At 71.2% G+C, this 113555-nt stretch carries 101 protein-coding genes, 6 tRNA genes, 3 rRNA genes, 2 pseudogenes and 1 riboswitch (2 of these 113 only partly in view); of the genes and pseudogenes, 52 read left to right on the top strand and 60 right to left on the bottom strand.

Going from position 1 to position 113555, the window contains the following annotated elements; genetic code table 11:
* On the bottom strand, window positions 1-157 hold the 5' portion of the coding sequence (locus tag QHG49_RS18985) for an HAD family hydrolase (RefSeq protein ID WP_236576338.1). The gene continues 581 nt to the left of window position 1, outside the view; the window shows 157 of its 738 coding nt (coding positions 1-157); the start codon lies at window positions 155-157; the stop codon falls past the left edge of the window.
* Complete coding sequence (locus QHG49_RS18980) at window positions 157-1038, bottom strand: winged helix-turn-helix domain-containing protein (RefSeq protein ID WP_236576339.1); 882 nt, start codon at window positions 1036-1038, stop codon at window positions 157-159. Before QHG49_RS18980 ends, QHG49_RS18985 begins: the two co-directional genes overlap by 1 nt.
* Window positions 1039-1213: 175 nt before the next feature.
* On the opposite strand from QHG49_RS18980, the gene QHG49_RS18975 reads away from it, so the two are divergent.
* Window positions 1214-1402, top strand: coding sequence for a hypothetical protein (locus QHG49_RS18975; protein WP_301490447.1), 189 nt, complete (start codon window positions 1214-1216; stop codon window positions 1400-1402).
* 12 nt (window positions 1403-1414) lie between these two features.
* Here QHG49_RS18975 and QHG49_RS18970 read toward each other — a convergent pair whose 3' ends face one another.
* The 3 genes from QHG49_RS18970 to QHG49_RS18960 form a co-directional block, all read right to left on the bottom strand.
* Window positions 1415-2335: a winged helix-turn-helix domain-containing protein gene (locus tag QHG49_RS18970; RefSeq protein WP_159702707.1), complete on the bottom strand. Its 921-nt coding sequence runs from the start codon at window positions 2333-2335 to the stop codon at window positions 1415-1417.
* A 284-nt stretch (window positions 2336-2619) separates the two neighbouring features.
* Complete coding sequence (locus QHG49_RS18965; protein WP_159702710.1) at window positions 2620-3855, bottom strand: GNAT family N-acetyltransferase; 1236 nt, start codon at window positions 3853-3855, stop codon at window positions 2620-2622.
* A 60-nt stretch (window positions 3856-3915) separates the two neighbouring features.
* Entirely contained in the window at window positions 3916-4590 is a 675-nt protein-coding gene (locus QHG49_RS18960; RefSeq protein WP_370530483.1) for an aerial mycelium formation protein, read from the bottom strand.
* Window positions 4591-4778: 188 nt separating this feature from the next.
* On the opposite strand from QHG49_RS18960, the gene dtd reads away from it, so the two are divergent.
* On the top strand, window positions 4779-5204 hold the full coding sequence (gene dtd, locus QHG49_RS18955; RefSeq protein WP_301490446.1) for a D-aminoacyl-tRNA deacylase: 426 nt from the start codon (window positions 4779-4781) through the stop codon (window positions 5202-5204).
* Window positions 5205-5212: 8 nt separating this feature from the next.
* On the opposite strand, the gene QHG49_RS18950 is transcribed toward dtd, so the two are convergent.
* The 7 genes from QHG49_RS18950 to QHG49_RS18925 all read right to left on the bottom strand — a co-directional run bounded on the left by QHG49_RS18950 (window position 5213) and on the right by QHG49_RS18925 (window position 10550).
* Window positions 5213-6178: a folate-binding protein YgfZ gene (locus tag QHG49_RS18950; RefSeq protein ID WP_301490445.1), complete on the bottom strand. Its 966-nt coding sequence runs from the start codon at window positions 6176-6178 to the stop codon at window positions 5213-5215.
* A 10-nt stretch (window positions 6179-6188) separates the two neighbouring features.
* Window positions 6189-6626 (bottom strand): Fur family transcriptional regulator, encoded by a 438-nt coding sequence (locus QHG49_RS18945; protein WP_159702722.1) that lies wholly within the window; start codon window positions 6624-6626, stop codon window positions 6189-6191.
* Between the two features lie 57 nt (window positions 6627-6683).
* Window positions 6684-7259, bottom strand: coding sequence for an FABP family protein (locus QHG49_RS18940; RefSeq protein WP_145485802.1), 576 nt, complete (start codon window positions 7257-7259; stop codon window positions 6684-6686).
* Window positions 7260-8206: 947 nt separating this feature from the next.
* Window positions 8207-8494 (bottom strand): DUF1416 domain-containing protein, encoded by a 288-nt coding sequence (locus QHG49_RS18935; RefSeq protein WP_145485801.1) that lies wholly within the window; start codon window positions 8492-8494, stop codon window positions 8207-8209.
* Window positions 8495-8524: 30 nt separating this feature from the next.
* The gene (locus tag QHG49_RS18930; RefSeq protein WP_159702727.1) at window positions 8525-9370 is read right to left on the bottom strand and encodes a sulfurtransferase; all 846 of its coding nucleotides are present in this window, start codon (window positions 9368-9370) and stop codon (window positions 8525-8527) included.
* A 125-nt stretch (window positions 9371-9495) separates the two neighbouring features.
* The gene (locus QHG49_RS34130; RefSeq protein ID WP_350751515.1) at window positions 9496-9576 is read right to left on the bottom strand and encodes an Ms5788A family Cys-rich leader peptide; all 81 of its coding nucleotides are present in this window, start codon (window positions 9574-9576) and stop codon (window positions 9496-9498) included.
* A 227-nt stretch (window positions 9577-9803) separates the two neighbouring features.
* A complete protein-coding gene (locus QHG49_RS18925; protein ID WP_145485799.1) occupies window positions 9804-10550 on the bottom strand; it encodes a DUF2993 domain-containing protein in 747 nt (248 codons plus the stop codon).
* Window positions 10551-10972: 422 nt separating this feature from the next.
* On the opposite strand from QHG49_RS18925, the gene QHG49_RS18920 reads away from it, so the two are divergent.
* The gene (locus QHG49_RS18920) at window positions 10973-11236 is read left to right on the top strand and encodes a DUF3099 domain-containing protein (RefSeq protein WP_145485798.1); all 264 of its coding nucleotides are present in this window, start codon (window positions 10973-10975) and stop codon (window positions 11234-11236) included.
* A 1-nt stretch (window position 11237) separates the two neighbouring features.
* Here QHG49_RS18920 and QHG49_RS18915 read toward each other — a convergent pair whose 3' ends face one another.
* From QHG49_RS18915 to QHG49_RS18900, 4 genes are read right to left on the bottom strand one after another with little or no spacing between them, the layout of a single operon-like run.
* Window positions 11238-11600: a DsrE family protein gene (locus QHG49_RS18915; RefSeq protein WP_145485797.1), complete on the bottom strand. Its 363-nt coding sequence runs from the start codon at window positions 11598-11600 to the stop codon at window positions 11238-11240.
* Window positions 11601-11624: 24 nt separating this feature from the next.
* The gene (locus QHG49_RS18910) at window positions 11625-12947 is read right to left on the bottom strand and encodes a hypothetical protein (RefSeq protein WP_301490442.1); all 1323 of its coding nucleotides are present in this window, start codon (window positions 12945-12947) and stop codon (window positions 11625-11627) included.
* Window positions 12948-12951: 4 nt separating this feature from the next.
* Window positions 12952-13206 carry a MoaD/ThiS family protein gene (locus QHG49_RS18905; RefSeq protein WP_111583978.1) on the bottom strand — a complete coding sequence of 85 codons (255 nt, stop codon included), beginning with the start codon at window positions 13204-13206 and terminating at the stop codon, window positions 12952-12954.
* Window positions 13207-13257: 51 nt separating this feature from the next.
* Complete coding sequence (locus QHG49_RS18900) at window positions 13258-14082, bottom strand: S9 family peptidase (RefSeq protein WP_145485795.1); 825 nt, start codon at window positions 14080-14082, stop codon at window positions 13258-13260.
* A 179-nt stretch (window positions 14083-14261) separates the two neighbouring features.
* Between QHG49_RS18900 and QHG49_RS18895 the strand changes: the two genes are divergently transcribed.
* The 19 genes from QHG49_RS18895 (at window position 14262) to QHG49_RS18805 (ending at window position 30831) form a co-directional block, all read left to right on the top strand.
* Window positions 14262-15041, top strand: coding sequence for a response regulator transcription factor (locus QHG49_RS18895; protein ID WP_145485793.1), 780 nt, complete (start codon window positions 14262-14264; stop codon window positions 15039-15041).
* A gap of 97 nt (window positions 15042-15138) precedes the next feature.
* Window positions 15139-16164, top strand: coding sequence for a LacI family DNA-binding transcriptional regulator (locus QHG49_RS18890; RefSeq protein ID WP_145485791.1), 1026 nt, complete (start codon window positions 15139-15141; stop codon window positions 16162-16164).
* A gap of 167 nt (window positions 16165-16331) precedes the next feature.
* Window positions 16332-17381: a S1C family serine protease gene (locus QHG49_RS18885; protein ID WP_301490439.1), complete on the top strand. Its 1050-nt coding sequence runs from the start codon at window positions 16332-16334 to the stop codon at window positions 17379-17381.
* Window positions 17382-17453: 72 nt separating this feature from the next.
* Window positions 17454-17702 (top strand): hypothetical protein, encoded by a 249-nt coding sequence (locus QHG49_RS18880; protein WP_145485787.1) that lies wholly within the window; start codon window positions 17454-17456, stop codon window positions 17700-17702.
* Between the two features lie 125 nt (window positions 17703-17827).
* Window positions 17828-18562: a response regulator transcription factor gene (locus tag QHG49_RS18875; protein WP_037653459.1), complete on the top strand. Its 735-nt coding sequence runs from the start codon at window positions 17828-17830 to the stop codon at window positions 18560-18562.
* A complete protein-coding gene (locus QHG49_RS18870) occupies window positions 18559-20040 on the top strand; it encodes a cell wall metabolism sensor histidine kinase WalK (protein WP_301490438.1) in 1482 nt (493 codons plus the stop codon). Before QHG49_RS18875 ends, QHG49_RS18870 begins: the two co-directional genes overlap by 4 nt.
* 28 nt (window positions 20041-20068) lie before the next feature.
* On the top strand, window positions 20069-20884 hold the full coding sequence (locus tag QHG49_RS18865; RefSeq protein ID WP_301490437.1) for a serine hydrolase: 816 nt from the start codon (window positions 20069-20071) through the stop codon (window positions 20882-20884).
* Between the two features lie 95 nt (window positions 20885-20979).
* Window positions 20980-21906 (top strand): mycothiol synthase, encoded by a 927-nt coding sequence (gene mshD, locus QHG49_RS18860; RefSeq protein ID WP_301490436.1) that lies wholly within the window; start codon window positions 20980-20982, stop codon window positions 21904-21906.
* 101 nt (window positions 21907-22007) lie between these two features.
* Window positions 22008-22394: a GntR family transcriptional regulator gene (locus QHG49_RS18855; protein WP_037653464.1), complete on the top strand. Its 387-nt coding sequence runs from the start codon at window positions 22008-22010 to the stop codon at window positions 22392-22394.
* A complete protein-coding gene (locus QHG49_RS18850; RefSeq protein ID WP_145485780.1) occupies window positions 22391-23263 on the top strand; it encodes an ABC transporter ATP-binding protein in 873 nt (290 codons plus the stop codon). The genes QHG49_RS18855 and QHG49_RS18850 overlap by 4 nt, the downstream gene beginning before the upstream one ends.
* 5 nt (window positions 23264-23268) lie before the next feature.
* Window positions 23269-24255 carry an ABC transporter permease gene (locus QHG49_RS18845; RefSeq protein WP_301492844.1) on the top strand — a complete coding sequence of 329 codons (987 nt, stop codon included), beginning with the start codon at window positions 23269-23271 and terminating at the stop codon, window positions 24253-24255.
* A 341-nt stretch (window positions 24256-24596) separates the two neighbouring features.
* Complete coding sequence (locus QHG49_RS18840; protein ID WP_145485779.1) at window positions 24597-26828, top strand: RNA degradosome polyphosphate kinase; 2232 nt, start codon at window positions 24597-24599, stop codon at window positions 26826-26828.
* Complete coding sequence (locus QHG49_RS18835; protein WP_145485778.1) at window positions 26809-27846, top strand: CHAD domain-containing protein; 1038 nt, start codon at window positions 26809-26811, stop codon at window positions 27844-27846. Before QHG49_RS18840 ends, QHG49_RS18835 begins: the two co-directional genes overlap by 20 nt.
* Entirely contained in the window at window positions 27843-28262 is a 420-nt protein-coding gene (locus QHG49_RS18830) for an NUDIX hydrolase (RefSeq protein ID WP_145485777.1), read from the top strand. The genes QHG49_RS18835 and QHG49_RS18830 overlap by 4 nt, the downstream gene beginning before the upstream one ends.
* An 80-nt stretch (window positions 28263-28342) precedes the next feature.
* Window positions 28343-28555, top strand: coding sequence for a hypothetical protein (locus QHG49_RS18825; RefSeq protein ID WP_159702745.1), 213 nt, complete (start codon window positions 28343-28345; stop codon window positions 28553-28555).
* The gene (locus QHG49_RS18820; RefSeq protein ID WP_301490433.1) at window positions 28539-29069 is read left to right on the top strand and encodes a DUF6879 family protein; all 531 of its coding nucleotides are present in this window, start codon (window positions 28539-28541) and stop codon (window positions 29067-29069) included. Before QHG49_RS18825 ends, QHG49_RS18820 begins: the two co-directional genes overlap by 17 nt.
* On the top strand, window positions 29066-29974 hold the full coding sequence (locus tag QHG49_RS18815) for a helix-turn-helix transcriptional regulator (protein ID WP_301490432.1): 909 nt from the start codon (window positions 29066-29068) through the stop codon (window positions 29972-29974). Before QHG49_RS18820 ends, QHG49_RS18815 begins: the two co-directional genes overlap by 4 nt.
* A complete protein-coding gene (locus QHG49_RS18810; protein WP_201300600.1) occupies window positions 29958-30398 on the top strand; it encodes a hypothetical protein in 441 nt (146 codons plus the stop codon). Before QHG49_RS18815 ends, QHG49_RS18810 begins: the two co-directional genes overlap by 17 nt.
* A 40-nt stretch (window positions 30399-30438) precedes the next feature.
* Window positions 30439-30831, top strand: coding sequence for a hypothetical protein (locus QHG49_RS18805; RefSeq protein WP_301490430.1), 393 nt, complete (start codon window positions 30439-30441; stop codon window positions 30829-30831).
* Between the two features lie 89 nt (window positions 30832-30920).
* Here QHG49_RS18805 and QHG49_RS18800 read toward each other — a convergent pair whose 3' ends face one another.
* Window positions 30921-31919: an inorganic phosphate transporter gene (locus tag QHG49_RS18800; RefSeq protein WP_301490429.1), complete on the bottom strand. Its 999-nt coding sequence runs from the start codon at window positions 31917-31919 to the stop codon at window positions 30921-30923.
* A 7-nt stretch (window positions 31920-31926) separates the two neighbouring features.
* Window positions 31927-32547, bottom strand: coding sequence for a DUF47 domain-containing protein (locus tag QHG49_RS18795; protein WP_037653474.1), 621 nt, complete (start codon window positions 32545-32547; stop codon window positions 31927-31929).
* A gap of 233 nt (window positions 32548-32780) precedes the next feature.
* Between QHG49_RS18795 and QHG49_RS18790 the strand changes: the two genes are divergently transcribed.
* On the top strand, window positions 32781-33125 hold the full coding sequence (locus QHG49_RS18790; protein WP_145485765.1) for a metal-sensitive transcriptional regulator: 345 nt from the start codon (window positions 32781-32783) through the stop codon (window positions 33123-33125).
* 16 nt (window positions 33126-33141) lie between these two features.
* Here the strand turns inward: QHG49_RS18790 and QHG49_RS18785 are convergent, their stop codons facing one another.
* Together QHG49_RS18785 and QHG49_RS18780 are read right to left on the bottom strand one after the other, a co-directional pair.
* The gene (locus QHG49_RS18785) at window positions 33142-33303 is read right to left on the bottom strand and encodes a hypothetical protein (RefSeq protein WP_167532268.1); all 162 of its coding nucleotides are present in this window, start codon (window positions 33301-33303) and stop codon (window positions 33142-33144) included.
* 130 nt (window positions 33304-33433) lie between these two features.
* On the bottom strand, window positions 33434-34300 hold the full coding sequence (locus QHG49_RS18780; RefSeq protein WP_145485763.1) for a hypothetical protein: 867 nt from the start codon (window positions 34298-34300) through the stop codon (window positions 33434-33436).
* Window positions 34301-34414: 114 nt separating this feature from the next.
* On the opposite strand from QHG49_RS18780, the gene QHG49_RS18775 reads away from it, so the two are divergent.
* Window positions 34415-34612 carry a hypothetical protein gene (locus QHG49_RS18775; RefSeq protein WP_145485761.1) on the top strand — a complete coding sequence of 66 codons (198 nt, stop codon included), beginning with the start codon at window positions 34415-34417 and terminating at the stop codon, window positions 34610-34612.
* Here the strand turns inward: QHG49_RS18775 and QHG49_RS18770 are convergent.
* The 6 genes and pseudogenes from QHG49_RS18770 to pstS form a co-directional block, all read right to left on the bottom strand.
* Window positions 34597-35056, bottom strand: a pseudogene (locus tag QHG49_RS18770) (DUF6879 family protein). The gene QHG49_RS18775 and the pseudogene QHG49_RS18770 overlap by 16 nt on opposite strands.
* A gap of 43 nt (window positions 35057-35099) precedes the next feature.
* Window positions 35100-35327, bottom strand: a complete 228-nt coding sequence (locus tag QHG49_RS18765) for a hypothetical protein (RefSeq protein ID WP_301490428.1) — start codon at window positions 35325-35327, stop codon at window positions 35100-35102.
* Between the two features lie 202 nt (window positions 35328-35529).
* Window positions 35530-36306 carry a phosphate ABC transporter ATP-binding protein PstB gene (pstB, locus tag QHG49_RS18760; RefSeq protein ID WP_145485759.1) on the bottom strand — a complete coding sequence of 259 codons (777 nt, stop codon included), beginning with the start codon at window positions 36304-36306 and terminating at the stop codon, window positions 35530-35532.
* 75 nt (window positions 36307-36381) lie between these two features.
* Window positions 36382-37434, bottom strand: coding sequence for a phosphate ABC transporter permease PstA (gene pstA / locus QHG49_RS18755; protein WP_159702766.1), 1053 nt, complete (start codon window positions 37432-37434; stop codon window positions 36382-36384).
* Entirely contained in the window at window positions 37431-38435 is a 1005-nt protein-coding gene (gene pstC, locus QHG49_RS18750) for a phosphate ABC transporter permease subunit PstC (RefSeq protein ID WP_301490426.1), read from the bottom strand. The genes pstA and pstC overlap by 4 nt, the downstream gene beginning before the upstream one ends.
* Before the next feature lie 125 nt (window positions 38436-38560).
* Entirely contained in the window at window positions 38561-39691 is a 1131-nt protein-coding gene (gene pstS, locus QHG49_RS18745) for a phosphate ABC transporter substrate-binding protein PstS (protein WP_159702772.1), read from the bottom strand.
* A gap of 331 nt (window positions 39692-40022) precedes the next feature.
* Here pstS and QHG49_RS18740 point away from each other — a divergent pair, with 331 nt between their 5' ends.
* Entirely contained in the window at window positions 40023-41615 is a 1593-nt protein-coding gene (locus QHG49_RS18740; protein WP_301490425.1) for an FAD-binding oxidoreductase, read from the top strand.
* 95 nt (window positions 41616-41710) lie between these two features.
* On the opposite strand, the gene QHG49_RS18735 is transcribed toward QHG49_RS18740, so the two are convergent.
* From QHG49_RS18735 to QHG49_RS18715, 5 genes are all read right to left on the bottom strand, one after another.
* Window positions 41711-42415, bottom strand: coding sequence for a phosphatase PAP2 family protein (locus tag QHG49_RS18735; RefSeq protein ID WP_145485754.1), 705 nt, complete (start codon window positions 42413-42415; stop codon window positions 41711-41713).
* Window positions 42416-42590: 175 nt separating this feature from the next.
* On the bottom strand, window positions 42591-43598 hold the full coding sequence (locus tag QHG49_RS18730) for a bifunctional lytic transglycosylase/C40 family peptidase (RefSeq protein WP_301492840.1): 1008 nt from the start codon (window positions 43596-43598) through the stop codon (window positions 42591-42593).
* Window positions 43599-43748: 150 nt separating this feature from the next.
* Window positions 43749-44519, bottom strand: coding sequence for a serine protease (locus tag QHG49_RS18725; RefSeq protein WP_301490424.1), 771 nt, complete (start codon window positions 44517-44519; stop codon window positions 43749-43751).
* A gap of 151 nt (window positions 44520-44670) precedes the next feature.
* Window positions 44671-45498: an SDR family oxidoreductase gene (locus tag QHG49_RS18720; protein ID WP_301490423.1), complete on the bottom strand. Its 828-nt coding sequence runs from the start codon at window positions 45496-45498 to the stop codon at window positions 44671-44673.
* A gap of 117 nt (window positions 45499-45615) precedes the next feature.
* The gene (locus QHG49_RS18715; protein WP_301490422.1) at window positions 45616-46539 is read right to left on the bottom strand and encodes an oxidoreductase; all 924 of its coding nucleotides are present in this window, start codon (window positions 46537-46539) and stop codon (window positions 45616-45618) included.
* 135 nt (window positions 46540-46674) lie between these two features.
* Here QHG49_RS18715 and QHG49_RS18710 point away from each other — a divergent pair, with 135 nt between their 5' ends.
* The 9 genes from QHG49_RS18710 (at window position 46675) to QHG49_RS18670 (ending at window position 58046) form a co-directional block, all read left to right on the top strand.
* Window positions 46675-47277: a TetR/AcrR family transcriptional regulator gene (locus QHG49_RS18710; RefSeq protein ID WP_301490421.1), complete on the top strand. Its 603-nt coding sequence runs from the start codon at window positions 46675-46677 to the stop codon at window positions 47275-47277.
* A gap of 256 nt (window positions 47278-47533) precedes the next feature.
* Window positions 47534-48883, top strand: coding sequence for a S53 family peptidase (locus QHG49_RS18705; RefSeq protein WP_301490420.1), 1350 nt, complete (start codon window positions 47534-47536; stop codon window positions 48881-48883).
* A 354-nt stretch (window positions 48884-49237) separates the two neighbouring features.
* A complete protein-coding gene (locus tag QHG49_RS18700) occupies window positions 49238-50536 on the top strand; it encodes a S53 family peptidase (protein WP_301490419.1) in 1299 nt (432 codons plus the stop codon).
* Window positions 50537-50896: 360 nt separating this feature from the next.
* Window positions 50897-51205 (top strand): hypothetical protein, encoded by a 309-nt coding sequence (locus QHG49_RS18695; protein WP_014673544.1) that lies wholly within the window; start codon window positions 50897-50899, stop codon window positions 51203-51205.
* Between the two features lie 124 nt (window positions 51206-51329).
* A complete protein-coding gene (locus QHG49_RS18690; RefSeq protein WP_301490411.1) occupies window positions 51330-52160 on the top strand; it encodes a hypothetical protein in 831 nt (276 codons plus the stop codon).
* On the top strand, window positions 52150-53484 hold the full coding sequence (locus QHG49_RS18685; protein WP_301490410.1) for a hypothetical protein: 1335 nt from the start codon (window positions 52150-52152) through the stop codon (window positions 53482-53484). The genes QHG49_RS18690 and QHG49_RS18685 overlap by 11 nt, the downstream gene beginning before the upstream one ends.
* On the top strand, window positions 53481-55040 hold the full coding sequence (locus QHG49_RS18680; RefSeq protein ID WP_145485744.1) for an SCO6880 family protein: 1560 nt from the start codon (window positions 53481-53483) through the stop codon (window positions 55038-55040). The genes QHG49_RS18685 and QHG49_RS18680 overlap by 4 nt, the downstream gene beginning before the upstream one ends.
* Before the next feature lie 14 nt (window positions 55041-55054).
* Window positions 55055-56467, top strand: coding sequence for an ATP-binding protein (locus QHG49_RS18675; RefSeq protein ID WP_145485743.1), 1413 nt, complete (start codon window positions 55055-55057; stop codon window positions 56465-56467).
* A 13-nt stretch (window positions 56468-56480) separates the two neighbouring features.
* Window positions 56481-58046 (top strand): type IV secretory system conjugative DNA transfer family protein, encoded by a 1566-nt coding sequence (locus QHG49_RS18670; protein ID WP_301490407.1) that lies wholly within the window; start codon window positions 56481-56483, stop codon window positions 58044-58046.
* 51 nt (window positions 58047-58097) lie between these two features.
* Here QHG49_RS18670 and QHG49_RS18665 read toward each other — a convergent pair whose 3' ends face one another.
* From QHG49_RS18665 to QHG49_RS18645, 5 genes are all read right to left on the bottom strand, one after another.
* Window positions 58098-58658, bottom strand: coding sequence for a GNAT family N-acetyltransferase (locus tag QHG49_RS18665; RefSeq protein ID WP_301490406.1), 561 nt, complete (start codon window positions 58656-58658; stop codon window positions 58098-58100).
* A gap of 212 nt (window positions 58659-58870) precedes the next feature.
* A 5S ribosomal RNA gene (rrf, locus tag QHG49_RS18660) occupies window positions 58871-58987 on the bottom strand.
* A 71-nt stretch (window positions 58988-59058) separates the two neighbouring features.
* Window positions 59059-62178 (bottom strand): 23S ribosomal RNA (locus tag QHG49_RS18655).
* Window positions 62179-62494: 316 nt separating this feature from the next.
* Window positions 62495-64019, bottom strand: a 16S ribosomal RNA gene (locus QHG49_RS18650).
* The 16S, 23S and 5S rRNA genes sit together here, the layout of an rRNA operon.
* A gap of 651 nt (window positions 64020-64670) precedes the next feature.
* Window positions 64671-65219, bottom strand: coding sequence for a MarR family winged helix-turn-helix transcriptional regulator (locus tag QHG49_RS18645; RefSeq protein ID WP_145488573.1), 549 nt, complete (start codon window positions 65217-65219; stop codon window positions 64671-64673).
* Window positions 65220-65353: 134 nt separating this feature from the next.
* Between QHG49_RS18645 and QHG49_RS18640 the strand changes: the two genes are divergently transcribed.
* On the top strand, window positions 65354-66616 hold the full coding sequence (locus QHG49_RS18640) for an MFS transporter (RefSeq protein WP_186337908.1): 1263 nt from the start codon (window positions 65354-65356) through the stop codon (window positions 66614-66616).
* A gap of 80 nt (window positions 66617-66696) precedes the next feature.
* On the opposite strand, the gene QHG49_RS18635 is transcribed toward QHG49_RS18640, so the two are convergent.
* Window positions 66697-68346 (bottom strand): SpoIIE family protein phosphatase, encoded by a 1650-nt coding sequence (locus QHG49_RS18635; protein ID WP_159708335.1) that lies wholly within the window; start codon window positions 68344-68346, stop codon window positions 66697-66699.
* Between the two features lie 133 nt (window positions 68347-68479).
* Complete coding sequence (locus tag QHG49_RS18630) at window positions 68480-69844, bottom strand: NAD(P)/FAD-dependent oxidoreductase (protein WP_145488570.1); 1365 nt, start codon at window positions 69842-69844, stop codon at window positions 68480-68482.
* Window positions 69845-70220: 376 nt separating this feature from the next.
* Here QHG49_RS18630 and QHG49_RS18625 point away from each other — a divergent pair, with 376 nt between their 5' ends.
* Both QHG49_RS18625 and QHG49_RS18620 read left to right on the top strand, forming a co-directional pair.
* Complete coding sequence (locus QHG49_RS18625; protein ID WP_301490404.1) at window positions 70221-71009, top strand: TetR/AcrR family transcriptional regulator; 789 nt, start codon at window positions 70221-70223, stop codon at window positions 71007-71009.
* Between the two features lie 213 nt (window positions 71010-71222).
* The gene (locus QHG49_RS18620; protein WP_301490403.1) at window positions 71223-73061 is read left to right on the top strand and encodes a sigma-70 family RNA polymerase sigma factor; all 1839 of its coding nucleotides are present in this window, start codon (window positions 71223-71225) and stop codon (window positions 73059-73061) included.
* Here the strand turns inward: QHG49_RS18620 and QHG49_RS18615 are convergent.
* Together QHG49_RS18615 and QHG49_RS18610 are read right to left on the bottom strand one after the other, a co-directional pair.
* The gene (locus tag QHG49_RS18615; protein ID WP_301490401.1) at window positions 73048-76302 is read right to left on the bottom strand and encodes a BTAD domain-containing putative transcriptional regulator; all 3255 of its coding nucleotides are present in this window, start codon (window positions 76300-76302) and stop codon (window positions 73048-73050) included. The genes QHG49_RS18620 and QHG49_RS18615 overlap by 14 nt on opposite strands.
* A 241-nt stretch (window positions 76303-76543) precedes the next feature.
* Window positions 76544-78610 carry an asparagine synthase-related protein gene (locus QHG49_RS18610; protein ID WP_301490400.1) on the bottom strand — a complete coding sequence of 689 codons (2067 nt, stop codon included), beginning with the start codon at window positions 78608-78610 and terminating at the stop codon, window positions 76544-76546.
* 711 nt (window positions 78611-79321) lie between these two features.
* Here QHG49_RS18610 and QHG49_RS18605 point away from each other — a divergent pair.
* From QHG49_RS18605 to QHG49_RS18590, 4 genes are all read left to right on the top strand, one after another.
* Entirely contained in the window at window positions 79322-80746 is a 1425-nt protein-coding gene (locus QHG49_RS18605) for an MFS transporter (protein WP_145488565.1), read from the top strand.
* An 85-nt stretch (window positions 80747-80831) separates the two neighbouring features.
* The gene (lhgO, locus tag QHG49_RS18600) at window positions 80832-82079 is read left to right on the top strand and encodes an L-2-hydroxyglutarate oxidase (RefSeq protein ID WP_301490399.1); all 1248 of its coding nucleotides are present in this window, start codon (window positions 80832-80834) and stop codon (window positions 82077-82079) included.
* 13 nt (window positions 82080-82092) lie between these two features.
* Entirely contained in the window at window positions 82093-82905 is an 813-nt protein-coding gene (gene trmB / locus QHG49_RS18595) for a tRNA (guanosine(46)-N7)-methyltransferase TrmB (RefSeq protein WP_370530482.1), read from the top strand.
* 93 nt (window positions 82906-82998) lie between these two features.
* Entirely contained in the window at window positions 82999-84396 is a 1398-nt protein-coding gene (locus QHG49_RS18590; protein ID WP_201300605.1) for a PrsW family intramembrane metalloprotease, read from the top strand.
* A 50-nt stretch (window positions 84397-84446) separates the two neighbouring features.
* Here QHG49_RS18590 and QHG49_RS18585 read toward each other — a convergent pair whose 3' ends face one another.
* From QHG49_RS18585 to QHG49_RS18565, 5 genes and pseudogenes are all read right to left on the bottom strand, one after another.
* Window positions 84447-85391 carry an aldo/keto reductase gene (locus QHG49_RS18585; RefSeq protein WP_159702814.1) on the bottom strand — a complete coding sequence of 315 codons (945 nt, stop codon included), beginning with the start codon at window positions 85389-85391 and terminating at the stop codon, window positions 84447-84449.
* A gap of 68 nt (window positions 85392-85459) precedes the next feature.
* Window positions 85460-86521 carry a M23 family metallopeptidase gene (locus QHG49_RS18580; protein ID WP_301490398.1) on the bottom strand — a complete coding sequence of 354 codons (1062 nt, stop codon included), beginning with the start codon at window positions 86519-86521 and terminating at the stop codon, window positions 85460-85462.
* A gap of 12 nt (window positions 86522-86533) precedes the next feature.
* Window positions 86534-86698: riboswitch (cyclic di-AMP (ydaO/yuaA leader) on the bottom strand.
* A gap of 206 nt (window positions 86699-86904) precedes the next feature.
* Window positions 86905-86978: transfer RNA gene (locus QHG49_RS18575), tRNA-Met, on the bottom strand.
* A gap of 46 nt (window positions 86979-87024) precedes the next feature.
* Window positions 87025-88215, bottom strand: coding sequence for a dihydrofolate reductase family protein (locus QHG49_RS18570; protein WP_301492828.1), 1191 nt, complete (start codon window positions 88213-88215; stop codon window positions 87025-87027).
* A 32-nt stretch (window positions 88216-88247) separates the two neighbouring features.
* Window positions 88248-88744 (bottom strand): annotated as a pseudogene (locus tag QHG49_RS18565) (signal peptidase II).
* A 431-nt stretch (window positions 88745-89175) separates the two neighbouring features.
* Between QHG49_RS18565 and QHG49_RS18560 the strand changes: the two are divergent.
* A complete protein-coding gene (locus tag QHG49_RS18560; RefSeq protein WP_145488558.1) occupies window positions 89176-89829 on the top strand; it encodes a DUF2637 domain-containing protein in 654 nt (217 codons plus the stop codon).
* A 120-nt stretch (window positions 89830-89949) separates the two neighbouring features.
* Here the strand turns inward: QHG49_RS18560 and QHG49_RS18555 are convergent, their stop codons facing one another.
* From QHG49_RS18555 to QHG49_RS18525, 7 genes are all read right to left on the bottom strand, one after another.
* The gene (locus QHG49_RS18555) at window positions 89950-90681 is read right to left on the bottom strand and encodes a leucine-rich repeat domain-containing protein (protein WP_236576343.1); all 732 of its coding nucleotides are present in this window, start codon (window positions 90679-90681) and stop codon (window positions 89950-89952) included.
* Window positions 90678-91214, bottom strand: a complete 537-nt coding sequence (locus tag QHG49_RS18550; protein ID WP_159702820.1) for an NADPH-dependent FMN reductase — start codon at window positions 91212-91214, stop codon at window positions 90678-90680. Before QHG49_RS18550 ends, QHG49_RS18555 begins: the two co-directional genes overlap by 4 nt.
* 66 nt (window positions 91215-91280) lie before the next feature.
* Window positions 91281-91353 (bottom strand) — tRNA-Lys (locus tag QHG49_RS18545).
* 88 nt (window positions 91354-91441) lie between these two features.
* A complete protein-coding gene (locus QHG49_RS18540; protein WP_301490397.1) occupies window positions 91442-92959 on the bottom strand; it encodes an amino acid permease in 1518 nt (505 codons plus the stop codon).
* Between the two features lie 113 nt (window positions 92960-93072).
* Window positions 93073-95241 (bottom strand): DEAD/DEAH box helicase, encoded by a 2169-nt coding sequence (locus QHG49_RS18535; RefSeq protein ID WP_301490395.1) that lies wholly within the window; start codon window positions 95239-95241, stop codon window positions 93073-93075.
* Window positions 95242-95459: 218 nt separating this feature from the next.
* Window positions 95460-95978 (bottom strand): hypothetical protein, encoded by a 519-nt coding sequence (locus QHG49_RS18530; RefSeq protein WP_159702829.1) that lies wholly within the window; start codon window positions 95976-95978, stop codon window positions 95460-95462.
* A 157-nt stretch (window positions 95979-96135) separates the two neighbouring features.
* Window positions 96136-96486 (bottom strand): metallopeptidase family protein, encoded by a 351-nt coding sequence (locus QHG49_RS18525; protein WP_037650716.1) that lies wholly within the window; start codon window positions 96484-96486, stop codon window positions 96136-96138.
* An 83-nt stretch (window positions 96487-96569) separates the two neighbouring features.
* On the opposite strand from QHG49_RS18525, the gene QHG49_RS18520 reads away from it, so the two are divergent.
* The 5 genes from QHG49_RS18520 to QHG49_RS18500 all read left to right on the top strand — a co-directional run bounded on the left by QHG49_RS18520 (window position 96570) and on the right by QHG49_RS18500 (window position 98934).
* Window positions 96570-98138, top strand: coding sequence for a metallophosphoesterase (locus QHG49_RS18520; RefSeq protein ID WP_159702832.1), 1569 nt, complete (start codon window positions 96570-96572; stop codon window positions 98136-98138).
* Window positions 98139-98218: 80 nt separating this feature from the next.
* A tRNA-Glu gene (locus QHG49_RS18515) sits at window positions 98219-98291 on the top strand.
* 39 nt (window positions 98292-98330) lie between these two features.
* Window positions 98331-98405: transfer RNA gene (locus QHG49_RS18510), tRNA-Asp, on the top strand.
* A gap of 24 nt (window positions 98406-98429) precedes the next feature.
* Window positions 98430-98506 (top strand) — tRNA-Phe (locus QHG49_RS18505).
* A gap of 68 nt (window positions 98507-98574) precedes the next feature.
* Window positions 98575-98934, top strand: coding sequence for a hypothetical protein (locus tag QHG49_RS18500; RefSeq protein ID WP_244320304.1), 360 nt, complete (start codon window positions 98575-98577; stop codon window positions 98932-98934).
* Window positions 98935-98974: 40 nt separating this feature from the next.
* Here QHG49_RS18500 and QHG49_RS18495 read toward each other — a convergent pair whose 3' ends face one another.
* On the bottom strand, window positions 98975-100015 hold the full coding sequence (locus tag QHG49_RS18495) for an ABC transporter permease (protein ID WP_201300606.1): 1041 nt from the start codon (window positions 100013-100015) through the stop codon (window positions 98975-98977).
* Window positions 100016-100144: 129 nt separating this feature from the next.
* On the opposite strand from QHG49_RS18495, the gene hrpA reads away from it, so the two are divergent.
* The 3 genes from hrpA to QHG49_RS18480 all read left to right on the top strand — a co-directional run bounded on the left by hrpA (window position 100145) and on the right by QHG49_RS18480 (window position 104666).
* Complete coding sequence (gene hrpA, locus QHG49_RS18490) at window positions 100145-104089, top strand: ATP-dependent RNA helicase HrpA (RefSeq protein ID WP_301490391.1); 3945 nt, start codon at window positions 100145-100147, stop codon at window positions 104087-104089.
* Between the two features lie 97 nt (window positions 104090-104186).
* Window positions 104187-104261 (top strand) — tRNA-Asp (locus QHG49_RS18485).
* Window positions 104262-104513: 252 nt separating this feature from the next.
* On the top strand, window positions 104514-104666 hold the full coding sequence (locus QHG49_RS18480; RefSeq protein WP_167532357.1) for a DUF6274 family protein: 153 nt from the start codon (window positions 104514-104516) through the stop codon (window positions 104664-104666).
* A gap of 442 nt (window positions 104667-105108) precedes the next feature.
* Here QHG49_RS18480 and bldC read toward each other — a convergent pair whose 3' ends face one another.
* Window positions 105109-105315 carry a developmental transcriptional regulator BldC gene (gene bldC / locus QHG49_RS18475; protein ID WP_003949541.1) on the bottom strand — a complete coding sequence of 69 codons (207 nt, stop codon included), beginning with the start codon at window positions 105313-105315 and terminating at the stop codon, window positions 105109-105111.
* Window positions 105316-105869: 554 nt separating this feature from the next.
* On the bottom strand, window positions 105870-106712 hold the full coding sequence (locus QHG49_RS18470; RefSeq protein WP_301490387.1) for a hypothetical protein: 843 nt from the start codon (window positions 106710-106712) through the stop codon (window positions 105870-105872).
* Between the two features lie 196 nt (window positions 106713-106908).
* Here QHG49_RS18470 and QHG49_RS18465 point away from each other — a divergent pair, with 196 nt between their 5' ends.
* Window positions 106909-108012, top strand: a complete 1104-nt coding sequence (locus QHG49_RS18465; protein ID WP_145488542.1) for a Glu/Leu/Phe/Val dehydrogenase dimerization domain-containing protein — start codon at window positions 106909-106911, stop codon at window positions 108010-108012.
* A gap of 318 nt (window positions 108013-108330) precedes the next feature.
* The gene (locus tag QHG49_RS18460; RefSeq protein WP_111585817.1) at window positions 108331-108579 is read left to right on the top strand and encodes a DUF3073 domain-containing protein; all 249 of its coding nucleotides are present in this window, start codon (window positions 108331-108333) and stop codon (window positions 108577-108579) included.
* A gap of 94 nt (window positions 108580-108673) precedes the next feature.
* Here QHG49_RS18460 and purM read toward each other — a convergent pair whose 3' ends face one another.
* The 5 genes from purM to purL all read right to left on the bottom strand — a co-directional run.
* Complete coding sequence (gene purM, locus QHG49_RS18455; protein WP_301490383.1) at window positions 108674-109741, bottom strand: phosphoribosylformylglycinamidine cyclo-ligase; 1068 nt, start codon at window positions 109739-109741, stop codon at window positions 108674-108676.
* Window positions 109742-109776: 35 nt separating this feature from the next.
* Window positions 109777-111306 carry an amidophosphoribosyltransferase gene (purF, locus tag QHG49_RS18450; protein WP_145488539.1) on the bottom strand — a complete coding sequence of 510 codons (1530 nt, stop codon included), beginning with the start codon at window positions 111304-111306 and terminating at the stop codon, window positions 109777-109779.
* Between the two features lie 203 nt (window positions 111307-111509).
* Window positions 111510-111869, bottom strand: coding sequence for an META domain-containing protein (locus tag QHG49_RS18445; RefSeq protein WP_301490380.1), 360 nt, complete (start codon window positions 111867-111869; stop codon window positions 111510-111512).
* Between the two features lie 122 nt (window positions 111870-111991).
* Entirely contained in the window at window positions 111992-112789 is a 798-nt protein-coding gene (locus QHG49_RS18440) for a maleylpyruvate isomerase family mycothiol-dependent enzyme (RefSeq protein ID WP_301490379.1), read from the bottom strand.
* Window positions 112790-112910: 121 nt separating this feature from the next.
* Window positions 112911-113555, bottom strand: the end of a protein-coding gene (purL, locus tag QHG49_RS18435; protein ID WP_301490378.1) for a phosphoribosylformylglycinamidine synthase subunit PurL. The gene runs 1614 nt beyond the window's last position; 645 of the gene's 2259 nt are visible here — the last part of the coding sequence; its start codon lies off the right edge, out of view; it ends in the stop codon at window positions 112911-112913.

The raw sequence follows: 113555 nt of genomic DNA, 5'->3' as shown, positions 1-113555 counted from the left end.
GCCAGGCCACCAGGTCCGCGGCGATCCGCTCGGCCTTGTGCGTGGCGAACAGCCGGCAGATGGGCCCGTCGAAGTCCCACAGCACGACCCGGGCGGAAGTGATCAGTACACGAAGCTTCTCGATCTCGCTCGCATCAGAAGTCGTATCAGAAGTCACTAGGAGAGTGTCAGGTCCGTGGAGATGGTTTCCCAGAGGGCGTCGAACCACTTCTGCGATTCCTCCACGAACGCCGCGTCCCGCTGTCCGGCGCCCCGCTCGAAGGAGAAGAGCAGGGACTCGGAGCCGACCGCGTCGTACATCTCCAGCGTCCCGCTGTCGGTGGGCTCGGCGCGGCGCGTGATCATGTAGTGCGCGAAGAGCGCCTCGGCCCCGTTGAGCAGGTACAGCTTCACCGGCGGGGTGAACGGCAGGGCCCGGAAGGTGACATGGACGTCGATGTCATGGGTGCCGCGCAGGGCCTGGAGGTTGTACTGGAGCACCTGGCCCTGGGCGTTGCGCATGGCCAGCCAGCGCTGGTGCACCGCGTCGTCCTCCGCGCTCCCGGCGTCGACCGAGACCGGGAAGGCGAGGCTGATCTCCCGCGAGGGCAGCAGGACGCGGGCGTCGATCCGCTCCGGGCGCAGCTTGCCCTCGTGGATCAGGCGCAACGGTTCGCCGAGGGCCGGGATCAGGCTCTGCGCGGTCAGGCAGACGGCGTCGATGCGCACCTGCGGCGCCGCGAACGCGTCGGTCAGCCGGGGCGCGAGGGCCACCATGGTCGGCTGGGGCTCCCCGGCTCCGGACCGCTGCTCGGCGACCCGCGGCGGGCTGCCCTTGGTGACGCCGCTGAGCAGGCCGTCCTGCTGGAGCACCCGCAGGGCCTGGCGTACGGCGCCCCGCTCGACGCCGAACTCCTCGGCCAACTCCGCCTGGGTGGGCAGCCGTTCGCCCGGCCGCAGGATTCCGGCGCGCATTCGCTCGCGCAGGACGCCCGCGATCTCCTGGGGGCTGCGTCTGCCGCTGCCGTCGACTGCCATGTGCTCCTGGGTCACCACCAAACGTTACAACTTCAGTCCATCTAAGGGGAGTTGCCGAAAAGTTGTTTATGTAGTGCCACCAAGTGGGGACAACTTAAACAGAGTTGGTCGCCAACTTTTCCAAGTTGGCAGAAGTTTTGCCGCGCACCCCGCACCATCCGCCGTCTTTCCATCGGCACCCGAAGGGGGATTCGCCGTGCCCGCTCCCGCCCTCCTCTCCGCCACCCTCGTCCTCGGCTTCGAACAGCTCGTGCAGTGGAAGTACGGCACCGCAGGCGCGCTCGGCCTGCTCCTGTTCACGGTCGGCCTCAAGGCCAAGAGCCCGGCGGTCAGCTCCGTCGGCGCGATCCTGCTCGCGGTGCTCCTGACCGGGCCCGCGATCTGAGCGCCGAGGGGCCTACGGCGTCAGCTCCAGCTCGGAGCTGATCGTCTCCCACAGCGCGTCGAACCACCGCCGGGACGCCGCCACGAAGGCGGTGTCCCCCGTGCCGGCGTCCCGCGCCCCGGTGCCCGGCCCGAAGGCGAACAGCATCGAGCGCGTGCCGTCCGCGTCGTACAGCTGGAGCGGCTCCCCGCCGGACTCCCGCTGCTCGTGGCGCCCCAGGGTGTAGTACGCGAACAGCGCCTCGGCCTCGTTGAGCAGATAGAGCTTGACCGGGGGCGTGAACGGCAGCGCGCGGAAGGTCAGCCGCACATCGATGCCGTGCGTGGTGCGCAGGGCCAGCAGGTTCTGCCGCAGCACCAGGCCCTGGGCGTTGCGCACCGCCAGCCAGCGCTCGTGCAGCAGCCCGCCGTCGCCCGCGTTCACCGGGTCCACCGGCGTCGGGAAGGCCAGCTCGATCCGGCGGCTGGGCAGCAGCACCCGGACATCGATCTTGGCCGGTTTCAGCTCCCCCGCATGGATCAGCCGCAGCTGCTCGCCGACGGCCAGCGTGAGCGACACCGAGGTCAGGCAGAGCGCGTCGATGCGCACATGAGGGGCGGCGAAGGCGGCCGCGACGCGCGGGCCGAGCCCCACCACGGTGGGCTGCGGCGGCGTGGCCGACCACCCCGGCCACGCGTCCTCCGCCACCCTGGCCGGGCTGCCCTTGGACACCCCGGTGAGCAGTCGCTCCGCGTGCAGGATGTCCAGGGCCTGGCGGACGGCGCCGCGCTCCACGCCGAACTCCTCGGCCAGCTCGGCCTGGGTGGGCATGCGCTGCCCGGGGCGCAGTGCGCCGGAACCGATCCGGCTGCGCAGTTCGTCGGCGATCTCCCGGTGGGACGCGCGGGACGCGCGGGGTCCCCTGACGGAGGCGTGCTCCGGATCCACGGGCAAACCCTACAACTTCCCGCCAACTTGCGGCAGTTCAGCGACAGCTGGTTATGAGACGCCTTCCAACGGAGATAAGTAGAGATAAGTTGGCAGCCAACTCGACTGACATGGTCAAGCTTCCCCGTGGTTGGCCGTACCGGGGACGGCCGGCGAAGCGCACAGTCACAACTGAAGACGCGGACAACTGAAGACGACGCGCACAGCCACAACTGAAGACCGCACAGCACAGCCACAACTGAACAGCTCGCTACGGATGCACAGTTCAGCGCCGCCGACGAGGGGAGCGGTCAGAAGTCGTCCGGGCACCACGGGCGCCCGGGCGAGCGGAACAGGGCGTCGGCCTGCCGGGCGGCGCCCTCTCGCGCTGCCCGTACCCGGCCCAGCGCGGCCAGCCGCAGCAGCGACTCGCCGCCGAGCCATACGGACGCCAGCTCCTGGACGCCCAGCGTCAGATCGGGGCTCGCGGTGGTGGCCGTACAGGACGCGCCCTGCGGCGAGGTCTCCAGCCGGTAGCGCCCGTCCGCGTATCCGGCGTCGTCCACGATCTCCAGCACCAGCGCGCCCTCCCGGTCGTAACCGCGCGCCTCCAGGGCCCGTGCGACGTCCAGGATCCGCACCCACAGCATGTCCGCCTGCTCGGTGATCCGGGCGGCGCGCGGGTCGGGCAGGAAGGACGGGAGCAGGTCGTCGGGGCCCCGGCCGCCGCTGTCGACCTTGGTGATCCAGTCGATGGAGCACAGGTAGTGCCACAGCGCGCGCTCGGCCGCCGGGGTGGTCCCGAAGAGCCGCTCGACGCGCGCGGTCTGGTCGGGCTGCTGCCCGGTCCAGGTGTCGTCGCTGCGGTACGTCACCAGGCCCTGGGCCTCGCCGGACGCCGAGCGGTACAGGGCGTGCGTCGGCTCCACGTAGTCGGCGTGGGCGCGCAGGGCGCCGGTGAACTGCTCCCACCACAGCTCGCTGCGGCTGACCGCGCCGGGCTGTGCGCGGCGGAACCGGTCGAACAGCTCGGGGCCCAGCTTGCGCACCTCCGCGCCGTCCAGCAGCTCGATCCGGCCGCCGTCGTCCGGGCCCGACCAGCGGGGGTCGAGGCCGGCCCGCGGGACGTCGACGGTCCACCGGGACAGCCAGGTGGCCGGGCCGAAGCCGAAGCGGCCGTAGATCGGGTACTCGGCGGCGAGCAGGGTGGCGACGACGTCCCCGCGCTCCCGGGCCGCCGCGAGGTCCTTCGCCATCATCCGGCTCAGCAGGCCCCGGCGGCGGTGCGTCGGGCTGACGGTCACGGCGCTGATGGCGTCGGCGGGGACCACACCGCCGCCCACCGTGGTCAGCTCCTGCTCGAAGGAGCGGAACGTGGCCACCCAGCGGCCGCCGTCCACGGCGCCGAGATAGCGGCCCGGTGTGAACCTCCTTCGTCGGGCGTCGAGTTGCTCACGGGCCAGGGCCGGGGACTGGGTGAACCCCACGGCCAGGGCGCGCTGCCAGTCGTCGAAGTCGGCCTCGGTGGCGGTGCGGACGTCGTTCATGAGCCCACGGTAGGCATCCGTCCCGCCGGATGTCCTGCCGATTTCCGCCCCTCGGTCCCCTCACACCAGCAGGTCGTCCACCTGCGCCTCGCCCATCCGGTAGCGGCGGGCGATCTCCCCGCCGCACCCGTCGGCGGTGTGCTGGAGGCGCTGGCGGCGCCGCGACACCTCCTGCTCGTACCGCTCCAACCGGTTCAGCGCGGCGGTCAGTTCGAGGTCCGTGCGGGCGGTGAGATCGCTCAGCTCCACCTCGCCGAGCATCTCGGCGGCGAGCCGTCGCACCTCCTCGCCCCGGGGGGTGCCCACGGTGACATGGCGGGCCGAGGAGCGCTGGCGGGCCGGGGCGTCCCGCAGGATCTCCGGGAGCAGCTCGACCACGGAGGCGTCCTTCGGCGCGGGCACGGCCGCCCGGCCGCGGCGGGCCAGCTCCGCGCGCAGGATGTCGATCCGGCCCTGCAACAGCCGCCGCACATAGCTGAGATCGGCCTCGTCGCGCTGGGCGTCACGGCGCAGCGCGCGCAGTTCGGACAGGCTCAGCCGGGACAGCTCGGACGCCGGTGGCCGCACGGAGGGCGGCGTGATGGCCGGTGTGACGACCGGTGTCATGGCGGGCGTGACGACCGGTGTCATGGCGGGCGTGATGGCCGGTGTGATCATGGGCTCGTCGGCCCGCTGCACGGGCGGCCGGTACGTCCCCTGCGGGGCCGGCAGCTCGCTGGTGCTGGATGTGCTCATGTGGTTCGGACCGTCCCCTCGACCGGCGTGTGGACAGCATCGTGCCACCCCCGGCGCACCGTATGTGACCGAGTGCCCCCGAACAGCCCCGGATGGGCGGTAAGGGTTCCATAAGTTCTTCCTGTGCCCGCGTCCCGCAGGTCCGCCCGCGACCGCCGCGCTCCGGAGTACCCGGCATCATGGTCCGCATGCGAGCGGTGGTGCAGAGAGTGGACGGCGCGAGCGTCGTCGTGGACGGCGAGACGGTGGGCGCGATCGAGGGCGAGGGCCTGTGCGTCCTGGTCGGCGTGACCCATGAGGACACCGAGGAGAAGGCGGCGCAGCTGGCCCGCAAGCTCTGGTCGGTGCGGATGCTGTCCGAGGAGCGTTCGTGCAGCGACCTCGACGCCCCGCTGCTCGTCATCAGCCAGTTCACCCTCTACGGCGACGCCCGCAAGGGCCGCCGCCCCACCTGGAACGCGGCGGCCCCCGGCGATGTCGCCGAGCCGCTGGTGGACGAGGTCGTGGCCCAGCTGCGGGCGCTGGGCGCGACGGTGGCGACGGGGCGGTTCGGGGCGAAGATGCGGGTGTCGCTGACGAACGACGGGCCGTTCACGGTACTGCTGGAGATGTAGCCGGAACCCTACGGCTCGACCACGACCTCCTGCGCCGCCGCGGTCTCCCCGGCCAGGAGCGCCGCGTCGACCGGCACGTTCCGCTTGACCAGGGCGAGCGCCACCGGCCCCAGCTCGTGGTGCCGGACCGACGACGTCACGAAGCCGATCTTCCGGCCGTCGGGCCCCTCGTCCGCGAGCCGGATCTCCGTGCCCGGCGCGGGCAGGTGCACATCGCTGCCGTCCAGGTGCAGGAAGACGAGCCGGCGCGGCGGCTTGCCGAGGTTCTGCACCCGGGCGACGGTCTCCTGCCCCCGGTAGCAGCCCTTCTGGAGATGCACGGCCGTGCCGATCCAGCCCAGCTCGTGCGGGATCGTGCGGTGGTCGGTCTCGAACCCGAGCCGGGGGCGGTGGTGCTCGACCCGCAGCGCCTCGTGCGCGAGCAGCCCCGCGGCCGGACCGTGCGCCGCCGCGAAGGACTCCAGGTCCGCGCGCGGCAGGAACAGATCACGGCCGTACGGGGTCTCGCGTACGACGACGCCCTCGGGCACCTCGGCGATGGACCCGGCGGGCAGGTACACCACCGCGAACTCGTCGGTGCGGTCGGCGACTTCCACCCGGTAGAAGAACTTCATCGACTCCAGGTAGGCGACCAGCGCCTCGCGGGTGCCGGGCTCGACGTGCGCCCAGACCGTCGTACCGTCGTCCACCAGGTACAGGGCGTGCTCGATGTGCCCGTTCGCCGAGAGGATCAGCGCCTCGGTCGCCTCGCCGGTGGGCAGGTCGCTGACATGCTGGGTGAGCAGCAGATGCAGCCAGCTCAGCCGGTCCTCGCCGCTGACGGTGAGCACACCGCGGTGCGAGAGGTCGACGAATCCGGTGCCGTCGGCGAGTGCGCGCTGCTCGCGGAACAGATCGCCGTAGTGGGCGGCGACGCCTTCGTCCACGCCCTCGGCGGGGACGGCGCCGGGCAGGGACAGCAGGGGGCTCTTCATACGCGCAAGCCTACGACGTGGTGGTTGAACTCTTCAGGGAGCAGTCCTTGCAGCGCCCGAAGATCGCGAAGTGCTTCATGTCGGTGTCGAACCCGAACTGCCGCCGCAGCTTGTCGGTGAACTCCGCCGCCACGCTCACATCCGCCTCGATCACGCTCTCGCAGTCCCGGCACACCAGGTGCAGATGGTGGTGCCGGTCGGCGAGGTGGTACGTCGGCGCGCCGTGCCCCAGATGGGCATGGCTGACCAGGCCCAGCTCCTCCAGGAGCTCCAGCGTGCGGTACACGGTGGAAATGTTGACCCCCGACGCCGTCTTCCTCACTTCCACGAGGATGTCGTCGGGGGTCGCGTGTTCCAGGGTGTCCACGGCTTCGAGGACAAGTTGCCGCTGCGGAGTCAGCCGGTAGCCGCGCTGCCTGAGGTCGCTCTTCCAGTCGGTGCTCACCACACCGACGAGTCTAGAACCACGCCCGTGGCACGGCGGGCCGTGCGGGACCCCGGGGGCCTACTTGAAGAAGGCGATGCCGTCGTCGGGCATGTCGTCCGGGAGGGCCTTGGCCCAGCGTTCGACGTCCTCGGGGGTGACGACCTTCTTCAGGTGGGCGGACATGTAGGGGCGCAGCTCGACCTCGGGGGTCTGCTTCTCGCCGACCCACATGAGGTCGCTCTTCACATAGCCGTACAACCGCTTGCCGCCGGTGTACGGGCGGGCGGCGGCGGTCCGGGCGACGGCGTCCGTGACCAGGTCGATCTGGGGCTTCTTGTCGGCCATCTCGCCGTACCAGATCTCGATGGTGCCGTCGTCGCGGGTCATCGTGACCTCGACCTTGCGGTCGGCGTCGATCCGCCAGAAGCCGGACTCGGTCTCCAGCGGGCGGACCTTGTTGCCGTCGTTGTCCAGCACCCAGGTGCGGGAGTGGTACTCCAGGAAGTCCCGGCCGTCGTGGCTGAAGGTGACTTCCTGGCCGAAGTTGCACTTCTCGGAGCCGGGGAAGTCATGCACGCCAGCGCCGGCCCAGTCGCCGAGGAGGAAGGCGAGCGGGACGAGGTCCTTGTGCAGGTCGGACGGGATCTCGATCATGAGCGGAGCTTCCTGGTGGGAGGGTCAGCGCTGGCCCTGGTACAGCTTCTTCACGGTCAGGTAGGCGAAGGCGAGCACGCCGACGCAGACCAGGACCAGCAGGGTTTCGAAGAAGATCTCCACGGGTGCTCCTTGAGCGAGGGTGGGCATACGACAGAGCCGGAGCCCAGCTTACGCGGCCGGGCCCCGGCTCTCTTTCCGAGGTGGGGTTCAGCCGGGCAGCTCCTCCTAAGCGCCACCGTCTGCCGGACCTGCTCGACGCCGTACGGCCGGGGTCCGTCGTACGCGTAGTGCATCACGTCCGGTAGCTGCCAGGTGTCCGGGAAGCGCCCGTCCGGCTCGGTGCGGGGCGCGCCGCGCAGGGTGCGCGGGGCATGCGCCGTACCCGGCGAACTCCTGCTGCCGCACCTCCCCGGCGACCAGCCCGGTGTCGAACGGGAGCAGGTAGACCCGGGTGCGGGTGCCGTCCGGCGTGGTCCAGCCGCGGGCGGCGATGTGGCGCAGACCCCGGTCCCTGAACACACCGGCGAGCAGCTCCCGGTCGTCCTTGAGGGGTACTCGCCGAGGAACGTCCCGGTCCTCACCCGGCCGTGCGTCCCCACGAGCGCCTTGTCGGCGGTGGCGCCCCGCGGTGCCGGCAGCACCAGCGCGCGCGGGTCGGCGTAGTGGGCGGTGGCCCTGTCCGAGGGGGCGACGAGGGCCGGGCGGCCCTTGGGGAGCGGCTGCGACGATCAGCGCGGCGGTACGGCCGCGCCGCCGTACCGGGGCCGCGGGTCTCTCCCCCTCCCCCCTCCGCCGGCCCGGCTTCCGATTCCGGTCTCTTTGGTGGTAGGCGGGAGGATCACGATCCGGGCGACCGGCAAGGCCGCGGGGAGGCCCCGGACATGCCGAAGGGCCGCACCCCACCTGGCGTCCAACCCAGGGGTACGGCCCTTGCGCGCTGTCGGTCAGACGGCGATGGCGACCTCCGCGAGCCCGCCCCGCTGCGCGACGACCGTGCGGTCGGCGGTGCCGCCCGGCACCAGCGCGCGCAGGGTCCACGTGCCCTCGGCCGCGTAGAAGCGGAACTGACCGGTCGCCGAGGTGGGCACCTCCGCGGTGAACTCGCCGGTCGAGTCGAGCAGACGGACGTAGCCCGTCACCGGCTCGCCGTCGCGGGTCACCTGGCCCTGGATCGTGGTCTCACCGGGCTTGATCGTCGAGGCGTCGGGGCCACCGGCCTTCGCTCCGCACATGCTGTCTCTCCAGAGGTCGCTTGGAATCGCTTACTTGTTGGCGCCGAGCTCGATCGGCACGCCGACCAGCGAGCCGTACTCGGTCCAGGAGCCGTCGTAGTTCTTGACGTTCTCCACGCCGAGCAGCTCGTGCAGGACGAACCAGGTCAGGGCCGAGCGCTCACCGATGCGGCAGTAGGCGATCGTGTCCTTGGCGAGGTCCACGTTCTCCGCGGTGTAGAGCTCCTTCAGCTCGTCGTCCGACTTGAACGTGCCGTCGTCGTTGGCGTTCTTCGACCACGGGATGTTGCGCGCGCTCGGGACGTGGCCCGGGCGCTGCGACTGCTCCTGCGGCAGGTGGGCCGGGGCGAGCAGCTTGCCGGAGAACTCGTCGGGGGACCGGACGTCGACCAGGTTCTGGACGCCGATCGCCTCGACGACGTCGTCGCGGAAGGCGCGGATCGCGGTGTTCTGCGGCTTGGCCGTGTACGAGGTCCGCGCGCGCTCGGGGACCTCGTCGCCGGCGACCAGTTCGCGGGCGTCCAGCTCCCACTTCTTGCGGCCGCCGTCGAGGAGCTTGACGTTCTCGTGGCCGTACAGCTTGAAGTACCAGTAGGCGTACGAGGCGAACCAGTTGTTGTTGCCGCCGTAGAGGATCACCGTGTGATCGTTGGCGATGCCCTTCTCCGACAGGAGCTTCTCGAAGCCCTCCTGGTCGACGAAGTCACGGCGCACCGGGTCCTGGAGGTCCTTCGTCCAGTCGATGCGGATCGCGTTCTTGATGTGGTTCTTCTCGTAGGCGGACGTGTCCTCGTCCACCTCGACGATCGCGATGGTCGGGTCGTCCAGGTGCTCCTGCAGCCAGTCGGCGTCGACCAGGACGTCGCTGCGACTCATGCTCTTTCTCCTCCGGGGCAGTTACGGCGGGGCGTGCGAGTGCGAAGGGGCGCGCGCCCAGGGTGCGAGCGGCGCACGAGTGCCCAGCAGGGCAGGGGGTGAAGACGCGGAAGCGGAAGTTCCGCTCAGAAGGGGCGACAGAGCATGGCGGCGACGCGGCACAGGTCGACTGCCCGCCGCTTCGTGAGATCCGCCTGTCGCTTCATAGGCCCGATCGTAGGTACGCGGAGGCGCGTGTGTCACCGGCGTGTCGCATGTCGAGACACGATCGTCCGAATGGCGGGACAAGAAGCGCGCCCGGCGGCCGGTGGACGGCCCTCCGGGTGCTCGGGGGCGCCAGCGCATCTACGGTACGGACGTCACCGTCTCGCCTGTCGGACGAACGGCGCCCATCCGGTGTGTTTCGGCGCCCATCCGGTGCGTTTCGCGGCTTCTACCCCGCCAGCTTGACGTCGGAACCCCGCACGCTGATCTTCACGCCGTTCTCGGCGGCCTCCACCTTGTCCAGCTTGATGCCGCCCGGCAGCTGGTCGATGACCTGCTGGAAGTCGGTGATCGTACGGACCCGGTCCTCGGCGAGTCCGAGGCCCGCGACCGCGGGGAGGGAGTCGGCGTGCACCTCGACCTTGTTGTTCACGACGCTGACGGTGCTCAGGACGGAGACCGTGCGGTCGATGGGGATGGCGCCGGCGATGGTGCCGCTCACCTTGACCGCGACCTTGATCTTGCCGTTGCCGCCGTCGGAGAGGCCCACGACCTTGGCGTGCACGCCGAGGCCGATGTCGGTGGGCTGCGACTTGGCGGTCTTCATCAGCTCGTCGTACGCGATGGTCGCGGTGCCGGTGGCGCTGGAGGCGGTGGCCGAGCTGTAGTCGCCGGAGAAGGAGACGCCCTTCATGTCGGCCTTCAGGTCGTCGACGCGGATCGTCTTCCCCGCCTCCCCGGTGGCCGCGTCGTAGCTCTTGATCCCGACCTCGACGTCGTCCAGCGAGCCGCCGGCGACCTGGGTGAGGAACGGGAAGCCCTTGATGTCCACGTCCGGCGTCGCCGACAGGTTCTCCGACGACTTCAGCTTGTCCGCGGCCTCCCCCTGGGCGAAGTGCACCGCCACCCGGTCCACGATCACGAACAGCCCGCCCAGGATCACGACGATGATCAGCAGTATTCGCAGGGCGCGCATGTGGTGTTTCCCCCCGGGTCGACGTAGGTCACGGCTACGCCACGGTAACGCCGCGCGGCTTCGCGGAGCGTAAATGTCGATCAGCTGTGACAGGGCACGCAGCCGCACGGACCGATCCGAACCGCCCCCGCAACGGCGCCGAACCAGGCTCCCGGACCTACCCTGGAGGCATGTACGCACGGCGACGTCACGTGCCCCCTCCCTGACGCGGCCCTCGCACTGCTCCGCAGGCTTCGGGACCGCCGCGCCGGACTCCGTCCGTCGTCTCCCCCGAGGACCTGGATCCCGCGTGGGCCTTCGCGATCCCGCGCGGTCTTTGCGATCTCACGCGAATTTCGCGGGCCCGACGCGCCGGGCGCCTTCCCCCGACGAACCACCCCCGCAACGGCGCCGAACCAGGCTCCCGGACCTACCCTGGAGGCATGTACGCACGGCGACGTCACGTGTACTTCGCCATGATGGGGATCTGTGTCGGCCTCTTCGTCCTGGCGTGGGGGGTCGTACGGATCTGGTCCGTCCCGGCGGCCGTCGGCATGTGTGTCGTCGCCATGGTGATCCCGCCGGTCGCCGCGATGATCGCCAACCGGCGGGGGCCGGAGGACCGCTGGTGGGACGACCCCTCCGGTGATCCCCAGTCCGACGAGTGGTGGGACGAACTGGACGGAAAGAAGCGCCCGCGCCCTTGACCTAGTAGACGAGCGCCTGGGTGTCGTCGGACAGGGCCTCCTGGACGAAGACCTGCGCGCCGGCGATGCGCACGCCCTCGATGACGTCCTTCTCCGTGATCTCCCGCCGGGCCGCGCACTGGGTGCACAGCGTGACGCGGCCGGCCGCGAGGATCGAGTCGATCAGGTCGGGCAACGGGGCCGCGTGCGGCAGCTCGAACTCCGCGGCCCGGCCCGGCAGCGCGAACCAGGACGACTCCCCGGTCAGCCACAGCGAGACATCGACCCCGCTGGCCACGGCCACCGCCGCCACCGTGAACGCCTGCGAGCAGCGCTCAGGGGCGTCCGCCCCGGCCGTCACCTTGATCACGAGCTTCTTCGCCATGCGGGAAGGGTAGCCCGCGGGTGATCAGCCCAGCACCCGTCCCAGCGCCCACACCACCGGTGCGGCCGCCGACAGGGGCAGGGCGACGCCCGCGGTGAAGTGGACGAAGCGGGAGGGGTAGTCGTAGCCGGCGACCCGGTGGCCGACCAGGGCGCACGCGCCGGCCAGGGCGCCGAGCAGGGCGCCCTGCGTGCCGAGGCCGGTCATGCCGCCCACCGCGATGCCCGCGCCCGCCGCGGCGAGCAGCGCGACCACGACCGACGCCGGGGCCGGCAGGGGCAGCGCACGCGCCAGCGCGGCGACCGCCACCGCCGCCGCGCCCACCGAGGTCGCGTGCGGGTCGGCGCCCAGGTAGCCGGTGGCCAGGATCGCCAGGGCCGCGGAGGCGACCGTCGCCATCAGGCCGTACATCCGCTCGTCCGGCGAGGCATGGGAGCGGAGCTGGAGGACCAGGGAGAGCAGGACCCAGACGCCGAGGGTGCCCAGGATGGCGGCGGGCGCGTTGTCGCGGCCCGCGGCCAGTACCGCCGCGTCGGCCGCGAGACCGCCCGCGAACGCCAGCGCGATGCCCTGCCGGGCCGGCCACATGCCGTTCAGCCGGAACCAGCCCGCCGCCGTCACGGCCTGGAGCAGCACCAGCGGGACGGCCAGGGCGTACGAGCCGAGGCCCGCCGCGGCGGCCAGCAGCAGGCCGAGCAGCGCGGTGAGCAGCGCCGGCTGCATCCCGGGCTCGATGACCGGCGAACGGCCCTCCAGGCGGGCCCGCTGCGCGTCGGTGATCCGGGAGTTGCCGGCGAGCGTCGCTGGGCCGTAGGAGGGCTCGTCGCCGGGTGACTCCTCGGCGGTACGGTCCCCTGCGGCGGGCTCGGGTGCGGGGGCCGAGGGGGCGGCCGACGCGGGCCTCGCCATCGGCTGAGGTCCCGGGTGCCCCGTGTGCTGCGGGTGCGCGTGGGCCATCGGCTGGGGGCCGGGGTGACCCGCCTGCGCCTGCCCGACCTGCTGGTAGTGCGGCAGGCCCGGCTGAAGTCGAGGCTGCGCCCCGGGCCGGAGTCCCGGGTGACCGGTCTGCGGCTGAGCCGTCCCCGGCTGCGGCTGCCCCTGCTGATACCCCTGCTGCGGATAGCCCGTCACCGGCGGCAGGTACGCCGTCGCCTCCGCCGCCTGGACCGGGGCGTGGGTCTGGGTCTCCCAGGTCTGGCCCTGCCAGGTCTGGGTGAGCTGGGGGTCGTGGGCCCCCGGGCCGCCGCCCTGCGGGGCGGTGCCCTGCCAGTCCTGCTGCGGCGCGGGCTGCTGCTGGTACGGGTCGTAGCCCTCGTACGGGCCGCCCTGATACGGCTGGTCGGTCATCGACTCACCCTCCTGCGAACGGCGGGAGCACCTCGACCGTGCCGCCCTCGGCCAGCCGTACCGTCTCATGCGCGCGCGTGCCGACGGGGTCGCCGTCGATCAGATAGGAGCAGCGCTGGAGCACGCGGGTGAGTTCACCGGGGTGCCGGGTGCGCACGGCGGTGAGCGCGTCGGCGAGGGTGGCCGCGTCGTACGGCTCCTCGGCGACACCGGCGGCGGCCTTGGCGGCGGCCCAGTAGCGCACCGTGACCTTCGGCATCTGGTTCCTCAATCGACGGCTGGTAAAAGTCAGTAAGTAACGGGAGCCAGGCTAGCCGGACCGCCGGGCGGCCCAGTCCCCGATGCGGTCCACCAGGGCGTCGTCCGCTGCGTGCTCCGCGTGGCCCATGCCCGGCTCCAGCCACAGTTCGGCGTGGCCGCCGGAGGCGTCGGCGAGCATCCGCGGGTGGTCGAGCGGGAAGTAGCCGTCCCGGTCGCCGTGCACGATCAGCAGCGGGGTGGGGGCGATCCGGGGAACCGCCTCGACGGGAGACAGCGGTATCGGGTGCCAGTCGCGGTGGTGGATGCGGGTGCGCAGACCGTAGCGGCCGACCAGGCGGCCCTCGGGGCGGGTGACCAGCCAGTGCAGCCGGCGCATCGGGGCGGTGCCCCGGTAGTACCAGCGGGCGGGCGAGCTGACCGCGACCACCGCGTCCACCGTGCCGGGGTGCAGGGCCGCGTGCCGCAGGACCACCGAGGCGCCCATGGAGAAGCCGACGGTCGCCGCCCGGCCGTGCCCGAAGCCGCGCGCCCACGCGAGCGCGGCGGCGAGGTCGAGGACCTCCTTGTCGCCGACCGTGGAGCGCCCGCCCGAGCGCCCGTGGCCCCGGAAGGAGAAGGTGACCACGGCGCCGTAACGGGCGAGCCCGGCCGCCACCCTTCGTACATGCGGGCGGTCCACGTCCCCCGTGAAGCCGTGCGCGATCACCAGCACCGGGGCGTCCGGGTCGTATACGGCCGCCCCCGGGTCGTATACGACCTCGACCGGGACGCCGTCCGCCGTGCGCAGGTATGTCCGGACAGGGCCTGGTCTGCCTGTCTCGGCATCCGGACGTACGGTGGAACGTGCCACATGTCCTGCCGGGCGATTGCTCATGTGGGCTATTCTGCTGGGCAGAGGACTCGGGCAGCGTTGCCACCGGGTCCTTTTGTGCTTTCGGAAGCGTTGTATACGGAGCGGGACTCCCTCGGCGTCCCCCGGTGTACGGGCCTTCGGGAACGCAGAGCAGTGCCCGTCCGCACAGTTCTCGCAGGGACCGAGGAGGAACCAGACGTATGAGTTCTCTGCTGCTCCTGACCAACGCCCTCCAGCCGTCGACGGAGGTCCTGCCGGCCCTCGGCCTGCTCCTGCACAATGTGCGGGTCGCGCCCGCCGAGGGCCCCGCGCTGGTCGACACGCCCGGCGCCGACGTGATCCTGGTCGACGGCCGCCGCGACCTGCCGCAGGTGCGCAGCCTGTGCCAGCTGCTGCGCTCCACCGGCCCCGGCTGTCCCCTGCTGCTCGTGGTCACCGAGGGCGGCCTCGCGGCCGTCACCGCCGACTGGGGCGTGGACGACGTACTCCTCGACACCGCGGGCCCGGCCGAGGTCGAGGCGCGGCTGCGGCTCGCCATGGGGCGCCAGCAGCTCACCCACGACGACTCGCCGATGGAGATCCGCAACGGCGACCTCTCGGTGGACGAGGCGACGTACTCCGCCAAGCTCAAGGGCCGGGTCCTCGACCTGACCTTCAAGGAGTTCGAGCTGCTGAAGTACCTCGCCCAGCACCCGGGCCGGGTCTTCACCCGCGCCCAGCTGCTCCAGGAGGTCTGGGGCTACGACTACTTCGGCGGCACCCGGACCGTCGACGTGCACGTACGGCGGCTGCGGGCCAAGCTCGGCCCGGAGCACGAGTCGCTGATCGGCACCGTACGGAACGTCGGCTACCGGTTCGTCACCCCGGAGAAGGGCGACCGGGGCGGGGACGACGCCAAGGCGAAGGCGAACCGGGCCAAGGCGGACGAGGCGGACGCGTCCGGCGCCCCCATCGAGGACGAGGTCCACGCGGACGCCTGACCGTCCGTACCTCCCGACGCTCTCCCGCGCTCTCCCTCGCACAGCAAGGGCGCCGAACACCCTGCCCCAACTGGGTCAATCCGCGTAGACTCCGCGCGTGGCCAAGGTGACTCGGGATGATGTGGCGCGGCTGGCGGGGACGTCCACCGCCGTCGTGAGCTATGTCATCAACAATGGACCCCGGCCGGTCGCCCCGGCCACGCGCGAGCGTGTCCTCGCCGCGATCAAGGAGCTGGGGTACCGCCCGGACCGGGTCGCCCAGGCGATGGCGTCCCGGCGCACCGACCTCATAGGGCTGATCATCCCGGACGCCCGCCAGCCCTTCTTCGGGGAGATGGCGCACGCCGTGGAACAGGCGGCCTCCGAGCGCGGCAAGATGGTGCTGGTCGGCAACACCGACTACATCTCCGAGCGCGAGGTCCACTATCTGCGGGCCTTCCTCGGGATGCGGGTCTCCGGTCTGATCCTGGTCAGCCACGCGCTCAACGACCAGGCCGCCGCCGAGATCGACGCCTGGGACGCCCGCGTGGTGCTGCTGCACGAGCGGCCCGAGGCCATCGACGACGTCGCCGTGGTGACGGACGACCTCGGGGGCGCCCAGCTCGCCGTGCGCCATCTGCTGGAGCACGGCCACCCCTACGTCGCCTGCATGGGCGGCACCGCGGACACCCCGGCCGTCGGCGACCCGGTCTCCGACCACGTCGAGGGCTGGAAGCGGGCCATGGCGGAAGCGGGCCTGAGCACCGAGGACCGGCTGTTCGAGGTGCCGTACAACCGGTACGACGCCTATCGCGCGGCCCTGGAGATCCTGTCCGGGCCCCGGCGGCCCCCGGCGATGTTCTGCTCCACCGACGACCAGGCGATCGGCGTGCTGCGGGCCGCCCGCGAGCTGCGGATCGACGTGCCCGGGGAGCTGGCCGTGGCGGGCTTCGACGACATCAAGGAGGCCGCGTTCGCCGATCCGCCGCTGACCACGGTCGCCTCGGACCGCTCGGCGATGGCGCGGGCCGCGGTCGACCTGGTGCTGGACGACGGGCTGCGGGTGGCCGGGTCCCGGCGCGAGCGGCTGAAGACGTTCCCCTCCCGGCTCGTGGTGCGCCCCTCCTGCGGGTGCGGGCACTGACAACGTCGTCGGGCTGCCGCAGGGCTTGACGCCGTAGGGCTTCTCAACGGCTGGTGAGAGTCGCCGCCGAGCGCCGAGAGGCGTCTTTATATCGGGCAAACGAGGTTCTGCCGGGCTTCTCAGCGAGCACTCAGGAAGCTCTCATGGTCGCCGGGGAGGCTTCTTCCATGACCGAGAGCTTCCGCCGCAGCGGCGAGTACGACTACGACGACCCGCAGGGTCCCCACAGTCAGCAGTACGGCTACTCCGCTCCCGTGAACCCGGAGTGGCCGCCCCCGCCGGCGTACGAGCCGACGGCGGGCTCGCCCGTGCCGGCCGCCGGTCCGGAGCCGGAACCGCGGCGCAGGCGCACCCGGGGCTCCGTGGCCCTCCTCGCGGCGGTCGCGATCGTCGCGGCGGCGGTCGGCGGCGCCACCGCGTACGGCTTCCAGGAGCTCGCCGGCAAGAACGACGTGACCGCCACCGGGACCAGCACCGCCGTGGTGCCGGCCGGCAAGAAGGGCGATGTCGCCGCGATCGCGGCCGCGGTCAGCCCGAGCGTGGTGGAGATCAACGCCACCCTCGACAACGGTTCCTCCACCGGCTCCGGCGTGGTCATCTCGTCCAACGGCGAGATCGTCACCAACAACCACGTCATCGCGGGCGCCCAGTCGGTCAAGGTGCGCACCAGCGACGGGCACAGCTACACCGCCGACGTGGTGGGCACCGACAGCTCCAAGGACCTCGCGCTGATCAAGCTGGAGGGCGCCTCGGGGCTGCGGGCGGCGTCCCTCGGCAACTCCAGCGGGGTGCAGGTCGGTGACTCGGTCGTGGCGATCGGCTCGCCCGAGGGCCTGACCGGCACCGTCACCAGCGGCATCGTCTCGGCGCTCGACCGGGACGTCACGGTGCCCACCGACGAGAGCCAGGCGCAGGGCCAGGGCGGCGACGGAAGCTGGCCGTTCCAGTTCGGCGGCCGCAACTTCAACGGCGACACCGGCTCGTCCACCACGACGTACAAGGCGATCCAGACGGACGCCTCCCTCAACCCCGGCAACTCCGGCGGCGCGCTGATCGACGCGGCCGGCAACATCATCGGCATCAACTCCGCGATGTACTCGTCGAGCCAGCAGGCGTCCTCGTCCTCGGACGCGGGCAGCATCGGCCTCGGCTTCGCGATCCCCGTCAACACGGTCAAGTCCGACCTGGCCAAGCTGCGGTCGGGCGGGCGGAACTAAGGGGCCCATCGGGTCCTGACCCGGTCCTCACCAGGACCTTTCAGCGTCACTCGGGGTGTCTGGAGGAACATCATGATCCAGCTGACTTTCCACCGGGAAGCGGGCCTCGGCCCGGCCGACCTCACGCTCGCCCTCGCGGTGGCGCGCCGGCTGCACACACCGGCCGCTCCCGAACCCCGCGCCGCGGAGATCGTCCCGGCGCACGTCCCCCAGCTGATGGGGCTGCGCCGCAGCTCGGCCGACCGGCATCACCGCCGGGGCCACAAGGTGCCGCTGCACCGGCTGACCGCGATGCGCAATCTCGCGGCGCTCACGGCCTGACCCTTGGCGTCCGTGCCCCCCGGCCCGGCACCATGGGAGGCTTAAGGACGCAGTCCCGGGCACCCGGACGAACCGACCACGGACGACCCCCACCACACGACCCGTCTCCACAAGGAATCGCGAGCATGAGCCCCGCCGAAGGCGACCGTGACACCCAGCGCATCCTGATCGTCGACGACGAGCCGGCCGTACGCGAGGCGCTCCAGCGCTCCCTCGCCTTCGAGGGGTACGACACGGAGGTCGCCGTCGACGGGGCGGACGCGCTGGAGAAGGCCGCGGCGTACCAGCCGGACCTGGTCGTCCTGGACATCCAGATGCCCCGGATGGACGGTCTGACGGCGGCCCGCCGCATCCGCGGCGGCGGGGACACCCTCCCGATCCTCATGCTCACCGCCCGCGACACGGTCGGCGACCGGGTGACCGGCCTGGACGCGGGCGCCGACGACTACCTCGTCAAGCCCTTCGAGCTGGACGAGCTGTTCGCCCGGATCCGCGCCCTGCTGCGGCGCAGTTCCTACGCGGCCGCCGTCTCCCCGGCGGCCCAGGCGGACGAGGCCCTCACCTTCGGCGATCTGCGCATGGACCTCGCCACCCGGGAGGTCACCCGGGGCGGCCGGCAGGTGGAGCTGACCCGCACCGAGTTCACGCTCCTGGAGATGTTCATGGCGCACCCGCGCCAGGTCCTCACCCGGGAGCAGATCCTCAAGGCGGTCTGGGGCTTCGACTTCGAGCCGTCCTCCAACTCCCTCGACGTGTACGTGATGTACCTGCGCCGCAAGACCGAGGCGGGCGGGGAGCCCCGGCTGGTGCACACCGTGCGGGGCGTCGGCTACGTCCTGCGGCAGGGCGGCGCCGAGTGAACAAGGTCGTACGGCGTTACCGCTCGCTCCCGATCCGGGCCAGGCTGGCCGTGCTGGTCGCGGCGGCGGTGGCGTTCGCGGTGGCGGCGGTGTCGGTGACGTGCTGGTTCATCGTGGAACGGAAGCTGTACGAGCAGATCGACAAGGACCTGGAGAGATCGGCGCCGCGCCCGGCGGCCGAGGCGGTGTACAAGCTGCTCGCCTCGTGCCCGTCGAAGCCGGTCGACCCCTCTCCGTACGGCGGTCTGCGCACCCACGAGACCGTCTACTCGCAGCTGGTCAAGCCGGACGGCACGCCCTGCGTCCCCTCGGACTCCCCGGGCACGGTGAAGACCACCGCCGCCGACCGGGCCGTGATCCGTGACGGCGGCACCCGCAGCAGCGGCATCCTGCGCAACGGCACGGACACCCAGGGCAACGACGTCCGGGTGCTCACGATGCCGCTCGTGATCGACACCAATGTGGGTCCCCAGCTGTATCCGGGCGCGGCCATGATGATCGCGGTCCCGCTGAAGAACACCCAGAAGACCCTCAACGACCTGGCACTCATCCTGCTGCTGGTCTCCGGTGTCGGCGTCCTCGGCGCGGGCGCCGCGGGTCTCGCCGTCGCCCGGGCCGGGCTGCGGCCGGTGGACAAGCTCACGGAGGCCGTGGAGCACGTCTCCCGCACCGAGGACCTGACCATCCGCATCCCCGTGGAGGACGACAGCGAGGACGAGGTGGCCCGGCTGTCGCGGTCGTTCAACTCCATGACGGCGTCGCTGGCCGGCTCCCGGGAGCTCCAGCAGCGGCTGATCGCGGACGCCGGGCACGAGCTGCGCACCCCGCTGACCTCGCTGCGCACCAACATCGAACTGCTCACCCGCAGCGAGGAGACCGGCCGTCCGCTGCCGCCCGAGGACCGCAAGGCGCTGCTGAACTCGGTGAAGGCGCAGATGACGGAACTGGCCTCGCTGATCGGCGACTTGCAGGAGTTGTCGCGTTCGGCGGGGCAGCGCGGCGAGCGGGTGCAGGTGGTGCCGTTCCAGGACACCGTGGAGGCGGCGCTGCGCCGGGCCCGGCTGCGCGGCCCGGAGCTGACGATCACGGCGGACCTGGAGCCCTGGTTCGTGGTCGGGGAGCCGTCCGCGCTGGAGCGCGCGGTGGTCAACGTCCTGGACAACGCGGTGAAGTTCAGCCCCGAGGGCGGCACCGTGGAGGTCCGGCTGGCCGACGGCGTCCTCACGGTCCGCGACCACGGCCCCGGTGTCCCCGAGGACGAACTCCCGCATGTCTTCGACCGCTTCTGGCGCTCCCCCGGCGCCCGCGCCCTCCCCGGCTCCGGCCTCGGCCTGTCCATCGTCGCCCGCACGGTCCAGCAGTCCGGCGGCGAGGTCACGCTGACCCCGGCCCCCGGCGGCGGCTCGGTGGCGACCGTACGCCTGCCGGGCGCCCCGGTCCCCCCACCGGAGCCGGCCGCCGCCGAGGTGGCGGGGTAGCCGTGTCCGGTTCCGCCGAAGGATCACCATGTCCCGCGTACCCACCTGCGTCATCAGCAGCTTCCAGGCGCCCCGGGTCCTCCATGGCCACGACCCCGACCGGTTCGTGCAGATCGGGTCCCTGACCAAGCCGCTCACCGCGACCGTGCTGACCGCCCTGGCCGGCAGCGGGGTCCTGGCGCTCGACGATCCGCTGGAACGGTTTCTGCCGGCGCCCGGCGGCACGGGGATCACCCTGCGCCATCTCGCCGAGCACACCTCGGGCCTGCCCCGGCTGCCCGCCGGGATCCGCGGGCGCGACCCGTACGCGGGCTTCGACGAGCGGGCCCTGGACGCGGTCGTACGACGCCTCGACACCCTGGCCACGGCCCCCGCGGGCAGCACCGAGGAGTACTCCAACCTCGGGTACGCCCTGGTCGCGGCCACCCGCACCCCGTACGAGGAACTCCTGCGCCGCCACGTCCTCGGCCCCCTCGGCGTCACCGACGTCGCCGCCGATCCCCCGGCCGACGTACGGCTGTGCCGCCGGGGGCTGTTCGGACGGCCGCGGCGGACCTGGACCATGACCGGCGCGATCCTGCCCGCCGGGGGACTGTGGGCGACGCCCCGGGCCACCGCCCGCCTCGTCACCGGACTGCTGGTCGAGCGCGCGCTCGGCGAGCCCGCGCCGGGGTGGCAGCGGTCGGGGCGCCTGCTGTGGCACAACGGCGCGACACGCGGCGCGTCCGTCTTCGCCGGTGCCGTACCGCGGGGCTGGATCCTCGTGCACCGCCTGTCCGGTGCGAGCGCCGCCACGGACAAGCTGGGCGTGGACACCCTGGTGTCCTTCGCGCGGTCCTCGTGAGGGACACCGCGGCGGCCTCCCGGTGGACCCGCGACGACCGGACTCCCGGCCGGTGTTCGCGGCGGTGCCCGTGACCGCCCCGTACCCTCGTACGCATGAGCAGCGACGACACCGTACGGGCCTTTCCCGCCCGCTCCATCGAGACCCTTTCCGCGCTCACCCCGGACCAGGCCGAGTCCGTGCTCACCCTGCTCGGCGAGGCCGCGCGGGTCGACGGGCAGCAGCCGGTGTCCGAGCAGGGCCGGCTCCAGCTGCGCGGGGAAGCCCGGGAGGGCGTCTCGCATCTGCTGCTGACCGTCGACGGCCAACTCGTCGGCTACGCCCAGCTGGAGGACACCGATCCGGTGGAGGCGCCGGCCGCCGAACTCGTCATCGGCCCCGCGTACCGCGGGCACGGGCACGGGCGGGCGCTCGGCGCGGCCCTGCTCGCCGCCTCCGGCAAGCGGCTGCGGGTGTGGGCGCACGGCGGGCACCCGGCCGCCCGCCATCTCGCCCAGGTGCTCGGCCTCACCCTGTTCCGCGAACTGCGCCAGATGCGGCGGTCGTTGACCGGTCTCGAACTGCCGGACCCACAGCTGCCCGAGGGCGTGCGCGTGCGCGCCTTCGAGCCCGGCAAGGACGACACCGCGTGGCTCGCGGTCAACGCGGGCGCGTTCGCCCACCATCCCGAGCAGGGCTCGCTGACCCAGCGCGACCTGGACGACCGCAAGGCCCAGCCGTGGTTCGACCCGGCCGGGTTCTTCCTCGCCGAGCGGCGCGGGGAGCTGATCGGCTTCCACTGGACGAAGGTGCACGCCGAGGAGGGCCTCGGCGAGGTCTATGTGCTCGGTGTCCGCCCCGGCGAGCAGGGCGGCGGCCTCGGCAAGGCGCTCACCACCATCGGCCTGCGCCATCTCGCCGCACAGGGCCTGCCGACCGCGATGCTCTACGTGGACGCCGACAACAAGGCGGCGGTCTCGGTGTACGAGCGGCTGGGCTTCCGTACGTACGAGACGGACCTGATGTACCGGACAGAGACGTGACATAAGGCCCGTCGGGGCCCTTAAGGGGCGGTCGTCTTGACGGCCGCCCCTTCCTTGCACCACCCTTTCACTACTCAATTAGTGAAAGGGTGGTGCAACGCGTGGTCGAATATCGCATCGACCGGCACAGCGGTGTCGCCACGTACGTCCAGATCGTCCAGCAGACCAAGCAGGCCCTGCGCCTGGGCCTGCTGCGCCCCGGCGACCGGCTGCCGACGGCCCGCGAGGTCGTCGAGGCCACCGCCATCAACCCCAACACCGTCCTCAAGGCCTACCGCGAACTGGAGCGGGAGGGCCTGGTCGAGGCACGGCGCGGCCTGGGCACCTTCGTGCGCCGGGCACTGGGCGCCGCCCCCGCCGACTCCCCGCTCCGCACCGAGCTGGAGGACTGGGCCCGCCGCGCGGACGCGGCCGGCCTGGAGCGGGAGGACGTGGCCGCGCTCTTCACCGCCGTACTCGACAAGCACTTCCAGGGAGATCCGTCATGAGCAGCGACACGGCCCTGCGGGCCGACGCTCTGGGCAAACGGTTCGGCCGCCGGGGCGGCTGGGCCCTGCGGGACTGCGCCTTCCACCTGCCGACGGGGCGCGTGTGCGCCGTCGTGGGCCCCAACGGGGCGGGCAAGTCCACCCTCCTGTCCCTCACCGCCGCGCTGACGGGCCCCACCGAGGGCGCCCTCACCGTCCTCGGCACCACCCCCGCGAAGGCCCGGCCCCGGGTCGGCTACGTCGCCCAGGACAAGCCGCTGTACCCGCAGCTCACCGTCGCGGAGACGCTGCGCATGGGCGCCGACCTCAACCCGGGGCGCTGGGACGCGGAGCTGGCCGGGCACATCGTCAAGGAGCTGGACGCGTCCGCCCGGATCCGTACCCTCTCCGGCGGCCAGCGCACCCGGGTCGCGCTCGCCCTCGCCCTCGGCAAGCGGCCCGAGCTGCTGCTCCTGGACGAGCCGATGGCCGACCTCGACCCGCTGGCCCGGCACGAGCTGATGGGCACGCTGATGGGCCAGGCCGCGATGCACGGCACCACCATCGTGCTGTCCTCGCACGTCATCGCGGAGCTGGAGGACTCCTGCGACCATCTGCTGCTGGTCGCGGGCGGCCGGGTGCGGCTGGCCGGCGAGATAGACGAGCTGCTCGCGGCCCATCTGCGGGTCAGCGGCGCCGCGAGCGCCGACCTCACCCCGCACACCGTGGTCGAGTCCCGCGTCACCGGCCGCCAGCTCACCGCGCTGATCCGCCCGGCCGGACCGCTCGCCGACGACTGGCGCACCACCGCGCCCTCCCTCGAAGAGCTGGTCCTCGCCCATCTGCGGGGCACCGGCGCACCGAACCCGACCGAGGAGCGTGCCGCGTGAGCGCCATGACCCTGACCGCCGTGCCCGCCGACCGGCCCCGGCAGACCCGCTGGCTGCTGCGCCTGCACCGGCCCGCGCTGTACACCTGGGCCGTGCTCTGGGTCGCTCTGACCGCCCTGCTGCTCGCCCTCGACGGCCCGCTCCTGAACGCGGCGGCGGACGCCTGGCAGCAGGTCAGGAACTGCGGCACGACCGAGCGGTGCACCTACGACCAGCAGGCGATCCTGCGCTACAAGAGCTACTACAACTACGCCACCATCGCCCTGAACGCGCTGCCCTTCCTGCTGGCCGCCTGGGCGGGCGCCGCGCTGACCGGCCGGGAGCTGGAGTCCGGGACCGCCCGGCTCGCCTGGACCCAGGCCACCTCCCCGGCGCGCTGGCTGGCCGTGCGCCTCGCCGTCCCGGCGCTCGGCGTCACCGTCTGCACCGGCCTGCTGGCCTGGCTGCACCACCGCGCCTGGGCCGCGAGCCAGGGCCGGATCGACTCCGCCAAGGAGTGGTACGACCGCTTCACCTTCCACGCGGGCGGGCCCACCCTCGCGGCCATGGCCCTCGCCGGGCTCGCCGCCGGCGCCCTGGCCGGCCTGCTGCTGCGCCGGACGCTGCCCGCGCTGGTCGTCGGCGTGCTGGCGGCGGGCGTCGTGCGCGGGCTGACCGAGCTGGCGATGCCGCACCTGTGGCCCGCGGTGACCCGGCTGAGCACCGTCGACCAGGGCTTCCTCGGCGACGGCCTGGTGGTCGACCAGGGCATGGTGACCTCCTCCGGCGCCCATGTGCCGCCCCCGTCGTGCGATTCCATCGCGTCCTGCTCGGCGGTGTACGACCGCTTCGCCGGCCGCTACAACACCTACCAGCCGCACTCCCACCTCTGGGGCCTCCAGCTCACCACCACCGCGCTGACCCTGGCCGTCGCCGCGCTGCTGGTCACCGGATGCTTCCTGGTCCTGCGCCGGCAGACCGGGACGCCGCGCGCCGCGCGGGCCACCGCCTGACGCCTTCTCTCCCCGGGTGCGGGACCGTACGCCGCCGTACGGTCCCGCACGCGTGCTCTTGAACCCGTACGAGCTTGTACGACCGTCCCCGGACCGCGCCCGGACCGCCGCCGCAATCCGCCGCTCCCGCGCCCCGGACCCCCGGGAGCCGCCCCGCGCTATCCCGCACGTCATGTCGCCGTAACCATCGATTCAGACGGGCTTGCGACGCTCGGCCAATGAAACCCGTCGTGCCAGAGCCTTCGCCGCCCCCCGAGGGGCCCGCGGGGAACGGGACCGTGACGCTCCCGCCCGCACGTTCCGACGCGCCTGTCGCACCGGACGCGCGGAAGAATGGGTTCATGAGCCAGCAAGACACCCAGGCAGAGGTACAGCACCCGCAGCCCTCCGTGGGCTCCATCGCGGCGCACCGGCCGCACACCCTGACCGCCGCGGTCTCCGACCTGGAACCCGACATCGACGCGGACCTCGACACGTACGAGGAGTCCCCGGCCGACGGCGCCCCGCTGCCCCAGGGCCGCTTCCTCGACCGGGAGCGCAGCTGGCTCGCCTTCAACGAACGCGTCCTGGAACTGGCCGAGGACCCGAACACGCCCCTGCTGGAGCGCGCCAACTTCCTCGCGATCTTCGCCAGCAACCTGGACGAGTTCTTCATGGTCCGGGTCGCCGGACTCAAGCGCCGCATCGCCACCGGCGTGGCCACCCGGTCCGCCTCCGGGCTCCAGCCGCGCGAGGTCCTGGAGATGATCTGGGCCCGCTCCCGCGAGCTGATGGCCCGGCACGCCGCCTGCTACCACGAGGACGTCGCCCCCGCGCTCGCGGAGGAGGGCATCCACCTGGTGCGCTGGAGCGAACTGGCGGACAAGGAGCAGGCCCGCCTGTTCACCCTGTTCCGGCACCAGATCTTCCCGGTCCTCACCCCGCTCGCCGTCGACCCCGCGCACCCCTTCCCGTACATCTCCGGCCTGTCCCTGAACCTGGCCGTCGTCGTGCGCAACCCGGTCAGCGGCCACAAGCACTTCGCGCGCGTGAAGGTGCCGCCGCTGCTCTCCCGCTTCCTGGAGTCCAGCCCCGGCCGGTACGTCCCCGTCGAGGACGTCATCGGCGCGCACCTCGAAGAGCTGTTCCCGGGCATGGAGGTCCTGGAGCACCACGCCTTCCGGCTCACCCGCAACGAGGACCTGGAGGTCGAGGAGGACGACGCCGAGAACCTCCTCCAGGCCCTGGAGAAGGAGCTCATGCGGCGCCGGTTCGGGCCGCCGGTGCGCCTGGAGGTCGAGGAGTCCATCGACCGCGAGGTGCTCGACCTGCTGGTGCGCGAGCTGAAGATCTCCGAGGCCGAGGTCTACCCGCTGCCCGGCCCGCTCGACCTGACGGGGCTGTTCCGCATCCACGGTCTCGACCGGCCGGAGCTGAAGTACCGCAAGTTCGTCGCGGGCACCCACCGCGACCTCGCCGAGGTCGAGTCGGCCTCCGCGCCCGACATCTTCGCGGCGCTGCGCCAGCGGGACGTGCTGCTGCACCACCCGTACGACAGCTTCTCCACCTCCGTGCAGGCCTTCCTCCAGCAGGCCGCCGAGGACCCGGACGTCCTCGCGATCAAGCAGACCCTGTACCGCACCTCGGGCGACTCCCCGATCGTGGACGCGCTCATCGACGCCGCCGAGTCCGGCAAGCAGGTCCTGGTGCTGGTGGAGATCAAGGCCCGCTTCGACGAGCACGCCAACATCAAGTGGGCGAAGAAGCTGGAGGAGGCCGGCTGCCACGTCGTCTACGGCCTGGTCGGCCTGAAGACGCACTGCAAGCTGTCGCTGGTGGTCCGCCAGGAGGGCGAGACCCTGCGCCGCTACAGCCACGTCGGCACCGGCAACTACCACCCGAAGACCGCCCGGCTGTACGAGGACCTCGGGCTGCTCACCGCCGACCCGCAGGTCGGCGCCGACCTCTCCGACCTGTTCAACCGGCTGTCCGGCTACTCCCGCCGGGAGACCTACCGCCGGCTGCTGGTCGCCCCCAAGTCCCTGCGCGACGGCCTGATATCGCGGATCACCAAGGAGATCCAGCACCATCGCGCGGGCAGGGCGGCGTTCATCCGCATCAAGGTCAACTCGATGGTCGACGAGGCCGTCATCGACGCCCTCTACCGGGCCGCCCAGGCGGGCGTGCCGGTGGACGTCTGGGTCCGCGGCATCTGCGCGATCCGGCCCGGCGTCCCGGGGCTCTCGGAGAACATCCGGGTCCGCTCGATCCTCGGCCGCTTCCTGGAGCACTCCCGGGTGTTCGCCTTCGGCAACGGCGGCGAGCCCGAGGTGTGGATCGGCAGCGCCGACATGATGCACCGCAACCTCGACCGTCGGATCGAGGCCCTGGTGCGGGTCGTCGACCCCGGCCACCGGGCGGCCATCAACCGGCTGCTGGACACCGGCATGTCCGACGGCACCGCGTCCTGGCACCTCGGCCCGGACGGCGAGTGGACCCGGCACGCGACCGACGCGGACGGCCAGCCCCTGCGCAACATCCAGGAGATGCTCATAGACGCCCGGAGGCGCCGGCGTGGCACAGCAACACCTTGACCCGACGGACCCCACCGCCGAGGTGGTGACGGGGGACGCCCTCGCGGGCTATCTGCGCACGCACGCCACGGAGTTCCTGCGCGCCCTGCGCCTGCACCGGGAGACCGGGGGCGCCACGGGCTCCGGCGAGGACTCCGTCGACGCGGCCCGCGCCCTGCGCCGCTCGGCCCGGCGCATCAGCGGCAGCCTGCACACCTACCGGCCGCTGCTCGACGCCGCCTGGTCGGAGTCGATGCGGCCCGAACTGGCGTGGCTCTCGGGCACCTTGGCCCTGGAGCACGCGTACGAGGCCCGGCTGGAGCGGCTGCTGCAGGCGCTGCACCGGCTGTCGGGGGCGGCGGCCTTCCCCGAGCAGGTGACGGTGCCCGGCGGCCCCGCCCCCGCCCCGCCCGAGCGCGGCAGTCTGACGGTGGGCGCGGCGAAGGCGGGCGCCCTGCTCGACCGCCAGCTCACCCTCGCCCGGACCCGCGCCCACTCCACCGCCCTCCAGGCGCTCGGCTCCAGCCGCTTCCACGCCGTCGCCGACAAGGTCGCCCTCCTCGCCAGCGAGGTCCCCCTCACCCCCACCGCCCCCACCACCGACCTGCGCCCGCTGGCCGGCGCCGCGCGGGAGCGGCTCACCGACGCCGTCACCGCGCTGCCGCTGCTCACCGCGGGCCACCCGTACAACGCGGAGGCCCTGATCCACGGCCTGTCCCCGGACCCCTCCCCGCACCCCCAGGACGGCCCCTGGCACCAGGTACGGCTGCTGCTGCGGCTGCACCGCTACGCCCGTGAGGTACTGGACCCCGGCACCCCCGTCGACGTACGCCTGCTGGCCGCGGGCCAGGCCCTGAACCGGCACCGCGACGCCTCCGAGGCGGCCGCCGCCGCGGCCCAGGCCGCCCGCACCCCCCGGATCGCCCCCGCCACGGCCTACGCCCTCGGTGTCCTGCACGCGGACCAGCGCCATGAGGTGGAGGCGGCCCGGTTCGCCTTCCAGCGCGCCTGGCAGCGGGAGGCGGTGGAGACGGTATGACCGGGACCCCCGTACGGGCCGCGGGCTGCGTCCTGTGGCGCCGCTCCCCCTCCGGGGCCGTCGAACTGGCCCTGGTCTACCGCCCCAAGTGGTCCGACTGGTCCTGGCCCAAGGGCAAGCTGAAACGGGGCGAGACGCCCGCCGCGGCCGCGCTGCGCGAGGTCGAGGAGGAGACGGGCCACACCTGCCGTCTCGGCACCGCCCTGCCCACCGCCCGCTACCTCGACCACGCGGGCCGCCCCAAGGAGGTCACCTACTGGGCGGCCGAGTCGACGGGCGGCACCTTCACCCCCAACCCCGAGGTCACCACCCTCCTCTGGCTCCCCCCGGCCGAGGCCCGCGACCGCCTGACGTATCCCCACGACAGGGAACTGATCCCCCCGGCACTGACGGCCATCGCCGAGGTGCTGCGCTAGCGGTTTCCAGTAATGGAAACCAGGAACTCTTGCCGAACCTGCGGCACGGTCGGGACGATCAGTGATGATCGCCGGTCCACATGTCGAAGGAGACTGCGGTGGTAGAGCTGACGCGGCTGGTGGGTGACTGCGACGAGGGCGAGTGTCCGACGCTGTACGCCACCGACCGGGGGACCTTGGTCGTGCAGGGAGGCCTGCTGACCGATCACGGTCGGGAGGTCCCCGCGCACGAGGCCCTCGTCGAGATTCCCGTCGAACTGATCCGAAAGGCTGTCGATGGCAACCTCGTCTAGCCGGACGTTGGGGGCCTGGTTCACCGCGTTCGAGCGCGAAGCGTTTCGGCTGGAGACGCTGGACGACTACAGCCGGTCGGGAGGAGCCGACGCCTACCAGGCGTTTCTGGCGGGTCGGGAGCAGCCGGAGTCGTACCAGGCGGCCGAGTGGCTGAGGACGGTGGGGGACGCCACCGAGGCCGGGAAACGCGTGTATCGCGTGCACATTCTGTCCCGCCCGCTCACGGATTATCTCCGGTTCGAGCTGTCCTGGGGATATCGGCGCAACATGACCGCCGGTGAGGAGTTCTTCATCCTCGACGTCACCGAGAAGCCGAACCCGATCCCGGACGCACCCGATTTCTGGATGTTCGACAGTACGGCTACGGCAGTGATGTCGTACGACGATGCCGGGAAATACCTCGGAAGCGAATTCGCCGAGGGGGACCTGATCGCCGAATTCCGCGCCTACCGTGACACGGCACTGGCGCAGGCTGTGCCGTTCACGGAATGGTGGGCACGGCACGGGGAGTGAACAAGGCTGAACTGGGGTCCGCGCTGCGGGCGCTGCGGCAGGCATCCGGAATGGAAGCCAAGACCGTCGCCCGCAGGGCGGCCATGTCCGGTTCCAAGCTGTCCAAGATCGAGAACGGCAGCGTCATGCCGAGCGTCGTGGACGTGGAACAGATCCTGACCGCCATCGGGATTTCCGAGGAAGCAAGGACCAAGTACATGTCGGCCGCTCGGGCAGCGGCGACCGAGGCGACGGCCTGGCGCCTGTACCGGCGTCTCGGATATCACCGCAAGCAGCAGCAGATCCAGGCGATGGAATCCCGTACGACCCTGTTGCGGCTCTTTCAACCCTCGCTCGTACCCGGCCTCCTTCAGACGCCGGAATACGTCCAGGCGGTCCTCGGCCGCAAGAACCTCACCGCGGACCAACTCGCCCGGGCCGTGGGCGCGCGACTCGGGAGACAGGGCATTCTGTACGAGCCGGGGCGACACCTTCGTTTCATTGTCACCGAGTCGGTGCTGCGCTGGAGAATCGTCCCGCCTCTGGTGATGGCCGGGCAACTCGACAAGCTCATCTCCGTTTCCCGAATCCCTGGCGTCGATCTCCGTGTCGTGCCGTTGTCCGCACAGCAGGTGGATTTCCCCAGTCACTCGTTCTCGATCAAGGACGACCGCATGGTGACGGTGGAAACCGTACACGCGGAACTTGTGGTGACCGATCCGCGAGACATCTCTCTCTACATCGACAAATTCGAGGGGTTTGCAGACGTTGCCGTTTCCGGAGATGCCATGCGAAGCATGGTCGAGGAAATCCGTGACCATTTCTTGCAGGAACGGGAAATCGGCTGGAGCGGTGCACACGGCCTGTCGAAGATGAGGAGTGTCGAACCAGCCGGAGAGAGGAATCCTCATGACTGTGGCCCCTGACAGGCCGGTCGTCGCCCTGCGGCACGGCCGGGATCTCGTGGCACCCGAGTTGTTCGAACGGCTGACGGACTTCTGCGCCGAGGAGTACGGGCACGAGCGTTCCACGGCCGAGCGGATCATGAGCGAGGCGCTGGCGTTCGTGGAGGTCATGGGCCGTACCGGCGAGGGCATGTCGCCTTCCAGGGTCGTGGACCCTGGGTGGCACACGTTCATGCTGCACACCGAGGAGTACGCCGGGTTCTGCCGGACGCGGTTCGGCCGGTTCGTCCATCATGCCCCCAAGTCCCGGTACCGGGACCGGGCGACGATGGCGGACGTCGTGGCGCGGATCCGTGCCCACGGCTTCTCGGTGGACGAGTCCCTGTGGGGAGCCGAGGCGGACTGCAACGAACCGGCGTGCTGCGGCGACGGCCCCTGCCGCTGAGACCGTGGCGACCACCGAAGGAGCGAAAGGCCGGGGACGGGTGACCGTCTTCTCCCTGTTCGGGCCCGTCTTCGGCTACGCGACCACCCTCGTGGAGGACCGGCAGTTCGCCTACGTGGGGCCGCTGACCCCCGGCGTCGGGTGGCGCCTGCTGTGGCGGATGGCCGAGAGGTGCCACAACGACGGGGCGGCGGAGGCCAGGAAGGCCGAGTGGATCGTCTCGCAGGCGTCCCGGGCGTCCACCTGCGGAAGCGGCGTCGTCGTGAAGCTCTCCGACACCGACTGGGCGATGGAGCCCGGCGGCTGGGCCGTGCGGCTGGACGGCTCCTGGTGCAATCAGGACGTCCTGGTCACCGGCGATCTCACGGTGCCGGTGCTCGCGGCCGAACAGATCGCGACCAGGCACAGCCGCTTCCCGCAGTACGCCGGCTGACGCCCCGGCCCGCGGGTCAGGAAAAAGCCCACCCTCCCGCCCGGCCGCAAGGCCGACGGGAGGGTGGGCAGGAGGGGAAGAGGGAACGGTCAGAGGACCGTCAGCTTCACCAGGCCGAAGGCCAGCGCGGCGACCAGTCCAGCCGCCGGCATCGTGATGAACCAGCCCAGGACGATGTTCTTGGCCACGCCCCAGCGCACGGCGTTCACCCGCCTCGTCGCGCCGACGCCCATGATGGCCGAGGTGATGACATGCGTCGTGGAGATCGGCGCCTTGAAGAGGTAGGCCGTACCGAACATGATCGACGCGCCCGTCGCCTCCGCGGCGAACCCCTGCGGCGGGTCCAGTTCGATGATCTTCCGGCCGAGCGTGCGCATGATGCGCCAGCCACCGGCGTACGTACCGAGCGACAGCATCATCGCCGAGACCAGCTTCACCCACACCGGGATCGGGTCGTCGAACGTGCCGTGCCCGGCGATGACCAGGGCCATCACCACGACACCCATCGTCTTCTGGGCGTCCTGGAGACCGTGGCCGAGCGCCATGCCCGCCGCGGAGACCGTCTGCGCTATGCGGAAGCCCCGCTTGGCCTTGTGCGGATTGGCGCGGCGGAAGAGCCACATGATCAGCAGCATCACGAGGTAGCCGACGACCAGACCGACGACCGGGGACAGGAACATCGGCACGATGATCTTGTCGACCACGCCGTCCCAGTGGACCGCCGTACCGCCCGCGAGCGCCGCCCCCACCAGGCCGCCGAACAGCGCGTGCGAGGAGGAAGAGGGCAGGCCGTAGTACCAGGTGACCAGGTTCCAGGCGATCGCGCCGAGGAGCGCGGCGAAGAGGATTCCCATCCCCGTGCCGCCCGTCGGCGTCTCGATCAGCCCCTCGCTGACCGTCTTGGCGACCCCGGAGCCGAGGAACGCGCCGGCGAGGTTCATCACGGCGGCCATCGCCAGCGCCGCCCGCGGGGTCAGCGCCCGCGTGGAGACCGACGTGGCGATCGCGTTCGCCGAGTCGTGGAAGCCGTTGGTGTAGGTGAACAGAAGCGCGACCGCTACGGTCACGACCAGAGCCAGGGTGTCCATCGACGCCTCAGGACTCCTTGACGGCGATGGTCTCCACCGTGTTCGCCACGTGCTCGAACGCGTCCGCCGCCTCTTCCAGCACGTCCACGATCTGCTTGAGCTTCAGCACCTCGATCGCGTCGTACTTGCCGTTGAAGAGGTGGGCCAGCAGCTTGCGGTGGATCTGGTCGGCCTGGTTCTCCAGGCGGTTGACCTCGATCCAGTACTCGGTGAGGTTGTCCATGGTGCGGAGGTTCGGCATCGCCTCCGCGGTCAGCTCGGCCGCGCGGGCCAGCACCTCGATCTGCTGCTCGACGCCCTTGGGCAGTTCCTCGACCTGGTAGAGGACGACGAGGTCGACGGCCTCCTCCATGAAGTCCATGATGTCGTCCAGGGAACCGGCGAGGGCGTAGATGTCCTCACGGTCGAACGGCGTGATGAACGAGGAGTTCAGCTGGTGGAAGATCGCGTGCGTGGCGTCGTCACCTGCGTGTTCCGCGGCCCGCATACGCTCTGCGATCTCGGCCCGGGCGGAGGAGTCCGCCCCGAGCAGTTCCATCAGGAGTTTCGAGCCGGTGACGATGTTGTCCGCGGAAGCGGCGAACATGTCGTAGAAGCTCGTCTCCCTGGGGGTCAGACGAAAGCGCACGTGGGGTCCTCGGGGTGCTTCGGTTTCGGTCAGGCTGATGCTAGGCGCATCATCCGGCCACGGCTATCGGGCCGCCCTCCAGTGTCGCCCATCGAGCAGAGCGATCATCACGGGGGCGCACCCAGGGCCCCATACCCAGCAAAATTCGGTACCATATACCCACTAGGGGTATGCCGGGTGATATGTCCCCCGGTGTGTGACCGAGAACACCCGTCCCGAGATGGAGGCCCGCTATGACGACCACCGAGGCCGGCGCCACGGCACCCTCCGACCAGACGGACTGCGCCGGGCACACCACGCACGGTTACCACAAGCAGAAGGACGAGCACCTCAAGCGGCTGCGCCGGATCGAGGGGCAGATCCGGGGCCTTCAGCGGATGGTGGACGAGGACACCTACTGCATCGACATACTCACCCAGGTCTCGGCCTCCACCAAGGCGCTCCAGTCCTTCGCGCTCCAGCTGCTGGAGGAACACCTGCGGCACTGCGTGGCGGACGCGGCCCTCAAGGGCGGCGACGAGATCGACGCGAAGGTGGACGAGGCGACCAAGGCGATCGGCCGCCTGCTGCGCACCTGAGCCCCGCGCCGACGGCTCAGCTGTCTCGTTCCTGCCGTTCCACCCGCAGCACCTCGTCGATGCTCTCCAGGCTGAGCCGGTCCTCCGCGGCCGAGGCCGCGATGATCAGCTCGCAGCACAGCTCGATCTCGGCGAGGGCCACATGGTCCTGAACCGCCGTACCGCCGACCGCCGCCACCCGCCTCACCTCTTCCCTGACGTCACCGAACTCCTAGGGTAGGAGGCGGTTTACCTACCGCGCATGGCACGGACGGGCTACTTACGGGGTGGCGTCAAGGGACTAGTACGAGGCCGGCGGGTGGCCGGATTCAGGCCCCGTCGGTCCCCGTGTCCTCCGCGATACGGCCGGCGTAGATGTCCCTCTCGTGCGGCAGCGCGACGACGGCGGGGGCGCCGAAGTCGTACAGCAGGGTCGTCGAGGTGACCGCGACGGGCGTCTTCTGCCGACCGTTGACGAAGCTGAAGCGCTGGCGCAGCTTGCGCAGACGGCCCTGGTCGTCCAGGTAGGCGTCGAAGGGCACCCGCGCCGTGGCGAACCCTTTCGCCGCGGCCGTCAGGGAATTCCGTACGTCCGCGGGCGCGTACCGGGCCGCGTGGGCGAGGTCGGCGGTGCCCCGGTAGTGCCGTACCGGAACCCCGGCGAGTTCGGTGCGGCCCACGTAGCGCGCGTGCCGGGTGCCGCGCAGCACCTCGGCGGCGGTGTACGGATCGGTGACGCCCCCGGTGACCAGATTGCCGTCGGAGAGCGTGGCCGTCTCCACCCGCACCCATTTGTCGGCGGGCACCCCCGCTCCCCGGTTCTTCATGAACAGGGCGCCGGGCGCGAGGAGTTCGGTGAGCGGACGGTGCTCGGCGGCGCCCGCCGGGTCCTCGGGGAGTACGACGGTCAGCCGGCCGAGCCGGTGGACGTAGTCGTAGACCCCCTTGCCGCGGATGGTGACCCGGGTGCCGCCCGTGGCCATCTCCATGGCGGTACCGGCCTTGGAACTGCCCGCGTCGGTCAGCGCCGCGGCGGCGCCGGTCAGCAGGGTGATCGGATCGCCCGCGCCGCTGCTGACGTCCGCCGCGGGGAGCCCGAGGTCCGAGCAGCCGCCCACGCCCGCGCCCAGCGCGAGCGTGAGGCCCAGCGCGCCGGCCGTCCTGCCCGTGCGCCGTCTGTACTGCCGCCGTTCCATCGCCCTGCCTTCCCCCAGCCGGTACGTCCGTTACGGCCCCCCTGTCGTCCGGTTAACGACGAGTAGGGGACTGCCGTCACGCTCTGCCCTTGGCTTCTCGGTACGGTGGACGGCGTGGCGGAGCAGGACGCGCGGGACCCGGACCATCTGACGACGACGACCGAACAGGGCCGCTTCTGCGTGGCCCGCTGCACCTGCGGCTGGCGCGGGCCGGCCCGCAGAGCACGCAGCCAGGCGAGGACGGACGCGGCGGATCACGAGGCCGACGTCCTCGGGGTCAGGCAAGGGGCGGACGATCAGGACAGCCGGTAGTCGGCGTGCGGCACTGCCAGGGGCCACACGGCGTCGAACGCGTCCGCGCACAGCTTCACGGTCGCCGGGTCGTCGGTGAACTCCTCGTCGTCCGGGGCCATTTCTCCGTCCCCGGGCGAAATGGTGGAAGACCACCGAGCTGTCGTCGAAGAGCCAGAAATCGTTGCCCGGAAGGGCCAGCCCGGACGCCAGACGGCGCGGCAGCCAGCGAACCTGCTCACCTGCCACCACGGTGGGGCCGGTCAGGTGGTGCTCGAACCTGATGTAGTCCGAAACCGGTTCCGACACGATACGGGCTCTGCGCACCTCGATCCCTCGGCCCACCAGGTCGGCGATCAGCCGCAGCCACGGCCGACGCACCGGGTCGCGGTCGGCCGGGTCGTCCCGGACACCCTTCTGCCAGGCCGCGAACCGAGGGTCGGAACGCATGTATCCGTCGCGCATCTCCAAGTGCACGGCAGAACGGACGCAGCCTCGAAGCCGCTCCTCAAGCGTCGGTGCGGTCAACGCCGTTCACCTCCAGGAAAAACTGCACCATACGCCGCGGGATCTCCACCACGTCCTCGTGGCCGGGGAGATCCAGCTGCGCTCGCTTGTCCCCGTCGTCCACCTTCCAGCCCTGAACCAGGTAGGTGTCCTTCTCGTCGTCCAGATATACCGTCGGCGACTTGCCTTCCGGGCTCCCGGGATCCTTTCCCAGCATGTGCAGCGCCATAAGGCGGCCTCCTTCAGCCTTGGTGAGCGATCCGTGTCCACGAGCTTGCCCGTCGTGAGGCATGCGACGCGACGAACTTGCACGGACTTCTACGGAGGCGAACGCGGCGGGCCCGCCCCCGGGAATCCCGGGGGCGGGCCCTTCGCGTCCTCGTGGTGGCACCGCCATGCAGCACCGCGAGGAGTTCTACGCCACCGCCGGCTCAGCCGAAGCGGCCGGAGATGTAGTCCTCCGTCGCCTGCACCGACGGGTTGGAGAAGATCCGCTCCGTGTCGTCGATCTCGATCAGGCGGCCGGGCTGGCCCACCGCGGCGAGGTTGAAGAAGGCCGTGCGGTCGGAGACGCGCGCCGCCTGCTGCATGTTGTGCGTCACGATGACGATCGTGAACCGCTCCTTCAGCTCACCGATCAGGTCCTCGATCGCGAGCGTGGAGATCGGGTCGAGCGCGGAGCACGGCTCGTCCATCAGCAGCACCTTGGGCTCGACCGCGATCGCGCGGGCGATGCAGAGCCGCTGCTGCTGGCCGCCGGAGAGACCGGCGCCCGGCTTGTTCAGGCGGTCCTTGACCTCGTTCCAGAGGTTCGCGCCCTTGAGCGACTTCTCGACGATGTCGTTCAGCTCGCTCTTGCGGTAGCTGCCGTTCAGACGGAGACCGGCGGCCACGTTGTCGAAGATCGACATCGTGGGGAACGGGTTCGGGCGCTGGAAGACCATGCCCACCTCGCGCCGCACCGACACCGGGTCGACCCCGTTGCCGTACAGGTCCTCGTCGTCGAGCAGCACCTTGCCCTCGACCCGCCCGCCCGGAGTGACCTCGTGCATGCGGTTCAGGGTGCGCAGGAACGTCGACTTGCCGCAGCCGGAGGGCCCGATGAACGCCGTCACCGAGCGGGGCTCGACGGTCATCGAGATGTCCTCGATCGCCTTGTGGGAGCCGTAGTAGGCGGTCAGTCCGCTTACATCGATTCGCTTGGCCATTGCTACTTCACTACTTCCGTCAGTCGCTGTGGAGGCCGCGTCAGCGACCGGTCACGCGGTGGTAGCCGCACATAGTCAGCGGGGGGCCTTCCAGCGGGCGATGCCGCGGGCCGCCAGGTTGAGGATCATCACGAAGGCGATCAGCGTGAGCGAGGCCGCCCAGGCGCGGTCGTACGCCGCCGTGGAACCGGAGCTCTGCGAGTACTGCTGGTAGATGTACAGCGGCAGCGCCTGCTGGGCACCCGAGAACGGGTTGTTGTTGATGAAGGAGTTGCCCCACACCAGCAGCAGGACCGGCGCCGTCTCACCCGCGATACGGGCGATGGCCAGCATGATGCCCGTGGTGATGCCGCCGATGGAGGTCGGCAGGACCACCTTCAGGATGGTGCGCCACTTGGGCACGCCGAGCGCCAGGGACGCCTCGCGCAGCTCGTTCGGCACGAGCTTGAGCATCTCCTCCGTGGAGCGGACCACGACCGGCATCATCAGGATGGCCAGCGCCAGCGAGCCGGCGAAGCCGAAGGGCTGCATGTCGGCCATCAGCATCAGGCTGAGGATGAACAGGCCCGCGACGATCGACGGGATGCCCGTCATGACGTCGACGAAGAAGGTGACCGCGCGGGCGAGGCCGCCGCGGCCGTACTCCACCAGGTAGATCGCGGTGAGCACACCCACCGGCGCGCCGATCAGGGTGGCGAGGCCGACCTGCTCCAGGCTGCCGATGATCGCGTGGTAGATGCCGCCGCCCGGCTCGGAGTCGGCGACGACGCCCATGGAGTGCGTCAGGAAGTAGGGGTCGAGGACCTTCACACCGCGCTTGACGGTCGTCCAGACCAGCGAGACCAGCGGGACCACGGCGAGCAGGAAGGCGACCCACACCAGCGAGGTGGCGATGCGGTCCTTGGCCTGGCGCCGGCCCTCCACCGCGGAGGCGATGACGTAGGTGCCGAGGACGAACAGCAGCGCGGCGATCACGCCCCACTGCACGTGGCTGGTGAGGCCGGCGCCCTCGCCGATGCCCACCGCGACCACGATCGCGCCCGCGGCGATCGCCCACGGCGACCACTTCGGCAGGCTGGCGCTGCGCAGCGAGCTGCCGCGCTTGTCGGTGACGGCTGCGGTGCTCATGCGTTGGCCCCCGAGTACTCCTTGCGGCGGGCGATGATCGCGCGGGCCGCGCCGTTGACCAGCAGGGTGATGACGAACAGGACCAGACCGGAGGCGATCAGCGCGTCCCGGCCGTCCTGCGTCGCCTCGCCGAACTTGCTGGCGATGTTCTGGGCGAAGGTGCCGCCGCCCGGGTCGAGCAGGCTGGTCTGGATGTCGAAGGTCGGGGAGAGGACCGTGGCCACGGCCATCGTCTCGCCGAGCGCGCGGCCGAGGCCGAGCATCGAGGCGGAGATCACGCCGGAGCGCCCGAAGGGCAGCACCGACATGCGGATGACCTCCCAGCGGGTGGCGCCGAGGGCCAGCGCGGCCTCCTCGTGCATCCGCGGGACCTGGCGGAAGACCTCGCGGCTCACGTTGGTGATGATCGGCAGGATCATGATCGCGAGCAGGATGCCCACGGTGAGCATCGAGCGGGGCGCGCCGCCCTGCCAGGAGAAGATCCCGGTCCAGCCGAGGTACTCGTCGAGCCAGCCGAACAGGCCGTTCAGGTGCGGTACGAGGATCAGGGCGCCCCACAGGCCGTACACGATGGACGGCACCGCGGCGAGCAGGTCGATCACGTAGGCGACCGGGCCGCTCATCCGGCGGGGGCCGTAGTGCGTGAGGAACAGCGCGATGGCGACCGCGACCGGCACGGCCAGGACCATGGCGACGACCGAGGAGACCACCGTGCCGAAGGCCAGGACCGCGATGCCGAACGACGGCGGCATCAGGTTGGTGTTCCACTCGAAGGTGGTCAGGAAGTTGCCGTGGTCCTTGCTGATCGCGAGGGACGCGCGGTAGGTGAGGAAGACCGCGATCGCGGCCATGATCACCAGGAGCAGGATGCCGGAGCCGCGGGACAGGCCGAGGAAGATGCGGTCACCGGCGCGGCCGGCGCCGCGGTTCGCGCTCTTCTTCGGTTCGGCGGTCGGCTGGGGTGCGGGGGGTGGTACGTCGGTTGTCTTCGTTGTGTCCATCGGGTTCTCCGGTCTGCGGAGCCGCTCGCCCCGGTGGGGGCGTACGGCTCGTGGCGGCGGTGCACCGGACGGTGCGGCCCGGCCCGCGGGGAGGCCGTGGGACCGGGCCGCACTCTCGGATCAGGTCAGCTCAGGCCCGCGATGGTGGTGCGGACCTTGCCGATGATCGCGTCGGGCATCGGCGCGTAGTCGATGCCGGTGAGGAGCTTCTGGCCGTCCTCGGAAGCCATGTAGTTGAGGAACGCCTTGACGGTGGGCAGGGTGTCGGCCTTGTTGCCCTTGTCGCAGGCGATCTCGTACGTCACCAGGGTGATCGGGTAGGCGCCGTCGGCCTTGGTGTTGTAGTTCAGCTGGAGCGACAGGTCGCTGCCGGTGCCGATGACCTTGGCGTCGGCGATGGCCTTGGTGGCGCTGTCGGTGCTGGGGGCGACCGGCTGGGAGGCACCGGTGCTGATGCTCACGGCCTTGACGCCGTCACCGACGTACGACAGCTCGAAGTAGCCGATGGCGCCGTTGGTCTGCTTGACCTGCTGGGCCACGCCCGAGGACTGCGCGGCGGACTGGCCGCCCTTGGCCTGCCAGGTCTTGCCGCCCGAGTACTTCCAGTTCTCCGGGGTGGCGGCCTTCAGGTACTTGGTGAGGTTGTCCGTGGTGCCGGAGTCGTCCGAGCGGTGGAACGCCTGGATCTTCAGGTCGGGGAGCTTCGCCGAGGGGTTCAGCTTCTTGATCGCGGCGTCGTTCCAGTTGGTGATCTTGCCGTCGAAGATCTTGGCGAGGGTCGGGGCGTCCAGGACGAGGTTGTCCACGCCGTTCAGGTTGTAGCCGATGGCGATCGGGCCGCCGACCATCGGGAGGTCGATGCCCTGGCCGCCGGAGCAGACCTTCTTGGACGCGGCGACCTCTTCGGGCTTGAGCGCCGAGTCGGAGCCCGCCCACGGGATCTGGCCCTGGGTGAAGGAGGTCACACCGGCACCGGAGCCGCCGGCCTTGTAGTTGATCTGCACGCCGCAGGCCTGCGAGAAGTTCTTGACCCAGGCGTCGATCGCGTTCTTCTGGGCGGAGGAACCGTCCGAGAGCAGCTGGCCCTTGGCGCCGTCGCACTTGATGGAGGAGGCGTTGGACGCGGACGCGCCGCCCGAGGGCTTGGAACCGCCGCCGTTGTCGTCGGAGCCGCACGCCGTCAGGGCCAGGGCGCCGGAGACGGCGAGAGCACCGAGGGTCACGGCGCGCAGCCGGTTCTTGCGCTGAAGCTTCACGTTCGGGAGTTCCTTCCAGGAGCCGCCGCGGTGGGCGGCGTGCGAAGTCGTGGGTGCGGTGAGCGCATCCGAACCGCACTCCGCACCGGGTAAGGCCGAAATTAGGCAGATCAGGTGAAGCGGCCGAAGGCCATAAATGAACGACGGGTGAACCCCTGCCGTCGGCCCGGTGAGGTCACGGAATGCTCACGGGGAGGGCACGCGCCGATCCCGGCGAGCGGAGCATGGGCACACCTATGCGATGTTCGGCACCCGTACGGGGGAACCCTGGTGTACCCGCCGTCGTCTCGTCTCCCGGAGGCCACTTTGGCCGCGGAAAGGCGACGGAGACATGGAACGGCGTACGTTCATCTCGGGCGGCGCGGCCGCGCTGGCGACGACGGCACTGACCGCGTGCGGTACGGGCGGGCACTCCGCCGCGGCCCAGACACCCGCCTCGGGCGCGGCCGGGGTCTCCTCGTCGTCGCTCACGGCGATGCGGACCACCGGCGCGAGCGGTACGGCCGGGGCGGGCGGCCCCGCCGACTGGACCGCCCTCGGCCGGGATCTCGACGGCTCCCTGGTGCGGCCGGGCGACGCCCAGTGGAAGACCGCGCACCAGCTGTACAACACCCGTTTCGACGGCCTGAAGCCCGCCGCGGTCGCCTACGTCGCGCACGCGGCCGACATCCGCACCGTGCTGTCGTACGCGAAGAGCCGGCACATACCGGTGTCGATACGCAACGGCGGCCACTCCTACGCCGGTTACTCCTCCGGTGACAACCGGCTGATCATCGATGTCTCGCGGCTCGGCCGGATACGGGTCAGCGGTGGCCAGGCGGTGGTCGGCGCCGGCGCCAAGCTGATCGACGTGTACCGGGGACTCGCCGCGAAGGGCGTGACCATACCGGCGGGCTCCTGCCCCACGGTCGGCGTCTCCGGCCTGGTGCTCGGCGGCGGCCACGGCGTCGTCTCCCGGGCGTACGGCCTGACCTGCGACAGCCTCACCCAGGCGACCCTGGTCACGGCCGACGGCAAGCAGATCACCGCCGACGCGACGCAGCACTCCGATCTCTTCTGGGCGCTGCGCGGGGCGGGCAACGGCAACTTCGGCGTCGTCACCGAGCTGCACTTCCGCACCCACCCGGCGCCGCAGGCGGTCACCGCGTACCTGTCCTGGCCGTGGTCGAAGGCGGCGGCGGTGCTCAAGGCCTGGCAGGAGTGGGGGCCGACGCAGCCGGACGAGATCTGGTCCTCCCTGCATCTGGCGTGCGCGGCGGGCGGCAGGCCGACGATCTCCGTCGCCTGCTTCTCCATCGGCACCTACGGCGAGCTGCAGAACGCGGTGGACCGCCTCGCCCACCAGGCCGGCGCCGACGCCACCTCGGTCTCCCTGCACCGGCGGGGCTACGAGGACGCGATGGAGATCTACGCCGGGTGCTCCTCCTTCTCCGCGGGGGCCCAGTGCCATCTGCCCGGCAGCACGCCGGGCCGCTCGGCACAGGGCGCGCTCGGGCGCGAGACGTACGCGGCCCGCTCGGACTTCTTCGACCGGTCCCTGTCCGCGGCGGGCATCCAGACGGTGCTGCGGCAGATCGCGGGGGTGCGGGGCGGGGCGGGCAGCGTCGCGTTCACGGCGCTGGGCGGGGCGGTGAACCGGGTCGCGCCGACGGCGACGGCCTTCGTGCACCGGCGCTCGCGGATGCTGGCGCAGTACATCGCGTCCTGGCCGGCGGGGGCGTCCGGCGGTACGGCGCAGTCGTGGCTGACGTCGGCCCATCGCGCGATGGCGCCGTACGCGTCCGGCGCGGCGTACCAGAACTACACCGATCCGACGCTGACGGACTGGCGGAAGGCGTACTACGGGGACGCGGCGGCGCGGCTGGCGAAGGTGAAGCAGCAGTACGACCCGTCGAGGTTCTTCTCGTACGCGCAGGGGGTGTAGGGCGGGCGCCGGGGGCCGCGGGGGCGGCCGGGCACGTCGGCCGGGTGCGGATCCGTCGTGGCTGGTCGCGCGGTTCCCCGCGCCCCCGGGTCCGGTTACGCCGCCAGGTCCCGTTCCTCCGAGTCCAGCGACTCCACGGGGCGCCGGGCCCCCGGCACCAGGGGGACCTCGGCCGCCGCCCTGCGGCGCACGAGCCACGCCACCTTCGGCGCCCGCTCCACCGCCTTCATCAGCGGGGTGAGCAGCGCCGAGGCCGGCGGGGCCAGCAGCAGGGCGACCGCCGTGCCGAGGGCGAAGCCGCCGATCACGTCCGTCGGATAGTGCACGCCCATGTAGACCCGGCAGAACCCCTCCAGGAGGGCCAGCCCGATCCCGGCGATGCCGAATCTGCGGTTGGCGACGAACAGGCCCACGCCGAGCGCCATCGTCAGCGTCGCGTGATCGCTGACGAAGGAGAAGTCGGTCTTGCCGGAGACGAGGACATCGAGCCCCTGATGGTCCACGAAGGGCCGGGGCCGTGACACGAATCCCCGGATCGGGATGTTCACCAGCACCGCGATCCCGGCCGCGAGCGGCGCCCACACCAGCGCGGCCACGGACGTCGCCGCGTCCTCCCCGCCCCGGCGCCGCACCGACCACCAGCACCACACCACGAGCAGGACCATCGCGAGCAGCAGTCCGTACTCGCCCACGAATTCCATGATCCGGTCGAACCGGTGCGGCGCGCTCCTGGCGAGACCGTTGATGTCGTAAAGCAGTTCGACGTCGGGGTTCGATCCGGATTCGGCGAGTACAGCCATGGTGCTGCGGCCCCTTCGTCGTCTTCCCGGACGCACCTCGTGTGCGTCGCACCGACCCCCGTCAACAGGAACGCACGGTCACCACCATTGCGTTCCACTCTCCACCGAAAGATCACGCAGACGTTATCGAAGAGAGACTCATCATCGCAGCTCAGGGGGTAGGTTCACGCGCGGTTTACACCGCCGTGGGGAGCGCTTTTGCGCCATCTTCGGTCACCCGGGTGGCGCCGAAATAATCCGCTCCGTCGATCGGGTCGAACCGGATCACCGCACCCGTGCGCGGCGCGTCGATCATGTACCCGCCGCCGACGTAGATACCCACGTGGTGGATGGCCCGGGAGTCGGTGGGGTCATGGGAGAAGAACACCAGGTCGCCGGGGAGCAACTGGCTGCGCGAGGGGTGCGGGCCGGCGTTGTACTGGTCGTTGGCCACGCGCGGCAGCTTGATCCCGACGCTCGCGTACGCCGCCTGCGTCAGCCCCGAGCAGTCGAAACGCCCGCCCTGGGAGGCCGAGCCCACGCCGCCCCACAGATACGGCGTGCCCAGCTTCTTCTGCGCGAAGTCGATCGCGCCGGCGGCCTGCCGGGTGGGATCGAGCCGGCCGGGCGGCGCCGCGAAGCTCTCCGCGAGGCTGTTGATGCGCTGGACGTAGTTCTGCGTCTCGCTGATGCCCGGGACCCCGCCGGCCTGGATCACCCGGTACGCCCCCGCGTTGTACGCGGCGAGCATGTTGTCGGAGACGTTGCCCGGAACGTCCTTGACGTACTTGGCCAGTTCGCAGTCGTACGACGCGGCCGACGGAATCGCGTCGTTCGGGTCCCAGATGTCGCGCTTGCCGTCACCGTTGCCGTCGATGCCGTGCGTCGCCCAGGTGCTCGGGATGAACTGCGCGATGCCCTGGGCGTCGGCCGGGCTGACCACCCTGGGGTTCCAGCCGCTCTCCTGGTACAGCTGCGCCGCGAGCAGCGCCGGTGACAGCGCGGGACACAGGTTCCCCCACGTCGCCACCAGTTGCTGGTACGCCGCCGGCACCGCGCCCTTGGCCAGCGCCCGCCCGCCGGAGGCCATGCCCCCCACGAGGTTCCCGGCGACCAGATACACCGCGACCACGAGCACCATGACGAAACTGAGCCCGCCCGCGACGAGGGCACCACCGACGATCCACGCCTTACGCACCGTCAACCGCCCCTCACCGTCGGCCAGTCCGCCGAATGCAGTGTAGGAGCCGGAGCGGTCCAGCACGAGAACGCCCGTCCGAGACATGGCGGTTCGACAGTGCGGGAGGGGAGGAGGAGGGGTGGGAGGGGGCCGGCCGAGGTGGCCGGCGCGGGGTCAGTCGGCCGTCGTCGCGTCCCGGTACAGCCGCGCCGCCTCCGTGCTCAGCACCACGCTGTACGACACGTCGTCCGTGGAGCCGCCCTCCTCGTGGCCGCCGAGGATGCCGACGACCTGGTGGTCACCGTTGATCCAGGGGCTGCCGCTGGTGCCGCCGGTGAAGGCGGGGCAGTAGATGCGCTGTTGGGTGGGGCTCTGGCGGCGGGGCTTGTTGGTGCAGCGGATGGGCAGTTCGCGGGAGTCGGGGTAGCCGGTGACCGTCACCGCGGTCGCGCCGGTCGTCGCACCGGTGACGAAGCGGTTGCCGCCGACCACCTGTTCGACGCTCTGCCCGTCGAGATCGGCCACGGTGGCGAGGGCCACGTCGCTGTCCTCGTCCTGCTCCTTCACCCAGCTGTCCGGCAGGAAGCGCCGGGTCACCTTCCACACCCCGTACGGCGCCTGCCCGTTGCGGTAGCCCGGCACGAACACCAGGTCCCGGTCCTGGGCGTTCACGCAGTGCGCGGCGGTGGCGACGAGGTCGCCCCGCGGGCTGTGCACCACCGAGGCCGTACAGAAGTGGCCGCCGGCCAGTCGCGACGCCCGGTCCGCGTCGAACAACGCGCCCACCCGGGCCTCGCGCACGGACGCGACCGCGTCCGCGGTGACCCCGAAGGGTCCCGGCCCGTCATCGGCGGAAGCCACGGAAGCCGACGTCAGGGCGAGCATCACCACCGCCCCGAGCAACGCGGGACGCGAGGTGACCGAGATGCGTGAGATGCGCTTCATCAGCCCTCACTCTGTCTCACGAAGGTGAGAAACCCGCTCCGACTTCGCTGAGAATTCCCGCAGAAACCTCCCGATGGCCGGTGCGGGCACCACGCTACTGTCCCCCGGCCGGGGCCGCCTCCCCACCGGACACCCGCGCGGACACCGCGCGTCAGAACGTCGTCGTCATCCCGCCGTCCACCGCGATGGTCTGACCGGTGATGAAGGACGCCGCGTCGCTCGCCAGGAAGACGACGACCCCGGCGATCTCCTCCGGCCGGCCCCAGCGCCCGAGCGCGGTACGGGTCCGCAGCCAGCGCTCCCAGCCGGGATCCGCCGTCAGTCCGGCGTTGACCTCGGTGGCGAAGGTGCCCGGCGCGACCGAGTTGACGGTCGTACCGCTCGGCCCGAGGTCCGCCGCGAGGGCCCGGGTCAGGCCGTCCAGGCCCGCCTTCGCGGTGGCGTAGCCGACATCACCCGTACGGCCCAACTGCCCCACCACCGAGGACACGTTGACGATGCGGCCCGGCACCCCGCGCGCGGCCAGGCCCCGGGCCACCGTCTGGCTCAGCGCGTACGCCGAGGTCAGATCGATGTCGAGCAGCGCGTTCAGATCGCCGGGCGTCAGCTCCGCCACGCCCCGCCGGTCCCGGTGGCCCACGTTGTTGACCAGGATGTCGAGATCGCCCAGTTCCTCGACCGCCGCCTGCGCGGCCGCCCGGTCCGTGACGTCGAACGCGGCGGTCGCGATGTCGTACCCACCCTGCGCCCGGAGCCGCTCGGCCGCCTCGGCGAGGGCGGCCGGGTCCCGTCCGTTGAGGACCACCCGCGCGCCGGCCCCGGCCAGACCGCGCGCCATCTCCAGGCCGAGGCCGCGCGCCGATCCCGTCACGAGGGCCGTACGGCCGTCGAGCCGGAAGGTCACGGGGCCGCCGCCGGGCGCGGGCTCGCCGCCGTTCACCGGGCTGCCGCTGCCGGCGCCCGTGTCTGCCGAGTTCATGGGGGTCGGTCTCGGTCCGTGGTGCGTCCTGACGATTCCCGGAAGGTTCCGGGGAATCCCTTACCCGCACCGTATCCGGTCCCCTACGGGTTTCCGCTCCCCTTCGCCCCTTCCCGTTCACCCGTTCCCGCCGGCCGCCTTCCACTCCACGCCGGTCAGCTCCTCCGACAGGGTCCACAGCCGCCGTGCCGCCTCCGGGTCGCTGGCCGCCGCGCTGCGGGCGACCAGGGTCGGGGCGCCCCGGAACTCGCCGAGGCCGTCGGGGCCGACGTAGGCCGCGCCGGGCAGGTTCTGGGTGGCCGCGAAGAGCGTGGGCAGGGCGCCGGCCCGGTCGCTCTGGGCGGCGACCCGGTTGGCGAGGGCCATGCCGAGCCGGGCCAGGGGGCTCGCGTGGTGGCTCTGGAGGTTGGTGGCGGCGTAGCCCGGGTGGGCGGCCAGCGCGCGCACCCCGGAGCCGGCCTCGGCCAGGCGGCGCTGGAGTTCCAGGGTGAACAGGAGGTTCGCCAGCTTGGACTGGGCGTAGGCGCGCGTCGGGGTGTAGCGGCCGCGCAGGTGCACGTCCTCGAAGCTGATGCGCTGATCGCCCCAGCGGTGCGCGGTGGAGGCCAGCGTCACCACGCGGTCGGTGACGTACGGCAGCAGCAGGTTCGTCAGCGCGAAGTGCCCGAGGTGGTTGGTGCCGAACTGCCGCTCGAAGCCCTGCGCGGTGCGCTGCTCGGGCAGCATCATCACGCCCGCGTTGTTGATCAGCACGTCCAGGGGGCGGTCCCAGCCGGCGGCGAAGGCGCGCACCGAGTCCAGGTCCGCGAGGTCGAGCCGGCGCACCTCGGTGCTGCCGGCCACCCGCGCCGCGGCGGCGCCGCCCCGCGCGACGTCCCGTACGGCGAACACCACGTGCGCGCCCGCCCGGGCCAGCGCCTCGGCCGTCACCAGGCCGAGGCCGCTGTTGGCGCCGGTGATCACGGCCGTGCGGCCGGTCTGGTCGGGGATGCGGTCCACGTTCCACTTGCGCGCACCGCGCGCGCCGGTCGTCTCAGCCATGACCCCAATGTAGGCAGCGGCTACAATGATGTCAATGACAACAACGCGGGTGTCGCCGCCCCCGGACGGGGATGCCGCCCCGCCCTCCGCACCCCACCCGGCCGCCCATGATGACGCCGCCTACATCGGGATACGATGGCGCACATGCCCGCAAGCCGCCCCTACCACCACGGAGACCTGCGCGCCGCGCTGCTCCAGAGCGCCGAGCGCACGCTGCGGGAGAAGGGGGCCGGCGCGCTGTCGCTGCGCGAACTGGCCCGGGACACCGGCGTCAGCCACGCGGCACCGGGCCGCCACTTCAAGGACAAGCAGGCCCTGCTCGACGCCCTGGCGATGGAGGGGTACGAGCGGCTGGACCGCGCCCTGGCCGAGGCGCACGACGCCGGCCCCGGCTTCGAGCGGCGCATGACGGCGATCGCGCACGCCTACCTCGGTTTCGCCGTCGAGCACCCCGAGCTGCTGGAGCTGATGTTCGCGCGCAAGCACCGCCCGGACAGTTCGGCGCAGCTCGGCGCGGCGGTCGACCGCACCTTCGGCTCGCTGACCCGGCTGTTCGCGGACGCCCAGGCGAGCGGTGAGGTCGTCGACGGCGACCCCGAGCGCATCGCGCTGGCCGCCGCCGCGAATCTGCACGGCCTGGCCGCCCTGATCGCCAGCTCCGCGCTGGACGCGGACGAGGCCATGGCCGGCCTGGACGAGCACGTGCGGCTGCTGCTGCACGGCCTCAAGCCCCGCTGAGCCAGGGTCACTTGCTCAATCCCGGCTGCGCATACCCCACTTGACCTGCCCGGACGGTCATCTCCCCGCCATCGTGCCGTCATTGATCAGTAAGCCGGGCTCCCCATTTGGGTAACGCGGAAGTCAGGAATCCGAAAGCCTCTTGTTGTCGCGTACTCAACAAGCGATGGTCGTCGCGGGCCGCCGCCCCCATCGGCGAACACGCCGCTGGTCCCCCTCGCAGGCCTCTGCCCCACCACTTCCAGGAGGCTGTACCTTGCGTACGACCAACTCCCCCCACATATCCGGCAGATGGCGCCGGGTCGGCTCGGCCGCCGCTGCCGCCACCGCGCTCGCCCTCGCCGGCTTCGGTGCCGCCGCCCAGGCCGACGCCGCCACTCCCCACAAGGTGAGCGCCCAGGCGATCGCCACCCAGGTCGCCAAGGCCCATGTGCGGACCACGAACGCGTGTGCCACGACCCCCAAGAAGGGCTACGCCTCCTGTGACGCGCTGCGCGTGACCGGCGGCACCACCGCCTTCATGGAGAAGCAGGCCGCGCTCAAGGGTGTCGCCCCCACGACGATCAAGCCCGACGCCTCCTCCGGCACCCCGACCGGCTACGGCCCCTCGGACCTCCAGTCGGCCTACGGCCTGGCCTCCGCCGCCGCGTCCAAGGGCTCCGGCGAGACCGTCGCCATCGTGGACGCCTACGACGACCCGAACGCCGCGGCCGACCTCGCCACATACCGCTCGTACTACGGGCTGCCCGCCTGCACCACGTCCGACGGCTGCTTCGAGAAGGTCGGCCAGACGGGCTCCACCAGCTCGCTGCCGTCCGCGGACAGCGGCTGGGCCGGTGAGATCTCGCTCGACCTCGACATGGTCAGCGCGGCCTGCCCGAACTGCAACATCCTGCTGGTCGAGGCGAAGTCCGCGTCGATGGCCAACCTCGGCACCGCGGTCAACGAGGCCGTGAAGCTGGGCGCCAAGTACGTCTCCAACAGCTACGGCGGCTCGGAGTCCTCCTCCGACACCGGCTACGACACCAAGTACTACAAGCACGCGGGCGTCGTCATCACGGCGAGCGCGGGCGACGAGGGCTACGGCGCCGAGTACCCGGCCGGCTCCCAGTACGTGACCGCCGTCGGCGGCACCGCCCTCAAGAAGGCCTCCAACGCGCGCGGCTGGAGCGAGAGCGTCTGGAACACCTCCAGCACCGAAGGCACCGGCTCCGGCTGCTCCGCCTACGACGCCAAGCCGAGCTGGCAGACCGACACGGGCTGCTCCAAGCGCATGATCGCGGACGTCTCCGCCGTGGCCGACCCGGCCACCGGTGTCTCCGTCTACGACAGCTACGGCGCCGACGGCACCGGCTGGAACACCTACGGCGGCACCAGCGCCAGCTCCCCGTTCATCGCCTCGGTCTACGCCCTGGCGGGCACCCCGAGCAGCGGTTCCTACCCGGCGAAGTTCCCCTACGCCAAGGCCGGCACCAGCGCGCTGAACGACGTCACCAGCGGCAGCAACGGCTCCTGCTCCACCAGCTACTTCTGCACCGCGCGGTCCGGCTACGACGGCCCGACCGGCCTGGGCACCCCCGAGGGCGTCTCCGCCTTCACCGGCTGAGCCACCGCCCCGAGGCCGTGACACCCCGTCGGGTCACGGGGGCGCCGCCGGTACAGAGGGGGACGTGGGGTCCCCTCGGCGGCAGGGAAAGAAGGAGGGCGGACCGCGGCAACCAGCCGCGGTCCGCCCTCCGCCCGTCTCCCGGTCCCCTTTCCTTGCGTTTCCCGTCCGTCGCCTGTGAGCCGGGTCAAGGCGGCGGCAACGGGAGGTAAGGCGGAAGCCAGGATTCCCACGGGACGGCCACCCGCTCTTGTTGTCGCGTACTCAACAAGTCATCGTCTTCGTCGTACCGCCGCACGCACCAGCAACGTCCCTGTTCCCACCCCATGTCCGGAACACCTGGAGGCTGCACACATGCGTACGTCCCCCACCGCCGGAACCACGGCCACCGGCCGCGGACGCCGCGCCGGAGCCGCCTTCGCGGCCGCCGCCGCGCTGGCCCTCGCCGGGTTCGGCACCGCCGTACAGGCCGACGCCGCCACCGCCGCACCGGCCAAGGCGACCTGGGCCAAGACCCCCTGTGCGACCCCCAAGCACCAGGGTGAACTCGCCTGCGACTCGCTGCGGGTGACCGGCGGACTCACCGCCTTCCAGAAGCAGCAGGCCGCCGACGGCATCACGCCCAAGGCCTCGACGCCCACCGGCTACGGCCCCTCCGACCTCCAGTCGGCGTACGGCCTGGCCTCCGCCGCCGCGTCCAAGGGCTCCGGCGAGACCGTCGCGATCGTGGACGCCTACAACGACCCGAACGCCGAGGCGGACCTCGCCAAGTACCGCTCGTACTACGGCCTCTCCGCCTGCACCAAGGCCGGCGGCTGCTTCAAGCAGGTCAGCCAGACCGGCTCCACCACCTCGCTGCCCACCAGCGACTCCGGCTGGTCCGAGGAGATCTCCCTCGACCTCGACATGGCCTCCGCGATCTGCCCGAACTGCAACATCCTCCTCGTCGAGGCCAAGTCGGCGACCATGGCCAACCTCGGCACCGCCGTCAACGAGGCCGTGAGCCTGGGCGCGAAGTACGTCTCCAACAGCTACGGCGGCTCGGAGTCCTCCTCCGACACCGGCTACGACACCTCGTACTTCAAGCACCCCGGCGTCGCCATCACCGTCTCCGCGGGCGACGAGGGCTACGGCGCCGAGTACCCCGCCGCCTCCCAGTACGTGACCGCCGTCGGCGGCACCGCCCTGTCCAAGGCCTCCTCCACCACCCGCGGCTGGTCCGAGTCGGTCTGGAACACCTCCAGCACCGAGGGCACCGGCTCCGGCTGCTCCGCCTACGACGCCAAGCCGGCCTGGCAGACCGACACCGGCTGCGCCAAGCGCACCGTCGCCGACGTCTCCGCCGTGGCCGACCCCGCGACCGGCGTCTCCGTCTACGACTCCTACGGCGTCACCGCCGGCTTCTCCACCTTCGGCGGCACCAGCGCCAGCTCCCCGATCATCGCCGGCGTCTACGCCCTGGGCGGCACCCCGAGCAGCGGCAGCTACCCGGCGAAGTTCCCGTACACCAAGGCCGGCACCAGCGCGCTGAACGACGTCACCAGCGGCAGCAACGGCTCCTGCTCCACCAGCTACCTGTGCACCGCCCGTTCGGGGTACGACGGCCCGACCGGCGTCGGCACCCCCGAGGGCGTCTCCGCCTTCACCGGCTGACCGCCCGTCAACCCGCACGCACGCAGGCCCCGGTGGCACCAGCCGCCGGGGCTTTCAACCGTTCTCCGGCGCCCGCGCGTGAGACCATCGAAACGGCTCCTCACCCGACCGGCCGCCAGAAACCGCGCCGGGGCGTAAAGGAGGTCAACGACGGAACCACATGGCAGGTTCCGGTCGGACCTCATTGCCCGGGGTGACCTGCCGTGATACACAGAGTGACCATACGAGGTATTCGTACGAAACCCGCCAGTCAATGACGTCAAGTCGACATACGACGGCGACGTTGTCGGCGACAATGAGGCCTGGCCTCTGCACACCGCAGGGGACTCGCGGAACTACCCATCAGGGGCGGTGACTTACATGCTCTTTGCGGCCGACAAGGGAGACATCAACACCATCATCGGCGGGATCGCTCCGGACTGGGGGCCCTTCGGCAGCCTGGGCAACGAGGCCAAGGTGATGATCGAGGTGGTGATGGCGGTGGCCATCCTGCTGTGCCTCGGCATCGCGGTCTGGGGTGCGGCCAAACAGCGCATCGGGGCGACGGCGCTGCGCGACACCTTCAGCGCGGAACAGGGCAAGGGCCTCATCATCGCCGGGCTCACCGGGGTCTTCATCATCGGTTCCCTGGGCACGCTGTTCACCATCGTCTACGGCATGGCGGTCTAGCGCACCCGTGTTCCCCTCCCCTTAGAGGTTGCGTCTCCCTGATGTCGAGTCACCACACCCCGCCCGCGCGGGAACCAGCACGGCTACCGTCGTATGTCTACGAGGCGGAGGGGGCGTACACGGCATGAGTCACGGAGACGAGCAGGGCTACTCCGACTACGGCGACACGGGGCACACCCGCACGCGCCTGCCCGACCAGGACCCCTACGGCGGCGCCCCCCGCCGCCCCGGCCGCACCCCGTCCCGAGGCCTCATCACGGTCGTCGGCGTGGTCGTCCTGCTGATCGCGGCCATCGCCTTCGCAAACCGCGGAGACCACTCGCCCACGACCAGCTCGACGCCCAAGGGGACCCGTCCCCAAGCCGCCTCCACCTCTCCCACCGGCACCCACCCCGTGAACACCAAGACGGGCGGTGTCCCCTCGGGCTTCGCCCGGACACAGCAGGGGGCGGAGAGCGCGGCCGCGAACTATTCGGTGGCGTTGGGATCCGCCGACATGTTCAACACCGCGGCGCGGCACACACTCGTCGACAGGCTGTACACCCCCGATGCCGCCGCGGACAGGCAATCCGCGCTGGACAGTGCCTACACGAGCATGAAGTTCCTCTCCAACATCGGACTGACGAAGGACGGCACCGCGCCGAAGGGCGAGACCTTCGTCTCCCGGGTCGTCCCTGTCGGGACCAGGACCACCGCCTTCTCGGAGGACACCGCCACGGTCGCGGTCTGGTACACCTCGCTGTTCGGTCTCTCGGGCGACGCCTCGACCAATCCGGTGACCGAGAGCTGGTTCACCACGACCTACGAACTGAAGTGGGTCGACAACGACTGGAAGGTCAGCGACTTCCAGCAGAAGGACGGCCCCGTTCCCGTGGGCCGCGACCAGCAGGCCTCCACCGCCAAGGACATGACGAAGGCCGTCGAGGAGTACGGAGGGTTCACGTATGCGCGCTAACCACCGCTGCCTCAAGATCGCCACGGTTCTCGGCTCGGTACAGACGTTCACGGTGCTGCTCGCGACACGCGCCTTCGCCGCCCCCTCGCCGTCTCCTACGCCTTCCCCCTCGAAGAGCAGCGATGCCTGCGCCCTGATCCATGACGCGGCCAAGGAACTCTGCGAGAAGGACAACGGTTCCACTGGGTCGTCCGGCTCCACCACCACTCCGCTCGGCGACACCCTCGACCCCCTCTCCTCCCTTGCGCAAGGCTGTGCCAAGGCGGCTTCCTGGACGATCAACAAGCTCAGTTCCGCCGTCAAGGACACCGCCGGGGTCGACTTCACCAATCAGAAGTTTCTTCAGCAGTACGCCATCGTCTTCGCCGCCTCGACCATCCTCACGCTCCTGCTCTGGCTCCTCGCCGTCGCCAAGCGCGCGGTGCGCGGCGTGCCGTTGACGACCGCGATCTCCGAGGCCGTCGGATTCCTGTGGCTGACGGTGATGGCCTCGGCGTTCACGCCGCTGATCCTGTACACCGTCGTCTCCGCGACGGACAGCGTCACCGACGTGCTGGCCAAGGCCACCGGCGACCAGGCGGACACCTTCTTCGGCACCTTCTCCGGCGCGCTGAGCAAGGGCACCGACATCGGCGGCGGCCCCATCATGCTGATCGTCGTCTCCCTGGTGAGCATCCTCGCCGCCGGCGTCCTCTGGCTGGAGCTGGTCATCCGCGCCGCCCTCCTCTACGTCGGCGCCCTCCTCGGCACCGTCGTCTACGCCGGCCTCGTCGACAAGAACATGTGGGGCCACGTGCGGCGCTGGGCCGGCATCATGATCGCCGTCATCCTGGTCAAACCGGTGATCGTGATCGTCCTCGGCCTCGCCGGCGCCCTCTCCTCCGGCAACGGCCCCGACGCCTTCTCCGCCGTCGTCTCCGGCCTCGCGATCATCCTGCTCGCCATCTTCGCCAGCGCCGCCATCTACCGCTTCGTCCCCGGCTTCGGCGACGAGATCGCGGCCGGCCGCAACAACCGCCTCATGCAGGGCGCCGAGGGCAAGGCCGCCGCCGTCATCAGCTCCCCCGCCTCCCTCGTCGCCCAGGGCATCAAGACCCACAGCACCCGCGCCGACAGCAACGCGGCCCAGGGCGGCGGCGGTTCCAGCACCCCCCGCCCGGCCAACCCCGCCACCGGCGGCGTCGCCGCGCACAGCAGCCGTACCCCCGGCGGGAGCGGCGGGGCCGTCCCCTCCGCCGCCCCCGCGCCCCGGGCGTCCAGCCCGATCAACACCCCGCACGCAGGCAACGCCCGCAACAACCGCACGGGAGGTGAAGGGCGTTGACGACCGAGTCCCATCTGTCCCATCCGATCACGCCCCGCCGTACGTATCTCATCGGCCGCGCCCGGCCGAACGCGATCGTCGGCCGCAACCGCGAGTCCGGAGAGATCGCGCTGATCATCGTCGGCGCGTTCCTCGGCATGATGTGCGGCCTCCTGGTGCCGACCCTCTCGCTGCGGATCGTGCTGCTGATGGGCTTCCCGATGCTCGCGCTCGCCGCGGTGTACGTGCCGTACAAGCGCCGCACGTTCTACAAGTGGTTCGAGATCAACCGCAGCTACAAGCGCACCGTCAAACGCGGCGCCACCTACCGCTCCAGCGTCATGGAGGCCGGCACCCGCATCGACGGCGAGGAAGTCGAGATCGGGCCGCCGCCGGGCATCGGACGGATCAACTGGCTCGCCGCCCCCTTCGGGCCCGACGAGATCGCCGTACTGCTGCACGCCGACCGCAAGACCGTCACCGCGGCCATCGAGATCGAGGGCCCCGGCGTCGGCCTGCGCGACTCCGAGGACCAGGAGGCCCTGGTCGACCGGTTCGGCACGCTGCTCAAGCACGTCGCCAACGGCGACGGCTTCGTCACCCGGCTCCAGATGCTCGCCCGCACCCTGCCCGCCGACCCCGACGCGCACGCCAAGGACGTCTCCCAGCGCGGCGACGACCGCTCCCCGGCCTGGCTCCAGCGGTCGTACGACCAGCTCCAGTCGATGGTGTCCACGAGCAGCGAGCAGCACCGCGCCTACCTCGTCGCCTGCATGCACCACAGCCGCGAACTGGCCGCCGAGGCCCAGGCGATGGCCCGCGCCGCCCGCCCCCGGTCCGGCCGCAAACTCGACCGGGACGCCGGGCTCGCCGTCGTCATGGCCCGTGAGCTGACCGACATCTGCTCCCGCCTCCAGGAAGCCGACATCCGCGTCCGCCAGCCGCTCGGCCAGGGCAGGCTCTCCTCCCTGATCCACTCCATGTACGACCCGGACCACCCCATCGACCACATCCAGGCCATGACCCGGCGCAACGCCTGGCCGGCCGAACTGGACGCCACCGAGCCGACGTTCCTCCAGGCCAAGACCCGCGAGTCCACCACCCGCGCCCCCTGGTGCCACGCCACCGCCTGGGTCAAGGAGTGGCCGATGACCCCGGTCGGCGTGAACTTCCTCGCGCCGCTGCTGGTGCACACCCCGGACGTCATCCGCACGGTCGCGGTCACCATGGACCTCGAACCCACCGAGGTCGCCATCGAGCGCATGCTGACCGAGAAGACCAACGACGTGGCCGACGCGTCCCGCGCCGCCAAGATGAACCGCACCGTCGACCCCCGCGACATCGCCGCGCACAACCGTCTCGACCAGCGCGGCGAGGACCTCGCGAGCGGCGCGGCCGGCGTCAACCTCGTCGGCTACATCACCGTCTCCGCCCGTACCCCGGAGTCCCTCGCCCGCGACAAGCGGACGATCAGGGCCTCGGCCGGCAAGTCGTACCTCAAGCTGGAGTGGTGCGACCGGGAGCACCACCGCGCCTTCGTGAACACACTTCCTTTCGCCACCGGCATCCGAAGGTAGGGGCTGATTCGCCGATGCGGGATCCGCTGTCCGTCCTCACCGAGGCGTTCACCTCCTTCCTCTTCGGGAAGGTCGAGACGACCCGGCTGCCGGTGCGCACCTCCACGGGCCAGGCCCAGGCGGTCTACCTGCCCACGGCCGCGCCCGGCCTCGGGGACTCCGGCGTCATCATCGGCCGCGAGGTCTACTCCGGGAAGGGCTACATCTACGACCCCTTCCAGCTCTACGGCCAGCAGCTCCCGGCCCCGCACTGGCTGGTCCTCGGCGAGTCCGGCAACGGCAAGTCGGCGCTGGAGAAGACCTATGTGCTGCGCCAGCTGCGCTTCCGCGACCGCCAGGTCGTCGTCCTCGACGCACAGGGCGAGGACGGGGTCGGCGAGTGGAACCTCATCGCCGAGGAGCTGGGGATAACGCCGATCCGGCTGGACCCCACGGCCGCCCTGAACCACGGCATCCGCCTCAACCCGCTGGACCCGGCGATCACCACCACCGGCCAGCTGGCGCTGCTGCGCACCATCATCGAGGTGGCGCTGGGCCACGGCCTGGACGAGCGCTCCGGCTTCGCCCTCAAGGTCGCCCACTCCTACGTCAACGAGACCATCGTGAACCGCCAGCCGGTCCTCACCGACATCGTGGAGCAGCTACGGCACCCCGAGCCGGAGTCGGCCGAGGCGATGAACGTCGCCCTGGACGACGTACGGGCCTGGGGCCTGGACGTCGCCCTGGTCCTGGACCGACTGGTCGACGGCGACCTGCGCGGCATGTTCGACGGCCCGACCACGGTCGGCATCGACCTCGACGCCCCGCTCATCGTCTTCGACCTCTCCCACATCGACCGCAACTCCATCGCCATGCCCATCCTGATGGCGATCGTCGGCGTGTGGCTGGAGCACACCTGGATCCGGCCCGACCGCAAGAAGCGCATCTTCCTGGTCGAAGAGGCCTGGCACATCATCAACAGCCCGTTCGTGGCCCAGCTGTTCCAGCGTCTGCTGAAGTTCGGCCGGCGCCTCGGCCTGTCCTTCGTGGCGGTCGTCCACCATCTGTCCGACGTGGTGGACGGCGCGGCCGCGAAGGAGGCGGCGGCGATCCTGAAGATGGCCTCGACCAGGACGATCTACGCCCAGAAGGCCGACGAGGCACGGGCCACCGGGCGCGTCCTCGGCCTGCCACGCTGGGCCGTCGAGATCATCCCGACGCTGACCCCGGGCATCGCGGTCTGGGACGTCAACGGCAATGTCCAGGTGGTCAAACACCTCATCACCGAGTCCGAACGCCCGCTGGTCTTCACCGACCGCGCGATGACCGAGTCCTCCAGCGACCACGCGCCGGACGACGTCCTGCGCGCCGCGGAACTGGAGGCGGAGCAGCGGGCCGCGGCCTTCGTGGAACAGCACCTCGGCGACTCCGAGTCGACGGTCGCGTAGGGAGGCACGGCAGGTGGGACCGGACGCTCGCGCACCCCGGGAGAACCGGCGGCCGCAGGAGAGGCAGGGGCACGGCGGCATCCCCGACGGGCTGCTGCTCGGCATCCTCGCCTTCCTGCTCGGCATCACCGTGCTGGTGTGGACGGCGACGGGCCTCGCGGCCCTCTTCGCCCACGGCGCCTGGCCCGCGGGCGTCACCTTCCCGCACACCCCCATGGCCATGCGCCATCTGCTCAGCCGCCCCCACGACCTCGCCGGTGCCTGGCCCGACGCCCCCGCGTCCGGACTGTCCGGCTGGGGTCTGTTCTGGGGGCTGTTCATCGCCGAGCTGATGATCCTGCTCGTCGCCACCGTGTTCGTGCTGGGGACGGTGGCACGCTGGCGGGCGGCCCGGGCGAGGGCACGAGCCGGCGCGGGCGGACCCGCATCGGCTCCAGACCCGGCCCCGGCCCCGGAGCCGATGCCCATGCCCACGCCCGAGCCGGTCACGGCGCCCGCGGCCCCCGTCGAGGCACCGCAGCGGTACGACGTCCCGGTGCAGCGGCACGAGATGCCGGGGGTCCCGGTCGCGGTCGAACAGCCGCCCGCCGAGCCCGCGTTGGCCCAACTGCCCGCGGAGGGGCGCCCCCGGGCCGGGCGGGAGAAGATCGTCATCGCGCCGCCGGACATCCGCCGTACGGCCGCCGCACAGGCCGTACGGGACGCGGCGGGGCCCGCGCTCGTCGTCACCTCGGACCCGTCCCTGTGGGCGGAGACCAAGGACGCCAGGGCCAAGCTGGGCCCCACCCATCTCTACGACCCGGCCCACCGCTGCGACACCCCGGCCCGGCTGCACTGGTCCCCCACGGCCGGCTGCGCGGACAAGCAGACCGCGCTCCAGCGGGCGACCGCGCTCCTCGCCCCCGTGCGGCCCACCGCCCGCATCGACCAGGCCGTGGTGGACACGGCGACCACCCTCCTGCGCAGCTATCTGCACGCCGCCGCGCTGGAGAACCGCACGGTCCGGCACGTCCACCGCTGGGCCCAGGGCATCCAGGTACAGGACGCCGTACGCACCCTGCGCACCCACCCCAAGGCCGCCGCGGGAGCCGCCGGCGAGCTTGAGGCCGCCCTCACCGCGCATCCGGAACGCCGGGACGTCGCCCAGGAGTTGACCGGCCGGGCGCTCGCCGCGCTCTCCACGGTCAACATCCGCGAGGCATGCACCCCCAACCGAACTGACGCGCTCGCCTTGGATTCCTTCGCCGACGAAGGGGGCACGCTTTATGTAGTCGGTGAATCCATCGAGGACCCGAGGAGCACGCCCGGCGCGATGCCCCTCCTGACGGCTCTCGTCTCCAGCGTGGTCGAGCACGGCCGGCACATGGCCGCACGGTCATCCTCCGGTCGGCTCGACCCACCACTGACGCTGGTCCTGGACGACATCGCCGCCGTCGCCCCCTTCCCCCAGCTCCCGGATCTGCTGGCCACCGGGGACGAACAGGGCCTGCCGGCGCTCGCCCTGCTCCGCTCACGCGAACAGGCCCGCGCCCGCTGGCCGCACCAGGAACTGCCGGGCCTGCCCGGACTCCCGGTCTGACGGCCCAGCGGTCCAGTGATCCAGCGGTCAGCGGTCTAGCGGTCTAGCGGTCTAGCGGTTCAGTACGAACTCCAGCTCGTCCTGTGCCGCGTCCTTCACGAACGGCACCCGCACCCCGCTCGGCCCGAACCCCGCCTTGCGGTAGGCGCCCTGCGCCCGCTCGTTGTCCGCGTGGACCAGCAGCCGCACCCGCTCGGCACCGCGCTCCCACGCCCAGGCCACCCCCGCGTCGAACATGGCCTTGATCAGCCCGTTCCCCCGGTGCTCCGGCCGCACATAGACACCGACGACATGCCCCTGCCGGCGCTCCACCGGGAACCCGGCCCAGTCCTGGGTGCCGGCCTCCTCGATCAGCACGGTCAGCGAACCGGCCCATGACCCGTCGGGCAGCTCGGCGATGAGCTGCCGCGCCGTCGCCGACCCCTCGCCCGAACCGGCCGCCCGGTCCTGCCAGAAGAGGTCCGCCTTCGCGGCCGCCTCCTCGTAGCTCTCCAGAAAGGCGAGCGGCGCGGCCGGGTCCCGCAGCGCGTCCAGCCGCAGGCCCCTCACCTTCTCCCACTCCGCGGGGCGTATGGCGCGTACGACGTACTCATCGCTGGTCGACCTGGTCATGCCCGCCACCGTAGTGCTGCGGCAGGCGCTCGGCATCCCTAATCTGCCCGCATGACCACTCTTCAGGGACGTCCCCACACAGCCCTGCGCGCGGCGGGTGTCCCGGTGGTGTGGGTGCAGCACCAGGACGAGGGTCTACTGCCCCTGTTGAAACTGTCCCTTGAACGCAGAAAACCCCCGCACCAACCGGTGCGGGGGTTTTCCCAAAAATTGTTCGGCGGCGTCCTACTCTCCCACAGGGTCCCCCCTGCAGTACCATCGGCGCTGAAAGGCTTAGCTTCCGGGTTCGGAATGTAACCGGGCGTTTCCCTAACGCTATAACCACCAAAACACTATGAAACTATCAACCAGCAAATGGTTGTTCGTGGTTTCAGAACCAACACAGTGGACGCGAGCAACTGAGGACAAGCCCTCGGCCTATTAGTACCGGTCACCTCCACCAGTTACCTGGCTTCCAGATCCGGCCTATCAACCCAGTCGTCTACTGGGAGCCTTACCCCATCAAGTGGGTGGGAGTCCTCATCTCGAAGCAGGCTTCCCGCTTAGATGCTTTCAGCGGTTATCCCTCCCGAACGTAGCCAACCAGCCATGCCCTTGGCAGAACAACTGGCACACCAGAGGTTCGTCCGTCCCGGTCCTCTCGTACTAGGGACAGCCCTTCTCAAGACTCCTACGCGCACAGCGGATAGGGACCGAACTGTCTCACGACGTTCTAAACCCAGCTCGCGTACCGCTTTAATGGGCGAACAGCCCAACCCTTGGGACCGACTCCAGCCCCAGGATGCGACGAGCCGACATCGAGGTGCCAAACCATCCCGTCGATATGGACTCTTGGGGAAGATCAGCCTGTTATCCCCGGGGTACCTTTTATCCGTTGAGCGACGGCGCTTCCACAAGCCACCGCCGGATCACTAGTCCCGACTTTCGTCCCTGCTCGACCCGTCGGTCTCACAGTCAAGCTCCCTTGTGCACTTACACTCAACACCTGATTACCAACCAGGCTGAGGGAACCTTTGGGCGCCTCCGTTACCCTTTAGGAGGCAACCGCCCCAGTTAAACTACCCATCAGACACTGTCCCTGATCCGGATCACGGACCCAGGTTAGACATCCAGCACGACCAGACTGGTATTTCAACGACGACTCCACCCACACTGGCGTATGAGCTTCACAGTCTCCCAGCTATCCTACACAAGCCGAACCGAACACCAATATCAAACTGTAGTAAAGGTCCCGGGGTCTTTCCGTCCTGCTGCGCGAAACGAGCATCTTTACTCGTAGTGCAATTTCACCGGGCCTATGGTTGAGACAGTCGAGAAGTCGTTACGCCATTCGTGCAGGTCGGAACTTACCCGACAAGGAATTTCGCTACCTTAGGATGGTTATAGTTACCACCGCCGTTTACTGGCGCTTAAGTTCTCAGCTTCGCCCCACCGAAATGGAGCTAACCGGTCCCCTTAACGTTCCAGCACCGGGCAGGCGTCAGTCCGTATACATCGCCTTACGGCTTCGCACGGACCTGTGTTTTTAGTAAACAGTCGCTTCTCGCTGGTCTCTGCGGCCACCCCCAGCTCGAACAGCAAGTGTTCTCACCAGATGTGGCCCCCCTTCTCCCGAAGTTACGGGGGCATTTTGCCGAGTTCCTTAACCATAGTTCACCCGAACGCCTCGGTATTCTCTACCTGACCACCTGAGTCGGTTTAGGGTACGGGCCGCCATGAAACTCGCTAGAGGCTTTTCTCGACAGCATAGGATCATCCACTTCACCACAATCGGCTCGGCATCAGGTCTCACCCTCATGAGTGGCGGATTTACCTACCACTCGGGCTACACCCTTACCCCGGGACAACCACCGCCCGGGATGGACTACCTTCCTGCGTCACCCCATCACTCACCTACTAACCGCTCGGTTCAGCGGCTCCACCACTCCCCTCAACTCCGAAGAGATCAGGGCGGCTTCACGGCCTTAGCATCACGATGCTCGATGTTTGACGCTTCACAGCGGGTACCGGAATATCAACCGGTTATCCATCGACTACGCCTGTCGGCCTCGCCTTAGGTCCCGACTTACCCTGGGCAGATCAGCTTGACCCAGGAACCCTTAGTCAATCGGCGCACACGTTTCTCACGTGTGTATCGCTACTCATGCCTGCATTCTCACTCGTCAACCGTCCACAACTACCTTCCGGTGCTGCTTCACCCGGCAGACGACGCTCCCCTACCCATCACAACACCCGTTAGGGCTACATGCTGCAATGACACGACTTCGGCGGTACGCTTGAGCCCCGCTACATTGTCGGCGCGGAATCACTAGACCAGTGAGCTATTACGCACTCTTTCAAGGGTGGCTGCTTCTAAGCCAACCTCCTGGTTGTCTGTGCGACTCCACATCCTTTCCCACTTAGCGTACGCTTAGGGGCCTTAGTCGATGCTCTGGGCTGTTTCCCTCTCGACCATGGAGCTTATCCCCCACAGTCTCACTGCCGCGCTCTCACTTACCGGCATTCGGAGTTTGGCTAAGGTCAGTAACCCGGTAGGGCCCATCGCCTATCCAGTGCTCTACCTCCGGCAAGAAACACACGACGCTGCACCTAAATGCATTTCGGGGAGAACCAGCTATCACGGAGTTTGATTGGCCTTTCACCCCTAACCACAGGTCATCCCCCAGGTTTTCAACCCTGGTGGGTTCGGTCCTCCACGAAGTCTTACCTCCGCTTCAACCTGCCCATGGCTAGATCACTCCGCTTCGGGTCTTGAGCGTGCTACTGAATCGCCCTGTTCGGACTCGCTTTCGCTACGGCTTCCCCACCCGGGTTAACCTCGCAACACACCGCAAACTCGCAGGCTCATTCTTCAAAAGGCACGCAGTCACGAGATGCAGCAAGCTGCATCCGACGCTCCCACGGCTTGTAGGCACACGGTTTCAGGTACTATTTCACTCCCCTCCCGGGGTACTTTTCACCATTCCCTCACGGTACTATCCGCTATCGGTCACCAGGGAATATTTAGGCTTAGCGGGTGGTCCCGCCAGATTCACACGGGATTTCTCGGGCCCCGTGCTACTTGGGTGTCTCTCAAGCAAGCCGCTGACATTTCGACTACGGGGGTCTTACCCTCTACGCCGGACCTTTCGCATGTCCTTCGTCTACATCAACGGTTTCTGACTCGCCCTACGGCCGGCAGACCGTAGAAGAGAGATCCCACAACCCCGCACACGCAACCCCTGCCGGGTATCACACGCATACGGTTTGGCCTCATCCGGTTTCGCTCGCCACTACTCCCGGAATCACGGTTGTTTTCTCTTCCTGAGGGTACTGAGATGTTTCACTTCCCCTCGTTCCCTCCACTTGCCCTATGTGTTCAGGCAAGGGTGACAGCCCATGACGACTGCCGGGTTTCCCCATTCGGAAACCCCCGGATCAAAGCCTGGTTGACGACTCCCCGGGGACTATCGCGGCCTCCCACGTCCTTCATCGGTTCCTGGTGCCAAGGCATCCACCGTGCGCCCTTAAAAACTTGGCCACAGATGCTCGCGTCCACTGTGCAGTTCTCAAACAACGACCAGCCACCCATCACCCCGAACCATCAACAGGTCCGAGTGCACTGGGGCCGGCGACTGAGGAGAAGATCAGATCATTCCCTCAGACACCCAACAGCGTGCCCGACCAGAACCCGTCCGAGGATCATGCGTTCCACACTCCGAAGAGCAGTACTAACAGCCCCCGACCCGAACATCCGGCCGAGTAGTCAACGTTCCACCCATGAGCAACCAGCATCAGACATGCGCTGATGTACTGGCCTCTGACCGAGCAAGAGCCCGGTAAGAAGTGCTCCTTAGAAAGGAGGTGATCCAGCCGCACCTTCCGGTACGGCTACCTTGTTACGACTTCGTCCCAATCGCTGGTCCCACCTTCGACAGCTCCCTCCCACAAGGGGTTGGGCCACCGGCTTCGGGTGTTACCGACTTTCGTGACGTGACGGGCGGTGTGTACAAGGCCCGGGAACGTATTCACCGCAGCAATGCTGATCTGCGATTACTAGCGACTCCGACTTCATGGGGTCGAGTTGCAGACCCCAATCCGAACTGAGACCGGCTTTTTGAGATTCGCTCCACCTCACGGTATCGCAGCTCATTGTACCGGCCATTGTAGCACGTGTGCAGCCCAAGACATAAGGGGCATGATGACTTGACGTCGTCCCCACCTTCCTCCGAGTTGACCCCGGCGGTCTCCCGTGAGTCCCCAGCACCACAAGGGCCTGCTGGCAACACGGGACAAGGGTTGCGCTCGTTGCGGGACTTAACCCAACATCTCACGACACGAGCTGACGACAGCCATGCACCACCTGTACACCGACCACAAGGGGGGCACTATCTCTAATGCTTTCCGGTGTATGTCAAGCCTTGGTAAGGTTCTTCGCGTTGCGTCGAATTAAGCCACATGCTCCGCCGCTTGTGCGGGCCCCCGTCAATTCCTTTGAGTTTTAGCCTTGCGGCCGTACTCCCCAGGCGGGGCACTTAATGCGTTAGCTGCGGCACGGACAACGTGGAATGTTGCCCACACCTAGTGCCCACCGTTTACGGCGTGGACTACCAGGGTATCTAATCCTGTTCGCTCCCCACGCTTTCGCTCCTCAGCGTCAGTATCGGCCCAGAGATCCGCCTTCGCCACCGGTGTTCCTCCTGATATCTGCGCATTTCACCGCTACACCAGGAATTCCGATCTCCCCTACCGAACTCTAGCCTGCCCGTATCGACTGCAGACCCGGGGTTAAGCCCCGGGCTTTCACAACCGACGTGACAAGCCGCCTACGAGCTCTTTACGCCCAATAATTCCGGACAACGCTTGCGCCCTACGTATTACCGCGGCTGCTGGCACGTAGTTAGCCGGCGCTTCTTCTGCAGGTACCGTCACTTTCGCTTCTTCCCTGCTGAAAGAGGTTTACAACCCGAAGGCCGTCATCCCTCACGCGGCGTCGCTGCATCAGGCTTTCGCCCATTGTGCAATATTCCCCACTGCTGCCTCCCGTAGGAGTCTGGGCCGTGTCTCAGTCCCAGTGTGGCCGGTCGCCCTCTCAGGCCGGCTACCCGTCGTCGCCTTGGTGAGCCGTTACCTCACCAACAAGCTGATAGGCCGCGGGCTCATCCTGCACCGCCGGAGCTTTACACCGTCAAGGATGCCCAAGACGGTCATATCCGGTATTAGACCCCGTTTCCAGGGCTTGTCCCAGAGTGCAGGGCAGATTGCCCACGTGTTACTCACCCGTTCGCCACTAATCCACCCCGAAGGGCTTCATCGTTCGACTTGCATGTGTTAAGCACGCCGCCAGCGTTCGTCCTGAGCCAGGATCAAACTCTCCGTGAATGTTTACTCGGCCGAAAAAACATTTCAGCCGGTGCACAAACTGAAGAGCGGAACGGTCGGAGGAATAGTCCGACCGTTCACAGCGTCCTCGCTGTGTTTATTTCAAAGGAACCACGTCCCGGTCGTGATGACCGGAGACGGGGTATCAACATATCTGGCGTTGACTTTTGGCACGCTGTTGAGTTCTCAAGGAACGGTCGCTTCCTTTGTACTCACCCTCTCGGGCTTTCCTCCGGGCTTCCCTTCGTGTTTCCGACTCTATCAGATCTTTTCTCGATCCGATTTCCTCGGTGCTTTCCAGGTTTCCGCTCTCGCGTTTCCCTTTCCGGCGGTTCCGACTCTATCAGATCCTTTCGGCGTCTGACCCCCAGTCAGCGGGGTTTGTCTTCCCGGCCGTTGGGCCGTTCCGACGTCTCAAACCTTAGCGGATCGCTCCGGAAATTCCCAATCGGGCCGCCGAATCCCTATTCGAATTGAATTCGGGCACGCCGAAATCAACCCGGGTGGGAGATCGTGCTGTTGGTGTGAGAGTGCCGCTCGAAGCGGCCAAGGTGCCACCGTGGAGACACTAAAGCCCCGCGGCAACCCGAAGAACTATACGGACGGGGCGGAGGCGTGTCAACCGCGCCCTGTCAAGATCTTTTCAGCCGCTCAGTCGAGGTCGCTGAGGCGGCCGCCGGCGTCCGGCTGGGCGTGTTCCACCCGGCGCAGGAGCGTGGTGAGGACCTCGCCGAGGACCGAGCGCTCCGCGGGGGTGAGGTCCTGGAGCAGGTCCTCCTCGAAGACGGTCGCGAGGCGCATCGCCTCCAGCCACTTCTCCCGGCCCTCGGTGGTCAGCTCGATGATGACCCGCACCCGGTTGGCCTCGTCGCGCTCCCGGGTGACCAGCCCCTCGGTGACCATGCGGTCGATCCGGTGGGTCATGGCGGCCGGGGTGAGGCCGAGGCGCTTGGCGAGGTCGCTGGGGCCGAGGCGGTACGGGGCGCCGGAGAGGACCAGCGCCTTCAGCACCTCCCACTCGGCGTTGCTGATGCCGAGGGCGGCGGTCTGGCGGCCGTACGCGACGTTCATCCGGCGGTTGAGCCGGGACAGGGCCGACACGATCTTCTCGACCTGGGGGTCGAGGTCCTGGAACTCGCGCTGGTAGGCGGCGATCTGTTCTTCGAGGGTCGGCTCAGTGACGCCGGCGGTGTCGGCCATGGGCCGAGTATGGCACGCGGCCGCTTTGCCTTGAAGTCCTTCACTGTGTACTCTTTAGCTTCGAACTTTAGCTTTGAAGTCTTCACTCCTAACTAGTGAGAGAGGTGAACGTGACCAGGGCGATGGGCGCAGCGATGCGCCGGATCCACGTGGGCAACGCGCTCAGCGCATTCGGACTCGGCTTCACGGTCCCCTACCTGTACGTCTATGTGGCGCAGGTGCGGGGTCTCGGGGCCATGACGGCGGGACTGGTGCTCGCCGTCTTCGCCGTGGCCGCGTTGATCGTGCTGCCGTTCGCCGGCCGGGCGATCGTGCGGCGCGGCCCGCTGCCGGTCCTGCTCGCCGCCCTGGTCACCGCCGCGCTCGGGGCGCTGAGCCTGGGGCTCGCGGGCAGCGCGTGGTCCGTGCTGCTCGCCGCTTCGGCGCTCGGTGCCGGCCAGGCCGTGATGCAGCCGGCGCTGGCCACGATGATCGTGGACTGCTCCAGCGCCGACACCCGCTCCCGGGCCTTCGCGATGCAGTTCTTCCTGCAGAACCTGGGCCTCGGCATCGGCGGCCTCATCGGCGGTCACCTGGTCGACACCACGCGCGTCTCCTCGTTCACCCTGCTGTTCGCGATCGAGGCGGCGATGTTCCTGCTGCTGGTCGCGGTGATGGCGACCGTGCGGATGCCGCACTCCCCCCGCATGGAGGGTGCGCCCGCGTCGGCGAAGGGCAGCTGGAAGCGGCTGCTCGGCAACCGGGCGATGGTGCAGCTGTGCGTGCTGGGCTTCGTGCTGTTCTTCGCCTGCTACGGGCAGTTCGAGTCGGGTCTGAGCGCCTACGGCGTGGAGGCCGCCGGGATCTCCACCTCCACGCTGGGTACGGCCCTGGCCGCGAACACGCTGATGATCGTGGTCGCCCAGTTCGCCGTGCTGCGGTTCGTGGAGCGCGCCCGGCGCACCCGGGTGATCGCCCTGGTGGGTCTCATCTGGGCGGTGGCCTGGGTGGCCGCGGGTTACGCGGGGCTCGGGCACGGCAGCCAGGAGATGGCGACGGCCGCGTTCGTGTCGACGTACGCGCTGTTCGGTCTCGGCGAGGCGATGCTGTCGCCGACGGTGGCCCCGCTGGTCGCCGATCTGGCGCCGGAGGGTCTCGCCGGTCAGTACAACTCGGCGTTCGCGCTGGTCAAGCAGCTGGCGCTGGCCGTCGGACCGGCGGTGGGCGGTCCGCTGGGGGCGTCGCTGCACGCGCCGTACATCGTGACCTTCGTGCTGTTCTCGCTGGGCATCACGTATCTGGCGCTGCGGCTCGGGCGACAGCTCACGGCGGTGCAGGACCAGCCGTGGTCGGTGCGGGCGAGCCGAGTGGTCAGCCGGGGTGCGGCTCCCGCGGAGGCGGTGACCGCGGAGGCGTGACGCTCCGCAGGTGACGTCGTGAGGACCGGTAGGCACGAAACCCGTGCCTACCGGTCTTTCATGTGCACCGGGGCCGTTGCTCAGGGTCTGGGTTTCGGCAGCAGGAATTCGCACCAGACCGCCTTGCCGCCGCCCGGGGTGCGGCGGCAGCCCCAGGTGGAGGCGATGGTGGCGACGATGGCGATGCCCCGGCCGGACTCGTCGGCCGGTTCGGCGCGGCGGCGCCGGGGGAGGTGGTCGTCGCCGTCGGTGACCTCCACGATGAGGCGGCGGTCGGTGCGGCGCAGCCGCAGGCGCATGGGCGGGGTGCCGTGCTGGAGGCTGTTGGCGACGAGTTCGCTGGTGGCGAGGACGCCGAGGTCGTGCAGTTCGGCGGGGAAGCGCCAGCTGGTGAGGACGCCGGAGGCGAAGGCGCGGGCGCGCGGGGCGGCCTCGACGCCGCCGAGGAGTTCCAGGGCCGCGTTGCGGAACAGCTCGCCGTCGGGGCCCTTGCGCGCAGGGTGCTGGAGGACGAGGACGGCCACGTCGTCGTCGTGGTCGGCGGTGACGCCGGCCGAGCGGACCAGGCGGTCGCAGACGACCTGGGGTGAGCCGGTGGCACCGGACAGGGCGCGTTCCAGGGCGGCGATGCCCTCGTCCAGGTCTTCGTTCCTGCGCTCCACCAGGCCGTCGGTGTAGAGGACCGCGGTGGAGCCGGGGAGCAGCGCGATCGAGCCGGAGGAGTGCATCCAGCCGCCGGTGCCGAGCGGCGGGCCGGTGGGTTCGTCGGCGCGGGAGACGATGCCGTGCTCGTCGCGGACCAGGATGGGCAGGTGCCCGGCGGAGGCGTACACCAGCCGCCCCTCGTTGGGGTCGTGGACGGCGTAGGCGCAGGTGGCGATCTGGTGGGGGTCGATCTCGGTGGCGAGGCCGTCCAGGAGTTGCAGCACCTCGTGCGGGGGCAGGTCGAGGCGGGCGTAGGCGCGCACGGCGGTGCGCAGCTGGCCCATGACCGCGGCGGCGCGCACGCCCCGGCCCATGACGTCGCCGATGACGAGCGCGGTGCGGCCGCCGCCGAGGGTGATCACGTCGTACCAGTCGCCGCCGACCGCGGCCTCGGTGCCGCCGGGCTGGTAGGTGGCGGCGACGCGCAGGTCGTCGGGTTCCTCCAGGTCCTGCGGGAGCAGGGAGCGCTGGAGGGTGACGGCGGTCTCGCGCTGGCGGCGTTCGCTGGCGCGCAGCCGTTCGGCGGCTTCCGCGTGGTCGGTGACGTCGGTGGCGAAGACGAGGACCGCGCCGTCGCCGTCGTCCGCGGCGACGGGGGTGCAGGTGAACGTGTAGGAGCGGCCGTCGACCGCGCGGCGGGACTTCAGGGTGCGCGGGCGGCCGCTGCGCAGCACCTGGTCGAGCAGCGGGAGCAGGCCCAGTCCGGCGAGTTCGGGCAGGGCCTCGTGGGCGGGGGCGCCGGTGGGGCGGGGGCCGAAGGCCGTCGTATAGGCCTCGTTGACGTAGGCGAGGCGGTGGTCGGGGCCGTGCACGAGGGCGACGAGGGCCGGGACGCGGTCGAGGACGTCGCGGGCGGGCAGTTCGTCGACGGCGGGGACCGGGCCGGTGCCGTCGGCGGGGCCCCCGGCGCGGGCCGCGGGCACGGAGCCTTCCCCGCGCCGGTCCGTGGGTACCGCGGGATCGGTCCGCGCGGCGGCGCGGCGCTGCGTTCCGGGGAGCCGGGCGCTCCAGCGCGTGAAGTTCACTGTGGGCAAGGCCTCGTGGGTGCTAGGGCGGGCGGGGGCCCGTCCGATGTCGTGGGGCAGTCTGGCAGGGGGCCGGCCGCGGCGGGCGACATCCGTCAGACGGCGGGGCGGGCCGCGGAGTTCCTGGATCCGGTCAGGACGACCCCTTCGGGTCGTGAGGATGCTTTCCCCTGGCCGCGAGTTCGAACTCCGCGCGCGGGTGTTCGAGTGAACCGAGCGAGACGATCTCCCGTTTGAACAGCCCGGAGAGGATCCATTCGGCGAGCACGCGGGCCTTGCGGTTGGCGGTGGGCACCCTGCTGAGGTGGTAGACGCGGTGCATGAACCAGGCAGGGTAGCCCTTCAGCCGCCGCCCGTAGACCTGGGCGACGCCCTTGTGCAGGCCTAGGGAGGCGACGGAGCCCGCGTAGGCGTGCTCGTAGGTGTCCAGGGGTTCACCGCGCAGGGTGTGGACAAGGTTGTCACCGAGGACCCTGGCCTGGCGTACGGCGTGCTGGGCGTTGGGCGCGGTGAGGGCTCCGGGTCCGGCGGCGGTGACGTCCGGTACGGCCGCGGCGTCGCCCGCGCCCCAGGCGTGCGCGGTGCCCTCGACGGTCAGCTGGGCCGTACATCGCAGCTTGCCGCGGTCGGTGAGCGGCAGGCCGGTGGCGGCGAGCAGCGGGTGCGGCTTCACGCCGGCGGTCCACACGACCGTACGGGTCGGGAAGCGCTGGCCGTCGCTGAGCACGGCGACCCGGTCGGCGCAGGACTCCAGGCGGGTGCCGAGCAGCACCTGGATGTTGCGGCGGCGCAGCTGGGTGACGGTGTAGCGGCCCATGTCGGCGCCGACCTCGGGCAGGATGCGGTCGCTCGCCTCGACGAGGATCCATCTCATGTCCTCGGCGCGGACGTTGTGGTAGTAGCGGGCGGCGTAGCGGGCCATGTCCTCCAGTTCGCCGAGGGCTTCGACGCCCGCGTAGCCGCCGCCGACGAAGACGAAGGTGAGGGCGGCGTCGCGGATCGCGGGGTCGCGGGTGGAGGAGGCGATGTCCATCTGCTCGATGACGTGGTTGCGCAGCCCGATGGCCTCCTCGACGGTCTTGAAGCCGATGCCGTACTCGGCGAGGCCGGGGATGGGCAGGGTGCGGGCGACCGAGCCGGGGGCGAGCACCAGTTCGTCGTAGCCGAGGAGTTCGGTGCGGCCCGCGTCGGCGGTGGCGAGGGTGGTGACGGTGGCGGTGCGCGCCGCGTGGTCGACGGCGGTCGCCTCGCCGACGACGACATGGCACCGGCCGAGGACCCGGCGCAGCGGTACGACGACATGGCGGGGCGAGATGGAGCCCGCGGCGGCCTCGGGCAGAAAAGGCTGGTACGTCATATAGGGGTCGGGTGTGACGACGGTGATCTCGATCTCACCGCGCCTCAGCTCGGCCTTCAGCTTCCGCTGGAGGCGCAGGGCCGTGTACATCCCGACGTAGCCACCGCCGACAACCAGAATGCGCGCACGTTCCTTCACCATCCCATGACGCACCCGGCGCTGTGGTTTGTCCACAGGCCCGGCAATTTGTGTGACCGGAGCTCCTGTGGCGGGTGGTGCGGGGCCGGTGGCCGGGGTGGTGGAAAGGGGGCAGGTCAGCGGGGGCGGACACGCGGACGGGCGGACCGGGGATCGGGGCGTATATGGCGCGTACTCCGATCGGGGGGCGCGGTGTGCGGAACCTGCCCCTTCTGAATTGACGGCCTCTCAACTATGTTCGTGTCGACGGGGTGTAGGGAATGTGGTCGTACGGGCTCAGCGACGGGCCGGCCCGCGGCGATCGATGTTTCTTCGCACACTCCGGCATCAGTGACGGGGAGTGTCTCCGGGGGGAGACGTCATGCACCGGGGGAAACACATGCATATTCAGGACACGCACTGGTCGGCCGCCACCGCGATGGTGGCAGCCGGAGCACCGGCGATGCCGGCGGTCGCGGCGGTGAACGGGCGCGCGGACGGGGCGCGTACGACACCGCTGCGGGTGGACGCACAGCGCAATCTGGAGCACGTGCTGCGTGCGGCGCGTGAGGTGTTCGGCGAGCTGGGCTACGGCGCGCCGATGGAGGACGTGGCGCGGCGCGCACGGGTCGGGGTCGGGACCGTCTACCGGCGCTTTCCCAGCAAGGACGTGCTGGTGAGGCGGATAGCCGAGGAGGAGACGGCGCGGCTCACCGAGCAGGCGCGGACGGCGCTCGGGCAGGAGGACGAGCCGTGGTCGGCGCTGTCCCGGTTCCTGCGCACGTCGGTGGCGTCGGGGGCGGGCAGGCTGCTGCCGCCGCAGGTGCTGCGGGTCGGTTCCGCGGAGGGTTCCGCGGGTCCGGCCGACGGCGTCCGCTCGGTCGTCGAGGAGGCCCGGGTGCCGCAGCAGCGGCTCAAGACCGGGCCGGGTGAACTGCGGCTCGTGGGACAGGACTCCGGCCTCTCGGAGGACTCCGGTTCAACCGAACTGCTCGCGGTCGTGGGCCAGTTGGTGGAGCGGGCGCGGGCGGCCGGGGAGCTGCGGGCCGATGTGTCCGTCTCCGACGTGCTGCTGGTGATCGCCACGGCGGCACCGTCGCTGCCGGACGCCGCGCAGCAGGCGGCGGCCTCGGCGCGGCTGCTGGACATCCTGCTGGAGGGGCTGCGATCCCGGCCCGCGATCGGCTGATCCCGTCCTCGGCGGGAGTTCCGTCCGGCCACCCGTGTCACCCGAGCGATCTTCACGCCCGGGTGACACGGGTGGCCTTTTTCCCGCCTTCTTCCGTGGTCTTTTCCCGCGAATCCCCTCGGACGGGTGACAGGAGGCGGAGGGGGTCGTTGAAGAAATGACGATGTGGGACTCTGTGTGGGTGATGTCGGGCTGGGGCGGGGGCGTTCCGCGATGAGTGTTGACGGGGCGCGTGAGGACGAGGGCGCCGGGACCCAGGTGCCCAGCCAGGGGCGCCGGACGGGCAGCAGGAACGTCCCCGCACAGCGGGGCATGCCGCCCGGTGACGCCGAGCTGATCGAGCGGATGCGCGGCGGCGACGACTCCGCGTACGAAGAGCTGTACCGGCGGCACGCGGCCGCGGTGCGCCGGTACGCGCGCACCTGCTGCCGGGACGCGCACACCGCCGACGACCTGACCGCCGAGGTGTTCGCCCGGATGCTCCAGGCCGTGCGCGGCGGCTCCGGTCCCGAGCACGCCGTACGGGCCTATCTGCTGACCTCGGTACGACGCGTCGCCGCGCACTGGATCACCTCGGCCCGGCGCGAGCAGCTCGTCGACGACTTCGCCGCCTTCGCCCAGCAGGCCGCCCGCTCCTCGGCGGTGTCCGACGACGACACCCTCGAACTCGGCGCGGACGTAAGGGCGTTGCACGATGCCGAGCAGTCCATGGCCATGCGGGCGTTCCGTTCGCTGCCGGAGCGCTGGCAGGCCGTGCTGTGGCACACCGAGGTGGAGGACGAGTCCCCGAGCGAGGTCGCCGTCCTGTTCGGCCTGGACGCCAACGGCACCCGGGTGCTCGCCAGCCGCGCCCGCGAGGGCCTGAAGCAGGCGTACCTCCAGGCCCATGTCAGCACCACCCTCACCGACGACGCGGAGTGCGCGCGCTACGCCGACCAGCTGGGCGGCTACGCCCGCCGCAAGCTGCGCGTCCGGGCCGAACGGGGGCTGCGCAAGCACCTGGAGGAGTGCGCCAGGTGCCGGCTCGCGGCGGCGCAGATCGAGGAGGTCGCGGGGGGCATCCCCGCGGTCGTGCCGGTCGCGGTCATCGGCTGGTTCGGGGCCGCCGGGTACGCCAAGGCGCTCGGCCTGGTCGCGGGCGGCGCGGGGGCCGGGGCCGCGGGTGCCGCGGGGGCGGCAGCGGCGGCGGGCGGGTCCTCCGGTGGGACGGGTGCCGCGGGCGGGGCCGCCTCGGAGGCGATCGGGGCGCCGGTCAAGGCGGGCATCGCCGCCGGTGTCGTGGCGGTCGCCGCCGCCGCGGTGGCCTTCGGCCTCGTGTACGACAGCCATCCGGCGAAGGAGGTCGCCAAGCCCTCCTCGCCGGCCCCACCGGTCGTCGTACGGACGCCGTCTCCTGCGCCCACCCCGCCGCAGCCGACACCGAAGCCGACGCCGACGCCGAAACCCGTCCCGACGCCGACGCCCAAGCCGGTGGTGCCCGCCGTGCCCGCGCCGAAGCCGGCCCCGACACCCCCGCCGAAGCCGACGCCGAAGCCCGCACCTCCGAAGCCCACCCCGACCCCCACGCCCACGCCCACGCCCACCCCGACCCCGACGCCCCCACCCCCGCCGCCCCCGGCCGTCTACCAGCTCAGCGAGCTGCGTTACGACGTGAGCGGCGACGGCACCGAGCCCGAGATCGCGCTCGGCGGGAGCAGCTGGGTGTGGCAGCGGTACGGCCTCGACATCGGGGGCACGCCGTACACGCACGGCGCGACCGTGCGCGGCGACTCCTCCGTGACCATCGACCTCAACCGGCGGTGCACCGCGTACGACGCGATGGCCGGCGTGGACGACATGACCCTCGGCCTCGGCAAGGTGAGCTTCGCCGTCTACGGGGACGGGGTCCCGCTGTGGCACTCGGGGACGGTCAGGGGCCACGAGCGTGCCGTCCCCGTCCATGTGGACCTCACCGGGCGCAGGACCGTCCGGCTCGTGGTGCGCCCGCACAGCGGCGCCTTCGACCGGACGGCGCTGGCGGACTGGGCGGAGTCCCGGTTCACCTGCCAGTAGCCCGGCGCAGCTCGCGCAGGACGTCGGCCGCGTCGTACGCCGCGCCCCGGGCCTGTTCGGCGGCGTACCGGTCGGCGGGCAGGGCCGCGCGGGCGCCGGCCCGGATCCGGGCGGCCTCGGTGCGCTCGGGTTCGCTGCGCGGGCAGCCGGCGCGCCAGTGGTCGGCCGCCGCGTACAGCCGCAGGGCGCCCGGCAGGTCACCGAGCCGGGCGAGCAGCCCCGCCCCGACGTCCACCATGCCGCCGGTCACCGTCTCGGCGCAGCCCACGGAGACGGCCTGTTCCAGGGCTCCGGCCAGGATCGGCAGACCCTGCGCGGGGCCCGACTCGGCGGCGACCAGCAGCGCCTCCGCGGCCCGCAGCCAGGCCACGAACTGCGGCGGGGCCGTCTCGGGTCCCGCCGCCTCGCGGATCGCCTCGAAGTGCGTCCGGGCCTCGGCGGTCCGGCCGTCGTACAGGGCGATCCAGGCCCGCATCAGCAGCACGAAGGCGCGGGACTCGGGGACCGCGTACCGGTCCGCCGCCGTGCTCGCCTCGTCCAGGGCGGTGAGCGCGGTGTCCCGGTCGCCGAAGCGGAAGGCGATGTCGGCGAGGCGGGCCAGCAGGAACGGCGACTCCGCGTACGCGCCCACCTCGTAGGCGAGCCGCAGCGCCTCCTCGTACTCGTCGCGCGCCTCGGCGAACCGGCCGCGCGCCATGTGCGCCTCGCCGGCCGCGCCGCACACCTGCGCCCGCATCCAGCGGTCCCCGACCCGGCGGGCGAGCACCCGCAGTTCGGCCAGGTCCTCGTCCACCCCGCGCAGATTGCCGGGGGAGTCGACCCGCACATGGGCGCGGAACATCAGCGCGGCGCCCAGCTCCCAGTCCCCGCCGTGGGCACGGCAGTTGTCGACCACGGGGGCCAGGTCGCGGACGGTGTCGCCGACGCCGCCCAGGTAGTAGCCGGTCATCGGCCAGACGACGCCCGGGAGGCGGGCGGACACCGGGCCGCCCGGTTCGTACGCGGCCCGGACGAGGGCGAGGTAGCGCGGGGCCCGGTCGTCGTCGGCCAGCCGGTCCATGGGGCCGTCCGCCGTCAGGAACAGCTCGAACAGCCTGAGGTCCATGCGGAGTTCGCGCAGCGGGTGGGCGGCATCGGCGCCGGGGTCGGCGAGCAGGGCGGCCACGTGGTCGGCGGACTCCGTCCGGGCCATGAGGTCCGCCGGGTCGTCCGCCGCGCCGGCGTCGAGGGCGGCGCCGAGGCGGAGGACCTGGCGCACCCTGCCCACCCCTTCCTGGCGGTAGTTGCGCAGCCACCAGAACCAGCACATGGCCCGCACGAGCGCGCCCGCCTCGGCCTCCTCCCCCGCGCGCACCGCGCGGTCGAGGGCGGCGCGGATGTTGTCCAGGTCGCTCTCCAGTCGGGAGATCCACCGGAGCTGGTCCGCCGAGCGCAGCAGCGGGTCGGCCTCCTCGACCAGGGCGCGCGCCCAGGCGCGGTGGCGGCGCTCGGCGGCGGCGCGCTGCCCGGGGGTCTCGGCGGCGCGCTCGGCGGCGTACTCGTGGATGGTCTCCAGCAGGCGGTAGCGCATGCCGCCCGCGCAGCCGGGGGCGGCGACCACCAGGGACTTGTCGACCAGTGCCCCGATCAGGTCCGCCACCGGCCCGGTGCACACGGCCTCGGCCGCGCCGAGGTCCCAGCCGCCGGCGAAGACGGAGACCTCGCGCAGCACGGTGCGCTCCCGCTCGTCCAGCAGGTCCCAGGACCAGTCGACGACCGCGCGCAGGGTCTGCTGGCGGGGCAGCACCGTGCGGCTGCCGGAGGTGAGCAGGCGGAAGCGGTCGTCGAGGCGGCCGGCGATCTGCCGGGGGCTCAGCAACCGCAGCCGGGCGGCGGCCAGTTCGATGGCGAGCGGCAGTCCGTCCAGGCGGCGGCAGATCTCCGCGACGGCGGCGGTGTCGGCGAGCACCGCGTCGGCGTCGGGCCGTACGGCCCTGGCGCGTTCGGCGAAGAGACGGTGCGCCTGCTCCGGGACGAGGGGTTCGACGGGGCGCACGGACTCGCCGGGCACGCCGAGGGGTTCGCGGCTGGTCGCGAGGACGGTGAGGTGCGGGCAGTGGGTGAGCAGGGTCTCGGCGAGGGCGGCGGCGGCGTCGATGACGTGCTCGCAGTTGTCGAGGACGACGAGTTCGGCGCGCGGGGCGCAGTACTCGATCAACAGGGCCGTCGGGTCGGTCTGTTGGGGGGCCAGCTCGGAATTCAGAAGCACGGTCTCGCGCAGGCCGAGGGCGCTGACCACGGCGCCGGGCACCGCGTCCGGCTGGTCCAGCGGGGCCAGTTCGACGAGCCAGGCCGGGGCGAGGGCGGCGGCGGCCTCCTCGGCGAGCCGGGTCTTCCCGGAGCCGCCGGGGCCGGTGAGGGTGACGAGCCGGGAGCGCCGCACGTCGGCGCGTACGGCTTCGAGTTCGCCCTCTCTGCCGACGAAGGAGGTGAGCCGGGGGCGGAGGTTGCCCCGGCGGACCGGGGGCGGCGGGGCGGGGCGGTGCTCCTGTGCCAGCAACTCGGCGTGCAGGGCGCGCAGTTCGGGGCCCGGGTCGGTGCCGAGGGTGTCGGCGAGGGCGCGGCGGGCGGACTCGTAGGCCGCGAGGGCGTCGGCGGGGCGGCCGGTGTCGGCGAGGGCGCGGATGAGGAGGGCGTGCAGCGGTTCGTCGTACGGGTGGGCCGCGGTCAGCTCCCGCAGCTCCGGTACGACGTCCCGGGCGCGGCCCAGGGCGAGCGCGGCGGCGGCACGGGCGCGGGTCGCCTCCAGGCGCAGGGCCTCGGGGCGGGTGGCGGCGGTGCGGTCGGGGAGGTCGGCGAGGGCGGGGCCGTACCAGAGGCCGAGGGCGGCGGTCAGGGCGCGGTGGGCGGTGGCGTGGTCGCCGTCGGCGAGGGCCTTGGTGCCGGTGCGGGTGAGCCGTTCGAAGACGTACAGGTCGATGTCGTCCTCGGCGGCTTCGAGGCGGTACCCGCCGGGGGTGGAGGTGACGGTGTCCTTGCCGAGGACGCGGCGGAGGCGGCCGACGAGCGCCTGGAGGGCGGCGGGGGCGTCCTGGGGCGGGGCGTCGGTCCAGATCTCCTGGACGAGGGTGTCGGGGGTGGTGGTGCGGCCGGGTCGCAGGGCGAGGGCGGCGAGGAGGGTGCGGAGGCGGGGGGCGGTGAGGGCGTGGAGGGTGCCGTGGGCGTCCGCCGCCTGGGTGATGCCGAGAATTTTGTACCGCACCGGCTCATTGTCACCGGTGGCCGGGGTTCCGCACGAAGGGTTTCCGGGCCGGGGGCGGGTTTCGCTCGCCCGCGCCGGCGGGGTGCCGCTGCGCCCACCCGTGCCGCCCCAGCGGCACGACTGCCCGCAGCTGGGAGGCGCACCTTGCGGGCAGCGGCGCTGCAACTCCCCGGGGGCGCGGGGAACTCCGCGATCAGCCACCCACCGGGCCGCACACGAGACGCAACCGGCGTCCCCCGGCTCACGCGCCGGAGGCCAGCGCGTCCCTGCGCCGCTGGATCCCCGCCGGCACCGCCCGCGACCGCGCCGGCGTCCCCGTCCAGCACGTCCCCCGGCGGGACAGCAGCCGGTGCAGCCACAGCTCCAGCGAGACGAGATCGGCCAGCCCCTCCACCGCCGAACCGCCGGAGGCCACCGCGCGCAGGGCCGTGCGGATCACACCCCCGTCCACCAGCCCCGCGTCCGCGAGCAGCGGGCGGGAGAAGAGGTCCAGCAGCGGGTCGGCGGACAGCCGCAGGCCCGCCCGCGCGGCGGCGGCCGAGGACGCGTGCGAGGGGGTGCCCCAGCCGGGCGGCAGGTCGGTGATGCCGGTGCTCTCCAGGACCGTGCGCAGGATCTCGGCCCGTGCGCCGGGCCGCACCCGCAGCGCCTCCGGCAGCTCACGGCACGCGCGGACCACCTGGTTGTCGAGGAAGGGCGCGTGCAGCCGCTGCGAACGGACCTCCGCGGACTGCTCCAGCACCCGCAGATCCGCGGCGTACCGGGCGAGCGCCGCCCGCGCCCGGTGCTCGCCGGGCCGCAGGGCACCCGTACCCGACCGATCCGCCTCCACCCCGAGCAGAACCGATACTTCAGCCAGTGCCTCCCCCGTGAGCCACCGGGCGGCCGGACCCGGAGCCGCCCACGTCAGCGCGGCGAGCGACGCCCCGACCGCCCCCTTCGGCTCCTCGAAGCGCCGCCGCATCAGCCGCTCGGCCAGCTCCTCCAGGCCCGCCCGGTAGGGCGTGCGCGCGAGCCGCCGGGCCGCGCCGTACACCCGTGTCGTGACGAGGACCGAGCCGTCCGCCCGGGCGAGGGCGGCGACCGGCCGGACCAGATGGCGGCGTCTGCGGTCCATCAGCAGGTCGGCGAGCCGGGCGGGGTGCGCGTCCAGGACCTGGCGCGCGCCGTGCCCGGTGAAGTGGTCGGCGCTGCCCGCGGCCAGCCGCGCCCGGTGGCGGGCCGCCGTGACCAGCGAGGGTCCGGGCTCGTCGGTGAGGGGCCCGTCGAGGTCGGCGTAGGGCAGGGCCTCCGCGCCGCCGGTCACCACCACGTGGTGCAGCCGGGGGTCGGCCGCGAGCGCCCCCGCCCGCTGCACCTCGGCCTCGCGGCCGCCGACGGCGAGGTCGTTGAAGGTGACGGCCAGGAGGCGCTCGCCGGGGCCGTGGCCCAGGAGGGTGCCGGGCCGGCCGGGCAGCCCGGCGGCGAGCAGCGCGAGGGTGGCGGAGGCCGGGCCGCCGGACAGGTCGGCGCCGATCCCCGGCACCGGCATCCCGCGCCGGGCGCGCCGCTCGGCGGGCCCCATCCCGGGCACCGGCCCGGGGTCGAGGTCGGGCACGTGCCGCGGCGCCGCGAGCCGGGTGCGCACCGCCTCCACCAGGGCGTCCCGTACGGCGTCCACCGCGCGGTCGGGATCGGCGGGGGGCGCGGACACGGCGAGCGAGGAGACCGGGGCGTACCCGGCGATCTCCCGCGCCCCCGCGCGCAGCACCAGCGCGTGCCCCGGCGGAATGCGCCGTACCCCTTCGTAGGGGGTGGTGTCGCGCAGCGCGGCCGGGACGTCCGGGGCGGCGAGCAGGGCGGCCAGATGGCCGAAGTCGAGGTTGGCCTCGATGAGGTCGGCGAGCGGCAGCGCGGCGGTGGCGTACGCCGTGCCGCCCGCCCACGGGGTGTGGAAGACCGGGCGGGCGCCGGCGAGATCGCCGCAGACGGTGACGCGGCGGCCGACCTGGACGACGGCGGTGTAGCTGCCGGGCCAGTTCGTCAGATGGCGCAGCGCGCCCCCGCGCGCGGTGAACAGGCCGCGCCGCAGGTCCTCGTCGGAGGCGCCGCAGATGCCGAGGACGGCGATCCGGTTCTGCTCGTCGGCCCTGACGACGCGCACCTCGTCCGGGCGCCAGTCGCCGACCGCCCACAGCGGGTCGGGGTCGCCCCACAGGAGCTGGGAGCCGACCGGGTGCAGGGTCTCGCCGTCGTGGCCCGGCGAGCCGGCGGAGCCGGGCCCGGCCGCGCCCGCGGCGGCGCTGCTCCACCCCACCAACCACCGCATCGTGCCTCCACAGCCTGTGGACGATCGGTGCACCGATCGAATCGGTCCCCATGCTGCCACGAAGGACGCCTGGGAGAGGTGTGGTGACACCGCACGAAACGGCGGGAGGAAGAAGGGGGTTCGCGGCCGTGCGGCCACCGTGATCCAGGGTCCGGGCGGATGTCACCAGACAGGGCGCGACGCGAATGCGCCCCCGGCGCGCTCCCCCAAAACGCCTTTCACGCCCCTGAGTTGCAGGGCCGGGGCAGAAAACTCCCGTCCGCCTGCGGGACGATTTTCAGCCAAATACCGAACCAGGCAGAGGAGATGAGCACGCTCCGTAGGGGATCGCGGTGCTCGCGGCGCCCCGGACGCACGCACGGTCCGGGAGACGGCAGCCGCCTCCCGGACCGGTCCGCCGCCCGCGGGGATGAAGGCGGCGGTGTCCCCCAGCCCACTGGATCCAGTACAGCGGGCCGACCCACGCAAGACCAGGAAACCGCCGACGAGTTGGCCGGAGAAGAGCGCACGGCCGGGCGCACGGCCACACGCGCGGGGGCACGCGACGACCGGTCCGTGCACGGTGCGTACTGGTCCGCACTCCCGTACGGACCACAATCCCGCCATCCGGAACAATGCCCCTTAACGCTTGGGATGCGGCGAACTACGCTGGGTTTACGAATGCCGCGCGGTTATGCCCGCGCGGCGGCCGTCTGTGTCGAGGGGTGGCGCATGTCCAGGGAGCAACGCGGGCCGAACGAAAAACTCGGCACCGTTCTCGCCCTCGCGGGAATCAGCAACGCAGGACTCGCGCGTCGCGTCAACGACCTTGGCGCCCAACGCGGGTTGACACTTCGCTACGACAAGACGTCCGTGGCGCGCTGGGTGTCGAAGGGCATGGTGCCGCAGGGCGCCGCGCCCCACCTCATCGCGGCCGCCATCGGACAGAAACTCGGCCGCCCGGTGCCGCTCCACGAGATCGGCCTGGCGGACGCGGACCCCGCGCCCGAGGTCGGCCTCGCCTTCCCGAGGGACGTGGCGCAGGCGGTGCGCTCGGCGACCGAGCTGTACCGCCTCGACCTCGCCGGGCGCCGGGCCGGCGCGGGCGGGATCTGGCAGTCGCTGGCCGGATCCTTCGCGGTGAGCGCCTACGCGACGCCCGCCTCGCGCTGGCTGATAACCCCCGCCGACAGCTCGGTCGCGCGGGAGGACGGCTCCGCCGAGGGCACCGGCGCACCGGTCAGGGTCGGCCACAGCGACGTCCGCAAGCTGCGGGAGGCCGCCGAGGACGCCCGGCGCTGGGACTCCAAGTACGGGGGCGGCGACTGGCGTTCGTCGATGGTGCCGGAGTGCCTGCGCGTCGAGGCGGCGCCGCTGCTGCTCGGCGGGTACTCCGACGAGGTCGGCCGCGCGCTGTTCGGCGCCTCCGCCGAACTGACCCGGCTCGCCGGGTGGATGGCCTTCGACACCGGCCAGCAGGAGGCGGCGCAGCGGTACTACATCCAGGCGCTGCGGCTCGCCCGCGCGGCCGCCGACGTGCCGCTCGGCGGGTACGTCCTGGCCTCCATGTCGCTCCAGGCGACGTACCGGGGCTTCGGGGACGAGGGGGTCGACCTCGCGCAGGCCGCGCTCGAACGCAACCGGGGGCTGGCCACGGCCCGCACCATGAGCTTCTTCCGGCTGGTCGAGGCGCGCGCCCACGCGCGCGCCGGGGACGCCCAGGCGGCGGGCGCGGCACTGAAGGCGGCGGAGAGCTGGCTGGAGCGCTCCCGCGAGGGGGACAACGATCCCTCGTGGCTCGGCTTCTACGGCTACGACCGCTTCGCGGCGGACGCGGCCGAGTGCTACCGGGACCTGAAGCTGCCGCGCCAGGTGCGCCGGTTCACCGAGCAGGCGCTGTCGAAGCCGACGGAGGAGTTCGTGCGCTCGCACGGGCTGCGCCTGGTCGTCTCCGCGGTGGCCGAGCTGGAGTCCGGGAACCTCGACGCGGCCTGCGAGCAGGGGGTGCGGGCGGTCGAGGTGGCCGGCCGGATCTCCTCGGCGCGGACCACGGAGTACGTACGGGACCTGCTGCACCGGCTGGAGGCGTACGGCGACGAGCCACGGGTGGTCGAGCTGCGGGAGCGGGCCCGGCCCCTGCTGGTGACCCCCGCGTAGCGCCGCGCCCCGGCACCGGTGCGGTACTGATCACCCCGGCGTTTGAAGGCACTGTCAGTGGCGCAGTGCACTATCGACGTGGGAGGTGGTGCAGGTGCCGGTCGGGGCGTACGACTGCGATGTGCTCGTGGTCGGAGGGGGGATCGTCGGGCTGTCGACGGCGTACGCGGTCGGCAGGGCGGCGCCGGGGACACGGGTGACCGTGCTGGAGAAGGAGCCGGGCCCCGCGCGCCACCAGACGGGGCGCAACAGCGGGGTGATCCACAGCGGGATCTACTACCGGCCGGGCTCCCTCAAGGCGCGGTACGCGGTGCGCGGCGCGGCCGAGATGGTGAAGTTCTGCGCCGAGTACGGCATCGAGCACGCCGTCACCGGCAAGCTGATCGTCGCCACCGAGCGCGCCGAGCTGCCCCGGCTGCACGCCCTGGTGCAGCGCGGCCGGGAGCACGGAATCCCGGTGCGCGAGCTGGGCGCCGCCCAGATCGCCGAGTACGAACCCGAGGTGCGCGGACTGGCCGCGATACACGTCGGCAGCACCGGCGTGTGCGACTACGTGGGCGTGGCCCGGCAGCTCGCCCTCGCCTCCGGCGCCGACATCCGCTACGGCGCGCGGGTCGTCCGGGTGGACCGGCGCCCGGAGCGTGGCGTGGCCGTGCGCACCGCGGCCGGTGACGTGGTGCGCGGACGGGTCCTGGTGAACTGCGCCGGGCTGTACTGCGACGAACTGGCCCGGCTGACCGGCGACGAGCCCGGCGTGCGGATCGTGCCCTTCCGCGGGGAGTACTACGAGCTGGCCCGGCCCGAACTGGTGCGCGGACTGGTCTACCCGGTGCCGGACCCCGCGTTCCCGTTCCTCGGCGTGCATCTGACCCGGGGCGTCGACGGCGGCGTCCACATCGGCCCCAACGCGGTCCCGGCGCTGGCCCGGGAGGGGTACGGCTGGAAGGTCGTACGACCCCGGGAGCTGGCCGGCACCCTGGCCTGGCCCGGATCGTGGGCGATAGCCCGGCGGCACTGGCGCTACGGCGCGGGTGAGCTGCACCGCTCACTGTCGAAGGACGCGTTCCTCCAGGCGGTGCGCAGACTGCTGCCCGCGGCCGGGGCCGGGGACCTGGTGCCGGCGACGGCCGGGGTGCGGGCGCAGGCGGTGCTGCGGGACGGATCCCTGGTGGACGACTTCCTGATCGAGGAGGGCCCCCGCGCGGTGCATGTGCTGAACGCCCCGTCCCCGGCGGCCACCGCCTCCCTGCCGATCGGCCGGGAGGTCGCGCGCCGGGCCCTGGAGATGCTGGCGGCGACCGGCGGCGCGGGCGGGTCCGCGCCGCGCCCGTAGACTCGTTCGTACTGTGTCTGATGCGCTGAACACCCCCGACGTCCTGTCCGAGCCGGCCCCGGACGCCCCCGGTGCCGCCCCCCGGCCCGCCCGGGCCAAGGGCGAGCCGCGCTTCCCGGACGGCCCCCGGGCCGATCCCGCCGGCTCGCACTTCGAGCGGCGGATCCGCAGCTTCCAGCCGCGCCGCAGCCGGGTGACGACCGGGCAGGCCGACGCGCTCCAGCGGCTGTGGCCCGCCTGGGGCCTGGACATCGACGGACAGCGGGTGCTCGACCTCGCCGATCTGTTCGGCAACGAGCGTCCGGTGGTCCTGGAGATCGGCTTCGGCATGGGCGAGGCCACCGCGCGGATGGCCGCCGCCGACCCCGGCACCAATGTGCTCGCGGTCGATGTGCACACCCCCGGCCAGGGCAATCTGCTGAACCTGGCCGAACAGAACGCGCTGGACAACGTCCGGGTGGGCAACGGGGACGCGATCATCCTGCTGCGCGAGATGCTCCGCCCGGACGCGCTCGCCGGGCTGCGGGTCTACTTCCCGGACCCCTGGCCCAAGAAGCGCCACCACAAGCGGCGGCTGATCCAGCCCGAGTTCCTCGACCTCGCCGCGACCCGGCTGCGGCCCGGCGCGCTGGTGCACTGCGCGACCGACTGGGAGCCGTACGCCGAGCAGATGCTGGAGGTGCTCTCCGCCCATCCCGCCTTCGAGAACACCCAGGCCGACGGCGGTTTCGCGCCCCGGCCCGGGTTCCGGCCACTGACCCGTTTCGAGGGGCAGGGGCTGGACAAGGGCCATGTCGTGAACGATCTTCTCTTCCGTCGCAAGTGAACGCCGCAGGTGCGCGCTGCGGGTGAACACCGCGGGTAAACGCCGCAGCTAAACCGCTCAGCCCCGCGTCCCGCCACCGTTAGGGTCGATGCCGTGGCCACCAGTTCCGTGTACCCGACGTATCCCCCGCACCCCGGTGACGAGGCGCTGCGCCACCCGCACTGGTGGCAGCTGCGCTGGGTGCGGTACGGCGCGCTGATCACGCTGCTGGCGATGTCCGCTCTCGTCATCCTGGCGCTGGTGCGCAGGGAGACCGGCACCGAGGGATTCCTGGTGGGGCTCGGCCTCGCGGTGCTGCCGGTGCCCTGGCTGATCACCGCGTTCCGCTGGCTGGACCGGGTGGCGCCCTTCGCCTGGCGGAACCTGGTGTTCGCGTTCTGCTGGGGGGCGTTCGCGGCGGCGCTCATAGCCATCGTCGCCAACAGCTTCGCGACCAAGTGGATAGCCACCTCCACCGCGGACCCGGCGGGCGCCAACACCCTCGGCGCCACCGTGATAGCGCCGATCGTCGAGGAGTCCGCCAAGGCCGCGGCCGTCCTGCTGGTCTTCCTCTTCCGCAGACGCGAGTTCACCGGGGTCGTGGACGGGATGGTGATAGCCGGGATCACCGCCACCGGCTTCGCGTTCACCGAGAACATCCTCTATCTCGGCACGGCCTTCGGCACCGACCAGGTCACCGGCGGCCACGGCATCGTCTCCGTCACCGCCGCCACCTTCTTCGTGCGCATCGTGATGTCCCCGTTCGCGCACCCCCTGTTCACCACCTGCACCGGCATCGGCTTCGGCCTCGCCGCGGTGTACGGCTCCCGCGGGCGCGCGCGGCGGCTGCTGATCCCGCTCGGCGGACTGCTCCTCGCGATGTGCATGCACGCCCTGTGGAACGGCTCCGCGAGCTTCGGGCAGTACGGCTTCCTCGCCGTCTACGGCACCTTCATGCTGCCCGTGTTCGGGCTGCTGACCTGGCTCGGGATCTGGACCCGGCAGCGGGAGCTGCGCACGGTGCGCGAGGAGCTGCCCACGTACGTGCTGGCCGGCTGGCTTGGCCCGGCCGAGCCCTTCGCGCTCGGCTCGATGCGGGCCCGCCGCATGGCCCGCGACTACGCCCGCCACCACGCGGGCCGCCCCATGGCACGGGCGGTCGCGCAGTACGAGACGTACGCCACCGCCCTCGCGCAGCTGCGCGCGCGGGGCCGCCGCGGCCGGGCGGGCGCGGACTTCGCCGCCCGGGAGCGGGAGCTGCTCCAGGAGCTGTGGCAGCGCCGGGAGGCCGCCCGCCCCGCCCTGGAGTACGCGGCCCGCAGAGCGGCCCCCGCGCCCGTCCCGGCGGGGTGGGCACCCGCGCCGTACGGGCACGCGTATGTGCGGGGGCCGGGGCACGGGCCCGGGTACGGGTATCCGCAGGGCCCCGGACACGGCTACGCGCAGGGCCCGGGGCCCGGCTACGGCTACCCGGGTGCGCCGTACCCGTCGTACAACCCGTACCGGATGTGACCCCTCCGGATACGCACCCCCCCCCGGATCGGGTCCCTCCCGGATGTGTCCTACGCCGAAGCGTCCGTCAGCTTCTTCAGCTCGGCGTCCGTCAGCTTCAGGTCGCCGACGGCCAGCAGCGGCGGGAGCTGCTCCAGGGCGCGGGCCGAGGCGATGGGGGCGGTGACGGTCGGCTGGGCGGCCAGCCAGGCGAGGGCGACGGTGGCGTGCGGGGCGTCGTGCGCGGCGGCGATCTCGTCGAGGGCGGCGAGGACCTTCTGGCCGCGCTCGGTCTCCGCGTACTTCGCGGCCCCGCCGGCACGGGCGCTGTCCACCGTCGCGCCGGGCCGGTACTTGCCGGTCAGGAAGCCCGAGGCGAGCGCGAAGTACGGCACCGTGGACAGGCCCTCGCGGGCGACGAGGTCCTGGAGCGGGCCCTCGTAGGTGTCCCGGGAGACCAGGTTGTAGTGCGGCTGGAGCGCCACATAGCGGGCCAGGTTCTCGCGGGTGGAGAAGTCCAGGGACTCCCGCAGCCGCTCGGCGCTGATGTTGGACGCGGCGATCTGCCGGACCTTGCCTGCCTTCACCAGCTCGTCCAGCGCGCCGATGATCTCCTCGACCGGCACCTCGGGCTGGTCGAAGTGGGTGTAGTAGAGGTCGATGTGGTCCGTGCCCAGACGGGTCAGGGAGGCGTCGGCGGCGGCTTTGATGTTGGCCGCGGACAGGCCCTTGTACTGCGGGTGCTGGCTGACCTTGGTGGCGATGACGACGTCGGAGCGGTTGCCGCGGGCCTTGACCCACTTGCCGATGACGGTCTCGGACTCGCCGCCCTGGTGGCCCTCGACCCAGGCGCTGTAGGAGTCGGCGGTGTCGATGAAGTTGCCGCCCGCGGCCGTGTACGCGTCCAGGACGGCGAAGGAGGTCTGCTCGTCGGCGGTCCAGCCGAAGACGTTGCCGCCCAGGCAGAGCGGGAAGACCTCGAGGTCGGAAGTGCCCAGTGTGCGCAGAGAAGTCATGCTTCACATCAACACCGGCGGCGGATGATCGCATTCCGCCGCCGGTGGGGAGATCCGCGCGGATTCCGTCAGGGGTTGAGGCCCTTGTCGCGCAGCCAGGGCGCGGGGTCGACGGCGGTGGCCTGCCCGTTCGGGTGGACCTCCAGGTGCAGGTGCGGCCCGGTGACATTGCCGGTGGCGCCGACGCGGCCGATGACCTCGCCGGTGGTGACCTTCTGGCCGGCCGAGACATTGATCGAGGACTGGTGGCAGAACCACAGCTCGGTGCCGTCGTCCAGGGTGAGGACGGTGCGGTAGCCGTAGGCGCCGGCCCAGCCGGCCTGGGTGACGGTGCCGCCGTGCACGGCCTTGATCAGGGTGCCGGTGGGGGCGGCGAAGTCGAGACCGGTGTGGTAGCCGGAGGACCACATGGCGCCGGGCTGCCCGAAGGTGCCGGTGATCGTGTACGAGACGACGGGCAGCGTGTACTGCTTGGCCAGCTCGGCCAGCCGCTTGGCCTCGGCCGCCTTCTTGGCCGCGGCCTCCGCCTTCTCCTTGGCGGCGGCGGCCTTGTCGGCGGCCTCCTTCTCCGCCTTGGCGGCCGCGGCGTCGCTCTGCTGCTGGGCGGCGGCGACCATCGCGGCGGTGGCCCTGCTGTCGGCCTGGCCCTGCTGCTGCTCGGCCTGGGCCATGATCCGGTTGCGCAGGGCCTCGCCGGCGCCGCTGTCCTTGGCGCCCTCGGTGGTCCGCCCGAGGTCGGTGAGCGCGGTGGCGGTCTCGGTCCTGGACGCGTCGGTGGAGTCGTCACCGAAGAAGTGTTCGACGGTGGACAGGTGCGGCACCGAGACGTTCGGCATGTCCGGCATCGAGATGGAGACCGGCGGCTTGCCGGTGTCGGCGCCGGCGATGCCGCCCGCGCCGACGGCGGCGATCACACCGACGCCGAGGACGGTGGAGCTGCGGGCGAAGCCGCCGCGCTGCTTGGCGACGCGGTGTCGGCCGCGGACCGGGGCGACGGTCTCCTCGGTGGGGTTCCACTCCTCCCAGGGTCCGTCGTCGTCGAGAGCGGGGCCGGGGCCGGGGCCGAACGACTCGGGTTCGCGCTGAGCGGGCACGAACGGGGTTTCTGGGGCAGGCCGGTTGGACGCCACGGGGGCGCGCTCCTTTCCTTCCTCCGCCTACCGGGTTAGCTGACGGGTTCGGAGCAGGAAGGTCTCCTACGCGCGTATACCGCTCGTGGACTCGTGTGAGTCCGCGGCGGTGTCCGCGTGATTCACCCCAAGGTGGTGGTTCCCCGGTTCCCTTGCGGGATTCGGCGCGTGCGCACGGAGCCGTCGCGGGTGACGGCTGGGACGACCGCGCTGCGTTATCGAACGTTAATAGACCCGGGGGGAACTTTCCAAGCCGTTCGGCTTGATCATTAAACCTGTGCGCAGGGCGGTCGGACAGTCACTACGGGCAACCCCCGTCTCCGGGGTCCGGAAAACACTCAGGGCCGGAATCCATGAACTGGATTCCGGCCCTGAGATATCAGTAGCGGGGACAGGATTTGAACCTGCGACCTCTGGGTTATGAGCCCAGCGAGCTACCGAGCTGCTCCACCCCGCGGCGATGTCTCTACTGTACGCCATCACCAGGGTGGAAAGCACATCGGTTACGACGGGGCCCCGGGTCCGCCCGCCAGATGCCGGTTCGGGGCCTTGGCCAGGGGCTCGTACTCGGGCAGGACGACGACGTCGGCGCCCGCCCCGGTCAGCACCCCCGTGCCGTCGGCCGCCACCACGAACGTGTCCGGCTCGCGCCAGGCGGTCACCACCCGGCGCACCCCCGCCCGCAGGATCAGCTCGGCGCAGGGCGCGGGGCGGGAGGCACGGCGGGCGCAGGGCTCCAGGCTGCTGTAGACGGTGGCGCCGGGCAGCCGGGGGTCGGCGGGGTCGGTCCTGGCGAGCGCCGCCTCCTCCGCGTGCACCACCGGATCCGTGCCCTCCCGGGAGTGGCCGCGGGCCAGCTCGGTGCCGTCGGCGGCGACCACGACCGCGCCGACGCTGAAGGCCGTGTCCGAGGGCGGGCACAGCGCGGCCAGCTCGCAGGCGGTGCGCAGCCAGTGCCGGTCGGCGGCGGTGGGCACCGGGCCGGTGCCGGGCGCGGTGGGCTCGTAGCGCGCCAGGACGACGTCCTCGATCCGGCGGGACTCGACGAGCCGCAGCCGGCCCTCCTGGTAGCGGCCGGGCCCGAACAGCCGCGGGGCGGCCGGATCGCCCACGATCAGCGGGGCGAGGACCAGGTGCAGCTCGTCGGCGAGGCCCTGCTGGAGGAGCTGGGTGTGCACGGTCGCGCCGCCCTCCACCATCAGCCGGCCGATCCCGCGCTCGGCGCGCAGATGCCCGAGCAGGGCCCGCCAGTCCAGCTCCGGGCCGAGCGCGACGACCTCGGCGGCGCCGCCGAGCAGCCGGGCGGCCCGCGCGGCGCCCCGGTCGGTCGTGTAGACGAGCTTGTCGCCGCCGGTGTGCCAGAAGCGGGCCCCGGGGTCGAGGTCGCCGCTGCCCGTGACGGTGACCTTCAGCGGGTACTCCGGCCTGCCCCGCGCGAGCCGCGCCGCGCGCCGCTCGGCCGAGCGGACCAGCAGGCGCGGGTTGTCGGCCCGCAGGGTGCCGGCACCGATCAGCAGGGCGTCGGCCGAGGCCCGCACCGCGTCGACCCGGTCGAAGTCGGCCGGTCCGGACAGCAGCAGCCGCTCCGGGCCGGTGTCGTCCAGGCAGCCGTCGAGGGAGACGGCGGCGGACAGCAGCACGTACGGGTACGGCGCGGACTCGGGGAGGGCTCGCTCGGTGCTCATCTCGCTCATGGTGCTCATCGGCTCCAGTGTGCGGCTCCGGGTCAGCCGGTCTGCTCCTGGGGACGGCGGGCGTCGCCCAGGTCGTGCCCGGTGAGGGACAGGACGACGATCAGCACGCCGCCGCCGGTGATCGCCCAGTCGGCGAGGTCCATGACGCTGAAGTCGCGCACCGAGACGAAGCCGACCACCGCGCCGCGCAGGCCGCCCGGCGAGCGGAAGAGCCGGCCGGTCGGATTGCCGACCGCGCCGCCCGGCAGCAGGCCGAGGGCGACCGCCCAGGGCGTGCTGGCCAGCCGGCGCGACACCCGCACGATGACGGCGGCCACGGCGATCGCGACCAGGGTGACCACGATGGTCGTCGCGCTGCCCATGCCGAAGGCCGCGTCGGGATTGCGCCGGGGTTGCGCCGCACCCGCAGCTCCAGCCAGGACCCGAGCACCGGCACGGGGGCCCGGCCCTCCAGGCCCGCGACCACCGCGGGCCTGCTCCCCGGATCGACGGCGTAGGCGACGGCGGCCACCAGCCACAGCGTCCGCACCCGCCGCCGCGTCGCGCTCCCGTTCGACTCGCTCGGCGCCGCCCTCGTACTCCTCCCCGATTCCCGCCCGGCGTACGGGCCGTCGGGCGGGACGTCACCGTGTTCCCGGAGTCGTTCCCGGGGCCCGGGAAAACGGCATTCGTATTTTCGCCCGTTGCTGTCATAGGACCGCCGAACCCCGCTTTCGAGCTACAGAAGCACCCGAATGCCCCACACCCTCAGCTCCCGAGAGGCTCGTTAGCTGACCGTGGCACGCACTGAGAGGCGCACAGCGCTGAATCTCCACTCGCCGGTCACATTCCGGCTGGAAAACAAGGAAAGCGAGGTGTTCACCGACGGCTGCTCGGATCTTCTTGACGATTTCTTGAAGAGAATCCGTCAGCTGGAGAGTGAGTACCTGCGGGCAATGGTGAGGCTCTAGGACTCAGCCGATGGACAGGATTCACGATGAAGACGTTTTGTGTGACTATGAGTTCAGCACGCTCGAGATGCAGTGGGACCCGGTCGAAGAGCTGGCCCAGATGCTGTCCGGCGCGTCCGCCGCGAATCCCGACCCGGCCCCGCCGCACGGCAGGTCCAGCCACCGGAAAAACCGCCGGCGCATCCGTACCGAGCCCGGATTGCTGCGTGACAATCAGCGCGGTGCGCCCGTCACGCTGCTGATCGCCACCATCTCGGTGTGCGCGTTGTGCATGCTGGGCTGGTCCTTCTCCTATTCCTACGCCCAACTCCGCGCCACCGCTTCCTCCGTACTGCCGATGCGCCTCGCGCAGTGGTGGCCGTTGACGGTGTACGGGCCCTGGCTCGTGGCGGCGCTGTCCATTCTGCGGGCGACGGTACAGAACAGAAGTGCCAGAAGATCGTGGGGAGTTCTGCTGGGCGCCTCCGTGATGGCGGTCGCCCTGTGCGTCTGCCATGCGGCGCATTCCCCGCTTTCCCTGATCATCTTCGGAATTCCGCCGATCACCGCCCTGGTGTGTTTCTGGGAGATCGTCGGCCAGGTCTCCTCCAAGGTGGCCCGACCCCGGCATGCCGCGCACAGCCGCCGCAATCCCAAGGCGCAGGGTCCGTACGACGTCAGGTGAGGGCGCCGGCCCGCCGGGAACACCGGCGGGCCCGGGCGCGGTCACCGGCGGGCGCGGTCACCGGCGGGCGCGGTCACCGGCGGGCCCGGTCGGCGGCGGCAGCGGTCGCCGCGGCCCCCGTCACAGCAGGACGACGCAGCCCCGCCGCTCCAGCTCCGCGGTCAGCGGGGACTCCCGGGGGCAGTCGTTCCAGCGCAGGTCCAGCTTCTCCAGTGCGGGCAGGTCCACGAGCCAGTCGGGCAGCCGGGTGAGCCGGTTGCCGCGCACGTCCAGCTGCCGCAGCAGGGGCAGGCCGGCCAGGCACGGCGGGAGTTCGGGCAGCGCGTTCTCGCGCAGGTCGAGGTGGCGCAGCTCCTTCAGCGCGCCCATGGACGCGGGCAGGTCCGCCAGTTCGTTGCCCCGCAGCCACAGCTCGCGAAGGCGGCCGAGGCCCCCGATGGAGTCGGGCAGCGCGGTCAACCGGTTGTACTGTGCCCGCAGTTCGACCAGCCCGGCCATCCGGCCGACGGTCTCGGGCAGGGCCCTGAGGGCGTTCTCCCCGACGTTCAGATACCGCAGCCGCGTCAGGTTCCCCAGTGCCTCGGGAAGCTCGCCCAGCGCGTTGTCGTGCAGATAGAGGAAGCCGTCGAGCCCGGTCAGCTCCCCGATCTCCGGGGGCACCGAGGCCAGCCGGTTGTGCCCGAGGTCCAGGGTCCGCAGATCCCGCAGCCGCCCGATGCCGTCCGGCAGCGCGGTGAGCCCGTTGTCGGCGAGGATGAGCACCTGGAGCCCGGACCGCTCCCAGACCGACTCGGGCACCCGCCCCAGCTGCCGCCGCCACAGGTTCAGCACCCGCGCGGAATCCGCCGTCACGCCTCCCCCGCCCCGGCCGCCGCCAGCAGGCGTACCACGTCCCCGACCCGTCGGCGGATCTCCGGGTCGGCGACCACCCCGTCCGCCCCCACATCACCGTGCCCCACCGGCACCCGCGCACAGGCCGCCTCCACGACGGCCGCGCCGGTGTACCCGAGCACGGTCCGCAAGGTGGCCTCCGCGCCCTGTCCCCGGCCCGGCGCCGCCACATTGACCCAGGCGACCGGCTTGTCGCAGATCTCGGTCCCGCCGACCGTCCAGTCCAGCAGGTTCTTGAACGCGCCCGGCAGTGTCCCGGCGTACTCCGGCGTGCAGATCAGCACCGCGTCCGCCGCGTCGATCGCCGCCCGCAACCCGGCCACGGCCGCCGGCAGCGGTTCCCGGTCGTCATCAGGATTGAAGTGCGGAAGCCGCCCCAGCCCCTCGTACACCAGGGCCTCCGCCCCCGCCTCGACCGCCACCGCCCGCGCCGTCCGCAACAGCGCCTCATTGGCGGAACCGGCCCGCAGGCTCCCGGACAGCAGCAGAATCATCACCGAACCCCCTGAAAACAGATGAAGCCCCCAGCTCGAACTACCTCTGAGCTGGGGGCGATTCCGTAGGCCCTGTGGGACTCGAACCCACAACCAATGGATTAAAAGTCCACTGCTCTGCCAATTGAGCTAAGGGCCCAGGCGATGTTGCCTGTCCGAGCATAGCCGCAGCAGGCCGGGTCTCCGATCGGGTAGGGGGGACCCGGCCGCGTCGGGGGGCCGGATGGCTAGTTCTTGACGGGGGTGGAGGCGGGGGCGAGGAACCAGTGGCGGGCGGAGACGAGCCACCAGGTGGCGGCGAAGCCCAGGACGACCAGGACGGCGACCGGGGCGTAGTTGAAGGTCTCCCAGGTGACGGGGGAGACCTGGGGGAGCATGAAGAGGATCGTGATCGCCAGCACCCACAGGACCGAGATCACCCCGACCACGCCCGACCAGCGGCCCAGGTGCCAGGGGCCCCGTTGGAACGCCGCGCCCTTGCGGACCCGCAGGAAGGTCGGGACGACGTAGGCGAGGTAGAGGCCGATCACCGCGATGGACGTCACCGCCGCGTACGCCGTCGAGTTGATCAGGTAGGGCAGGCCGAGGGCCAGCGCGGCGAGCGCGGCCAGCCAGACCGCCGCCACGGGGGTGCGGGTGCGCGGGCTCACCGTGTGCCAGAGCCGGGAGAAGGGCAGCGCGCCGTCGCGCGAGAAGGCGTAGATCATGCGGCTGTTGGCGGTCACGGAGGCCATGCCGCAGAAGAGCTGGGCGCCGATCACCACCAGGAGCAGCAGCTTGCCGGAGGTGGCGCCGAGCGCGTCCAGGAGGATCTGGGCCGGCGGCGCGCCGGTCGGGGACGCCAGCTCCTTGTCGTACGACTGGATCGCGTAGGTGAAGCCGAGCAGCAGCACGAATCCCGCGATCCAGGACGTCCAGATGGAACGCACGATGCCCTTCGGGCCCGCCGTGGCCGCGTCGTGCGTCTCCTCGGTCATATGGGCGGAGGCGTCGTAGCCCGTGAAGGTGTACTGGGCCATCAGGAGGCCGAGCAGCACGACGTAGACGCCGCTGCCCCAGCCCGTCCGGTCGACGAAGTGGGTGAGGACGAAGGACGTCGAGCGGTGGTGGTCGGGTACGACGGCCAGCGCGCCGGCGATGACGGCCACGCCGAGCACGTGCCACCACACGCTCACGCTGTTCAGGAAGGCGACGATCCGCACCCCGAAGGTGTTCAGCAGGCCGTGCAGCAGCAGGATCGCGGCGAAGAGCAGGACCGTGCGCCCGCGCGTGACCTCGAAGCCGAACTGGAGGTTCAGATACGCGCCGAGGAAGGACGCGGCGCCGAAGTCGATGCCCGCGGTGACCGCGACCTGGCCCAGCACGTTGAACCAGCCCGTGAACCACGCCCACGCCGCCGCCGAACGCGCGGGCGCCAGCCGGTGGGCCCAGAAGTACAGTCCGGCCGAGGTCGGGTAGGCCGAGCAGATCTCGGCCATCGACAGCCCCACGAGCAGCGTCATCAGGCCGACCGCGACCCAGCCCCAGGTGATCACGGCGGGGCCGCCGGTGGTCATGCCGAAGGAGTAGAGGGTCAGACAGCCCGACAGGACCGAGATGATCGTGAAGGACACCGCGTAGTTGGCGAACGCCGACATACGGCGGGCGAGGACCTGCGTGTAACCGAGCTGGGCCAGCCGTTCCTCGTCCGACGGCACATCAGCGGTCGCGTCGTCTGTCGCGTCGTCTGTCGCGTCTTCTGTCATGCCCCCAGCAATTCCCCCGTCACGGGCGTGACATGCGTCACTCGGGCGCGGCACGCGGAAGGGCCCGCACGACGTGAGTCGTGCGGGCCCTTCGCGGTGCGTACGGCGATCCGTCAGCCGTTGCGCTTCCAGCGCGGCTTGTCGTCGCGGCGGCCGAAGGAGGAGCCGGTGCCACCGGTGCCACGGTGGTCGTCACGGCGGCCGTAGGGGCGCTCGTGGCCGCCGGAGCGGAAGCCCGGACGGTCGTCGCGGCGGTCGCGGTTGAACGGACGGTCGCTGCCCCGGTGGCCACCGCGGTCGTCCCGGCGGAAGCCACCGCGGTCGTCACGGCGCTCGAAGGGACGGCCACCACGGTCGTCACGGCGGTCACCGCGGTCGTCACGGCGGAAACCGCCACGGTCGTCACGGCGCTCGAAGGGACGGCCACCGCGGTCGTCACGACGGTCACCGCGGTCGTCCCGGCGGTCGTCACGGCGCTCGAAGGAACGGCCGCCACGGTCGTCACGACGGTCACGGTCGAACGGGCGACGGTCGTCACGACGCTCGAAAGAGCGGCCACCACGGTCGTCACGACGGTCACCGCGGTCGTCACGGCGGAAACCGCCACGGTCGTCACGGCGCTCGAAGGAACGGCCGCCACGGTCACCGCGGTCGTCACGGCGGTCGAAGCCACGGCCACCGCGGTCGTCACGGTCGCGGTCGAAGGTGCGGCGCTCCCGGCGCTCGTACGGCGCCGAAGCCGCCGGACGCTCCTCGCGCTCGGTCTCGCGCTCGGCCGGCTCCTCGGCCACGGCCACGGCCTCGGCCTCGGCCACCGCCGCCTGCGCCTCGGCCACGGCGGTCTCCGGGTCCTCGCCGCGCTCGCGGGCGACCCGGGCCACCAGGCGGTCGGCCTCCTCGCGCAGCTCCGTCGCGCGGCGCTGGGCACGCTCCAGCTGCTTGGTCAGCTGGGAGACCTCGCGCTCGGCCTGCTGCGCGGCGTTGCCGGCGGACTCGGCCTGCACCTCGGTCATGGAGCGGGCGCCGGTGATCTCGGCGACCTCCGGCTCGAAGGCGGCGCCGCCCTGGATGATGTGGCGGCCCGCGTCGACGCCGGCGTCCTCCATCAGGCGGAAGATCTGGCGCCGCTGGTGCGGCAGCGACAGGGAGACGACGGTGCCGGTACGGCCCGCACGCGCGGTACGGCCCGCACGGTGCAGGTAGTCCTTGTGGTCGCCGGCCGGGTCCACGTTGAGGACCAGGTCGATGCCGTCGACGTGGATGCCGCGGGCGGCGACGTCGGTGGCGACCAGGACGTTGACGTAACCGTCCTTGAAGTCGGCCAGGGTGCGGGTGCGCGCGCCCTGGGTCATGCCGCCGTGCAGCGCGTCGGCCTTCACGCCCGCGTCGCGCAGCTGCTCGGCGACGCGGTCGGCGCCCAGCTGGGTGCGGACGAAGATGATCGTGCGGCCCTTGCGGGAGGCGATCGCGGCGGTGACCGGCGCCTTGTCCTTGGGCTTCACGATGAGGATGTGGTGGGACATGGTCGTCACCGCGCCCTGGGCCGCGTCCACCTCGTGGGAGACGGGGCTCTTCAGGTAGCGGTCGACGAGGGTCTGGATCTCGTTCTCCATCGTGGCGGAGAAGAGCATCCGCTGACCGCCGGCCGGGACCTGGTCGAGCAGCTCGGTGACCTCGGGCAGGAAGCCCAGGTCGGACATCTGGTCGGCCTCGTCCAGGACGGTGATCTGGACGTCCTCGAGCGAGCAGGCGCCGCGCTTGATGATGTCGCGCAGCCGGCCCGGGGTGGCGACGAGGATGTCGACACCGCGCTCCAGGGCGTAGATCTGGTTGCCCATGGACGTACCGCCGCAGACGACCTTCATCTTCAGGCCGACGACGTCGCCGTACGGCTGGAGGGCGTCCGCGACCTGCATGGCCAGCTCGCGGGTCGGGGTGAGGATGACCGCGCGGGGGCGCTTCTTCTCGGTGCGGCCGCCGGCCAGCTGGGCCAGCGTCGGCAGGCCGAAGGAGAGGGTCTTGCCGGAGCCGGTGCGGCCACGGCCGAGGATGTCCTTGCCGAGCAGGGCGTCCGGGATGGTCGCGGCCTGGATCGGGAAGGGGGCCGTCACGCCGTTCTGCGCGAGCTTGCGCACAACGCCCTCGGGGAGGCCGAGGTCGGCGAAGGTGGTCTGGGGGGCCTCAGGGGCCTGGGTCTCAGTGGCCTCGGTCGTCTCGTCCACGAGTTCGTTCTCGTTCTCGTTTTCGGGCACGACGATCTGGTCAAAACTGGACACGGACATGCGAATGGGAAACCTTCCGGAGTCTCTTCGGCACGCGCCCGTCAACTCCGTGTTTCGCTCACGACCGCCTCAATGCGGTCCGCCACGGCAAAGGAGAGTACGCGCCACACGGCGCGCTCTGCAGTGGCGCCGGGCAAATGGGATCAAACGATCTACCACCATACGCACCCTCCACCCCTCAAGGCAAACCGATGGGCCGCTCCGGAGGGTGCGTCCGGTCACATCGGGACACCCGCCGCGGGTGCCGGCTCCCGTTGCACCAGCTGGGGGCCCGGGTCCTCGTGCGCCGAGGAGGAGGGTTCGGCCGACGGGGGCGCGGTGTCGGGCGGTGGCGGGGTGGTCGCCGGGGGCGGGGGCGGGGCGGTGGTGGGCCCCGGGGTCGGCTGCTGCGCGGGCGGGGCCGGCGGGGCCCCGGGGGTCTTGCGGGGCTTCGCGGGGTCGGCGGAGGCGCTGTCCGCGCCGGACGCGTCGGCCGGGGACGCCGGGGCCGACTCCCCCGGCTTCCGCTTGCCGCCGTGCCCGTGCTTGCCGTCGCGGCCGGACGCGCCGTGACCGGGGACCGCCAGGCTGTCCACCGCGGGCCCGGCGCCCGCCGCCGCTCCGGCGCCGCCGTGCCGCCCCGCGGAATGGGAGGGCGGGGTCCGGCCGGCGGCGTCACCCACGTTCACACAGCCGGTGGCGGCGGAGACGGCCAGTGCCGTGACGACCAGACGTACGGGTACGGGCAAGGGGCGCACGGCGGCCACCTCCGGGGGCGGGGAACGGGTCAACCTGTCCAACTCCCGTCGCCCGCAGGAGGACACGCGCCGCGTACGCATCAAGCCACGCGGCCCGTACGGCTCCTACGGCCGCGCCCGCGTCCCTCGCGGCCCCCGCGGCCGCGCTGACGTCCCGTCACCCGTAGCCGAGCGCGTGCAGCCGGGCGTCGTCGATGCCGAAGTGGTGGGCGATCTCGTGCACCACGGTCACCTCGGTCTCCGCCACGACGTCCTCGCGCGTGTCGCACATCCGCAGCGTCGGCCCCCGGTAGACCGTGATCCGGTCCGGCAGCACCCCGGCGTACCACTCGCCCCGCTCGGTCAGCGGGGTGCCCTCGTACAGCCCGAGCAGATCGGGATCGGCGGCGGGCGGTTCGTCCTCCACGAACACCGCCACGTTGTCCATGAGCCGGGTCAGCTCCGGCGGGATCCGGTCGAGCGCCTCGGCGACCAGTTCCTCGAACTCCTCGCGCGTCATCTCCAGCACAGGGCCATTGTCGGGCACGCGAGGGCGGTACGGGAGCGGCGGACCTCCGCATATCCCCGTCCGCATATGGGCATAGGGGATCAATGGTCCGCGTCCCCGTCGCCGTCCTGAACCGCATGCCGAACCGCGTCACAGCCCTCTTCCGCCCCCGCCCCCGCCCGCTCCCCGAACTGGAACCCGCCGCCCGCCCCCGGCCGTGGCTCGGCGCGCTGGGCCTCACCGCGGTCGTGCTGGTCGGCGCCTGGCTGGGGCTGCTGGTCGTCGGCAATGTGCGCACGCCGGTCGGCCCGATGAACACCACGATGGCGCTGCGCCCCTCGCTGACCGGCGGCACCAGGATCAATGTGTCCCCGCTGGGCGCGCTCACCCTGGACAGCCATGTCGCGCCGGTCCGCCTGGACGTCAACGTCGACCAGCTGGACCCGCTGCGCTCCCAGGAACTGGTGGACCACCCGGACCGGATCTCCGGCCTCCAGGAGGAGGTGGTCCACGACGTGGAGCACGGCACCTTCGACCTCGCCGTGCGCTCCGGCGTCGCCGTGGTGGCCGGCGCGGGCGCCCTCGGGTTCGCCGTCTACCGGCGCCCGGGCCGCGCGGTCGCGGCCGGGGGACTCGCCCTCGCGCTGCTGGCCGCCTCGGGCGTCTCCGCGTACGCCACCTGGAACCCCAAGTCGGTCCTGGAGCCGAGGTTCTCCGGGCTGCTGTCCTCCGCCCCCTCGGTGATCGGCAACGCGCGCAGCATCGTCAGCGACTTCGACGTCTACCAGCAGGAGTTGGCCCGCCTGGTGACGAACGTGACCAAGCTGTACGACGTCACGTCCACGCTGCCGGCCTATCAGCCGGACCCCTCCACCATCCGGGTCCTGCACGTCTCGGACATCCATCTGAACCCGGCGAGCTGGAAGATCATCGCCTCGCTGGTGAAGCAGTACAAGGTGAACGTGATCGTGGACTCCGGCGACACGATGGACCACGGCACGGCGGCGGAGAACGGCTTCCTGGACCCGATCGCCGGGCTGGGCGTGCCGTACGTCTGGGTGCGCGGCAACCACGACTCCCGGACCACCCAGCGCTATCTGGAGCGCATGAGGAACGTCCATGTGCTGGACGACGGGCACGCGCGGACGGTGGGCGGGCTGCGCTTCGCGGGCATCGGCGATCCGCAGTTCACCCCGGACCGCGCGGTGGTGCCGGGCGGTGACGCCGCCGAGCGGCTGGCGGGCGACCGGCTGGACAGCGCGCTGCGCTCCCAGCGGGCGGCGGGGACGCCGGTGGACGTGGCGATCGCGCACGAGCCGGTGGCGGCGCGGGAGACGGACGGGGAGGTGCCGCTGGTGCTGTGCGGGCATCTGCACCACGAGGGGGACGAGAAGCTGCCGTACGGGACGCGGCTGCGGATGGAGGGCTCGACCGGGGGCAGCGGGCTGCGCGCGGTGGAGGGGAAGTACCCGGCGCCGATCGAGGCGTCGGTGCTGTACTTCGACCGCGACAGCCATCGGCTCCAGGCGTGGGACGCGATCGAGCTGGGCGGCCTCGGGCTGACGACGGCCGAGGTCAGCCGCCATCTGGCGGACGACAACCGGCCCGGCGCGACACCCCCGCCGACCGCTCCTCCGCCCTCCGGGAACGGGGGTTCCTCCCGCCGCCCGTAAACCGTTTTGGCGATCCCCCTCGCCATCCCATATGCTTCTCACGTCCCCGACGCGCTGAGAAGCGCCCAGGCGGGCCGATAGCCCTCATCGTCTAGCGGCCTAGGACGCCGCCCTTTCAAGGCGGTAGCACGGGTTCGAATCCCGTTGGGGGCACGCAAGACCGTGTGCGACACTGTTGCACACAAACAGCTTGGTCCTGTGGAGCAGTTTGGAGTGCTCGCCACCCTGTCAAGGTGGAGGCCGCGGGTTCAAATCCCGTCAGGACCGCTGAGGTTTCACGTGAAACCTCGTGGCTGGGTAGCTCAGTTGGTACGAGCGATCGCCTGAAAAGCGATAGGTCGCCGGTTCGACCCCGGCCCCAGCCACCACCCGAAGGCCCCGTTCGACGAACGGGGCCTTCGTCGTTTGGCAGCGTCACGCCAGGTCGGGGGGACCAATGAGCGGCACCGAGATCGAGCTCGAGAAGGACAAGGCGAAGTTCGGCCTGCTGGCGGTGGTGGTCAGCAATATCGCGATCGTCGCCGTGGCGGTCGTCGGGGTCTGGAGGCTGAAGGGCGACACCTCGGTGATCGTCGGCATCCTCACCGCCGCCTTCACCGCGGTCAGCAGCATGACCACCGCCTATCTGGGCATCAAGGCCGTGTCCAACACCGCGCGGTCCATGACCCTGGCCGGCGGACCGGCCCAGCAGCAGCCCGCCCCGGCGCCCACGGCCCCTGCGGCTCCCTCGGTCCCCGCGGCCCCCATCGGCGCCGACGCGATCCCCGCCCCCGCGTCGCCCGCCCCGGCCGCCTAGGCTCCGGCCTCCTCCGCACCGGCCTCCCGGGCTCCGGCTCCTAGGCTCCGGCCTCCGAGGCGCCGACCTCCTGGGCCGGGCCCGTCGAACGGCCGCCCGGGTGGCGGTGGCGCCAGATCAGGAAGATCGCGCAGGCGAGGACGGACCAGCCGGCCAGCACCAGGAACGGGAAGGCGTGCTGGTCGCCCCGGAAGTACACCGCGGTGTGCTGGGCGTTCACCGAGGCGCCCGGCGGCAGCCAGCGGCCGATCGTGCCGAGCGCGGACGGCAGCAGGGGCCAGGAGACGGCACCGCCGGACGAGGGGTTGCCGAGCAGCACCATCAGGCCCCAGGTCGGCAGCATGGCCCAGCGCCCGAACATCGTGTTGAACATCGTGAAGACCATGCCGGACGTGAACATCGTCAGGGCGAGGATCAGCCAGGACTCCACGAACGGCAGCCGCAGCGCGCCCAGCCACCAGTCCACCACCGCCGCGATCGTGAACCCGCCGAGCAGGGCGTAGCCGACGGTGAAGGCGATGCGCTCCAGCGGGTTCAGCGCCTTCGCGTGCACACTGAGCTGGATCGCGCCGATGAAGCCGATCACCACGGCGGCGAGGGAGATGTAGAAGATCGCCAGCCCCCGCGGGTCGCCCTTCTGGAGCGGCTTGAGGTCGTGCAGCGCGACGGACGTCCCGGTCGCCCGGCCCACGCTCGCCGCGGCCTCCCCGATGACCTGCGCGACGGTCGCCCCGGAGGCGCTGGATACGTCCATCCGGACCGGGCCGCCGCCCGTGGGCGCGCCGACCACCGCGAAGACGCGCTGCTGGTTCACGGCGCGTACGGCGGCGGCCCGGTCCGGGTACGGGCGCAGCTTCAGGGAGGCCGACAGGGCGTGCTCCATGCCCGCGATGAAGGCGCGGGCCGGTGGCCGGTCGTAGGGGCCGGTGACCGCGGCGGGGATGCTGCGCGGGGTCGGGTCCGCCATGGCGTAGGTGTAGGAGCCCGCGAAGAGGCCGGCGGCGGCGGAGATGAGGAGGAGCAGGACGGTGGCGGGGAGGAAGGGGGACCGCTTGAACGTCGTCCAGCGCGAATCGGACATACGCGAATCGGACATAGGGGAACTTTGGCATCTCGTCGTGGGGGGTGCCCGTCGATCGCCGGGCGCGGCCCCGCACCGGCGTCAAATCGGTCGACCGGCTTTCGGCCGAGGTGAGATCCTGGATCGCGTATGTCTACGCATCCAGCCCCCGCCCTCGGCTCCCTCGCCGCCCGTCTGACCGAGTTGTCGCTGCGTGACGCGCACCGGCTCGGACGGCGGCTCGAGGGCGCGCGCAAGATCCGTAAGCCCGAGGCCCGTGACGCCGTACTCGCCGAGATCGAGGGCGAGCTCGACAAGGCAGCGGGCCGGATGGCCGAACGGCACGCCCGCGTGCCGGCCGTCACCTACCCCGAACAGCTGCCCGTCAGCCAGAAGAAGGACGAGATCGCGGCCGCCATCCGCGATCACCAGGTCGTCATCGTCGCCGGTGAGACCGGTTCCGGGAAGACGACGCAGATCCCCAAGATCTGTCTCGAACTGGGCCGCGGTGTGCGCGGCATGATCGGGCACACCCAGCCCCGCCGGATCGCCGCCCGCACCGTCGCCGAGCGCGTGGCCGAGGAGCTGCGCACCCCGCTCGGCGAGGCCGTCGGCTGGAAGGTGCGCTTCACCGACCAGGTGAACCCGGACGCCACCTTCGTGAAGCTGATGACGGACGGCATCCTGCTCGCCGAGATCCAGACCGACCGCGAGCTGCGCGCCTACGACACGATCATCATCGACGAGGCCCACGAGCGGTCCCTCAACATCGACTTCCTGCTCGGCTACCTCGCCCAGCTGCTGCCCAAGCGGCCGGACCTCAAGGTCGTCATCACCTCGGCGACCATCGACCCCGAGCGCTTCTCCCGGCACTTCGGGGACGCCCCGATCATCGAGGTCAGCGGGCGGACGTACCCCGTGGAGGTGCGCTACCGGCCGCTCCTCGAAGCGGAGTCCGAGGACGCCGACCGCGACCAGATCACCGCGATCTGCGACGCGGTCGAGGAGCTCCAGGCCGAGGGCAAGGGCGACATCCTCGTCTTCCTCTCCGGTGAGCGGGAGATCCGCGACACGGCGGACGCGCTGGAGAAGAAGAAGTACAGATTCACCGAGATCCTGCCCCTGTACGCCCGGCTGTCGCACGCCGAGCAGCACCGGGTCTTCCAGCAGCACACCGGGCGCCGGATCGTGCTGGCCACGAACGTCGCCGAGACCTCGCTGACCGTCCCGGGCATCAAGTACGTCATCGACCCCGGCTTCGCCCGGATCAGCCGCTACAGCCACCGCACCAAGGTCCAGCGGCTGCCCATCGAACCCGTCTCGCAGGCCAGCGCCAACCAGCGCAAGGGCCGCTGCGGCCGTACCTCCGACGGCATCTGCATCCGGCTGTACAGCGAGGACGACTTCCTCGCCCGGCCGGAGTTCACCGACGCGGAGATCCTGCGCACCAACCTGGCCTCCGTCATCCTCCAGATGACCGCGGCCGGCCTCGGCGACATCGAGAAGTTCCCCTTCATCGACCCGCCGGACCACCGCAACATCCGCGACGGCGTGCAGCTGCTCCAGGAACTGGGCGCGATCGACCCCGGCGAGAAGGACCCGCGCAAGCGGCTCACCGACACCGGCCGCAAGCTGGCCCAGCTGCCCGTGGACCCGCGGCTGGCCCGGATGGTGCTGGAGGCGGACCGCAACGGCTGTGTCCGCGAGGTCATGGTCATCGCGGCCGCGCTGTCCATCCAGGACCCGCGCGAACGCCCCGCCGACAAGCAGGCGCAGGCCGACCAGCAGCACGCCCGCTTCAAGGACGAGACCAGCGACTTCCTCGCCTACCTCAACCTGTGGCGGTACGTGCGCGAGCAGCAGAAGGAGCGCGGCTCCAGCTCGTTCAGGCGGATGTGCAAGCAGGAGTACCTGAACTTCCTGCGCATCCGCGAGTGGCAGGACATCTACACCCAGCTGCGGACCGTGGCCAAGCAGATGGGCATCCACCTCGCCGAGGAGGACGCCCCGGCCGACCGCGTGCACGTCTCCCTGCTCGCCGGCCTCCTCTCCCACGTCGGGATGAAGGACGTACGCGAGGGCAGCAAGAACGAGTATCTGGGCGCCCGCAGCGCCAAGTTCGCGATCTTCCCGGGCTCGGCGCTGTTCAAGAAGCAGCCCAAGTTCGTGATGTCGGCCGAGCTGGTGGAGACCAGCCGGCTGTGGGCGCGGGTCAACGCGAAGATCGAGCCCGAGTGGGTCGAGCCGATCGCCGGGCATCTGCTGAAGCGCACGTACAGCGAACCGCACTGGGAGAAGGACCAGGCGGCCGTGATGGCGTACGAGAAGGTCACGCTGTACGGCGTGCCGATCGTCGCCCAGCGCAAGGTGAACTACGGCCGGATCGACCCCGAGGTCTCCCGCGAGCTGTTCATCCGCAACGCGCTGGTGGAGGGCGACTGGCGCACCCACCACAAGTTCTACGCCGACAACCGCAAGCTCCTCAGCGAGGTCGAGGAGCTGGAGCACCGGGCGCGGCGCCGGGACATCGTGGTGGACGACGAGACGCTGTTCGACTTCTACGACCAGCGGGTGCCCGAACACGTCGTCTCCGGCGCGCACTTCGACTCCTGGTGGAAGCGCAAGCGGCACGAGCAGCCGGATTTCCTGGACTTCGAGCGGGAGATGCTCATCCGGGAGTCCGCGGAGGCGGTCACCAAGGCCGACTACCCGGACAGCTGGCGGCAGGGCGCCCTGAAGTTCCGGGTCACCTACCAGTTCGAGCCGGGCGCGGACGCGGACGGTGTGACCGTGCACATCCCGCTCCAGGTCCTCAACCAGGTCACCGACGAGGGCTTCGACTGGCAGATCCCGGGCCTGCGGGAAGAGGTCGTCACCGAGCTGATCCGGTCCCTGCCCAAGCCGATCCGGCGCAACTACGTGCCCGCGCCGAACTACGCCAAGGCGTTCCTGGAGCGGGCGGTGCCCCTCCAGGAGCCGCTGACCGTGACGATGGCGCGCGAGCTCAAGCGCATGGTCGGGGTGCCGTTCGAGGCGGAGGACTTCGACTGGGCCAAGGTGCCCGAGCATCTGCGGATCACCTTCCGGATCGTCGACGAGCGGCGCCGGAAGCTGGCCGAGGACAAGGACCTGGAGGCGCTGAAGCTCCGGCTGAAGCCGAAGGCGCGCGAGGCGCTCTCCCAGGCCGCGGCGGCGACCGCGTCCCGCGAGGGCGGCCCCGCGCTGGAGCGCCAGGGGCTGACCGACTGGACGATCGGCACGCTGAGCCGGGTCTTCGAGACGCGCCGGGCCGGACAGCCGGTGAAGGCGTACCCGGCACTGGTGGACGACGGCGACACGGTCTCCGTACGGCTCTTCGACACGGAGGCCGAGCAGGCGGAGGCCATGTGGAAGGGCACCCGGCGGCTGATCCTGCGCAACATCCCGGTGAACCCGGCCAAGTTCGCGTCGGAGAAGCTCTCGAACCAGCAGAAGCTCGGGCTGTCCGCGAATCCGCACGGGTCCGTCCAGGCCCTGTTCGACGACTGCGCGATGGCCGCCGCGGACAAGCTGATCGGGGACTTCGGGGGACCGGCGTGGGACGAGGAGTCGTACCGGAAGCTGTACGACAAGGTGCGCGCCGAGATCGTGGACACCACGGTGCGCACGGTCGGCCAGGTGCAGCAGGTACTGGCCGCGTGGAGCGCCTGTGAGCGGCGTCTGAAGGCCGTGCGCAGCCCCGCGCTGCTCGCGAACCTCACGGACGTCCGCGAGCAGCTGGACGCGCTGGTGAAGCCGGGCTTCGTCACCTGGGCGGGGATACGGCGGCTGCCCGATCTGATGCGGTACCTGGTGGCGGCGGACCGACGGCTCCAGCAGATGCCGGCGAACGTGCAGCGGGACACCACACGCATGGAGAAGGTCCATGAGATGCGGGACGAGTACGCCTGGCTGCTGGAGCAGCTTCCGCGGGGGCGGCCCGTTCCGCAGCAGGTCCTGGAGATCCGCTGGATGCTGGAGGAGCTGCGGGTCAGCTATTTCGCGCACGCGCTGGGCACGGCGTACCCCGTCTCCGACAAGCGGATCGTGAAGGCGATCGACGCGGCCGCGCCGTAACCGACCGCTCACAGGGGGTGAGTTCGACCAGGCGGCCTCACCTCCTGTACAGTCTCATCTCGCAGCACAAAGCAACAAGCCAAGTGCCGCGAAACCTGGTCCTGTGGAGCAGCTTGGAGTGCTCGCCACCCTGTCAAGGTGGAGGCCGCGGGTTCAAATCCCGTCAGGACCGCAGTATGAGTAAGGCCCGCATCCGTCACGGATCGCGGGCCTTACTCATACCCCCGCCCTGCCGAGCGGTTCGCCGACCCGCCGCGCGGACTCGGCCGGCCCGACCGCGCGGCGGCGCCACAACGGCCCCTGAGGCAACGAAACTCGGCAAACCCCACCAGAAGCCCACCCGGCTCCTTCTGGACGCTTCCGGACGCTTTCCTGCCGTCGCGCGGCCTTGACGGCGTCCGCTTCGGTCGGTACCCAGAAGGACATGGGGACTTCGGTCAGGCATGAGACGCGGGCGCTGCTCAGAGCACACCTCGCTGCCGCCTCGTCGTACCGGCATCTCACCCGGCACTGTCCGGTCTGCCACCGGCTGCTGCGGCTCGCGATGAGCGAGAACCGGCGGTCCCGTACGACATGACCGGCGCGGGCCCCAACTCCCGTTCACGCAGGGGACACTGGAACCGGTGATTCCACTAGCGCACCGATGCCCGGGGCAACAAGTGGCCCGGCATGTGACGGGTGTCACTGCATGAGTTTTCAGAACACCGCAACTTACACCCCTCCTACAACGGGTCAATTTAATATGTGCAATTGCACTCCATACCGGAGTGCGCCCTCAGCGCCCTCAGCGACCCCCCACCCCGCCCCCGACCAGCGCACAAAACAGATCGCGCTGGACCCGGCGGAGTCCAGCGCGATCGACGACGCACCCTGTGTCGCTTGCCTACAACGTTCTTTTCGGCCTGGGCGTGGGGCCTGTTGGGGCAGGTCCCGCGTCGCTTGAAGCTAGGGTTTCGGGCGCCTCGGCAGGTTGGGGGGCCTGCCGTTTCGCCCTGTATTCAGTTGTTCCGCCTGCTCGGTCAGGCCTCGCTGCGCTGCTGCGGGATGCCCGCGAGCAGAGCGCGGACCTCGGCCTCGCGGTAGCGGCGGTGCCCGCCGAGCGTGCGGATCGACGTGAGCTTGCCGGCCTTCGCCCACCGCGTGACCGTCTTGGGGTCGACGCGGAACATGGTGGCGACCTCAGCCGGGGTCAGCAGCGGCTCGGCATCAGGGGTGCGAGCGGTCATGAGCGGCCTCCTCGGGAGAACCGAACCTTCTCGGTTCTTTCCTCTAAATTCTGCACCTTGACCCGCGTTGCCCGAAATGGCGGACGCGAGTCGAGTCGGTTATAGGACGAACGGCTTGTCCTCGGCACTACAACTACACCATCTGTCCAGCCCGGTCGGCCAAACCGATGGAATTGCCCTCCCAGGTGTTCATCAGCGACGGAAGCCGATGGACCATGCCATAGCGGACAGTCACGCCACCGTGACGATCAGTCACAGGGCGATCAGGAGGCACCAGACCCCCCAAAGCGTGCAATGCAGAGATTCCGCCCATAGTGCACCACACTTGGACGGAAGGAGCCCTCCCCGGACTCCTTGTCCTATTTTGGCATGAGGAGGGGGAAGAGGCGCAAGGGCCCCGTACGTGCAGTCCATCACCTTTCGGGCGTCCTCGACGCAAACGCCCGGATCGGGGCCGACACCCCGTCAGTTGAGTGAAACGCGCTTGACCGTACGCCGTTGAGGACCGTCTCAGCTGTGGCGCGGGTCACGTTTTGGCGGTTTCTGTTTGAACGTCAGTTCGCCGAACGCCGGTCCCGCACCGCACGCCACCGCTCCACGAGCCGCGCGTACGCCTCCCCGGCCGCCGCCTCGTCGCCCTGGCGCAGCGCCTCGATGCCCTCGGCCACGTCCGCCGCCGAGTGGTCGTCCGCCAACTCGTCGGCCGGCAGCACATGCACCAGTCCGCCGTAGTCCAGCTCCACCAGCGACCTCGGATGGAACTCCTCCAGCCAGCGGCCGACGTCCAGCAGGCCGTCGATCAGCGGGCCTTCCGCCACGGTCTCCTTCAGGGTGCGCAGCGCCCGGGCCACCCGGCGCCGGGCCTGCACCATCGGCGTGCGGTAGCGCAGCACCGGGGGCGCCTCGGCGGTCGCCTTGTCGTACTGCCGTTCCTCGTCCGTGACCAGCACGAACCAGTTCACCGGCACCTGCCAGGTCGCCGTGCGGATCCAGGGGCGGGCGTCGGGGTTGCGGCCGAGCCAGCGCTCGTAGTCCAGGGCCGCCTGCCGGCGCACCACCGGCGGCAGCACCGCGTCCAGCACCGGCGGGGGCAGCTCCTCGCCGAGTTCCCCCAGCGCCTGCCAGCCGCGCAGCCGGGTCCGCCAGGGACACACGCAGACCACCCCGTCGACCTCCAGCACGAAGGCGTCGCCGCTCTCGTGCACCGGCACGGCGATGGGCGGGGTCGGCACCAAGTCGGCGAGCGAGCGCCGCAGTTCGTCCTGGTACGAGGGCCGGTCCGGGCGGCGGGCGTAGCGCGCCCAGTGGCCGCGCTCCGGCTCCGGGAAGGCGCCCAGCGGCTCGTACACGCGCAGGTAGGCGGCATAGGGGACGACCACGGAGGACACCTTCGGCACGCCTGCTCCCTCCCCATCGGACCCGGCTGGAAACACTGCGAATCGTGCCACGGCCAGGGGGGTGCGGTGAGCCCGTGCGAGTGATCCTGAACACTGCGCGGACGGTGCCCGCACGCAGGCTCTACGCTCATGCCACCAGCACCCGCCACCCGTACGGGAGCTGTCCCCACCCGCCGCTAACACAGGAGTCACCACAGTGACCGACGTATCCGGCGCGCCTGCTGATGTCCTGCACACCCTGTTCCACTCGGAGCAGGGCGGTCATGAGCAGGTCGTGCTCTGCCAGGACCGCGCCAGTGGCCTCAAGGCCGTGATCGCGCTCCACTCCACCGCTCTGGGCCCCGCCCTCGGCGGCACCCGCTTCTACCCGTACGCCACCGAGGCCGAGGCCGTCGCCGACGCGCTCAACCTCGCGCGCGGGATGTCGTACAAGAACGCCATGGCCGGCCTGGACCACGGCGGCGGCAAGGCCGTGATCATCGGCGACCCCGAGCGCGACAAGACCGAGGAACTCCTCCTCGCCTACGGCCGGATGGTCGCCTCCCTCGGCGGGCGCTACGTCACCGCCTGCGACGTCGGCACCTATGTGGCCGACATGGACGTGGTGGCCCGCGAGTGCCGCTGGACCACCGGCCGCTCCCCGGAGAACGGCGGCGCCGGCGACTCCTCGGTGCTGACCGCCTACGGCGTCTACCAGAGCATGCGCGCCAGCGCCCAGCACCTGTGGGGCGACCCCTCGCTGCGCGACCGCACGGTCGGTGTCGCCGGGGTCGGCAAGGTCGGCCACCACCTGGTGCGCCACCTGCTGGACGAGGGCGCGAAGGTCGTGATCACGGATGTCCGCCCGGACGCCGTCCGGCGGATCCTCGACGAGCACGAGGGCGTGACGGCGGTCGCCGACACCGACGCGCTGATCCGCCTGGAGGGCCTGGACGTCTACGCGCCCTGCGCGCTCGGCGGCGCCCTGAACGACGAGACCGTGCCGGTGCTCACCGCCGAGGTGGTGTGCGGCGCGGCCAACAACCAGCTCGCCCACCCGGGTGTGGAGAAGGACCTCGCCGACCGCGGGATCCTCTACGCGCCGGACTACGTGGTGAACGCGGGCGGGGTCATCCAGGTGGCCGACGAACTGCACGGCTTCGACTTCGAGCGGTGCAAGGCGAAGGCGACGCGGATCTTCGACACCACCCTGGCCATATTCGCACGTGCGAAGGAAGACGGGATCCCGCCGGCCGCGGCGGCCGACCGGATCGCCGAGCAGCGGATGGCCGAGGCGCGCGCGGGCCGCAGCGGGCGCTGAACCGACCGCGCGGAGGGCTCCGGACACCCGGCTTCGCACACATGAGCGGTACCCGCCGAGGGCAGCTTGGAGAGAACTCTCACTTCCATCGGCGGGTCGTTCCCCGATAAGTGGTTAAAATCGCCACTGACCAGCGAGGACAGGGCGCCTCGAAGGTTCTGTGCACACGCGCGTGCTGCGGGCGACGTACCGTATGGGCGCGGGCTCAGGTACCGTGGAAGCCCTACGGACCGGCCTCTCCACGGAGAGTCCGATCCAGATCATGAACGCGTGTCAGACTCTGGGGCCGTCGAGCCCCGTCACCGAGGGGGTCGAGCCATGGGGCGCGGCCGGGCCAAGGCCAAGCAGACAAAGGTCGCCCGCCAGCTGAAGTACAACAGCGGTGGGACTGACCTGTCACGTCTGGCCAGTGAACTGGGCGCATCAACTTCGAACCAGCCGCCGAACGGCGAGCCTTTCGAGGACGATGACGAGGACGAGGACGACCTTTACTCCCGTTACGCCGACCTCTATGAGGACGACGAGGACGAGGACGACGGTCCCTCACAACACCGTCGCGGCGCTTGACCTTGCACTGAGCACCAGTCCGGTCGGTGGCACAGCCACCGGCCGGCTTCTGTGCTACCCGCGAGCAGGTCTCGCGGGCACCACACCGTAGGCGTCAGTTCGCGTAGTCCCCCACCAGCTCCGCGCCGCTGTCCTTGTCGCCGCGCTCGGTGATCTCACCGGCCACCCAGGCCTCGACGCCCCGGTCGGCCAGCGTCGCGAGGGCCACCTCGGTGGATTCCCCGGGGACGATCGCCATCATGCCGACGCCCATGTTCAGCGTCTTCTCCAGCTCCAGGCGTGCCACGTTCCCGGTCCTGCCGACCAGGTCGAAGATCGCGCCCGGGGTCCAGGTGGCGCGGTCGACCACGGCGTGCAGGTCGTCCGGGATCACCCGGGCCAGGTTGGCCGCGAGCCCGCCGCCGGTGATGTGGCTGAAGGCGTGCACCTCGGCCGTGCGGGTCAGCGCCAGGCAGTCCAGCGAGTAGATCTTGGTGGGCTCCAGCAGCTCCTCGCCGAGGGTGCGGCCCAGCTCGGCCACCTCCGACTCCAGGGCCAGGCCCGCCGTGTTCAGCAGGACGTGGCGGACCAGGGAGTACCCGTTCGAGTGAAGCCCGGAGGCCGCCATGGCGATCACGGTGTCGCCCTCGCGGATGCGGTCCGGGCCGAGCAGCCGGTCGGCCTCCACGACGCCCGTACCGGCGCCCGCGACATCGAAGTCGTCCGCGCCGAGCAGGCCCGGGTGTTCGGCCGTCTCACCGCCGACCAGGGCGCAGCCGGCCAGCACACAGCCCTCCGCGATGCCCTTGACGATGGCGGCGACCCGCTCGGGGTGGACCTTGCCGACGCAGATGTAGTCGGTCATGAACAGCGGCTCGGCGCCGCACACCACGATGTCGTCCATGACCATGGCGACCAGGTCGTGGCCGATGGTGTCGTAGACGCCCAGGCGGCGGGCGATGTCCACCTTGGTGCCCACGCCGTCCGTGGCGGAGGCGAGCAGGGGGCGCTCGTAGCGCTTGAGGGCGGAGGCGTCGAAGAGTCCGGCGAAGCCGCCGATGCCGCCGAGGACCTCGGGGCGCCGGGTCTTCTTGACCCACTCCTTCATCAGCTCGACGGCGCGGTCGCCCGCCTCGATGTCGACGCCCGCCGCTGCGTAGCTGGCACCAGTTGTCTCAGACATGACTGTGAGAGCTTTCGTGTCGTACTGCGGGGGTGTTACGGGCGGCGGATCGCGTCGGCCGCGGCCGTTTCGGCCGGACCGGCCGCCAGCTCGGTCTCCAGCAGCTGCTTGCCGAGCAGCTCCGGGTCCGGCAGCTCCATCGGGTACTCGCCGTCGAAGCAGGCGCGGCACAGGTCCGGCTTGGCGATGGTGGTCGCGTCGATCATGCCGTCGATGGAGATGTAGGCGAGCGAGTCGGCGCCGAGGCTGGTGCCGATCTCGTCGATCGTCATGCCGTTGGCGATCAGCTCGGCGCGGGTGGCGAAGTCGATGCCGAAGAAGCAGGGCCACTTCACCGGCGGCGAGGAGATGCGGATGTGCACCTCGGCGGCGCCCGCCTCGCGGAGCATGCGCACCAGGGCCCGCTGGGTGTTGCCGCGCACGATCGAGTCGTCCACGACCACCAGGCGCTTGCCCTTGATGACTTCCTTGAGCGGGTTCAGCTTCAGCCGGATGCCCAGCTGGCGGATGGTCTGCGAGGGCTGGATGAACGTACGGCCCACATAGGCGTTCTTCACCAGTCCGGCGCCGAACGGGATGCCCGATGCCTCGGCGTAGCCGATCGCGGCCGGGGTGCCCGACTCCGGGGTGGCTATCACCAGGTCGGCCTCGACCGGGGCCTCCTTGGCGAGCCGGCGGCCCATCTCCACGCGGGAGAGGTACACGTTCCGGCCGGCGATGTCGGTGTCCGGGCGGGCCAGGTACACGTACTCGAAGACACAGCCCTTGGGCTTTGCTTCCGCGAATCGCGAGCTGCGCAGGCCGTTCTCGTCGATGGCGACGAACTCGCCCGGCTCGATCTCGCGGACGAAGCTGGCGCCGCAGATGTCCAGGGCGGCGGACTCGGAGGCGACCACCCAGCCGCGCTCCAGGCGGCCGAGGACCAGCGGGCGGACGCCCTGGGGGTCACGGCCGGCGTAGAGGGTGTGCTCGTCCATGAAGACGAGCGAGAAGGCGCCCCGGACCTTCGGGAGGACCTGGTGGGCGGCCTCCTCGATGGTCAGCGGCTTGCCGTCCTCGTCGACCTGGGCGGCGAGCAGCGCCGTCAGCAGGTCGGTGTCGTTGGTGGCCGCGACCCGGGTGGAGCGGCTGTTGTTCTCGTTCGGGAGTTCGGCGACCATCTCGGCGAGCTGCGCCGTGTTGACCAGGTTGCCGTTGTGGCCGAGCGCGATCGAGCCGTGCGCGGTGGCGCGGAACGTCGGCTGGGCGTTCTCCCACACGGAGGCGCCGGTGGTCGAGTAGCGGGCGTGTCCGACCGCGATATGACCCTGGAGCGATCCGAGAGAGGTCTCGTCGAAGACCTGGGAGACCAGGCCCATGTCCTTGAAGACGAGGATCTGGGAGCCATTGCTGACCGCGATTCCCGCGGATTCCTGACCCCGGTGCTGGAGGGCGTAGAGCCCGAAGTACGTGAGCTTTGCGACCTCTTCACCCGGAGCCCAGACACCGAAGACGCCACACGCGTCCTGGGGGCCTTTCTCACCGGGGAGCAGGTCGTGATTGAGTCGACCGTCACCACGTGGCACAGCACCGAGTGTAGGCGAGATCGACCACTGGTCCGAATTGGGGATACGCGGTCGTAACGGACGGGTGGTTCGTGGATCACCTTGTCGCTTTCCGCGTCCACGCAGGTCAGCGCGGCGTTTCTGGTATCACGCGGGACTTTCCGCAGCCGTCGGCGACTTTTTACGGGGCGGTTTGGCCGTATGCGTGAGTGAGGTGTCGCACATCATTCTGGTGTGCTGCGGGTGAGGTTGACGTGGTCCCCGTGACTCGTGGTGAGCGTGAGCTTGCCGTGGCCGGGGGCGACGGTGAGCGCCCGGCCGCCGAGCAGCCCGCCGAGCAGCCGCTCGAACGCCATCCGGGACTCGTCGCAGGCCATCCTGGTGGTGCGCAGCTGCCCGAAGGTGACGCGGTCGCCGCGCAGGGTGGCGGGGGCGCTGAAGCTGTTGCAGCCGAGGTTGCCGGTGGCGGTTCCGTCGTCGCGCAGGAGCAGGCGGGCGGCGAGCGGCGCGCGGTGCGTGGCGCCGTCGGCGGTGACGCTCACGACGCGCCATTCGACGCCGGTCAGGGGTTCGTCCACGGTCACCGCTCCACTGTGCGCGGGCGCGGCGCCACAGGCCACCGCCAGGGGGAGGAGAAGGGCGAGTGCGGCGGGTGCTCTGGTCCGTTTCATACGGTTACGACGTCCGGGTGCCCGTACCGGTTCCCTCAGGACATGACCGGCAGCAGTCCCCCGATGTCGGCCCGCTCCCCGCTCGCGCTGACCTTGGCCTCGTCCACGGCCGTCTGCCAGTCCAGCCGCCCGGTGGCGAGCCGTACCCACGTCAGCGGGTCGGTCTCCACCACGTTGGGCGGGGTGCCGCGGGTGTGCCGGGGCCCCGCCACGCACTGCACCACGGCGTACGGCGGCACACGCACCTCGGTGGAGCCGCCGGGCGCCTTCGCCGCGAGCGCGTCGGCGAGCAGCCGGGTGGTGGCGGCGAGCGCCTGCCGGTCGTACGGCACGTCGAGCCCCGGCACGGCGGCGTTCAGGTCGTCGGTGTGCACGACGAGTTCGACGGCGCGGGTGACCAGGTAGTCGTCCAGGGACAGGACACCGGCGTTGGTCGGCAGCAGCCGGCTGCCGGGGTGCTCGGCGAGAAGGGCGCGCAGGGCGGCGTCGAGGTCCGCGAGGTAGGCGTCGAGGTCGGGGTGCTCGGCGGTGAGGTCCCGGGTGAACGCGTCGATGGCCGCGAAGTTGGCGGCGGTCGCGAACGGCCAGTCGAGCAGCACCGCATCCGCCGTGGCCGGCTCGGGCTGCGCGAGCGCCCGCGGTACGGCCGTCACCGCCATCCCGATGTGCACGACCAACTCCCGCACGGACCAGCCCCCGAGCCGGGTCGCCCCCGCCAACTGCTCGTCACTCAGCCCGCGTACGGCCTCCCGCACCGCCCCGAGCTGACCGAGGACCGCGGCACGGGTCCGAACGGAATCGTAGGCACGGGCACGCTTCTTGGCCGGGGGCATGGAACGAGCTTATGCGCACTCACCCGTGTGGGTGAGCACCGCCGTGAACCGCGGACGGCGATCGCGGTGCACGCCGAAAGACCCCCGCCCGGAACCTGGATCCGGGCGGGGGTCTTCGTGGTCACGCCAGCAGCGCGGGGATCGTGCTCTCGTGGGCCTCGCGCAGGTCGGACAGGGGGAGGGTGAACTCGCCCTGGACGTCCAGCGCGTCGCCGTCCACGACACCGATGCGGGTGGCCGGCAGGCCGCGCGCGCCGCACATGTCGGTGAAGCGGAGCTCCTCCGAGCGGGGGACGGCCACGAGGGCGCGGCCAGCCGACTCGGAGAGGAGGAAGGTGAAGGCGTCCAGGCCGTCGGGGACGACCAGGCGCGCGCCCTTCCCGCCCAGCAGCGCCGACTCGACCACGGCCTGCGCGAGACCGCCGTCGGACAGGTCGTGCGCGGAGTCGATCATGCCGTCGCGGGAGGCGGAGATCAGGATCTCGGCCAGCAGCCGCTCCCGCTCCAGGTCGACCACCGGAGGCATGCCGCCCAGGTGGTCGTGGATCACCTGGGACCAGGCCGAGCCGCCGAACTCCTCGCGGGTGTCGCCGAGGAGATAGAGCAGCTGCCCCTCCTCCTGGAAGGCGACCGGGGTGCGGCGGGCGACGTCGTCGATCACACCGAGGACCGCGACGACCGGCGTCGGGTGGATCGCCGCCTCGCCCGTCTGGTTGTAGAGCGAGACATTGCCGCCGGTCACCGGGGTGCCGAGCTGCTGGCAGCC

The organism is Streptomyces sp. WP-1, from assembly GCF_030450125.1.
Classification (GTDB): domain Bacteria; phylum Actinomycetota; class Actinomycetes; order Streptomycetales; family Streptomycetaceae; genus Streptomyces; species Streptomyces incarnatus.
The sequence above is the reverse complement of the archived record's forward strand: the minus strand, read 5'-3'. Positions and strand labels throughout refer to the sequence as shown.

What these genes read in the sequence shown, in the direction of transcription:
- QHG49_RS18965 (WP_159702710.1), bottom strand. Translation starts at nt 3,855, where the DNA reads ATGAACGACGTCCGCACCGCCACCGAGGCCGACTTCGACGACTGGCAG.
- QHG49_RS18960 (WP_370530483.1), bottom strand. Translation starts at nt 4,590, where the DNA reads ATGAGCACATCCAGCACCAGCGAGCTGCCGGCCCCGCAGGGGACGTAC.
- dtd (WP_301490446.1), top strand. Translation starts at nt 4,779, where the DNA reads ATGCGAGCGGTGGTGCAGAGAGTGGACGGCGCGAGCGTCGTCGTGGAC.
- QHG49_RS18950 (WP_301490445.1), bottom strand. Translation starts at nt 6,178, where the DNA reads ATGAAGAGCCCCCTGCTGTCCCTGCCCGGCGCCGTCCCCGCCGAGGGC.
- QHG49_RS18940 (WP_145485802.1), bottom strand. Translation starts at nt 7,259, where the DNA reads ATGATCGAGATCCCGTCCGACCTGCACAAGGACCTCGTCCCGCTCGCC.
- QHG49_RS18935 (WP_145485801.1), bottom strand. Translation starts at nt 8,494, where the DNA reads ATGTGCGGAGCGAAGGCCGGTGGCCCCGACGCCTCGACGATCAAGCCC.
- QHG49_RS18930 (WP_159702727.1), bottom strand. Translation starts at nt 9,370, where the DNA reads ATGAGTCGCAGCGACGTCCTGGTCGACGCCGACTGGCTGCAGGAGCAC.
- QHG49_RS34130 (WP_350751515.1), bottom strand. Translation starts at nt 9,576, where the DNA reads ATGAAGCGACAGGCGGATCTCACGAAGCGGCGGGCAGTCGACCTGTGC.
- QHG49_RS18925 (WP_145485799.1), bottom strand. Translation starts at nt 10,550, where the DNA reads ATGCGCGCCCTGCGAATACTGCTGATCATCGTCGTGATCCTGGGCGGG.
- QHG49_RS18920 (WP_145485798.1), top strand. Translation starts at nt 10,973, where the DNA reads ATGTACGCACGGCGACGTCACGTGTACTTCGCCATGATGGGGATCTGT.
- QHG49_RS18915 (WP_145485797.1), bottom strand. Translation starts at nt 11,600, where the DNA reads ATGGCGAAGAAGCTCGTGATCAAGGTGACGGCCGGGGCGGACGCCCCT.
- QHG49_RS18910 (WP_301490442.1), bottom strand. Translation starts at nt 12,947, where the DNA reads ATGACCGACCAGCCGTATCAGGGCGGCCCGTACGAGGGCTACGACCCG.
- QHG49_RS18905 (WP_111583978.1), bottom strand. Translation starts at nt 13,206, where the DNA reads ATGCCGAAGGTCACGGTGCGCTACTGGGCCGCCGCCAAGGCCGCCGCC.
- QHG49_RS18900 (WP_145485795.1), bottom strand. Translation starts at nt 14,082, where the DNA reads ATGAGCAATCGCCCGGCAGGACATGTGGCACGTTCCACCGTACGTCCG.
- QHG49_RS18895 (WP_145485793.1), top strand. Translation starts at nt 14,262, where the DNA reads ATGAGTTCTCTGCTGCTCCTGACCAACGCCCTCCAGCCGTCGACGGAG.
- QHG49_RS18885 (WP_301490439.1), top strand. Translation starts at nt 16,332, where the DNA reads ATGACCGAGAGCTTCCGCCGCAGCGGCGAGTACGACTACGACGACCCG.
- QHG49_RS18880 (WP_145485787.1), top strand. Translation starts at nt 17,454, where the DNA reads ATGATCCAGCTGACTTTCCACCGGGAAGCGGGCCTCGGCCCGGCCGAC.
- QHG49_RS18875 (WP_037653459.1), top strand. Translation starts at nt 17,828, where the DNA reads ATGAGCCCCGCCGAAGGCGACCGTGACACCCAGCGCATCCTGATCGTC.
- QHG49_RS18865 (WP_301490437.1), top strand. Translation starts at nt 20,069, where the DNA reads ATGTCCCGCGTACCCACCTGCGTCATCAGCAGCTTCCAGGCGCCCCGG.
- mshD (WP_301490436.1), top strand. Translation starts at nt 20,980, where the DNA reads ATGAGCAGCGACGACACCGTACGGGCCTTTCCCGCCCGCTCCATCGAG.
- QHG49_RS18850 (WP_145485780.1), top strand. Translation starts at nt 22,391, where the DNA reads ATGAGCAGCGACACGGCCCTGCGGGCCGACGCTCTGGGCAAACGGTTC.
- QHG49_RS18845 (WP_301492844.1), top strand. Translation starts at nt 23,269, where the DNA reads ATGACCCTGACCGCCGTGCCCGCCGACCGGCCCCGGCAGACCCGCTGG.
- QHG49_RS18840 (WP_145485779.1), top strand. Translation starts at nt 24,597, where the DNA reads ATGAGCCAGCAAGACACCCAGGCAGAGGTACAGCACCCGCAGCCCTCC.
- QHG49_RS18830 (WP_145485777.1), top strand. Translation starts at nt 27,843, where the DNA reads ATGACCGGGACCCCCGTACGGGCCGCGGGCTGCGTCCTGTGGCGCCGC.
- QHG49_RS18825 (WP_159702745.1), top strand. Translation starts at nt 28,343, where the DNA reads ATGTCGAAGGAGACTGCGGTGGTAGAGCTGACGCGGCTGGTGGGTGAC.
- QHG49_RS18820 (WP_301490433.1), top strand. Translation starts at nt 28,539, where the DNA reads ATGGCAACCTCGTCTAGCCGGACGTTGGGGGCCTGGTTCACCGCGTTC.
- QHG49_RS18810 (WP_201300600.1), top strand. Translation starts at nt 29,958, where the DNA reads ATGACTGTGGCCCCTGACAGGCCGGTCGTCGCCCTGCGGCACGGCCGG.
- QHG49_RS18800 (WP_301490429.1), bottom strand. Translation starts at nt 31,919, where the DNA reads ATGGACACCCTGGCTCTGGTCGTGACCGTAGCGGTCGCGCTTCTGTTC.
- QHG49_RS18790 (WP_145485765.1), top strand. Translation starts at nt 32,781, where the DNA reads ATGACGACCACCGAGGCCGGCGCCACGGCACCCTCCGACCAGACGGAC.
- QHG49_RS18780 (WP_145485763.1), bottom strand. Translation starts at nt 34,300, where the DNA reads ATGGAACGGCGGCAGTACAGACGGCGCACGGGCAGGACGGCCGGCGCG.
- QHG49_RS18765 (WP_301490428.1), bottom strand. Translation starts at nt 35,327, where the DNA reads ATGGCGCTGCACATGCTGGGAAAGGATCCCGGGAGCCCGGAAGGCAAG.
- pstB (WP_145485759.1), bottom strand. Translation starts at nt 36,306, where the DNA reads ATGGCCAAGCGAATCGATGTAAGCGGACTGACCGCCTACTACGGCTCC.
- pstA (WP_159702766.1), bottom strand. Translation starts at nt 37,434, where the DNA reads ATGAGCACCGCAGCCGTCACCGACAAGCGCGGCAGCTCGCTGCGCAGC.
- pstC (WP_301490426.1), bottom strand. Translation starts at nt 38,435, where the DNA reads ATGGACACAACGAAGACAACCGACGTACCACCCCCCGCACCCCAGCCG.
- QHG49_RS18740 (WP_301490425.1), top strand. Translation starts at nt 40,023, where the DNA reads ATGGAACGGCGTACGTTCATCTCGGGCGGCGCGGCCGCGCTGGCGACG.
- QHG49_RS18735 (WP_145485754.1), bottom strand. Translation starts at nt 42,415, where the DNA reads ATGGCTGTACTCGCCGAATCCGGATCGAACCCCGACGTCGAACTGCTT.
- QHG49_RS18725 (WP_301490424.1), bottom strand. Translation starts at nt 44,519, where the DNA reads ATGAAGCGCATCTCACGCATCTCGGTCACCTCGCGTCCCGCGTTGCTC.
- QHG49_RS18720 (WP_301490423.1), bottom strand. Translation starts at nt 45,498, where the DNA reads ATGAACTCGGCAGACACGGGCGCCGGCAGCGGCAGCCCGGTGAACGGC.
- QHG49_RS18715 (WP_301490422.1), bottom strand. Translation starts at nt 46,539, where the DNA reads ATGGCTGAGACGACCGGCGCGCGCGGTGCGCGCAAGTGGAACGTGGAC.
- QHG49_RS18710 (WP_301490421.1), top strand. Translation starts at nt 46,675, where the DNA reads ATGGCGCACATGCCCGCAAGCCGCCCCTACCACCACGGAGACCTGCGC.
- QHG49_RS18700 (WP_301490419.1), top strand. Translation starts at nt 49,238, where the DNA reads ATGCGTACGTCCCCCACCGCCGGAACCACGGCCACCGGCCGCGGACGC.
- QHG49_RS18695 (WP_014673544.1), top strand. Translation starts at nt 50,897, where the DNA reads ATGCTCTTTGCGGCCGACAAGGGAGACATCAACACCATCATCGGCGGG.
- QHG49_RS18690 (WP_301490411.1), top strand. Translation starts at nt 51,330, where the DNA reads ATGAGTCACGGAGACGAGCAGGGCTACTCCGACTACGGCGACACGGGG.
- QHG49_RS18685 (WP_301490410.1), top strand. Translation starts at nt 52,150, where the DNA reads ATGCGCGCTAACCACCGCTGCCTCAAGATCGCCACGGTTCTCGGCTCG.
- QHG49_RS18675 (WP_145485743.1), top strand. Translation starts at nt 55,055, where the DNA reads ATGCGGGATCCGCTGTCCGTCCTCACCGAGGCGTTCACCTCCTTCCTC.
- QHG49_RS18665 (WP_301490406.1), bottom strand. Translation starts at nt 58,658, where the DNA reads ATGACCAGGTCGACCAGCGATGAGTACGTCGTACGCGCCATACGCCCC.
- QHG49_RS18645 (WP_145488573.1), bottom strand. Translation starts at nt 65,219, where the DNA reads ATGGCCGACACCGCCGGCGTCACTGAGCCGACCCTCGAAGAACAGATC.
- QHG49_RS18640 (WP_186337908.1), top strand. Translation starts at nt 65,354, where the DNA reads ATGCGCCGGATCCACGTGGGCAACGCGCTCAGCGCATTCGGACTCGGC.
- QHG49_RS18630 (WP_145488570.1), bottom strand. Translation starts at nt 69,844, where the DNA reads ATGGTGAAGGAACGTGCGCGCATTCTGGTTGTCGGCGGTGGCTACGTC.
- QHG49_RS18625 (WP_301490404.1), top strand. Translation starts at nt 70,221, where the DNA reads ATGCATATTCAGGACACGCACTGGTCGGCCGCCACCGCGATGGTGGCA.
- QHG49_RS18620 (WP_301490403.1), top strand. Translation starts at nt 71,223, where the DNA reads ATGAGTGTTGACGGGGCGCGTGAGGACGAGGGCGCCGGGACCCAGGTG.
- QHG49_RS18610 (WP_301490400.1), bottom strand. Translation starts at nt 78,610, where the DNA reads ATGCGGTGGTTGGTGGGGTGGAGCAGCGCCGCCGCGGGCGCGGCCGGG.
- QHG49_RS18605 (WP_145488565.1), top strand. Translation starts at nt 79,322, where the DNA reads ATGTCCAGGGAGCAACGCGGGCCGAACGAAAAACTCGGCACCGTTCTC.
- QHG49_RS18585 (WP_159702814.1), bottom strand. Translation starts at nt 85,391, where the DNA reads ATGACTTCTCTGCGCACACTGGGCACTTCCGACCTCGAGGTCTTCCCG.
- QHG49_RS18570 (WP_301492828.1), bottom strand. Translation starts at nt 88,215, where the DNA reads ATGAGCGAGATGAGCACCGAGCGAGCCCTCCCCGAGTCCGCGCCGTAC.
- QHG49_RS18560 (WP_145488558.1), top strand. Translation starts at nt 89,176, where the DNA reads ATGGACAGGATTCACGATGAAGACGTTTTGTGTGACTATGAGTTCAGC.
- QHG49_RS18550 (WP_159702820.1), bottom strand. Translation starts at nt 91,214, where the DNA reads ATGATTCTGCTGCTGTCCGGGAGCCTGCGGGCCGGTTCCGCCAATGAG.
- QHG49_RS18540 (WP_301490397.1), bottom strand. Translation starts at nt 92,959, where the DNA reads ATGACAGAAGACGCGACAGACGACGCGACAGACGACGCGACCGCTGAT.
- QHG49_RS18535 (WP_301490395.1), bottom strand. Translation starts at nt 95,241, where the DNA reads ATGTCCGTGTCCAGTTTTGACCAGATCGTCGTGCCCGAAAACGAGAAC.
- QHG49_RS18520 (WP_159702832.1), top strand. Translation starts at nt 96,570, where the DNA reads ATGGTCCGCGTCCCCGTCGCCGTCCTGAACCGCATGCCGAACCGCGTC.
- QHG49_RS18500 (WP_244320304.1), top strand. Translation starts at nt 98,575, where the DNA reads ATGAGCGGCACCGAGATCGAGCTCGAGAAGGACAAGGCGAAGTTCGGC.
- QHG49_RS18495 (WP_201300606.1), bottom strand. Translation starts at nt 100,015, where the DNA reads ATGTCCGATTCGCGCTGGACGACGTTCAAGCGGTCCCCCTTCCTCCCC.
- hrpA (WP_301490391.1), top strand. Translation starts at nt 100,145, where the DNA reads ATGTCTACGCATCCAGCCCCCGCCCTCGGCTCCCTCGCCGCCCGTCTG.
- QHG49_RS18480 (WP_167532357.1), top strand. Translation starts at nt 104,514, where the DNA reads ATGGGGACTTCGGTCAGGCATGAGACGCGGGCGCTGCTCAGAGCACAC.
- bldC (WP_003949541.1), bottom strand. Translation starts at nt 105,315, where the DNA reads ATGACCGCTCGCACCCCTGATGCCGAGCCGCTGCTGACCCCGGCTGAG.
- QHG49_RS18460 (WP_111585817.1), top strand. Translation starts at nt 108,331, where the DNA reads ATGGGGCGCGGCCGGGCCAAGGCCAAGCAGACAAAGGTCGCCCGCCAG.
- purM (WP_301490383.1), bottom strand. Translation starts at nt 109,741, where the DNA reads ATGTCTGAGACAACTGGTGCCAGCTACGCAGCGGCGGGCGTCGACATC.
- QHG49_RS18440 (WP_301490379.1), bottom strand. Translation starts at nt 112,789, where the DNA reads ATGCCCCCGGCCAAGAAGCGTGCCCGTGCCTACGATTCCGTTCGGACC.